Consider the following 115,343-nt stretch of genomic DNA (forward strand, 5'->3'; position numbering starts at 1 on the left):
TTCTTCCTCATTGTACTGATGGTCTGTCAAAACGGGGTTTGAGCCGTCAAAACTGTACGTTGGTGCATTCATGATCCATTCTCCGGCCATTGCTTCTGCATCCTCTGTAGATATTGCGGCTGCATAGCGCTTCAGCTTTAGCAATGCTTCATCTATTTCCCTGAGTTTATCCGGCATATAATCATGGAAATATGGGTCCACTTTTACAGTTTTGGTAGTTCCGTCCTGGTCAAGTGAAATTTCCACAGTTCCTGTATCAGCAACAATGGGCTGCCCCTCCTGTGGTTCATAGAGTTTATCCATTTTAGTGAACTGATTGTCTCTGAAAAGTTCAAGCAGGTTGCTGCGTGTTTCCTCATCAATAGGTTTGATGTACCTGGCTGTCAGCTTATTTTCATAATTATAATAGCTGAGATTGACCGTCGTAGAGTTAATAACTAGCTCCTGTACTGCCATGCTTTGTAAAGTAAAAGCTCCGTATGTCAGGTGAGTGATTACTGCGTCATCAGAAATATCAGTTGTATCATTTTCTGTACATCCTGCGCTTAGAATAGCGAGTGTCAGGATACATATCATTATCATTCTTTTCATGAAAATTCCCCAAAAAGTCTTCCTTATAATCAAGATATATTCAGCCTATTTCTATTTTTGGTGTAATTTTTTACAGCTATTACCATGCAGATTATCATCAACTTATTGAATAATTGCTTAAACTTCTAATCAATTCGCAGTTATCGATAAAAGAATGGATGTTATCCCGATATAACAACAATTGCGCAAAACGAAAAAAGAATTAAGGTCGATGGATACATTACCATTGACAGTTCAATTTGCCAGCATCTGCCTGTTGGGATGATTATTGTCTTCTTATGGAAAAGGAAATGGAAGTTTCAGGCAGTATTCAGATGAATACAGTTATGTTTTCTTTGTGCTTCAAAAGCAATAAAAAGAAAAATCAGATCAGCACGGATATATTTCCGTCTTCAATCTGTGTTTCAAAAACCTCAACTTTTGGGTCATCTATGTCAATATATTCGCCTGTGTCAACATTCTCTCCTGTGCGAATATCGAAACCCCAGTTATGGCATGCACATTTGAGTGTATAGTCTTCCAGGGTCCCGTTCTTAAGCGGACAGCCCTCATGCGGACACTCATTCAGGAGAGCATATACTTTGTTGTCTTTCTTTATCAGGGCGATCTGTTTATTCCCTGATTTGATGACCTTTATTTTTTCTTCTTTCAAATCGTCTTCTTTGATTGCAAATACCCACTCTGACATAAGTTTCACCCACTGATATTTTACATAAGTATAAATCCTTCTGCATACTTGATGTAGTAATAGTATATTCTCATAAAATGCACTGTTCTTCGCTTATAAATAATTGACGTGGAGTAATCATTATGGTGCAAAGTGGATTTTTCTCGACATAAGTACCGACAAGCTTAATTCCCTTGGTGTCGTTACAAAAGCACTGCTCTTTTTTGTTTTGCATTACAAAACAATTTGGAACATCAATTCTTAAAGCGGGCCAAATTGAAAACAGATTTCGATGATGTGACTTCATCCTATGTTTTGCATTGATGGCCACATAATCACAGGAACTATAATATGGAATCATCAACTTTTAAAGACCTTCATTTATCTAGAAATATCGAAAAAGCAATTGAAGAACTAGGTTTCGAGGAACCTACTCCAATTCAGGCTCAGTCTATTCCTCATATATTAGAAGGCAAGGATGTTATTGGTCAGGCGCAGACCGGCACAGGTAAGACTGCTTCATTTGGAATACCTGCTCTGGAAATGGTAGCACCTAATAGCAGAAATACTCAGGTACTCGTTCTCTGTCCTACAAGGGAACTGGCAAATCAGGTTGCCGATGAATTAAACAAACTTGCAAAATACCAGCAGACAAAGATACTGCCAGTGTACGGTGGACAGAACATCGACAGGCAGATAAAGGCTCTCAGAAGTGGTGTTCAGATTGTGATCGGAACTCCTGGAAGAATAATGGATCACATCGAGCGCAAGACACTGAAGCTAAACAATGTAGAAATGGTTGTCCTTGATGAAGCTGATGAAATGCTTGATATGGGATTTAGAGAGGACATTGAAAGTATCCTCAGCAGTGTCCCTGAAGAAAGACAGACCATTCTTTTCTCAGCTACAATGCCTGCGCCAATAATGAAATTGGCTCAAAGGTTTCAAAAAAATCCGGTGCATGTCAAGACCATTCATAAGGTGGTTACAGCACCAAACATGGAGCAATCCTATTTTGAAGTTAAGCATCATATGAAACCCGATGTCCTTTGCAGGATGATCGATATTTATGATGTCAAATCATCCCTTGTATTTTGTAATACTAAGAAAAAGGTGGATGAATTAGTTAGTCTTCTTAAAACCAGGGGTTTTCTTGCTGACGCTCTTCATGGTGATCTGAAGCAGGCCCAGAGAGAAAAGGTAATGGCAAGTTTCAGGAAAGGGGAAATAGAGACCCTTGTTGCAACTGATGTAGCTGCCCGTGGTATCGATGTTGAGAATATTGAGGTTGTATTTAACTACGATATGCCACAGGATGAGGAATCCTATGTACACAGGATCGGAAGGACCGGACGTGCAGGAAGGCAGGGTATAGCATTCACATTTGTGACTCCTAAAGAGATCTATAAGATCAAGAGTATCCAGAAGTACACCAAGACAAAGATAAAGAATCAGAAGGTCCCAACCAGAAGTGATGCTGAGGATTTCAAGGCTAATATGCTTTCAAAGAAAGTTAAGGAAACTATTGATGAGGGCCACCTTGGTAAATATATGCACTGGGTGGAAAGCATGTTAGATGAAGATTATACTTCTATGGATGTTGCTGCCGGACTTGTCAAGATGATGCTTTCCGGAAAAAAATAATTACATATTCGGGGGAATTGTTGCCGGAGTATAATCCGGCATTTTCCCATCATGTACGATTCATGTTATATAGTTTGAGCATGTCTTATAGGAATAGAATCAATTATCCCTGCTATGCTTAAAAATCAGATTTTTCAGCAATGGTCATGGATGAATTTTGTTTTATTTAAATTGGATGTTTCCACTATTGTAATAATCCGCAGGCAGCATTTTCATGATGTCTTTGTTTTTGAATAAAGCAGGAATAAAAAGTTTACAAGCACTGAGGTATTAATCTGGCTAATTATAGAAGTAATAAAAGAAAAAGTAATGCAATGGGTGGAAATCCTGAGGGGCAGGAAGTTGTCAGGGTTAGAACTCCACGCAAAGAAAATGGCGAGGTTCTGGCGACAGTATCCAATCTTCTAGGGGCCAACAGAGTAAGGTTGCAATGTATGGATGGTGTGGTCCGTATGGGTAGAATTCCTGGATCAAAGAAGAAAAGAATGTGGGTCCGTGAGGGCGACATTGTTATAGCTACTCCCTGGGAGATCCAGGATGAGAAAGCTGATGTCATATGGAAGTACACTCGTCCCCAGATCAACTGGTTGGAACGTAAAGGCTTCCTTGGATGAGATGAATTATATTATTCATCTTTTCTAATATCTATTTTATATTCATATAATATCTTATTCTGATCTTCACCGGGCAATAGCTTGGCCTAAATTCTTGGTTATCAATATATTCTTGGATATGTCTGCAACTCATACATTAGTTTAAGCTACAAAATGTAAAAAAATAGTTAGAACGAATATTGTAATAATTAAAAAGAGTATTGAAGTATCATATAATGATACTTCTGTAATAAGATGAATGTGTTTATTCTGCGACTTCGCCGAATGCGAACTTTCTCATTACTTTTGTAACTTTAATTGTTACTTCGTCGCCTACGGATGTACCTGGTACAAAGATTACAAAGCCGCTTACTCTTGCAATTCCGTCTCCTTCTCTTGCAAGGTCTTCGATTGTTACGTCGTATGTCTCTCCGGCATCTACAGGCGCTGTGGTTTCATTTCTGTTAAACATTTAAATTCACTTCCTTTTTATAGCTTAAAATATCTGAGTAAGCTTAAAACATAATGCAAAATAGAAATCTACAGTTAAAGTAAATGCCATTTAATGTCAATACGTTTAGCGAATAACAGTCTTATTTTAAAGCAGCCTTTCTATGACTTGTTTGTATATAAGTATTGTGCATGATATTGATTTCTTGCAAAAATTCATTCGTATGATATTAAATCTAAACCCCTCTGAAATAGTTTAATGGAATATTTGTCAATCACTTTCAAATAAATCCGGTTTAAAACTCCATATTTGCCAAACAGTTTTTCTGTCAGCAAAAAATAATGAAAAAGATACTGCCATCTCTATTTCTTACAAAACCCATAACTGCTCTTACTATGGTAGGTTTGATATTTCCTTTATGCCTTTTAATAATATTTCTCTTCCTGCATAACATTCAGTTAAAATCTTTTATAATGGTATTTCTATCAAAAGAGAAGCTTACATTTTCATAACTGATCACTTCTACATTGACACCGGTCATTTTTTTCTCGCCAAGTATTCTCTAATGTACTGGCTGTTTCAACATAGGATGCATACTTGTGAATATTGTTATCTAAGTAGATGTCTTCCCTTCGTATATGTTATCCAAAGAATAAAATTAGTTTCTTATTCATTTTTGTTGAAGATGTAATTTATTTAATGTGAAACGGGAGGAGTTATTGAGAGTAGATATTCATCATTATGATGATATATGCAAATATAGATATATTTATATGATATAAAAAAGTAGTAAATTATGTAATCAACAAACATATGAAAAACGGAAAAACGAAAGGTGTGAAATGTGGAGATTTCGGTTTCATCGAATCATCCCCTCAGACTTTGCCTTACATTAAAGGTAATATCTACTCTTCCGCATTTTGCCCTTAATATCTGAAGTGGAGTATGGGCAGGGAACCCGGAGCTTATGTTTGTTGATAGGTTATTGTCTTTTGCGGGGGGTTTACCCCCCTTCAACTTATATTTGGTTTTGTATTTTTCATTGTTGCAATGTGATGCCTGTTTTCAACTACTTTTTATATTTTAAATCCACGCTCTGTATAAATCTATTTTATAGTAGGTGTAGATTTATTAACAATGTTTATATAGTTCGGCAACCTATTTCTTATAGGTGAAGCAGTATGAAGAATAGCACTTATATCGAGATTAAGCGAGGTTTTGTTCTATTTTTGTTGTATCTGTTCCTAATGATATCACTGGGGTTAATGTCCAGAGTGACTCATATTATCTGATGAATTGAATTATTCATCAAGTCCTTTCTTTCCAAAAATATAGTTTGCCACTCTGATGGCATCCTTATCTCCTGTTTCTTTTCCTTCATCGTCACTTAACTTCACTACAGGTATACCATCGATGCTGTGAAGCTTTATAACCATATTAAGAGGAGGGCTGGACCTGAAGAAATCATAGTTATTGGTAATGCTCGTTCCAATCCCGAATATACAGTTTATGCGACCTTCGCATTGCTTCTTGATCTCTATGGCATCTGAAGCAGATAGTGAATCACTGAAAACAACTACTTTTGTTAGTGGATCAATGCTCATTTTCTTATAATGCTGTACGACCCTGTCTGCAAACTTCAGTGGATCTCCACTGTCATGGCGAACACCGTCATACAATTTTGAAAGCTTCAGGTTGAAATTCCTGAAAAATGGTTCCGAACCAAATGTGTCGGAAAGTGCGATTCCCAGATTACCTTTATAGACGTTGACCCAGTTCTCCAGTGCGAACAGGTTGGCATTGCGTAGTCCGATGAGTGCTGAATTTCCCATTATCCATTCATGGCCGATGGTACCTGTCGGCTTAACACCGTATTTCTTAGCAAGGTACACGTTACTTGTGCCTGAGAACGTTTTACATTTATGGAGTATCCTGACAGCAAGGTCATGGATCTCAAAACTGCGCCTCCTACGAGTTCCGAATTCTGAAAAACGACAGCTGTTCTGCTCAAGCTCTTTAGCGTTGCTTAGCATAAGTTTTTCGTATTCTTTCAGGAGAGTTTCATATCCGTATCCATCACCGTGTTTCTCATCCTTCCAGTCTGTTTCTATTATTTCAAAATAGAGTTCAGAGATAGTGGCCATGAGGATTATCTCCCAGAGGATACTGCTGTGCCAGGGACCTTTTATCGTGAGGTCAAGGTCTGCATCCCCGGTCAGTCCCACAATCACCTCAGATGGGTCAAAACGATAGTTTTTAAGATACTCGACATAACTGGGTTTAAAATAAGTACACTCTGCTCTCAGCCATGTGTATTCCTCCTCTGTCAGGATGAGCTTTGGTATGTCTTCATCAATGATCCGTCTCAGTTCTTCTACAAACTCATTTGTGAAGCGTTGTTTTCCCCTGTTGGTAAAACGATATTCTGCAGATGCCTGTGGAAACAGCTCAAGGATTGCCATCTGCATTGTCAATTTATAAAGATCATTATCCAGTATTGAGCAAATCAAGTTGTTTCTTCCTGTGTGATTATTAATAAGTAATCGCTGTAAGCCTTCCTACATGCGTATAACTTTTATCTATTTATCATGTTTGCTTGTGTTCTGTATTGAAGTTCTACTACACAATCAGAAGTCTGTACGGTATATATTAATATAGTTTTGTGTTATTATTGTGTACAGCTATCACGAAAAAGAAGGGATCAATTTTGAGCGGCAATATCATTAATGAGAATAATAACGGAATTTACTTGCAGCAATTTGAAAGCCTGCGTTCAGAGATCATCTCTTTAAAAAAGGATGTCAACAGGGTACTTGAACGCTCCAACCATCATCGTATGGATGCTCTGTTCACTGAAGTGAAAGGAGATTTGTCACGGCCTGTACTTCATTATCTGCTAGAGGATACAAAAGAAAGCTTTGAAGAAGGCTTTTGCATGGAATGCGACAAAAAAGAGATATGTAAACCTGCATTTTCCAATCTCCTTCATGAAATGGCCTTACTTCTCCTTGAGGATAGGGCCACAGAGGACGCACTGGCTCATTTCAGGGAAAGGTTTGATGAACTCAAAGGTTTTGCAATCACAGATGATTGTGATGGCTGTGTACAGACTGCTTCCAGGGTATTTGACAAACAGATAGGACTGATACGCTCGTTCAACATAATATCTAAAGAGGAATTGAATTCCGCGAACAATGTGAATATCACTGATATATCCGACAACGTTGTCACAGATGTATGTGAACCTCTTGCCAATAAACAACGCCTGGCTATTCTCAGGTCCATGAATTCCGATACCAGTAGCTTTTCAGAGCTTTCAAAGATAACAGGTCTCCGTGGTGGAAACCTTCTCTTCCATATACAGAAATTGCTGGATACGGGTATGATACTCCAGAGAACAGAGCGAGGGGATTACATGATTACAAAAAAAGGCCATTTAACCTTAAAAGGAATGGCTGAGCTATATGAAAAGCTCAGCAATATCTAATTATTCCGATTGTGGTCAATTAGTTGGGAACTGAAGAAATACAGTTATTTTTCAGAATAACCTTGTCACTTTTACTGGCTCACAATCTTTAAGTTTCATATAGATCGCCATGATCTCTTCAGCGCTTTCTTTTCCCATTCTTTCACTTATCAGTTCAAGGAAAAGTGTCATGTAATGGGGTGGTACGCACCCAAGGCTCTCTTCTCCTGTTTTTATAAGTGACAAAAGGTACTCCAGATCCTCATCATCCAGGGCTGATATGCGGTTCCTGAAATCTTCCTCACTTTTTGCATAATGGTTTGAAAGTGGTGGAAGTATGGATCTGTATGGTGCTTTTGAACCTGCACATTCAAGTCCTGCACATTCCGGAGCTACCTTTTTCAATACTACTATGTCTTTAGGGGATAGTTCTCTTGCCATATTCTCACCTGATTTTTTCTTTATTATTTTAAGGGTTGTATTTGAGCATGAATATGTGGGTTCTATTGATGTCTCTATAACACACCTTTGAAATAGTGACCCTGATCGTATTCTTCATCCCTTGAGGATTTCAGCTTTATTTGTTTTCCATCAAGTGCCTTTCTGAAATTACGTGTGATGTCTTTTACATCTGCTTTTTCATAAAGGGAAAGGTCAAGCCTGAGCACATCGGCGCCGGAGTCACAAAGTTTGTCGAGTTCCTCTATCATATTCAGCACAGTTGAATTGTAGATAAGGGTGCGTTCGTTTTTCCTTCTAACCGGGAATGACCCTTTGGTATTGTCTACGAGCAATACCTCACTTTCATCTTTGATTATGCCATCATCAATGAGGGGCTTTAGCAGGTCATTCTTTGTCACAAGCAAAAGTTCGCGTCCATAGGCCATGACCTCGATCTGAAGGGCCGGGTCAGTGTTGACACATGCATCCTGAGTTTCCTCAAGATTCAGTTCACTTGAAAGTGTTACGCGGTAAGCACCGGATTTATTGAATGCATTTGTTGTGTATGCATTGAATGGATTGAACTCCTTCTGGGCAACGAACGGCACATTCAATTCATTTGCCAGCCGGACAGGTCCGTAATTAGAACATGCAAGTTTAAATCCTGCATCGGTGACCTGCTGCATCTGTTCTTTTAATTCCGGCATGTCCTCTTCAAAGCTTATCTGCGGTGTCATCAGGACAAATTCTATATTCTTTTCCTTCAGGCCGTTAGTCCTGAGAATATTGTCCTCATTCATCAGTTCAGCGAACAGGTGAATAGGTGCATAAATAATGTCAGCACCGGATTTGGATGCAACGAAGATAGAATCAATGTCTGCTACTTCAACACTTAACAGGGGTATTTTCGACTCTGTTTTGGTTTTTTCTCTATTATATCCGGTTGAAACGTCAGGACAACTGCGGTTCCTGCCCAGACGTGGGAATCTGGAATTGAACAGTTCCTCAACTGCTTCCCTTCTGGTGCCTGAAAGAGCTCCAATGGGGATGAATATATTGTCATCCACATCCAGGATTATATCTTTTGCATGGAATGTTGTATCGCCCAGTTTCCCAAGGGCTGTTATTATCTGCTCCTGGCTTGTGGGAGAACTTTTTGCTTCCTGCACTATGTAATCGCTGATTGCTTCAGTTTCCATATTCCTGCTTTTCACACTAATGCGCAGTTTTTCTCCCTTTCTTGCATGGATCTTTATTGTCAGGGGAGTGGATTGAAGTTCAATATTTTGCAATCTTTCAAGCAATTGCGGATCAGTGGAAACATAGACCTCATCATTGTTCCTTACGGATTTACTGGTCTTTGCACTTATCAGTAAAGTGGCATCCTCGCCTTTCTTAGCAATCTTCACAGCTTCCCCGTTAACAAGAATTCCGTGCACACGGCAACCGATAATTCTTACTGGGGTGTTTATGCTTATGCCGTCATTCACTTTTATGTCATGGAGGGGCTGAATGGTTAGTTTACCTTCTTCCTGTGACTTCGTTATATTTGCTACCTTCCCAAGATACGCGCCATAATTTGCACTGTATTTGCGCTGTGTGACGTCGTTTTCACCAAGCACGAAGCCTCGTGTAAAACCTCTGTAGAACAGTTTTGCAAGCTCGTTCTCCATTTCATCCAGTTCATCACTGTTGAAATTTTCACCAGTATCACATAGTTTTTCCGCAACGCTTCTGTAGGTTCCGGCACTGGCAGTCACGTACTCAGGTTTCTTCATCCTGCCTTCGATCTTCAGACTCATTACACCAGCTTTTATAATATCCCCGAGTCCCGGGAAAGTACAGAGTTCTGCACAGCTTATCGGATAATCACCTACAAGTTTGCTGTCTATGATCTCTCCGTCTACTGACAGTTTGAAAGGCCTTCTGCATGGCTGGAAGCATGCGCCCCTGTTTGCGCTTCTGTCCGTAATGGCAGTGCTGAACAGACATCTGCCTGAAAATGAATAACAAAGAGCACCATGAACGAAAAGTTCTATTTCCACAGATGTCTTGTCTATGATACTTTTGACCTGCTCGGTAGTCAGTTCCCTTGAAAGTATAACCCTGGAAGCACCTGCATCCCCAATGAAATCAACACCCTGCGGATTGTGTATTGTCATCTGGGTGCTTGCATGAAGGGGAAGGTCCGGAAAATGCTCTTTGAGTAAAAAGAACAGGCCAAGGTCTTCCAGTATAACAGCATCTATGTTGTATGCATATGCCTTGTGAACAATATCAATTGCTTCTTGCATCTCATTTTGCTTGAGGGGTATATTCAGGGCCATGAACACTTTGACACCATAGGAGTGTGCAAGATCGATGTTATCCCTGAGTTCGTCAACGGAAAAATTAGTTGCACCCTGACGGGCATTGAATTGCCCGACTCCCAGGTAAACAGCGTTGGCTCCTCCTTTTATAGCGGCTCTCAAGGCTTCAGGGTCACCAGCAGGAGCCAGGACTTCGGGGGGTGTACAGTTTGAAGTTTTATTACTATGCATGCAGATCAGATTCTTGTTAGCTTGAATGATAAAACGATAATTATGGTATTGGGCGCAGGAACGGAAAGGAACAATAAACCTTTCCGTGTCGGCTTGTAATATGTTCGTCTAATTTAAAACAATTTCCTTGAGCATTTTGACTCTACTGGTCCATATCATGATATTGGGGCTCAACAGTGGTCCCTTTACCTATAAGCAGGTTGTATGAGTCATTTGTTTCGTTGTACTTGACGAGCACATTGAATAGTTTAATTATACTGCCATATTGGGCTTTTGTGATAACTTCGTTGTCTTCTGAAAGGTTATGGGTTGGCAGTACTGCGTAGACTGCTTTTTTTGAAGTGCCGTCACATATCCTGTAAAGCTTGTACCTTTCATCACCCAGATCTTCCGACATCAGTGAGCCTATCACATTTATGTGCTTCTGGTTGTGCATATCTATCTTGGACATGCGGGCGAATTTTGCTTTGTCAGGAATAATGAGATTTTGCCTTGATAATTTATCTTTCCTGAGTATTGCATATGAGTATTTGATATCGGTATTAATGTAGCGATATGGTTCATTACATTCTGCAAGTTTCAACATGAGTCTTGTGGGCTCGATGTCTCTTTTGTGCTCAAAGCTCCAGCATGTCTCAAGAGTGCATTCGCCTGACCAGATGAAAGAACATGGGCTGTAGATCTTGATGCCCATTCTCTTCAGCATTATAGTGAGCGTTCTCATCCCTGTTGAATTGACCTTGTCAGCAGGTTCTATTATTATAATACTGCCATCCGGTGAAAGTTTTCCTGCCATATTCTTTACAATATCGGCTTTTTGCTCCATGCTCAGGTCTTTCATTTCATTCAGGACATTGGAAAACACCATGAGGTCAATGTTATCCGGCAGTTTTTCAACATTCAGTTTGCTGACATCAGCTCTGATAGGTTCTTCGATCGTAACGTTTGATTTTATGCCAGCATACTGTGGTACAAGGAAATTGTATGCTTCGATGTTCTCATCGAATAATTCGATTGTATGGATGTTTGCCTTTCGATCATCAAGGCGGTTGTAAAAGTCAATAATGGCCAGTGGAATAGTACCGGGCCCGGTTCCTACATCCAGTATTTTCATACGGTTCTTCAACATACCTTCTTTTGCAAGGTCATGGAGTAGATACTGGAACTGTACAAAATACACAGGGAACTGATAAGCAAGATATCCCAGGGTGCTGTATCCTGTTTCGTAGCTTATCTTCCTGGAACTACCTTCTTTCCAGTAGTCAGCTTTCTGGTCACGGATGGCTTTCCTGATCTTTTCCATGACTATTTCATCATCCCAGTTTTTGCTGGTTTTCTTCTCGATATATTGTTCGACAAGACGTTCCATTTTCCTGGAGACTGCAGTTGACTTGAAAAAGCGCTCATTCTTTTTTATTTCGTCAGCTGTCAGTTCTATCTTCTTGAGAGGAGCGGCACGAACTATCCTGAAATCCCCTTCATCGGCAACAACATCGACTCCAAGGTCAAAAAATAAGGGCTTCAGGGTTTTGTATACCTGCTTAACAGATGTTTTTTCCTTAAGGTAGTCTGTAAGCTCCGATAACATGAACTCTGGTTTCATACGTGAAACGTATTTGAATGTGGATATAATCTCCCTGTCTGACATTATGGTTTCATAGCCTTTCCCACATGATAAATATACTGATGAAAGTTTTATACCGTACTCTGCACTGGATGCGTCCCAAATCGAATAATTTAAATAGTAAACACACATAATCAACTTTAGTTGTCTTAAAACAATTAAAATGGTCTATCTCCAATGATCAAGACGACCGGAGTGGGTTAATTCCAATGGACGAGGGTTCTCCACAAAAAAAATCAGGATGGATTATATGAAACCTGAAAAACAACTATTCAATAAAATAATAGATAAAGCACGGGAATCCGTTCTAAACTTTGACAGCGGAGAAGCCGAATCTGCCGTCCGTGAAGCGGTTGATGCTGGCATGGACCCTGTCGATCTTATAGAACTTGGATTTATCGAGGGTATGAAAGAGATGGGGGATCGTTTCGAAAAAGGTGATGTTCCTCTCTTGCATATCTTTGCAGCATCAAGAATAATGGAAAAGGGTCTTTCATTGCTCAAATCCTGTGCAATGGAAAATAAACTGGACCTGAGAATATTTGGTAATATTGTTATGAATGTCTGAGTCCGGGAGATTCAAATTAATTTCTTTTAATTCATTACTTCTCTTTTTCATCTTTTTTTAGAACAAAGCAGCTCATACTGTAATATTTATTAATGATGAACATCCATTTTTTATTATGGATAGTTCTGTCACATATGAACAACTCCTGATGCGACGGTCAGATGTCCTGATAGCTGACGGACAATATGAAGATGCTATATCCTGTCTGGATGAGATACTAAAAGAGCACCCTGATGATGAACATGCTCTCTCGATGAAAGGACTTGCGTATTGCCTGATGGGTGATTCTGAAAAAGGCATTGAATGTCTGGAAGAAGCACTGGAAATTGATCCATTCTCAAAGGAAGTTCTCATAATCTTTGCAGATGCCTGCCTGCGTTCTTCAATGCCTGAGAAGTCATTGGGGATACTGGACCGGGCAATAAGCTTCTATCCTGATGATGATGGACTTGTAATGTTAAAAGAAGTCATTATTATGGTCAGGGACAAAAATCGCAGTAATTTGTGTTTCAATTAACTGCAAATCATTAACTATTTAAAATAACACTTTCTATTATTTTATATGGGCTGGTATGTAATAGACGCAGTTGAACGTGCAATGGAAAGGACACGGACGTGTCTTTTTGAGCCGGTCGACATATGGAAATGGTTGAAACTAACTATAATAGTCTTATTTATTGGCGGTGGTTTCAGCAGTGGTGGTAATGGAGGATCCTACAATAATTATGATGGGTCCGGGTCAGGCTTTTCCAGAATACCACAGGGGTTTATTGATGTCGTTACCAATTTTTATGAGCATCTGATGTCTTATTCCGGGGTTACACTTCTCATTTTGGCTATAATATTGATATTCCTGTTCATTCTCCTTCTGAGCCTTATTGGAAGTGTGATGGAGTTTGTTTTTGTGGAATCACTCGTTCGCAATGATGTACGTATAAGGGAGTATTTCAGCAGGTATTTGATGAAAGGTGTGGCTCTTTTCATTCTGCGTATACTTATAGGTCTGGGAACTCTTCTGTTTTTTGTAATTCTTGCATTGCCTCTGTTATTTATGACTGGTATTATGAATGAAGGCATTGACCGTCTGGGTGGGGCTTCAATTATGCTTCTGGTAATGGGACTTATAGCCATTCTCTTTATAGTTGCTATCATTGCAGGCATAATAGGATCATTCATCAATCTGGCTATACCTGTTTCCATGTATTCTAAAAGAAGTATATATTCAGCCTTATCCCAAGTGTTGGGACAATTCAGACATGACTGGCAGCAGATAGTAGTGTATTGGGTAGGTCGTTTGATACTTGCTATTGCAGCAGGCATACTTGTGGCAATTCTGGGACTCATAGCAATTATTGCATTGGGGATATTGCTTCTTATTGTAGACTTCATTCTTTATTTTGGTTTTTCAGCAATAATTGCGAACACCACTGTGTGGCTCCTGTTCATTCCGATACTGCTTGTCGAGTTTATCATCTTCATATTTGTGATGACCTTTGTAGGAATGCCTGTAAAGGTTTTTATGAAATACCATATGCTCACTTTCCTGGAAAAATGGTATCCTATTGGTATTCCTATGTTTGATTCTCATCATAAGATAGGTGAGAGCAACATGGATGAATGGCTGAATGAAGCTACAGCGCCTGATGAATGAATCTGTTTTTTGGGGCAGACAACAGTTTGCCTTCTAATGCTTTTTTTAGATTTGTGTAATTCTTCTTTTAATCGGGTTGCAGATTTTTTAATGACACGAACCGTTGTCACAAAATAGATATCATCTGTCGTCTTTGTACGGTTATGACCAGAATAGTCCTTGCTTCTGCATCTGCAAGAAGAAAAGAGTTGTTAGAACAACTGATAGGCGCGGATTTCGAAATCTGTATCAGCTCCTATGCTGAAGACACGGGCAAGGGTCTGAAGCCGATAGAACTTGTCATGCATCACTCTCGTGAAAAAGCAATTGATGTGGTGAAAAATCGTGAGGAAGGCATAATTATCTCTGCTGATATGATTGTTGTCTTTAAGGGTGAGGTACTTGGAAAACCGGCTGATGAAGGTCATGCAAAAGAGATGTTGCAAAAGATCAGCGGACAAAAGATACAGGTTATCACCGGGTTGACCGTGATGGATGCCGGCAGCATGAAGGAGGTTACGGAATGTGAGATAACTGATGTCTTGATGCGTGAAATGCCTGATAAACTAATAGATGGCTATGTGCAAACGGGTGAATCTTTAGGCAAAGCCGGAGCTTTTGGAATACAGGGCAAAGGAGCCATACTCGTTGAAAGATTAGAAGGTGACTATTTTAATGTCGTGGGTCTTCCCCTTTTCAGATTATCAAAGCTGCTTGAAAAATTCAATATAAATGTTCTGGGTGTGTAAACTCAGTTTTGATCAAAGCACAATTAGTTGAAGGTACAATATTCAAAATAACGTAAAGTAAACAACAAAAAATAAAAAAAGGAAGAAGGAAAATCAAAATAAGATATTTTCAGATTTCTCTTTTCTTCTTTCTTAGAATTCCAACAGCACAAAGCATGGAAATTACCAGCATAGGAATTTCAAATCCGGGGGATTCTTCTTCTGCGGTTTCTTCTGCAGGCATCTCTTCTTCAACAGGTATCTCAGATTCAAGGAGTGCATATGTTGTTGGCGTCTCCAGTTTCAGGTCATGGAGTTTTATGGATGTACCGGTTTGTCCACTTGAAGTAATCAAACCATCTGCGATGACCTCCACTTCAAAACTGTATGATTCATCGGCTGGAACTGTCATTCTCACAGTACCTCTTGTCCTTTGACTTTGTTCTACGTTTGAGACAACGACACTGCCAGTGTATCTTGTGTACTGGTCAACAACTGCTGTGACAACAATAGTGACTTTATCTGCTTCATCACCCTGATTGTAGATTCCGGGTGAAGCTTCAAAGATAATGTCCTCACCATAGTTTGTTGCCTGTATGGTTTCTATCATAAGGTCGGTAAGTATCACATTTGAAACCGGGGTAGTTGTCTGTTCAATGAGTCGGATCTGGGTAATGTACTCATCTACAAGATTATTGTCCTCGAACAATTCTACCATAACCAGCTGCTCTCCACTTTTCGGAACGTTGAAAGTGAGGGACTTGTATGTCTGAGAACCCGCTTTAAGGTAACCCACATTCTCCATATGGTCCGATGTAATGAGGTTCGTATATGGGTCCTTTGTTTTCACCTTAATGGAAAGTGTACCTGTATCACTATTCAGGGGGTTTTGTACATAGGCAGTTACCTTGAGTTCGAACTCTTCATCTGCCGGTGTTGACATTACATCCACATTGGTAACAATGGGATGTCGTGCTTCTTCGACCACATTTTCATTCAGGCATCCACTGCAGATACAAAAAAGAAAAATGGAAAAGAACAGCAGAAAGTTCATAACTTTCATGCTATCGCCTACAGTTTAACTGTCAGAACTAAAGTTTGCTCGTCTACTATATGGTCGCCATACATTAACCTGACATAGACATCAGTCTCACCGTTTGGTGCATCTTCTTTCACAGGTATCTCCAGTCCTTTTGTGTAGGATGTTCCACTTTTTGCCATGGCCTGGGTTATATTCATGGATGCCTGGTCTGCTATGAGCTTATTGTCAACATCTACAACAACAGTTAGTATTCCGGCAGGTAAGGTGCTCTGGCCTTCATTCTTTACTGAGAATGTAATGGTTGCATTATCTCCTGCTTTAAGTTCCCATGTTTCTGCTGCAGATGTACGCAGTGAATCCATATCCGCTACAAATCCAAGGAACTGGAGTTTTGCATCCGGGAGTATCGTTACTTCTACAGGTACTGATTTTGTCTTTGTCATCTGTAATCCTTCATCATCTGCTCCGGAAAGGTAGCTGATGGTCACTGCAGAGTCATTTACATCTGTATCAAAGGCAGGTGCCATTATCTTAGCATTGAGGATGGAAGATTGTGCAGTATCTTCTTTTCCTGCAATATTAACAGAATCTGTTCCTGTAACTGTAAAAGGCATGTAACTTGAAACCATCACAGAATCAATGGACTGTGTAGCATTGTTAGTTACTCTCAGGGAGATATCCTGTTCCTGGAATTCCTTAATGACTACAGGGGGGGAAGTAAGGAATACATTTTCAGGACTCACAGGGTCTACGGGTTCAATTGTTGTTGTACAACCTGATATCAATATCAGGGCTAAAAGTGATGTGATCACTATTATTTTCTGGACTAGTTCTCTCATAATTAGTACCTCACTTCTGAAAGTACTTAAAAGTTTAAAAATCCTTTGATAATTTTTATATTAAGAATCTATTTATTATTTATCAGTATTATTAAATTAGGTTACTAAGCAATAATTTAACTATATATCATTAAAAGTTACAGTAATATTCAGTAAAAGGAATCTTTAAACCAGATTAAGGATAGTCTTTTAAATAACCCGTATCCATTGCATTATGGAGGAATCCTGTCTGCTTGATCTAACATTGAAAGAGCGTTTTATTTATTCCCTGGAAAGAAAAGATGTGGATAAAGTACCTGTTTGTTCGGTGACCCAAACCGGAACAGTTGAGCTTATGGAAATAACCGGTGCCAAATGGCCTGATGCACATTATGATCCTGAGAAGATGGCAACGCTGGCTATTGCAGGACATGAGCTTACAGGACTTGAAGCAGTAAGGTATCCTTTTTGTAATACAGTTATAGCTGAGACCCTTGGATGTAATTTTGATGAAGGGTCTATAGATACACAGCCTTACCAGCTTGATTTTCCATGCAAGAACAAGGAAGATGTTGCAGGGATTATTGTTCCCGAAAACCTGCTTGAAAGCAGGAGAATAAAAATAATGCTTGAAGCCACGGATATAATAAAAAGCAGGGTTTCAGATGATGTTCCGATCATAGCAGGGATGATTGGACCTGCAGCTATTGCTTTCTATCTATGTGGTGCGAAAAACTATCTTAGATGGTGTATAACTGAACCTGAACTTCTAACGCAGCTCTTTGCTATGGGTACTGAGTTTTGTATAGAATATGCCAATGCTCTTTTTTACCGTGGTGTGGATGCAGTAGTCATAATAGATTCCGAAGCTGGTCCTGATATATTCCCACCACCACTGTTCGAGTCTCTTATACTTCCTCATTACCGCCTACTTACAGAGAGAATGGCCGGTCATTCTATTCTTCATATTTGTGGTGATGCCACAGACATTCTTGACATGATGGCAGAATCAGGATTTCACGGACTTAGTATAGAAGAAAAGGTGGATCTTGCTTATGCAAGCAAGATGGTTTCAGACAGGGTATGCCTTATAGGTAATATATCTCCTGCTGCCACCTTGCTTGGTAAATCTCCCGAACACATCAAAAATGAAGCAAAACAATGTATTATGGATGGGGCAGGTATTCTTGCACCCGGCTGTGGGATAGCCCCGCGTACTCCTATTGAGAACATCAGGGCTTTTGTGGCAGCAAGGGATGAATTCTATACGAAATAAGGATTATTGCATGTGGATAATACTTGCAATAGTACTATTATAGTATCCTCTCGTAGACATCTGTCCAGTGAAGCTGGGAGCCGGCTGCAATAAACATCGAAACGGATAATGCTTCTGCTATTTCATCTTCAGTAGCACCATTATCCTTTGCTCTCTGGGAATGTATGGCGGTGCATTTCTCGCATCTGAGAAGTACTGAACAGGCTATGGCCATAAGTTCTTTGGTTTTGGTATTAAGGGCTGCATCTTTGAATATGGATTCACGCATTTTTCCAAAGGCTTCTGCAGTTTCAGGTAATCTTTCATTCAAATACGTCATGATATATCCTCTGCTGTAGATTTGTTTCATGATTAAAAGGTTATAGGTCAGATCATTCTGTGAATCATATATTTACTGTTTTGTTTGCTTAGTGTATGTATTTTTATCATTAGCGAGTATTAACAATAGGCCTATAAAGAGGTTTTAATCATTGAAAGGTTGGATTCTTTATAAAACACCTCAGATCGAACTGAGTCCGGAAGCTTATGAAATTCATCGCCTGATAGAAACGGCAAGCAAAAAAGGAATAGAAATTGAAGTTGTCTCTCCTGATCAGTTCGACCTTGTGGTCACAAGGGAGGACCGCAAGAGTATATTGCTTAATGGTGAAGTAGTTTCCCTGCCGGATTTTCTCCTGCCACGAATGGGTGCCGGCACTACCTATTTTGGTATGGCGGTAATAAGGCATCTGGAAAGACTTGGCGTATATACTTTCAATTCAGCCCAATGTATCGATACTGTTAAGGATAAACTTTACTCCCAGCAAATACTGGCGGAGAATAATATCCCTGTTCCAAAAACCATGCTTGGTAAATATCCTATCGATGATGAGCTTGTTGAAAGGTATCTGAAGTTCCCCCTGGTACTCAAGACCCTTTCAGGTTCAATGGGAAAAGGTGTTTTTTTGTGTGATAATAAATCACAATTCAACGACCTGATGGAATTGATCCACGTAACAAATCCAAAACTGAACATAATCCTCCAGGAGTTCGTTGAAAGCAGCCGGGGAAAAGATCTCAGGGTATTTGTTGTTGGTGGAAGGCCTATAGCCTGTATAGAACGTAGTTCAAATGACAATAATTTTAAAGCAAATTTTTCCAGGGGGGGGCAGGTCACACAATTTGCGATGACTCCTGAGGTCAAGTGGTTAGCAACAGAAACTGCAAGACTTTTCGGCCTGGAGATAGCTGGAATAGACCTGCTTTTTGATGGAAAACACTTCAAGATATGTGAAGCAAACTCTTCTCCAGGCTTTAAAGGCATTGAAAGTTGCTGTGATATAGATATTGCCGATGAGATCTATAATTTCATAAAAGTTCGTCTTGGTAAATTTGAAGATTGAATCATATGAGTATCATTTAAAATAAAGTGCATATACACATATAATTAGTGTATGTACAAAAATCTTTTTTTCACATGTTTTTAGTGATGTTCTTTTTATAATTTTGATATAGTTTTGCACACATGTACATTATAAATATATGAAATATGGCTGGAAAAGTATTGTTGCTTTCATTGATATTTTGTGATTATGTGCGCGATATATAATCTATATTGTGGCAACAGGTATTATTTTTTTGTTCGTGTGCCGTGGAACTAGTCACCACATTTATATATATTAAAATTATATAGAACTTGTGTTATATTGTGCAACTTATACTTGCATATGTGCAATACATCATTCACAACTGTTAATAAATTTCATTTAATGTATATACAATATTAGGATGTGGTCAATTGAATTTAAAAAACATTACTATTAATCGGAAGATCATCGCATTCGCTTTGATACTTACAATCTTGCCTGTGACAGCCGTTGGGCTTTTTGCATACGATCAAACTGCAACTGCAATAAGAGATCAACTTCATGAAAGACTTGACGAACAGGTATTCATGGAAAAGCAGTATATAGATGCTGTATTTTCGGTTGCCCAGGAAAGTCTGATAGCCAATATGGGAGTTGCAGAAGATTCTTTCTATTCACATGGAAATGCAAAACTCTCTGATGGAAAGATAGTACTTGGAGATGATTATGTTGTTAATAGCGACAATGGAATCGTCGATAATGTCCAGAAGCAAATTGGCGGTGAGGTAACGATCTTCCAGGTCAATGATGGTTCTGCAAGCAGAATAGCAACAACCACCCGTAATTCAGATGGAAGCCGTGCATTGGGAACACGGGTGTCTGATGAAGTTTATAATACAGTGGTTATCAAGGGTCAGACATACAGTGGAAGAGCTGATGTTCTTGGCAGTTATTACGTAACAAATTACGAAGCTATCAAAGATGCAAGTGGAAAGACCATTGGTATCCTTTCAATTGCTTCACCTGAAGAACATTACAGGCAGATTATCAAGGAACAGATGTCTACAATTACTTTCGGTGAAACCGGATATATGTATGTAATGGACTCTACTGGTGATGTTATTATTCACCCGAGCATAGAAGGAGATAATATTATCAGCAACGATTTTGCAAAAACAATGGCTGCTGAAAAAGACGGTGAGCTTGTTTATAACTGGCAGGGACGCGATAAGGCAATAAGTTACACTTACTATGAAGACAAGGACTGGATCATTGCATCAGGTACTTACATCGATGAATTCGAGGCTCCTGTAAGGGCAATCAGAAATGGTCTGGTAGCAGCCGTTCTTGTATTCGTTGTTCTTGGTTCCGCTGCAGCATTCCTTATCAGTAGGTCAATTTCAGGTGGAGTTGAGAAGATCGTTTCAGACTTCAAGAAAATATCAGATGATGCTCTTGAAGGCAAGATCAACACCCGGGCTGAAACAGATGTTGATATTGATTTCCTTGCGATTCCAAGTGGTCTTAATGATATCCTTAACACACTGACAAATGTCATCAATGTGGTCAGTAAGAGCGCGAACAATGTTGCTTCAACAGCAGAAGAAATGTCCGCATCCGTTGAAGAAATGACTGCTGCATCCACACAAATATCCACAACAGTTGGTGAGATAGCTAAGGGTTCACAGGAACAGTCTTCCAGGTCAGAGGATGTTGCAAAGACAATGAATGACATGACCATTGGTGTGCAGGATATTGCAAGCAATGCTCAGCAGGCAGCTGAAGCAGCTATTGCTGCAAAAGAGTTCATATCAGATGTAGGAAGGCAATCCCAGGATATGCTTGTGCAAATGGATGCTATCCAGGGTGCTACAAATGAGTCTGCAACTGTCATCAAAGAGCTTGAAGGCAAGTCTAATCAGATCGGAGAGATCGTCGAGCTTATTACCAGTATTGCAGATCAGACCAACCTGCTTGCACTTAATGCAGCAATTGAGGCTGCAAGGGCAGGAGAGCACGGTCGTGGATTTGCTGTAGTAGCTGATGAGGTCCGAAAGCTTGCTGAGAATTCAGGAAATGCAGCAGCCCAGATATCACACCTGATCACTGAGATCAAGGATGGAACACATGCAGCGGTCACATCTATGGAATCCGGTACAAGGACTGTTACAGAAGGTGTCAGTGCACTTTCAGTTACTGTAGAGGCTGTACAGGGAATAGTGGAACAGAGTAACAGGGTTGCCCTTATGGCAGAGAACATTGCAGCTGCAGCACAGGAACAGTCTGCATCCATTCAGGAGATTACTGCGACCATTGATGAAGTGGCCTCTATCTCACAGGAAACGGCATCAGGTACAGAGCAGACCTCTGCGGCTGTGGAGCAGCAGAACGCATCTATGATGGAGCTTGCAAAGAGTTCACAGGAACTTGCAGAGATGGCTACTGAGATGCAGGAAATAGTTGCAAAATACATAACTGAGTAAATGAGAGGGGTATACTCCTCTTTACTTTTTTTTCAGTGATCAGGCCACTATTCCTTTTTTATTTTCATATTTTCTTTTTTTGTATTTGTTACTCGTCAAATATAAGTATTTGAAATGAAAAATTCTCTATTTGAGAGTATAATAATGATGAGTGTAGCCGGGTTGTGGAGAATTCTACCGGAAAGTTGAAAAATGATATGGATAAGTTGGGTACCAGAGTGATAACATGTCAGGATCAGATCTAGATAGTAAAAAAGTGTTAATGGTTGTCGCACAAGATGGTTTCAGGGATGAAGAGTTCTTTGAACCCCTTGATATGTTCGAGGATGCAGGAATAACTATCACTATTGCAAGTAAGACAACAGATGAAGCAACTGGAGCACTTGGTGGAAGTGTAAAACCTGATGTTCCTATAGATAAAGTGATTATTTCAGAGTATGATGGAATTGTCATTGCAGGAGGGCCGGGTTCAAGAAAACTATTGTGGCCGGACAAGAAGCTGCAGAAGCTGGTTGCAGATGCCTTTGAACAGGAGAAGGTTGTGGCTGCTATATGCGTATCCCCTGTGATACTTGCAAGAGCCGGGATACTTGAAGGTAAAAGGGCTACTGTTTTCAAAGACTCTGAATCTATCAAAGAGCTTGAAAAAGGCAAAGCAATTTATGAGGATGCAGATGTCATCGTAACGGAGAATATAGTTACTGCACGTGACCCTGCAAGTGCTGAGGCCTTTGGAGAAGCTGTTCTTGAAGCTCTTGAGAAATGGTAAAGCCGGATATCCGGCTTAATTTTTCATCTTTTTTTTTGACTTTTTCTTAATTCGTTTTGTGCTTTAGACTAGGGCTTGATGTTCATGAGGTCTTTAGCAATGGTGACGTTGCCAGCAAAGTATTTCCTTATGTGGTCCACAGCCTCTCTCTCATGTCCCTGCATGTGTGGATAGAGGTGTGTCAGGTAGAGTTCCTTTACGTTGAGAGGAGCCTCATCCAGCATGAGGGTGAACATGTCAGGAGTGGTATGATTGGTCATGGGGAAGCCCAGCGGGAATGAGCATTCGTGTATGAGTATATCTGCACCCTCTGCCAGCTCCATTACTTCCTCACATGGCTCGGTGTCTCCTGTGTAAACAACGCTTTTGCCTTCGCTCTCAATGCGATATGCCAGTGAGTTGTCCGTATGAACGGTCTTAGCACACCTGATGCTGCAATTCGCATCCTGTCCGTCCGCACCCACCGGCCTGAATTCATCCCCTGGCGAGAGTTCCGTGATATCCACGGTGAACCTGTCTTTTAGATACTCATAGACTTCCAGTGTCTTCTCAAACCATTCACGGGTGCCCTGAGGCCCGTATAGCCGCATCTGTGTCTTGCCTACAAGCCAGTTGGCCTTGAACAGGGCAAGTACATCCCCCACATGGTCCAGATGCAAATGCGTGAGCACGATGCCATTAATATCCTTATGTTCGTGCCTGCTCTCCTGTATTCTACCAAGAACACCGCACCCGCAGTCAAAAAGCAAGGTCGTGCCCTCTATATCTATGAGCACACCAGACTGTACCCTGCCAGCCTGAGGTATGCCAACTCCTGTGCCAAGAAACGTAATTTCCATACCTGCTATAATAAGGCTTAAGTAACTTAACTTTTATTAAAGGGATGTTCGAAACCGTATGGCTGGCACTTAGATACTAATTCTCACTGCGAGGGTCGCCCAGCTAGGTCAAAGGCGCTGGACTTAAGATCCAGTATCGAAGGATTTCGAGGGTTCGAATCCCTCCCCTCGCACTTTATTTTCGGGATATAGTTAACACTAAAAAACGGAACTTTTGTGAAAAATTCATAGTTGGGACTATTTTCACAGTATATTTAGAAATAGAATTAAAGATACTTGCCAAAAGATTAAGTACTGTGAATACTAACTAACATTGGTTAAAAAATAATGCTTTTAAGTAATTATATAAACATCGTTTATGATAAACTAACGTTTTTAGATAGTATTTTGAGTTTAATTAAAGAAACAATCATTTCATACAATCTCAAATTTATTGATGAAATGCCTCATTTATTAACAATATTTAATACTGCTCTTCCATTGATAATTGCTCTTCTTACTTCATTTGGAATCTATGTTTATTATAACAAAAACAAATATGCTCTTTCTTATAAGTTAGAAAAACCTCATGAAATAGACGCATCACCAAAATCAGTAAATAATGTAATCGAAAATTGGGTTTCTTTCTCCAAATTATTAAAATACACATGTGGTTTTTCCTTTTTGTTGTGGGTATTTTGGTCAATTTTACTAATATTTGTGTATCTAATATTTGGTTATGTTGGAGTTAAAGTAGGCATAGCGATTATTCTTTCGCTGCACATATTCGTCATTTCAAAGTTATATTCAGTAATGTACAAAATCCAAATAGAAGAGGGAAGAAATAACTACGGATATATTTCAATTTATACATTATTCGTGTCTATTACCAGACTATTAATTTATGTATTTTTAAATTTATACAATGTACATAAGAAGTCTTTTTTCTCAACCGTTTCATCAATACTGGATAAGCTTTCCATTGAAGGCAATGTGAGATATATTTTCTATGCTGTTTCTTTAGTTTTTAGACTATTAATACTACCAATTGTTTTGATTCGCGTTTTAGTGCGCTCATTTGTATTTATATTAATTTATTTAGCAATACCAGCTTCTCTAATATTAAATAGTCTTGAATTTTTTATTCTATATGAATCATTACTTTTGGTTTATTTTGTTGTAAAATGTATGCCTTTATACCAAAATGTAAGAACAATGTCAAGAGATCCCTTATTTGTAAATATAGAAATGATTAATGGAGAAACAATAAGTCATTTATTATTGTATCAAACTACTCTTTCAGATTATAGATTTAAAAGTTATATTACACAAAAAGAATTCATTGTTCCCCACTGTAATATTAAAAAAATATGTGAAGACTATGGGTTTGAATTAAGACAATTAGATAACTTAATTGAACAGAAGCATTTTCTTATATCCGATTTCAATAATTTAAAGTATCAGCAAGACACAATAAAAATGCTTATACGGGTATTTCAAAATCAATATATGCATAGAGTTTGGTACAAAAAAGCGATACTCTATAAAAGAATGAATGAGCCAGATCAAATGAAGCTTTCTTTAGAAGAGGCTATTAAAAGTACAAAATCAGCCTATGTTTTTCCGACAAAAAGCAGAAAAGTTTACTTGCAATTTATTTCATTCCTTAAAAAAGATAAGGAATTTTATGATGAGAGGGATAATAAATGGTTTATAGATTTATTAGATGACACTAACAATAATGTATCAACCTCTTAACAGCCGGAGTATTCAAATTGAGATTTCCATCCCTTATCCTTTGCTTTATTCCCTGAAACCTGCTCCTTGAAACTCCGAGAACTTCCGCTTCAGATTGTGACATGGTAAGGATATTATCCATTATCTCTTGTTTATTGATGAACTCCTGTGCCTTTTTCACATCAAGCGCCTGCTCATCAATATTGTTAGCTTCTTTGCCGATATAGATAACAGAATCAGCATGAACATGTTTTCTTTCCATTATTCCAATATCACCATCAAACTTGGATTCTGGATGATTGGCATATTCTATTATTGTCCTGCTAAGTTGCTTGAAATAATGTGAGCCTTGCTTAATCTCTCCTGTTTCATAATCAATAAATGGTTCGTAAACAATACCCTGAGGTTCATTTGAATAAGGAGATAATGGCTTTACAGCTTTACCGTTTTCCTCAACAGTCTGGAATCCTATATTATAGAAGTTAAATGGCTTAATCTGCTCTTTCCATGATTTTCCTTTATTAATCTCATCAAACCTATGTAACACATTAGGAGTACTAACAGTAAGCCTTGAGATTGCATACAGGTTGGAATACTTCTCTTCAATATCAGTTTCCGAAATTAACCCATAGTGCAACTTAAGAAGGTCTTCCCATATCTCAGCCTGCCAATCCTCAACGTCCTTTGTAAATGGGTTTGTTAAGTGTCCAAGTCCATGTAATTTAAAAGATCTCTCACTTTCCATGAATTTGATTTTGCCATTTTCATAAGTGTAAAGAGCATAGCGTTTTGAGGATATCCCATAGAACCACATGTTCTCTTTTTCAGCCTTCAAGAGATCAATATCAAGACTATAAGGGTTTAGAGGCTGAAAATAGTCTACAATCTTCTGTGCGTGTTCAGGAGGAACAAAAATAGAATCGGTATCCATGTAAGCATGGACCGCACCAAGCTCGTTTGTTTTTGCCTCTGCCATAGCCAGGAATAACTTTGAGCCTGATGTAATCATCACACCTAGCAGAGGATGGAAATAATTGCCAGCCTTTTCAAATCTGTTTTCTGAAGTATTGAAGTCATCCAAACCATAAACCTGAATGTCACTTTTCTCATTTTCAGGATTTAGCTCAATAAAGATTCCATAACTCATTGCATTAACAAGAATCTTAATAGCCTGTGCTCGACTCTTTAATTGTTGGTATTCTGGACTATCTTTGTCAATCTTCTTCATTTCAATCTTAATCTTCTGCCGTTCCTCAACAAGCACCTGAACAAGATTATCCGTTTTAGGATCAATATCAATTCCAAGCATCTGAGATTTGTTTAATCGTCTCTGAACTCCTATTGGAATGAACTTGATAGCTTCAGTAATCTGAGGCACTTTTCCAGTAAGAATTATTGAACTTATGACATCAGGAAGAGAATACCATAATTCTGAATCAGAACTCAAGTAATTTATACCTACATTAAAAGAAGTGCCTTCCTTCTTGTATATCTTCCTGACAGGCAATATATCCTCGTCAGGATGCAACTTTACCATTACGACAAAATCTTTCCAGTTTTCTTTATCCTGAAGATAATCAAGATCTACATTTGACAGCATTTCCCTTGTTTCATCAGTGACTTCTTTCATCTCAAGTGATTCAGCTATTATGTACCTCCAGAGATTCATTAACATAGTAATGGTTGGATACATACTTGTGAAATCAAGAGTTGTTACCTTTACAGGATGTTTCCTTATCTTGCATTCACATCTCCCTCCAAAGTAGGAAGTCATAATATTTCCCAGAATTTCGGGAGAAAAGTCAGGATTCAAATTCAAAAAAGATTTAATCCCTAATTGCTTCAGAGCATGTTTTCCAATTGATGCATTGCTGTATATCTTGGTTGGTGGAATATCTATTTGATAGCGATCTAGTTCCTTAATGAGTTTTTCATAAACTTCCCAAGTTGCACGAACATCCTTTATCATGTAGCCGATGTATGTATCTGTAACTTTTCCATGTTCATCACTTTTTGTCTTCTTTGTTGTTGTATTGAGTTTCTTGCAGGCTTTTTCAAGTGATATCTTGTTAGTACGAAGAAGAACCTCTGCTAATGTTTGGACATCAAGGAAGTATCCTGAGAAACGATCTTTACCTTCATTGATCTTGGTTGAAGTGAACTTGAAATCATGTCCCTCTCCCATTTTTTTGATAATTATGGGAGGGTTGAAACGATTGTCAGAAAGTGTAAAGGTGAGTCCACCTTTATTTCTTCCTCTTGAATCACCTACATGTTTTGCTATCCTGCTGATGTCAAAAGGGAGATTAAAACCTATACAAAGTGTTTTCCATCCGAATATTTCTGGATAAAAAACATCATCTATGAATTCTTTGAGAGTATAAAGAGCAATGTGTTTTTTGTTTGCATAAGAGACAAAAATATCCTTTTCTTTATCAGTAAGTATAGATTCTTCATAGAATATGCCCTCATGGTGAATGTATCCATTTTGATATATCTGAAAACATCCTATCTTCATGTTTTGATACTGATTAGTCGTAGTTTCAGTATCAAAAACCAATACATTATCATGTCTTAGTGGAATTTCCTTTGGCCTGAAAAAGGAGGTATTTGATGAATCACTCACTTTATGAGTGTATCCTCTAACAGCAATCTTAGACATCGACAGTCATCCCCATACCAAGATTGATTAAATGCTGTCCAATCTCCTTCAGTAAAGCACCAATTGAAATGATACCAAAGGCCCTTTTGTTTTGCAAGGAAGATTCACTTGATCTTTCTTTAGGGCTAAGCCTGTTCTGTTCGGCAGTTATCTTTGCATGACAGTTCTTACAAAGGGGCTCTGTCCAATCCGAATTACTCTTTCCTTCAACATGATGGTTTTCAATGGTTGCAGAGTGATCTTCTCCACAAATGCAACATGCCATTGGTGGCTTTTTTCCCTTCTTGTTTCTCTTAACGTAGGTTGCATATGCTTGTTTTTCCATAGTGTTCACTCCTTAATTCGGGTATATTTCAAGAAATTCAGGTTCTTCCTGAGCATCCCTTATTTCATAGAGCTTTTCAAGATCTGTTTCGAAATGATGCTCTTTGCCCTCTGCATCAATGATTTTCAGATTCTTGTATTTCTTAAGAATAGGCTTGTCTGGATCTTTCAAAGCCCTCTGAACATCATTGAAGTATTTTGCAATCAAGCTTCTATCCTTGGAAGAAGCAGTTACAATAGTTTTAACTCCACCCTTAGAGTAAATCAGCATTTCAACTTCTAAGCTGTCCGTTTTGTTAACAACCCATTTTCCATTGGATTTCTGAAGATTATTACCAAGATTCTTTAGTGCGAAGTCTGTTCTCAATCCTCTCTTCTTTAGTACTTGGGTTAATGATTCACCTTTTCTCAGGGATCTTAAGATCTCAAGAGAAAGATTTCTCTCCCTTTTTTGTTGAGAGCTGAGAGCTTTCCAAGGTGCTTTACTCAAGTCATAATCATTCATCCTAAGCTTTCTCAATTGGCTCAGGCTTTTATCTGGAAACATTTGATGCTTCCTGATGATCTCCTTTGCATACCTGGTATCTCTCGATTTAGCTTTGAGCCAATCTCCATAAGTTCTAAAATCTTTGGAAAACTTAGGACGGCTCATCTCTCTTCCTCCCATAGTTTCATTAAGGCTATTCTTACAACTTCAGCTTGAGAGCATCCAAAGAAGTCTGACATCAATTCGAGTTTCTCCCTGTAATAGGGAGCTAATGTTATTGTTAATCTGTTTACAGGTGACATTTTTTACCTCACCAATAACCAAAATAACCGCATGTTTTATATTCAAATTTGACCTATAATATGACATCTAATTTGATGCTATTTGGCATTTAGTTAAGAGAATATAATTCCTATTTAGAGATATTTGGCTTATAGTTAGAAAATACAACATTTGTAAAAAAAATGAGGTATTCATATGGATAAACAAATGAAAAGCAAAGACTTTGATGAAAGTTTGAAAGAATACCTCTCTAGCTATGGAATTGTAAAGAGAGCGGATATTTTAGATGCCTTTAGAGGTGAGCGCAGCAAAAGATCAATTGTTCGGCACTTAGAGAACTTGAAAGAAGCTGGATTCATAGAAAAATTGTCTGCCAAACAAGTCACAAAATATGGTATCAAGCCAAAAGATTATCGTGAAAAGTACTTTTTGCTAAAGGAGAATACAGAAATAAAAAATCATATTGATGCTGTCTTTAAGCTCTTTGATGATGGTGATTCTGAAGCTAAAATCGCTGCTTTAGGGGAAATGGATACTTATAGTAATTATTACTTTTTAGAACCTTTGCAATTAGATATTCTGGTTAAAAATCTTAGTGAAAAAGACATTGAATTGTCATATCAACTAATGGTTGTTATTCACCACTATATTGTGGATAAAAAGATTCAACCAAGTGACATCAACTTACTGCTTACCAAGTTGAGATCGCTTTTGAAAAATATACCACCTATGTCTCAACAACGTCCTGTTCTTCGAGGGAATATTATTGCCTTACTTTGCAAGTATAATGATGAAACTGTAATTGATCAACTTATCAAAGATGCCGAAACAATGGAAAACTTCGCAGATGTAAAAGACGAGTATGATAAACTATATGCTGCCAAGTTAATCGAAAAGAATAGGACGAAGCTTTTCAATCTTGAAATTGAGTTGAGAAATAAAGGTAAGCACAAAAATGCCAAAGTTCTTTCTCAAATAAGGGATCAGGCAAGAAAGGGAATAGATATAGCGGTGCTTGGTGGAAATGTTAATACTCTGAGGAGTGACCTTAAATGAGATTTTTACTGTTAAACGGTCATGGCATTGATATGCGTGTCAATGGAGCTAAACTTCATGTCAAGAATGGAAGATTCTCTACCACTGAAGAACCTGAAGAATACGTATTCTCTCCAAAAAGAATGGACATTGATAGTGTTATTATCTATGGAAGAAAAGGAAATCTTACACTAGATGCTATCCGTTGGTTGATAAAACACAATGTTCAGATATCAATACTCAACTGGGATGGAAAGTTACTGACTACAATGCTCCCGCCTGAAAGCACTAATGTCAAGACAAAGTTTGCTCAATACCATGCTTTTGAGGATGACAAAGCAAGAGTCAAAATAGCAAAGAATTTTATAGATGCTAAATTCGATAAAACTCAAGTGGTACTTGATTATCTAAAACAACGCTATCCCGAAAGTGACTATGATTTCACAGAAGATTTCAATAAACTGAAGAAGACTAAAACCATTAAGGAAATAATGGGTGTCGAGGGTGGAGTAGCCTACAAATACTGGAACGAGTTCTCAAAAGCTATTCCTGAAAAATACGATTACGAATCAAGAATAGATTCAAGCCGTAGGCCCAACGGGGCAGGGGACATGGTAAACACTATGCTTAACTATGGCTACGCTTTGTTAGAGGCAGAGGCCCTTAGGGCCATCAACGCTGTGGGGCTAGATCCCCACGTGGGTTTTTTGCATGAAATGAATACTAGCAAGAATAGTCTTGCTTATGACTTACAAGAACCTTTCAGGTTCTTAGTAGATCTTGCTGTTTTAAACCTCATAGAAAGAGATTGCATGGAGAAGAAAGATTTCATTAGAACTGAAAGTTATTCCTTGCGCCTGAGGCCCACTGGGGCTAAGAAACTAACTGAAGAGATCAATCTATGGTTCAACAAGAGAGTTAATTACAAAGGGAATATGACAATGTGGAGTTATGTAATGTTCCTGAAAACTAGGGAATTAGCTCAGTATCTAGTTGGTAAGAGACAGGAGACAGATTTTGTAGAACCACAATATGAGACAAAGAGACAGGATACAAACGACATAAGACAGAAAATACTCAGTATTTCCTATTCCGATTGGAAAAAGCTAGGATTTTCAAAAGGAACATTACATTATATGAAGAAAAATGCAAAAGCAGATACCCCTTTTACACTTAATGCACATAATAAAGAGCGTTTGGATAAGTGGGAAAAACTTGTTGCAAATGGTTGATTTTGATGGAGACATGTAGTCTCCTTTGTCTTTTCATGCTATATTTAGGAGACAATTCCAAGAGACATGAGAGACAAATGCAAAGGACAGACAAGAGACAAATAAAAAATATTATATAGTAATGATGTGATTAATCTAAATGCCATTTTGTATTATTTTGATTTTTTACTTCCTTATAGCAAAATAAACCAAATATAAGTATTGAATAGACAACATGTACGCATCATAAAATTACTATAAAATGATTATTAAGAATAGTTTAAAAGAGGGATTTTACTAAATGAACATTCTCCAATACGAATCAAAAATTTGGGCAACTGCAGATTTATTACGTGGCAGTGGAATTAAAGAATCAGAATGGCCGTCATACATGATGCCATTTTTTGCTCTTGTTATGATTGAAAGCCGTCTTGTTAGAATGTTTGATGATTTAAAAGCTGAAATTGGCAAAGAAGCATTTGCTAATATAGAAAAAGATGACCTATACAATATGATTAAAGATCAGGGACAGGGTTACAACATATACATTTTTGAACACGACAAAATCCTAACTGATATCTGTAAGAATGATAAATCATTTGATATTGATTTTGACGCTTATCTCAATGGTTTTGATGGCGAAACCAAAGATCTTCTTGGCGTGGATGTTACAGAAGGCGAAAAATTCCTCGATATCAAAGGTGTGGTCACCAAGCTCAAAGCCAAAAAAGTATTGTTTAGCTATACTAAATTATGGGCTGAGATTAACCTTAAACCTTTTAATAACTCCGAAATAACCACACTGGAAGAACACATCAAGCGTAAATGGGCAGATATTTCAGCAGAAACAGCTGGAGAACAATATACGCCAGATGATGTAATTGCACTTATTGCCGAGATTATTTCTTCAAAAATAGAAGAGTCAGACAAACTGCTTAAAATATACGACTGCACTTGTGGCGGCGGTAATATGCTGTTTGGGGTCGAAGATCGTATTAATGATAAATTCAAACGTCTTACCCAGACTTACGGTCAAGACTGGAACGATCCACTATATGCACTTGCTAAGATTGAAAGCCGTTTTCGACCTGATTCTAAAATTGAACATGGCAATACTCTAGTAGAGGACAAGTTCTACAATGAAGAATTTGACGTAGTTGTTGCAAATCCTCCTTATGGTGTGAGCTGGAAAGGATATCAAAAGGATATTGAAAACGACAAAACTGGAAGATTCCATTTTTTGCCATCTGTCTCCGATGGGCAGCTTTTATTCATGCAGCACCTTATTTCCAAGCTTGATTCAATCGGTATGGGAGTAGTGGTACACAACGGATCCAGCTTATTCAGTGGTGATGCTGGTTCAGCAGAAAGTAATATCCGCAAATGGATGCTTGATAGCGATATTGTGGAAGCAGTGATCCAGTTACCGACAGATGAGTTTTTTAACACTGATATTTACACTTACCTCTGGGTGCTGAATAAGAATAAACAGTCGCAGCACAAAGATAAAGTAATGCTGATTGATGCCAGTGAAAAATTCAAGCCATTGAAAAAGAATAAAGGTTCCAAGCGCAAAGAAGTGGATGAAGTCAGCCGTTTAGAGATTGTTGAAACACTTACAAAATACCTAGACAGTGATTACGCCCGTGTATTCGACAAGGAGTTTTTCTACTTCAACAAACAGGCCATCATGCTCACCAATGTAGATGAATATGGTAATAGCTTTGAATCGAAGTTAAAGAAAGGCAAGAAAAGTGAAAAGCTTACGCCAACAAAACTTACCAATGGTGAGCGCGAAATGAGCGAGTTTGTTATCACATCCTTTGATACAACTCAATACGATTCCTTGGATGATGTCTTTGCACAGGACATCAAGCCCTTTATTGCATCCCTGAATTACAAAGAACAGCCTCTTGTTATCACCACTGCTACGGCACAGTACTGGTTTGATGCTGAGCAAGAATCGCTGATTAAAGAAACAAATGGTAAAAAAGAGTGTCTGGGCTGTGGAAAAATAGTGGTAAAATCTGCTTATAAAAAAGCGAACAAAAAAAATCCAGATCGCATTGAAATCACCGTTGAGCTCACACCTGATTACCAGAAAGATTATGAACTTATTCCCTATCACAAGGACGGAGCTGCAAATCAAGCGGAGATTGCAGACTTTATGGCAAAATACATCACCAAACCATTTGCATACTTAGATAATCTGGTGGGTGTGGAACTGAATTTCAATAAGATATTTTACAAACCAGAAAAACTGGACAGAGTAATTGATATTTTGGAAGAGATTGATGCGCTTGAGATGAAGTTGAAGGAGTTAGAAACGGGGCTGTCATTATGATGACGCATAATATGGCAAGATATGATGCTTACAAATCAACTGATTCTCTTTGGTTCAATGAAGTCCCTGTTCACTGGAAAAATGGAAGGGTTAAGGATTTTGTAGACATTAATGCTTTAGCAAAAGTACCAACTGATCTTAACGATGATGATTTAGTTGAATTTGTTCCCATGACAAATGTAAATGAGGACCTTGGGGAAATAAAACAATTCAACTTTGTTCCGATTAATGATGTTTCTAGTGGTTATACCAAATTTAGAAATGGGGATGTGATATTTGCAAAAATCACCCCCTGCATGGAAAATGGTAATTGTGCAATTGTGAGTGGTCTTTCGCATAATATTGGTTTTGGTAGTACTGAATTTATGGTATTTCGCACTTCAAGTAAACTGACACAAAAATATTTACATTACTTTCTATATAATGAACTTTTTAGAAGAAATGCTGAGCCATTCATGAAAGGCACTGCTGGGCAAAAACGAATCAGTAGTCATTACATGGCTACGCATTATTTTGCATTACCTCCTCTTGATGAACAAAAAGCCATTGCAGCTTACCTCGACACCAAAACCACACAGATTGATCGCAAAATAGACATGCTAACTCAAAAGGTCACCCAATATAGCAAGCTCAAACAATCTCTGATTAACGAAACTGTCACCCGTGGTTTAGATAAAACCGTGGTAATGAAAGATAGCGGAATTGAGTGGATTGGTGAAGTGCCAGAACATTGGCGTTCTCTTCGAATTCATGATTGTGCAGTACCAACTAAAAATAAAAATATAGGGTTGCAAAATAAAAACTTGCTTTCCTTGAGTTATGGCAAAATTAAGAAGAGAAATTTTAACACTAGCTTTGGTTTGCTACCTGCCTCTTTTGAAACATATCAAATAGTAAATAATGGAAACATTATTTTACGTTTAACTGATTTACAAAATGACAAAAAAAGTCTAAGAGTTGGACTGGTAACGCAAAAAGGTATTATCACCTCTGCATATCTCTGTTTAAAATTCAAGAATTGGATTGATCCTGTTTTTTCGTATTATCTCCTTCATCTATACGACATATCAAAAGTTTTTTATTGGTATGGAGGTGGATTGAGATCAACAATGAAATTTGATGATATAAAGGTGCTACCTTTTTTAGTTCCACCTCTTCTCGAACAAAAAGCAATAGCCACCTATCTCAATACAAAAACATCTCACATTGACTCCATTGTTGAAACTATCAATGCCCAGATAGAAAAACTTAAAGATCTGCGCAAAACATTGATTAACGACGTTGTGACCGGCAAAATTAAAGTTGTATAAGGAAATGAAAATATGAATGAACTTCACCTGCAAGATAAGTTTTTAATTCCATTTATTAGAGATGAGCTTGGTTACCGCGAAGTAAAAGCCAATACAGTAACAAGCTCATTGATTATAGAAGAGGACTTGCAGGAGTTTATTTCTCAAACCGAGCTAAATAAAAAACCTTATGAAACCTTGCTGAAAAAATATAGTGGTGACAAAGACAAACTGTTGAAAGACCTGATTGAACTCATCCAGGAACGTAGCAGCAGTAGCCGTAATATGGCACTGTTCATTAATGCTAACAAGTCTATTACCATGAAGGGCATTAAACTACACCTATTTTACACAAGTGACAGCGTAATTCATAACAATGTACTGTTTGATGAGAATATCTTTTCAGTGGTGCAGGAACTGCCCTATAAGTATAGTTATAACGACAAGCAGATATTTTCTTTCCGACCAGATATTGTGTTATTTGTGAATGGAATTTATCTGGGGTATAGTGAATTAAAGTCCAATTACACAAGTCAAAATGCTCGTAAAAATGGACGTGGAAAGGTAATTAAAGATTACTTTGAGGCAATTAGAATCTATCATAAGCATTTTGATAGTAATGATATGTTGAGTGAAAAAGAGAAAGATTTCTATCGCAAAGATTTCTTGAAGATATTTGAAAAAGCAATTCATATCACCACTACAGACATCGGTGAAACTTATGTTATTCGTACTATCATAGATTATTTCGATGAAATGCTTACCACTTGTCGTGAAGGCAAGTTTGATCGTGAAGAGATTGAGAAAAAAGCTAATCGTGTGTTTAAGCCATATCCATTGCTCAAACCCGATGCCGAAAAGAAAGACAAATTGAAAGAATTATTTACTGTGCTATATGGCAAAGATTTCATTGAAAAAGAAATTCTATATTATAATTTTATTGAACGTGATGTCTATACCACTAAAAAAGGCAAAGAATTAAAAAGCGAGTCAGGAAAGCTGATTTCACCCCGACCCAAACAAAAGTTTGGTACGGATAAGATCATGGCAAAAATTGATGAGTTTTTGGCACACGAGCAAGAAGACGATTATTTTGAAAAAATACTAGAAAAACAGCTTATTGGTGTATCTGAAACCAAGAAAAAAGAGTTGCTGAGAAAACGCAGAGCTTATTCTAATAATAAAAATGTATATTCCTTGTTAATGCAGTATGCAGCAGGCTTTGGTAAGTCCAATATTATTGGATGGTCTGCTTTACAGCTTAAAGATTTACGGCACGCTGATGAGTATGTATACGACAAAATCATGATTGTGGTGGATCGTTTACAATTGCGCAGTCAAATTGATTCTTTAATGCTCAACATGAATATCGACAACCGTATGTATGTTGAAGCCCGCAACAAAAAAACTTTCCAAGAAGCACTTGAATCCGATACGCGTTTAGTGATTGTGAATTTGCAAAAGTTTGGTTCTGTACGCGAGATGCTGGATGATGAAGTGTTGCAAAAACTTGCCGGAATGCGAATTGTGTTTTTGATTGATGAAATTCACCGATCCAACAGCGGTGACCAGCATGAAGAAATGATCAGTATCTTCGATGAGTTACAATCGCCATTTGATAACAATGTACAGTATTCTCATATGCGAAAAAAGAAGAATCTAATCATCGGTTTTACTGCCACGCCAGATGATCATACGCTTGCTAGATTTGGAGAATTCAGCGGTTATGCAGAAAGTGAAAAACTGTGGAGACCATTTGATTCATACACCATGAAAGAAGCGATTGAAGATGGATATATACTCAACCCATTAAAAAATATCGTGCCTGTGGCCTCCAAGATGTTGTTCGATTTACCTGTAAATCAGTTAAAAGGTTTTACTGAAAAAGAATACAAAGATGCCCAGAAAAAACAGATTTATGAAAACCGTGATCGCATTGATGCAATTGCTAAATATGTGGCTGACCTGTTGGTAAAAGATGTCTATCGCCAAATACGCGGAACAGGCAAGGCGATGCTTGCCGTATATTCAATTAAAGCTGCGATTGCTTATAAACAGGCGGTGACCAAATATTTTAATATTCTAATTCAAGAACCAAAATATGCAAAGTACTCTGAGGCACCGATTCACATTGTATATTCCAGAAATCAAGACGAGCAAAGAGCAAGTGTTCTTAACGATGATTTGAGTGAAGAAAAGGTAATGCAAAATTTTGCACTTAAAAAAAATGGATTAATAATTGTGGTGGCTAAATTACAAACCGGTTTTGATGAGAAAAAGCTGCACACGCTGTTTTTAGATAAAGAAATTAAAGGCATTAGTGCGATTCAAACTATTTCCCGCGTTAATCGTACAACCAAATACAAAAACGATTGCAAGATTGTTGATTTTTCTTATAACAATGTGAATGTTCAGAATATCAAAGATGCTTTTGAACATTATTCCAATGTTGTTGTCAGTGACTTTGATCCCTTTGGCGATAAAAAAATACTGGATATCTTATATGTAGAACTAAAAAAGTCAGACATATTTGGTAAGTTCTTTAGTAGATTTATGGCGATTTACAATGATAAAACTAAGCGAGATGATCCAGAAAGTTATCTGGATTTTGAAAGCAGTTTAGAAAAGTACATTGAAGTAAATCCCAAGCGCACCGCCGACACAAAAGCCAAGGGATCACAGTATTTTACAATCTTAAATCGCATTGAATATGTGATTGAATTGGATAAAAAATACTGTGAACCGAGTTTTTTATTCTTTTGGCGCAAGTTCAACACTTTGTATAATATGATGCATCGCAGTGATGCTATAAAAGATCCGATTGAAGTTTATTTTGATAATCAGATTGGTATTATTGAAGTTGAAACTGAAGATAGAAATGAAAAGGAAAAGAAACCCACTCAAGTAGCAACCGGCAAAGAACCAAAGGGTGATTATCAATTTGATATCCTTGCAATCATTGCTGCACGTAACGAACATGAGGCTAAAACAGCCTTGCTTATTCAAGACTTTGAATCTAAAATTGAGAACTTTTTTGAATATGTACGGAATGAGAATGACGGTAAGCGCTTGATTGTAAAAATTAACTCTAATTCATCAGAGTCGGAAATATATGAGGACTTTGCCAAAATATATAGACGATACAAAGCACTTAATCGTCAGAAAGTTGGGGATTATTTCTTCCAAGAAATGGATGATTTGGTAAATAAACTGTGTGACGATTTTCAGTTTAAAATATCTAAAAGTTCTTCAAGTTAATTTTTGGATTTATTGAAACATCACAATTTACTCTTTTTTTATCATTGCATTCATGATTAATTGCAATTTTTATATCTAAGTAATTGGCAATTTTATTTCTTAAATTTTAAAGCGTACACTTTTTAGACGTTATATATATCCCCGCACTTTATTTTCGGGATATATACAAGCGGAAAAAAGTGTACGGCGTTTTGCATTTAGCCCACACAACCATTGTTTCCAAAAAAAGTGTACCTTGAAAAATATAAAATAAAATTAAATGAGCGAATATGTATAATCGCCTGTTTTTTGATAGGTATAACTCTCTGATATTTTATCAGTAGTAGCTAAATATCCATGGATGTCGTCAATTGAATAATATTCTATGTATATGGTAAAATTATCAATGAATTCAGAATCTTGGGGAAGATACAACTTGTAATCAAAGTTTACAACTTCGTTTCTTTGAAGATAGTGTCCTTCAGAACTCGACCAATCAAATTCACTTCTGTCTTTATACCTAGATAATACCTGATTAGAAGATATGGTTACAAAAACATCACCATCATCACCAACATTTTTCATTGTGACACGAAAGTCTGCCATATAATCATCCCAGTCATTAAAAGTCAACGAATTAAAAACAACTTCATCGTTTTCTTGTATACATGTCAAAGGATTGGGAGGTTCCATATAATCGCCAAGTGGATTGAGTAACAATATACCTACAAGCCCAACAATTATAGCTCCAAGAATTGTTGCAATTGTTTTATTTTCACCTAGTATATCAACCATAATCACAATACAATATAAAAATATAAATATTTTATTCATATTTCAATAGCTTCAGCAGGAGGCAAAAACAAAAAACTCCCGTATCTTTTCAATATCATGCTATGTCTAAATATGAGTTTCTCAAGCTCTTGCATTTCAATCTTATTAGTTCCTTGCTGATATACACACATCCATTGGGCTTCAGATGCCTTTTTTCCAAAATCCAGTATTCCCTTCAAATTTGGCTTTAGTTGTAGATATTTATTAACTTTACATCAATAATTTTTTATTAATTTAAGATATGTAAGTGTGTCTAATTTTTGAGTTGATGGTATGACTAAAATAGAGGATTTGAACAAAAAAGTTGATGAATTATGTACAGAAGCAAAAGAAATTATGGATATCATAACTAAAAAGGATACCACATTTCTTGATTTAATGTATTCTTACCAAAAATGGTACACTGAATCTATGTATGTCATCAAACAAGTAATACCTGATAGGCTACCAGAATTTAAAGCTCAATATGAATCACCTAAGAATATACACAAAGCAGAAGCACTAAATGTTCTTACTTACTCAATTAATGATTATTTTAGAAACATTAATGTGACAAAAAATGGGGAACAAATGTTTAATCCCAAAGAGGTTGTACTAAGTAAATTTTTAATACAAGCTACAATTTTGACATCTGCACGAGAAGGATTGAAATCTTCATTATTTGATATTCAGGGTATGTTACAAGCTGAAATACATGATAATGAAATATCTAAAGCAAGAGAGCTTTATAAAAATGATTACTTAAGGTCTGCAGGAGTAATTTGTGGTGTTGTTTTAGAAGGTCACTTAAACAATATATGTACATTAAAACAGATAAAAATGAAAAAAAGAACCCCTACATTAGCAGATTATAATGATGCTCTTAAAAATGAAAATATCATAGATTTAACAAATTGGAGATGGATTCAAAGACTAGGAGATATCAGAAATCTATGTGCTCATAAAAAGGAAAGAGAACCAACTAAAGATGAAGTTCAAGAACTAATAGATGGAGTAGACAAAGCAATAAAAATTATCTATTGATAAAGATAGTTAATAAAAAATATTAGAAGTTGCTATTTTCCTCATCTCCTTCGTATTCAAGCTAAATTCCTCTTCTTGCACCCTTTCCTTCAATTTTTTAAGAGTACTCCTATATTTAATTCCTATTTTCCTAGCTTCAGCAGGAGTAATGTTGAGTACATACTCTCTTATCTTTTCAATATCGTGATACGTCTCAACAGTATTGCTTTCAAGTTCCTGCATTTCAACCTTATTGGCTTCCTTGCCAATATACACGCATCCTTTAGGCTTGAGATGTCTCATTGGAAAAAGTATCTGTGGATAGTTAACAAGAAAAAACGGAACTCTTAGTTTAAAGTTGTAATGTCTGTCAGCTAAATACAAAAAACACTAGAATACTATACCTATAAAAGATAAATATCGATAAATCAATATTGAAAATATGCTGTAATTAAAAATTATATATACGTCTCCCTCAATATTTTCATTCTTTGTTCAGAAACATCGTCTTTCATTAAAGCGAAAAGTAGTCTGTCATGCCATTTGCCATCATTTAACCAATATTTTCTTTGTCGTCCTTCTGGCTGAAAACCTGCTTTGATCATTGTTTTTTCAGAACCTATGTTTCCTTCTACACAATCCCCGGTAATCCTGAATGCATCGATGACATCAAAAGCATAATATACCAAAAATTCACAAGCAGCATTTCCATATCCTTTTCTCCATTGACTATCATCAATCTGATATCCAATAAGATAATTTCCGTTCGTGAATTCTACTGGAATCAATGCGCATTGCCCTATAAAAGTGTCTGTATCTTTTTCCCTGATGGTGAATACATGGAAATCCGGAATTTTATCATCCTTTAAGGAATCGTCTATTGAACTGATCAATGGCGAAAAATATGCCATCGTAGCTTCTTCTGTATTTGGTCCGAAAAACAAATATTTGCAGACACTCTTTTTTGAAAGCATTGAGGCTATATCTTTTAAATCTGCTTCTGTACAATAACTAAAAATAATATTGTTCTTGTTCCATTTTAGCTTCATTCATGCCCCCCAATTTAAAAATATTCAATGTTCAGGATATTTTATAATTTGGTTATTGCACTCACATTTATTGGTTTATTTAAATGTAGAGGAACTACATGATATATACGCATGTACCTTCCACATATTCCTGGCCTTTTCCTAATATGAGTATTCAAGATGAACTATTAATTACAGCATTCACTACAAAACATAGAATAAATCTTTCACTCCCTCCAATGCTCCGGCTTATTCAAAGCATCAGCACAAATAACCCTGCCCTTAACTTCATCACTAGATTCTGGGTTTAAAGGATAGATCATCCATGCACCTGCGTGTTCTTCTGGAATTGGATAAGGTGCATCAAAACCCAAACTTCCGGCATTCTGCTTAAATCCATACTTTGGATAATAACTTTCATGTCCGAGAACAAATACCATTCCAGCGCCAATTTCTTTCAATTTCTTCAAACCTTCATTGATTAACATTCCACCTATTCCTTGTTTTTGATGTTGTGGTTTTACTGCAAGAGGTGCAAGAAGGTAAATTAACGGAGATGTTTTTCCATTTAAAGTTGCTTTTGTAAATAAAATATGTCCAACTGCTTCATCGTTCTTGAAAGCCAACAATGATAAAACCGGTGCTGCGCTTTTGTCTTCAAGAAGTTCAGATACTAAGATTGCCTCCTTCTCATAACCGAATGCTTCTTTTTCTACGCGCATTACATCATCAAAATCAGATTCTTTTGCTTCCCTAATATGAACATCTTCTTTCATTTTTATCATTATAAATTAATGCATAATTCATTTAAAGGCTTTCCAATCTCCTCCTCACATGAGCATTCAAACTATAGGGGGAGATAACGACAATGAACATTTCTATCAGATTAGAAGAAGAAAAGGACTTCAAAACTGTAGAATTCCTGACTATTATCATCGTTTTGGTTTTGTCAGTGCTAAAGAATATAATATCCGGACATCCTGGGGTGACGATCTTGATGCATTTATGGCATTGGAACTCTAGATTGTAGTTTGATGGACATTTCAGGAAAATTCTATGAGGACGAGGTTTTTAATATTGAAAATGACGAGCTGGAGGAATTTGAAAAGCAATTTCCCTACAAAGAGAAACATGTTAAGGACACTCAATTAGATCTATAGATAAAGAATTGGGTTTGGGTTATTTTCTTTTCTCAAGTGTTCTGGTTTGTTTAAGGCATCTGCATATACTACCTTGTCTCTAACAATAGACTTAAATATAATTACCTCAGTAAATGCCTTCCGTAGATATGTCGTTAAGGACATAGCTTTAAGGAGGCTCATCATGCAAAAACCAGAAAATCATATATTTATTTGTGCAAGCACAAGACTGAACGGAAAAGTACAGGGCGCATGCAAGAACAAGGACTCACATGATTTGGTAGCAATGTTTACCGAAGCAGTAATGGACAGGGATATGGAAGGTGAAGTGATGGTTACTGCAACCGGATGTGTAGGTCTGTGCGAGAAAGGACCAATAGTAATGATCTATCCTCAGCAGGCATGGTATGGCGAAGTAACTGAAGATGATATTGATGATATACTCGATGCATTAGCTGAAGGTTCAGTCGTAGAAAGATTAAGCATCTAAAGAGACTGAATGTAATATTATAAAGCGAATTGTTCAATTATATTGAATAATTCGCTTTTTATTACTCGATAATACTATTCCTGTACATTTTTCCAGTATGTCTCATTTATACTATAGCTGTTTTAAATGCATATCCGGTTTTATCTTATTAATCGAGTTATTTAACTCCTCAGAATTTTCTTAGTTCCTGATAGTTTTTGTTCTCAAGGAATAGTTCTCTGTCCTGATAAAGTCCTTGTTTTCAATAGTTAAGGGATTATTTTAAGAGCCTCTCCATGTCCTCTTCTACGGTGGTGTTCGGTGTAATGTTGAACTTATCCACCAGTACCTTGAGGACATTTGGTGAAACAAATGCCGGTAGTTTTGGACCAAGGGTAATATTCTGTATTTCAAGCCTCAGTAAGGTAAGCAACACAAGGACTGCCTTTTGCTCGTACCATGCGATATTGTACGAGATCGGTGCCTCGTTAACATCTGTAAATCCAAGTCTTGCCATAAGTCCCTGTGCAATAACGATAAGCGAAAACGAATCATTACACTGTCCTGCATCCAGTACTCTTGGAATTCCATCAATGTCTCCAAGGTTAAGCTTATTGTAGCGATATTTCGCACATCCGGCGGTAAGTATGACAGTATCCCTGGGTAATGCCTCTGCAAAATCTGTGTAGTACTGCCTGTCCTTGTGACGTCCGTCACAACCTGCCATGACAATGAACTTCTTTATCTTGCCTGCTTTGACAGCATCGACTATCTTATCTGCATTGGATAATACAGAATTGTAAGCAAACCCACCCATGATACTACCTTCTTCCAGTTGTACCGGAGGTTCACAGCTTTTCGCCTGCTCGATGAGTTCCGAGAAATCTTTCTGGCCATCTTTAGCTACAATATGTGTTGCACCGTCATAGCCTACGGAACCTGTGGTGTATAACCTGCCAATGTAGCTCTCCCTTGGAGGGATTATGCAATTGCTTGTCAGTAATATTGGTCCGTTGAAACTCTCGAATTCCTGCTTCTGATGCCACCATGAACCGCCATAGTTGCCTACCAGATGTTCGTACTTCTTAAATTCAGGATATGAATTTGCAGGCAGCATCTCACCATGAGTATAGATGTCAACACCGGTTCCCTCTGTCTGATCCAATAGTTGTTTCAGGTCTTTCAGGTCATGACCGCTTACCAGAATTCCCGGATTGTCCCTTGTTCCAATATTGACCTGTGTAGGCTCCGGATTTCCGAATGTAGCGGTATTTACCCTGTCAAGGTCTGCCATTACATCAAAACCCTTTTCCCCACATTTCAGGACCAATGAGGTGAGATCCTTATCGGTCAGGCTGTCATCTGTGGTTGCCACAAGGCCTTCTTCTATAAATGAATTAACTTTTTTATTGGTATTTCCAAGCATCATAGCATGGTGTGCATATGCTGCAATTCCCTTGATACCAAAGATCAACAGTTCTCTTAATGAGCGGATATCTTCGTTCTCTGTTGCAAGTATGCCGGTATCCCTGTCCTTGAGGTTTTCCGGGCTCAAAGTTGCGATTTCGGGTAGATCGTTCACATCAAGTGAATTGTTATCCATAAGTTTCTGCTTGATCTCACTTTGAAGCTTGAATCCTCTGTCGATACGGTCCTGAATTCCACTCGCCCTGAAATCGGTATTCGTTATTGTTGAGAACAGTGCATCAAGCATAAAATCATCAGTGCCATTTTCGGAAATATTTGCTTTTCTTGCTTTCTGGTTGTAGAATGCAATACTCTTAAGCACATAGATGAGATCATCCTGAAGGTCTGCAACCTCCCCTTTCTTACCGCACATACCGTTTTTTGTGCAGCCTTCCCCGTTCATTGTTTCTTCACATTGGTAGCAGAACATTTTATCACCTTTTTAAGGTATGCTGTGCAGGTATATCTATTTACTTTGAATAGTTGAATGGCAATGGTCAGTGCTTATTAAAACAGAACCTGCCAGTCGATCCGTAGTTCCTGATTCGAAGAGCTATACAATTGTCTTCAACTCGGATGAAACATCCCCAATTAAAGCAGACTGCAACGTTGGAAATGGAAGCTACACACTGGAAAGAAGCAACCTTATTTTATCATCAGGACCAATGACACTTGCTTACTGTGCTACCGATTCGCTGGATACTCAATATCTTTCCTTATTGAGCAATGTAACAACTGTTTCAATTGACAATGGCAAGCTTGTTCTTGGTATAGGGGAGAATGGCTACAAAATGCTATTTGTTAAAAGAAACACTTGACCCAATGTCTATCACATTAGGAAGAAGGAAATGATGAACTAATTTGGTGGTTATATCGGAAATGTACTTCTTAGATGATAATACTTATATGTTTGTATGCCTATTGAGATACCTAACGTCCCACAAAACTGAATAAAAACATGGCTGGTGCAAATGTGGAATTGATAGGATATAACAACACAAGTTTCTGTTCAATGGGAACACCATCATAAAAACTTTAACCTGAATGTCATGCAGGAAAATAAGATGCTGTTCAAAGACATATCAGGGGGAATAATATGAAAGCAATCGATGAAACAATGAGCATATACCAGATATTAAGTGAATATCCTTTTTTACTAAAAATATTCAAACAGCATGGAATGGGGAAATTTGAGAAAAAGGATGTTCTTGAACAACTTGGTCCTCTATTAAAATTGAAAACAGCCCTGACAATGGTATTAGTGAACAAGGACTCTTTTATTGAGCTCCTGAATCAGGCTGTTCAGGACAGTGAAGCAAAAGGAGATTTCACCCTTGCAGATTCTCCGGAAAGGCAAAAAGAGCTGACCCTTCTTGCTCTTTTACCATGTGGAATGAAGATGCCCTTTAACCGCGCACTTGATGCATTTTCAGCTGAATACAGCAAACAGACAGGCAATGTACTCCATTCCCTTGTAGAAGGTAATGTCAATCATGAGATCTCATATTATGCCTATATGGATTCGGTTACATCGATAGAGGAACTACCGGACATAATTATCAGTTCTGACATAAACAGCTTCTACCATAAACCCTTCCAGGAGAATTTCCTTAGTAAGGAATATTTCGTGGATCTTGCTGCATCTCCCATGAACAGTGATTTTGAGTCTATCGGTTTTGCAGACCCACGTGGCCAGTTTACCATGATCTCAGGAAACCTTCTTGTTCTGGTTACAATAGATGAACTTATGGGGGATAATGCCAGACCGGAATCATGGGAAGACCTGCTAAAAGAGGAGTTCAGGAACAAGGTTGTTATGAGGGGACAGAACGGCTTTTTCTGTAATGGTGTACTGCTTCCGTTCTACCAGATGTACGGTATGGAAGGGATGAAGAAACTTGCTTCATCGATATATGCAGGCCTCCATCCATCTGAGATGGTCAAAATGATAAACAGCAAAAAAGATGATGTTCCGCCAATGTATATCATGCCTCACTTCTTTGCCAAGAAAATTAAGGATACATCCCGGGTAACGATCACCATACCTTCAGAAGGAGCTATTGTAAGCCCTGTACAGATGCTAGTTAAAAAGGATGCAACAGAGCGTGTCAAGGAAATCACTGATTTCCTATGTGGTAAGAAGTTCGGTGAGATATCTGCCAATGCCTTCTTCCCCACAACGAACCCCGAGGTTAAAAATAAACTTGAAGATGTAGACTCAATCTATTGGGTGGGCTGGGACTTCCTGCTGAATAATGATATAGGAGCACTTAAAAAAGAGATTGCAGAGGTCTTTAATAAAAAGTTCATGCTGACCGGAGGTGTTGTGTGAGACTTGTTACAGTAGCAGGTCCACCTTCATCAGGAAAAACCAGTATCATTATCAAGACCATCGAAGAGCTCAGACACAAGGGTTTAACTGCTGGTGTTGTTAAATTTGATTGTCTCTCGGCTCAGGATGAGGGGCTCTATTCAGCTCGTAATATTCCTGTCAGGACCGGTCTCTCCGGAGGTCTCTGTCCTGACCATTTTTTTGTAAGCAATATTGAAGAGGCTCTCAAATGGGCTGAAGAACGGAAGTTCGATTTCCTGATTACCGAGAGTGCCGGTCTTTGTAACCGCTGTTCTCCCCATATCAAGGATGTTCTGGCAATTTGTGTTATTGATAACCTGAGTGGTATCAATACACCTAAGAAGATCGGGCCAATGTTAAAACTTGCAGACATTGTTGTTATTACTAAAGGGGATATCGTCTCCCAGGCAGAGCGCGAGGTCTTTGCATACAAGACTAGACAGGTCAATCCCGGTGGAATGATAATTCAGATCAATGGAGTAACAGGTCAGGGTAGTTTCTATCTTGCAAAATTCATTGAAAAAGCTTCTGCAGTTGAAACCCTTCAGGGAGCCACACTTCGATTCACAATGCCAGGAGCCCTGTGTTCATACTGTCTTGGAGAGAGAAAGATAGGGGATGACAGGCAGATAGGTGTTTCAAAGCTGGTAAATTTCAGAGGAGATGATTAGGATGAGGACGGATATGCTTCATATGACTATAGATGAACTCATGGAGATGATGCCCTGGATAGCGGATTTCTTCTCTTCATTTGCAATTGATCCCTCACAGTTAGGGAACAAGAGACTGGAAGAACTGGGCTCGATATTTGGTGAAGATTATTTTGAAGAAAAGGGAAGTGACTATCAAACCTTTATTGACGGTTTTTTCCAATTCATTGAGCAGGTCAAAGTTCTTCAACAGGGGAGCGTTTTCACGGTTGAATCTCTGACCGTGCTTCCCGGGCACAATAAGAGTGGTGAGAAAGAGACCTTTTCGGTGGAACTGAAAAAGGGAAAAGTAACAGCCATTGTCGGCCCCACAGGATCCGGTAAGTCACGTCTTCTGGCTGATATCGAATCTCTGGCTCAAGAGGACACTCCTACCAAGCGCAGAATACTTGTCAATGGCAGAGCCCCGGATGATGAGGAACGTTTCTCAACTGAAGGACACTTCATTGCGCAGCTTTCACAGAACATGAATTTTGTTATGGACCTCAGTGTAGAGGACTTTCTGACCCTGCATGCCGAAAGCCGTATGGTTGATGAGATATCCCATATTGTTCAGAAAATATATGATACTGCAAACATTCTGGCAGGCGAGCCCTTCAGCAGGGAAACTCCGGTTACCGAACTATCAGGAGGACAATCAAGAGCCCTGATGATTGCTGATACCGCACTTCTCAGCCCTGCATCGGTCGTCCTGATAGATGAGATAGAGAATGCAGGAGTAGACAAAATAAAGTCGCTGGAGCTTCTGGTAAGTAATAACAAGATCGTTCTGATAAGTACACATGATCCACTTCTGGCCCTGTCGGCTGACCAGCGACTGGTCATTAAGAATGGCGGGATCTCAAAACTCCTAAATACCACACAAGATGAGAAAAAGCATTTGGAGAGCCTCGAAAAGATAGACCGGAAAATTAGTCATCTCCGAAATCAGTTGAGAACGGGTGAAGAGATTGATCTTAGTGACCTTCTGGTGTAGGTTTGTTTTATGGGCATAGTGAATGATACAAGGATTGTCAGGTAAAGAAAGATAACCATAATAGAGGAAGTATTCTTAGTTAAAGAGGATGTGAATTAAATATTCCCAAATCATTTAGTGTCAATATGGCAGAAAGGAAAAAAGATGTGAGTGAATACGAATTACCCGACGATCAAAAAAAAGCCCTGGATAATTGGATCACGTTAAATATACTCCCACAAAAAACACCAGAGAAACCTTACGCCAGTTATGCGCTTAAACTTCTGTTTGAGGAATCACCAGATGGTTTCTTTATCACAAATCCGCAGTTTAAAGAAGCGATGGTCAGATGTGGATTCTCACCTGTAAATAAAAATAAGTTAAATTGGGATTTCCGAGTTTCCCTAAAACCTCCAGAGTTGAAAAAATCTAAAAGAGGTTAGAAACGGGCATATATTGAATGAGAGGGTAATAAATCACTTTTCCTCTTCGTCATTATGCTTTTTATGCTTGTTATACAATACCAAATACAAAGAACCAATGCATATATAGAGTGCTCCTAATGCCATATATGCGCTGTTTTCACCGATTCCTGCAGCGATAAAAAAGCATATTGCTGCTACATACCATAAAACCGCTATAATTGAATAATACTTTTTTTTCATGTTGCTCATTATCCTCTTATTTTTTCTATATAAGAAATTTTTGTATTACATAGGGGCTTGCGATAATATCATTATAACTGGGTGATAAGCTAAACTGTCAAGTAAAGGAAAAGTTATAAGCGATGCTGAATGGAAGAAATTTGTTGAGGAATAAACATTGAAACGATGAACCAGAGTATTATTCTTTCTTTTTAGCATCCCAACAGTTTTCAAACTTAGGATCTGGATTCTTTCTCTACATAACTCATAAATCCAAAGGCTAAATATAATCTTAGTAGTCATTAAAATGAAGATTTTTTCAAACCAAAGAAACATGGCCGGTAAAATAATGGATGATATTGAGATAAAGCGCAAACAAGATGAGGCTATCAGGAAAGAGTACGAAGAAGGTGAGGAGAAAAAGCCTGCTGAATCCATAAAAAACTCCATTGGTATGGAGTTTGTGCTTATACCTGCCGGTGAGTTGTGCATGGTTTCAAATGGATATAGCCATGAAGGACCAGTTCATAAAGTGATCATCTCAAAGCCATTTTACCTCGAAAAGTATCCAGTGACCCAGAAAGAATGGAAAGCTGTGATGGGTAATCATCCTTCGTGTTTTGAAGGAGATGACAGGCCTGTTGAATGTGTTTCATGGAATAAAGTACAGGAATTCGTTAAGATGCTGAACGCAAAGGAAGGTACTGACAAATATCGTCTTCCATCTGAAGAAGAATGGGAATATGCCTGCAGAGCTGGCACGACCACCAGATATTCTTTTGGTAATGCTGATTCGGAATTGGATGAGTTTGCCTGGTATTATTACAATTCAGAACATGAAACCCACCCCGTAGGCAAAAAGAAACCGAATCCCTGGGGATTACATGACATGCATGGCAATGTATGGGAATGGTGCCAGGATGAATGTTATAAAAGTTATGAGTGTTCTCTGGCTGATGGTAATGCCTGGGAAGCTGTTGCCAGCTCTGCTCCAGCCCTGCGTGGTGGTAGCTGGGTCAATTATCCCAAAAAATGTCGTTCTGCCTATCGTAGCAGCTTTAACCCGGACTATGGAACATACTCTCTTGGCTTCCGTCTTCTCAGATCTGTTTGATTACTTACGGCTCTACCAATTTACAACTTTATTGCAAAGTAGCAAAAGACACGCTTGAAGTCTATAATGAAAACAAAAATACTCAAACAGTACTGTTATAGGTGGAATTATTTAGAAATACTTTCACAAGCATTCTCGTCCCTTCCATTTGAGACAACATTCCATGACCGCCGGTATCATATAGTACCAATTGCGATTGATCTATTTTATTGTGGGCATTTTCTGCATGTTTGTAACTCACCAATGCATCGTCTTTAGCGTGGATGATTAATGTTGGTGCACGAAGGTTAATTGTAGGCACGGTATAAAATTCAATCATTTTTTCATCGTTTATAGTGCCTTTATACCTTTGAGACATTGGATGCATTATATCAAGCATTTCCTGAGCCAATTCTTTCTGCTCTGGATTAAAAGTTTCATATATTTCTATAGGAATTCCCATCAGGTCCAGAATCGCAGGCTGAAAGAATCTTGTAAGGAGCCAATATGCATAATCAGACTGCTGGACGGTGTGAATAATACCAACATAAAATGGATCTTTGTCATCTGGTGCTGGACCCATACTTACAGCAGACACCAATATCAATGCTGAGCATCTGTCAGGATGGTCGTTGGCAAACTGTGTGGCTGATGGTCCACCAGCTGATACGCCAACAACAATTACTTTATCTATATTAAAATTATCCAGAAGAGCTTTATACGCTTCAGTTTGCAATTTTATCGAAGCATTATCTGGAATGGGTGATCGAAGATATCCATATCGTGAAACCGAGATGAATTTATATTCGTTTCCAAAAAGGAGTTTGCCCAACCAAAGTCCCTGATCATAACCACCTCCTGCACCATGTAGCAATAAGACAGGTTTCCCTTCCCCCTTTATAGCATACTCAATATCTCCGTACTCTGTTTCCAAAACACTACTGTCCGTAGGCAATCGCTTTTGTGCTTCCGTCATAGTATCATGGTAATTCGGATAAGTTAGAGCAATTAGTATAACCGTTGTACAAATTAAACATGCCAATATAATTAGTAAAATATTCCTGATTTTACTCTTAATTTCTTTCAAGAAAATCACTTCTGATTTGCAGTCACTATACCCAGACTTAAGTCCAAGACCTGTTTACAACTCCTAAGCATCTCGATTATTTATTTTATTTGGCAATATGTTTCACAACAATTTCCCAACATTTTATTGTAATAATCCTCCCTATAATATTCCATAACTCCCAACTTTTATAATCTTTCCGACTTTCTACATGAAACCCCAAAACTGTAAATTTTGATTGAAAATAATAGTCTCATCTTTTTAAATCAGAGATTTAATGAGCATATTCCAGTTAATAAGGAAAGAACGTTCTTAATAATCCTCCCTATGCCTTTATACTGTTTCAACTTTTGAGGGTGGGATTGAAATGATAAATCATATCACCAATCTATCATTACGTAAAGCTGCAATTATTGCTGTTTTTAGTTACCTGGTTATATTCGTACCTGGTATCTTAGCTAATAAGAATTTTTAATCCCATAATCTATTTAGTATAGAACAGAATATCAGATTTAATAAATTTGGATGTGAGTAAAATAAAATCAATGGTCATTATAGCATTGTTTTTGCTGATAACGCCTGTGAGTATTGTTTCTGGAGAAAGCGGTGTTGATTATGATGCATACAAAGAAAAATGGGATCTACTGTATGAGGACAAAAATGACTGGCTGTGTGTGGACTATGCAGTAAATTATGCAAGGAACAATCCTGGTTGGAACGTGGTTATCCTTTCACCATCACCAGCTTTCAGGTATCAGCCTCACATGGCTAACTACAAGATCGATGGAAACATGCTTTTGATCCATGAGCCTCAGGTCAACCTCACATATGAACTTGAGATCATCAATGGAAGCATGACAGTTCCTTTCTATGAGGATTATCCGGACGATTTTTCAAGTCAGTGGGCAAGACCCACTTATTTCCATTTTATTGCAAATGAAACAGATGTGGTCAGAACATATTATTCACTGCAGGATAATCGCGATGAGTTCTTTGATTATGAGAATATGAGCAGCTATGAACCTGTAAACCTTACATCGGAACTTGATGATAATGCCTACACAATGGTAATACAGGACAATACCAGCAGTAAGATCGATAATACAACCACATTGAATAATACTACCACTGTAGCATATAATAATGAAAGCATTGACGAAACGGAAAGTTATACTGCAAAAATCATTCGTTTTGGAAAATTGATCATAGGTATGTTTTCATAGATAGAACATCAAATATTGTGGGTATATTATTTGTTACAAGCTTTCAGTATTGATCTGATTGATATTTTATTTATTCCAATAGCTGTGCAGGAACGGTTTTCGTAGTATGGTTTATCATAAAAGGATTAAATGAATATGCAATGGTCTATGTATCTACAAAGCAGATTTGAATGAGATAAAATAAACATATAAGAGTAAAGAGGGATAAAGCCCCTTTTGTTGTTTATTTGCCAATTTCTGGGCAGTAACCGTATTCTCCCCCGCTTTATCTTATACGTGCAGCTACCACTTTATATTCGGGACATTGGGTATCACTGTCGCAAACGTCAGATGTTAGATTATTAATCATAACTTCAGAAAAGTGGAAAGTTGTGCTTAATATCCCTTTTTTTACCGCAGTTGAGATCCGGGCTTTGATATCTGTTTTTCCACGTGGTGATTCTACACAGACCATATCGCCATTATTGATCGAATATTCTTTTGCATCATCAGGATGTATCAAAAGTACATCTTCGGTAACTATTTGTTCATTCGGGGTACGACGGGTCATTGCTCCGCTGTTGTAATGTTCCAATCCACGGTTGGTTGTAATAATGAAAGGATAATCTTTGCTGTGTTCCTGCAGCTCTGACGTTTCCTTATATGTCTGTTTATAGAATGCTCCCTTGCCCCGTTTGAAGTTTTCTTCATGCAATGTAGGAGTATCACCACCGCCATCAGCCACAGGCCATTGCAATCCGTTCTTGCCCAGATTTTGCCAGGTAATACCTTTAAAGAAAGGAACTATTTGAGCAATTTCATTTAACACATTTTGTGCCGAGTAGTCAGGTTGTGGATATCCCATGCGTTGCATGATCTCCGTTATTATCTGTCCATCGGGTCTGGTGCCGGATAAAGGGTTAACTACTCTGTTCACACGTTGTACGCGACGTTCTCCATTGGTGAAGGTACCTTCTTTCTCCAAGAACGAAGCAGCGGGTAGTATAACAGTAGCAAGCCTCGCGGTTTCGGTCATGAACAATTCCTGTACAACCAGAAGCTCCAGTTTGCTCAATGCTCTTATAACCATCTGGCTATTTGAGTCCGTTTGAACCACATTTTCTCCGATTATCCACATAGCTTTCAGTTTATCCTGCAATGCAGCTTCGTACATCTGCGGAATATTATAACCTATATGTTTGGGTAATTTGGCGCCATAAAAATCTTCATACAGGGCATGTATCTCATCGTTGGTCACATCTAAATAACCTGCACCCTGATTTGGCTGACAACCCATATCGGCTGCACCCTGTACATTGTTTTGTCCACGCAATGGATTAACACTCACACCCGGAAGACCTATATTGCCTGTGATCATTGCCAGATTAGCAATCAGCATAACAGTTGAGGTACCCTGTGAATTCTCGGTTGCTCCAAGCCCATGGAAAGACATTGCATTTTTTGCGGAGGCATAAGCAATTGCAGCTTCATGCACCAGATTACGATCAACACCCGTTATGCTTTCCAGTTCATCAATGTTCTGCGATAGGATATGTTGTTTGAATTCTTCAAATCCTTCGGTGCGTTGTTCTATAAATGAAGTATCTATCAAATCCTCTTTAATGATATAATAAAAGAAAAGATTCATCAAAGCCACATTAGTACCGGGTTTTAGCTGTAAATGGTAATGAGCATAACGTGCCAGTTCGGTCTTACGGGGATCGATCACTATCAGTGTTGTATCCTTCATGGCGGCTTGCTTGATCTTTGCACCTGTGACCGGATGTGCATCCGTAGGATTAGCCCCGAACACCAAAATACAATCGGTGTGTTTGATATCGTCAATTGAATTGGTGGCAGCACCGGTTCCAAAAGTGCGTTGCATACCTAAGGCAGTAGGGGAATGGCATACACGGGCACAGTTATCGATATTGTTAGTGCCGATCACTGCACGCATGAATTTTTGCATCAGGTAGTTTTCTTCGTTGGGACAACGTGCTGATGAAATACCGGCAATATGGTCCGGGTCATTTTTTTTAATGATCCTATTCAGTTCTGATGCGATAAAATCATAGGCTTCATCCCAGTTTGCCTCCACAAATACACCATTCTTTTTGATAAATGGTGTTCTGATACGGTCGGGGTGATTATAGAACGAGAATGCAAATCTTCCTTTTAAACACAGATGACCAGAATTGACTTTGCTATCCCATGGGGCTTGTATAAATCTAACTTTTTCGTCTTTAACAGCTACCTCTAAATTACATCCTACGCCACAATAAGTGCAAATGGTTCGGATCTTTTCATCTGCAATAATGGATTTGGATTCGTACACATCCGATATTGCAGAAGTAGGACATGCCTGTGCACAGGCTCCGCAACTTACGCAGGATGATTCAATAAAAGATGTATCCATACCTTTAATGACCCTGCTTTCAAATCCTCTTCCGGCCATGCTCAGCACGAACATTCCCTGGACTTCGTCACAGGCTCTGACACAACGTGAACAATTGATGCATTTTGACAGATCAGAAGTCATATAAGGATGACTCAGGTCTCTGGTCCTGTTCAGATTATCTTTGCCAACCGGATATCGTACATCTCTTACACCCACACGTGCAGCTACTTCCTGTAGCTCGCAATTGTTGTTGACCTCGCAGGTTAGACAATCCAGTGGATGGTTGGTAAGTACTAATTCGATAATGTTTTTACGCAATTTTAAAATACGCTCTGAAGAAGGATATATGTAGATTCCTTCCGAAACCGGTGTATGACACGAGGCCATCACTTTAGCTGGTCCATCCTGTTCTAATGCAACATCCACACTGCACACTCGGCAGGCACCAAAGGGCTTTAAATGAGGCGTATCACATAAGGTTGGAATCAGTTTATCGCTATGTGAGCGTTTCACGAATTGCAATATACTTTCGCCTTTCTGAATGGCATATGGCTGGTCATTGATATACGCTATTTTGTTCATGTGCATCGTTTTTTCTAACATCTGATTATCTATTGTCTAAAAGTAGATTTGAAAAAATTCATTGAAAATAAACTTTTAATTCGTTGTCAAAGCCTTGCAGCGCATTTTTTACGGGTAAAGGAAGTCCGCCTCCCAGGGCACACAGGGAACCTTGTTGCATAGTGTCCAATAAGTCGCTGAATAATTGCCGATCAATTTTATAATTGCTATCGGTTGCTTTTTGCAACAGTTCGAAACCACGTGTCGAGCCTAATCTGCAGGGGAAACACTTTCCACAGCTTTCATGCGCTGTGAACTGGAACAGGTGTTTTATGTATTCGATAATCGGGAAGTTTTCGGGAATACTTACAATGGAGCCATGCCCTAATAAAAAGCCATTTTCAGCAAATGATTCAAAAGAGACCTGTAAGGAGTTAATCATTGATACCGGAACCAAACCTCCTAATATTCCTCCAATGTGCAAAGCTTTTACATCGCTCTTGAAACCGCTACCTAATTCTTCGATTACGGTTTTAAGCGGAGTGCCCATTTCAACTTCATAAATCCCGGGTCTATTAAAGAAACCATCCAATGAGATTAATTTGGTGCCTTTAGATTGTGACGAACCTATCCGGTTAAAAGCATCTCCACCGTGTTCAACAATAAAGGGGACATTAGCAAAGGTTTCAACGCTGTTCACCAGCGTAGGCATATTGAATAAACCCTGTTGTGCCGGGAACGGTGGACGAACGCGTACTTCAGGGCTTTGTCCTTCTATGGATGAAAGCAATGCCGTTTCTTCGCCGCATATGTAGGCACCCTGAGCTTTGATCAATTTGAATACGAACGAAAAACCTGAGTTTTGTATATTATTTCCCAGTAAATTTAGATCTTCAAGTTCTCTGATGCTTTGCCTGATTACCGTCTGTGATTCAGGATACTCAGCCCTGATATATACCACACCGGTATTCGCACCACTTACGTAACCTGCTATCAGCATACCTAATAAAACTCTCAATGGTTGTTGTTCCAATAAGTATCGATCAGAGTAGGCTCCGGGATCACCTTCGTCAGCATTGCAAACAATGAACTTATATTTGCCTTCGGCTTCTTTAATAGTTTCCAGCTTGAATCCCATCGGGAAGCCAGCCCCTCCACGCCCTCTTACATGTGCTTTATGGACCTCATCCAGCACTTGATCAGGGGTTTGTGTAAATAAGTACTTCAGTTGTTTGGCAAATAACTCCACAGTTAACGGATTTTGCATTAAGATGGCTGTTCCCTGTGCCTGAGTCCCATATGTTTCTTGTGTAGCAGTTTTTGATCTAATTAATGAAGCAATGTTAGTAATATCTTCGCCGGAGTAATTCTGTCCATTGTAATAGAATGCACTATTCTCATGGCACCTGCCAAGACAGGTCATTTCACCAATCTCTTCTTCTTTCAAGTGATTTTTCAGTTCACTTTTCACTCGTGGTTGTGTACCGGCGCATAAGCAAGCGCTTCCGTTACATACATATGCTTTTTTGCCTTTGTTTTCAGGTCGAAGAAAATCATAAAATGAGAGTGTGCTATAGATATTGGCTTCACCCAGCAAATATTCTCTGGCAATTTCTTGCATTTCCTGCAAGTCAGGTGTGCCACTTTCTTCAGCCAGCTGACCTAATTTCTCAAAAAGGTTTTCATGTAAACCTTTACGAGCGGATAAATAACTTAAATTTTCTGACATAGGATTCGTGAGTCCTGTTACAGTAGGTTGATTTTTAGCTCTAGCTAGTTTTGAGCCAAATAATAGCTATGACATGTTCATTCAGGGGATTAAGTTAAATTCGATTTTAAAATCAATTTTAATACATTATTCAATCGTAAAATCAATTGGATAATGGGTATTATTTCCCTCTGCAACTACACATTTAACTACGTTTTATGTAGTTAAATAAATATTAATACTGTAAACTGTTGTTTTTGTACAAAACGCTTTCGAGTCAGGAGCAACCATTCAAAATCTTTTAAGACACTGTAATTTTGGATTGGAGAGAAATGTTATCCATTTTTTGGCTTTTCCTGAAAGGACGCAATACCCGAAGCGAAAAGCAATGAAGAATAAAAAATAGGTTCAGACAATTTTTTAAGGGTTGCAATCAATTTAATAATGAGAGGTATCCGGATGAAAGCAGTGGTGTATGAAAGATATGGTTCGCCTGATGTTCTTGAATTTAAAGATATAGCCAAACCTGTCCCAAAGGATAATGAGTTCCTCATAAGGATACATGCCACAACAGTGAACAGAACTGACTGTGGACTGCGGGAGGCTGATCCTTTTATTGCACGCTTTTTCACAGGTCTCATCAGACCAAAGAATAAGATACTTGGGACTGAATTTGCCGGGGAGGTCGAAGCAATAGGCAAAGATGTGAAGCAATTTAAAAAAGGCGATCATGTCTTTGGACATAGCGGAGATAAATTTGGTGCTCATGCTGAGTACATTTGCCTGACCGAAGATGATCCGGTGGCAATAAAACCGGATAATATGACCTATGAAGAAGCTGCCTCGGTTTGCGATGGTGCAATACTGGCATTGACCTATCTTAGTAAAGCAAACATTCAGAAAGGGCATAAAGTCCTTATATACGGAGCCTCCGGGTCAATTGGTACTGCAGGGGTGCAGCTTGCCAAATACTATGGGGCTGAGGTTACAGGAGTATGCAGCACCACGAATTTAGAAATGGTGAGCTCTCTGGGAGCAGATGAAGTGATTGATTACACTAAAGAAGATTTCACCCAAACCGACCAAACGTATGAAGTTGTTTTTGATGCGGTGGGTAAAAGTTCATTTTCCCGTTGCAAAAATCTTCTAAAAGCAGGTGGAATCTATTTCTCTACAGAACTTGGATACATGGCCCAGAATCCATTTCTGGACTTGTGGACCTCAATGTTCGGTAGCAAAAAGGTAATGTTCCCGCTTCCAAAATACACCAAAAAGGATGTTCTCTTTTTCAAAGAACTTATCGAGATGGGAAAGATAAAAGCTGTTATTGACAGGCAGTATACATTGGAGCAGATTGTAGAGGCTTACATGTATGTCGAAAAAGGGCACAAAAAGGGAAATGTCGTAATAACTCTGGACCGTGGCTCTCAATGAATTGTAATGTACGGTGTAAAAGACGTTCTTTAGTAATATACAGTATATTTAAATAATAGAAACTCAGTATATGACTTCCGTCCACTATTGCCAAGCATACTTTCACTTCAAGGAGTCTCCACAATGAAATTGCCTATATCCATAAAGCACGCACTGATCGAAGCAATGATCAAACAGTACACTGAGAATTCCCCATCTTCCAGGATTGGTGAAGAACCTCTCATGTTCTCGGTCCCACTGGCAAATATTCAGGAAGATGCAGAGGATTTCAAAATAACTGAATCCGACATTAATGCCACGGTTGTCGAAAATCCCGGTTCCCTGTCCCTCAGCGAAGAATCCGGTCCCCTGCTTTTTGTTCCACCTTTTACCCGGACCTGTGAGCGCTATGATGAAGCTCTCAATTATATCAAGGAAAACACATTATCCAATAAAAAATTCACACTTGAGTATGACCCTGCAATTAAGGAATCCCTTATCTACCATTTCTTCAGTGGTTCCATCGTCATGATAGTGCCTGATGGCATGACCAGCCTGTCCCAGCTAAATTTTGCTCTCATGGCTGGTGGAAGTAAACTTCGTGCGATCATGGATAACACAGGTGGTGGCTGGGTTTATGTTTTCCCTAAATACATCATGGAATACATGGAATGTGGCAAAACACCAGTGATGGATACCAATGTTCAACAGGTTCTCGCAAGTTATCTTGAAGATATATTTCCCGGTGAAGACTAAAGGTTCGATTACCTCTTAAGCAATTCAAACAATCCTACCTCAGATATCATCATTCTCATGATGGTCTTTTCACTTTTATATTTTCTTTAATTTCTCTGATAAATCATACTCTCTTTTTTTATCCATATCTTAGATTAGTAACAATTATCAGAATGAAAGTTTCAAAAAAAATAATTCAGTACAGGTCAATAACTAATTGGGTAATGATTTTCTTAAAAACATTTAAATTGTGTAATGGGGGAGTTAAATGAAAATTAAGAACAAAATATTGATTTGTATTTTTATTACTTTATTCTTTATAAGTGTGCAAACTGTAGAAGCTCATGATTTTCTACTTGCACAAGGTACAGAAGAGCAGATAACTTTAAATGGATCATATCAAGGTGATCCTGTAATCTACGAAGACATAATCGCCTGGAATGACAAACGCAATGGTAATTGGGATATTTATATGTACAATATCACTTCTGGAAACGAATCTTCAGTCACTACAAATGAATTTGACCAATATTATCCTGCAATCTACGAGGATAGAATTGTTTGGTATGATAATCGCAGTGGTAACGATGATATCTACATGTATAATATCACTTCAGGCGATGAAGACCAGATTACCATAAATGAATCCGCTCAGTTAGATCCTGCAATTTACGGAAACTTCATAGTATGGACTGATTACCGTTATGGTCCTCTGGGTGACATCTACATGTACAATACCACTTCATATACTGAATTCCCTGTGGCTGTGTACCATCAATCCCAATGGACTCCTGCAATCTATGGGAATAGGATAGTATGGGGAGATACCCGCAGTAACTGGAACATCTACATGTACAATGTCAGTTCAGGTAATACAACTCAGATAACAACAAACGAATCTAAGCAATATATTCCGGTAATTTATAAGGATCTTATAGTTTGGTATGATGAACGTAATGGTAATGGTGACATCTATATGTATAACATTACTTCAGGTAATGAATCTCAGGTAACTACAAACGAATTCAATCAGTACTATCCTGCAATCTACGAAGATAGAATTGTCTGGATGGATAACCGTACTGGAAACTGGGATATCTACATGTACAATATCACTTCAGGAAAAGAATACCAGATTACTACAAACACATCCATGCAGTCTAATCCTGCAATCTACAAAGACAGGATTGTCTGGATGGATTATCGTAATGGTAATTCGGATATATACATGTTCACTCTGGATCTTGTTGAAAAGGATCCATCAGAAGCAATTGGAGATTTCAAAGAACATGTTTTTGGTCTGCATAATGCAGATGCTTCTACCAAAAAAACCCTCAATGTAAAACTTGATAACGTTATCAATAAGCTTGATAAAGAAGACTATGACAAGGCTATCAAGAAACTGGAGGATTTTATTAAATTCGTTAATGAGATGGTAGAAGAAGAAAGATTGGATAGTGCTCAGGCTGAGTTTCTAATTGATCAAGCGGAGAGACTCATTAATCTGATACAAAATTATGAAGGGTAATTACCCTTCATTGATCTTTTTTGCAGAAACTATCCTCATTCACTGCTGTTTATCCTTCTTCAGTAGTAGTACCATAAAGACACCCAGCAGCAATGCAGTTATAATAGGCCCTGCAGTTGGTACAGCGTTCGGTTCCCAACCATTGTCATCAGGTTCGTAACCATAATACTCACCAACATCTTCATCGCTTACAACAAAACCGTCGAACTGGGCTGTGACGTTTGCAGTGTTGACGTAATGACCATATTTTGCAACATCATCCATTTCACATTCCATTGATTCACCCGGAGAAAGTGTATTCTTTGGACATGGGATGATACCCTGTTTGTCATCAGTCAGTACAATGTTTCCAAGCGGGACATTTCCTGTATTGGTGATAATGTATTTCCATGTTATAGTATCACCTATGACTATTCCCGTAAGACCATCCGTATCTTTATCTAGACCATTGGTATATTTTTCAACATCAACGCATGGTATTACTTCAAGGAAACCTGCATCCAGGGCCATATCAATTTCTCCTGGATCTAGTGCAATACAGGTTGTTAGTCCCGTAGCAGGGTTAGCATCACTATCTGCAGTATCATCAGCACCCTGGTTCTGCGGACTGAAGATATACCCTGCAGGGAGGACAAAGCCTACAGAGTAGTTACCTGATTCAAGGCCTATGAATTGATAAGTCCCGTTTGAATTCGTGATTGTTGTAGCAAGATGATTACTTTCACAATCAAAGAGTTCCACGGTCACATTGGGGATACCTGATTCATTTGTATCCTGTATTCCGTCATTATTAAGATCATTCCATGCAAGATTTCCTATGCCCCCCCACTGAATAGATGTAACACCTGCATCCCTGTTCTGGTAATCAGTACCTGATCCAAGGAAGATACAGGTGGTAAGCCCTGATGTAATATCGACATCGCTATCTATGCTATCGAAAGTACCCTGATCCTGTGGACTGAAGAAATATCCTGCTGGAAGTGCAAACTCGATATAATATTCACCTGGCGTAATCCCTGAGAACTGGTAAAATCCGGTTGCATCAGTTATTGTCATAGCAAGGAGATTTCCATAACAATCATAGAATTGCACAGTCGCACCGGAAAAACCTTGCTCTCCTGCATCCTGCATACCATTAATGTTGAGGTCCTCCCAGACAAAGTCACCAATTGAAGCAGGCTGATACATACCAGCATCCCATGTATTATCCACCTCTCCTGAACCAATTACATCAGGATTCGTTCGTCCTGTTGTAATATCAGCATCACTATCTATGGTGGCATCGGCACCCTGGTCCTGTGGACTAAAAAAGTATCCTGCTGGCGGAACAAAACCTATTGAATATTCACCAGGTGTCAATCCTGTAAATTGGTAAAATCCGTTTGAATACGTAACTGTCGTTGCAAGGAGATTGTTGGCAGAATCATAGAGTTCTACAGTTACACCGTCGATTCCTGTTTCATTCTCCTCCTGTATACCATTAGCATTGAGATCTTCCCAGACAAAGTCGCCGATTGAAGCAAGCTGATGTATACCAGCATCCCACGTATAATCTATCTCTTCGGGATTAAGTATTGTACAAACTGTCTGTCCTGTTGTAGCATCTGCGTCACTGTCCATGGCATCATCAGCACCCTGGTCCTGTGGGGTAAAAATATATCCAACAGGAGCTTCAAATTCTACGAAATAATCACCCTCTTCAGCTATGAAATTGTAGTTTCCTACTGCATCAGTAACTGTAGTATCTACGAGATTACCATCACAACTGTATATATTTACGGTCACACCGGCGATTCCCGGTTCACCTGGATCCTGTATGCCATTAACGTTGAGGTCTTCCCAGACAAGATCACCCATGGAAGAATTACCTACTGCGGCAGACGTCGTAGATATTAATGCTGCAGATGCGATCAATACAAGTAGAAATCTGATTCCTATCTTTAGTGAATTACATTTAGAATGATTCAAAATTGACTTTACAAAATGTTGATATGCCCTAATGATAAAACCCCCTTATAATCAACCAAACAAGCAGAACAATGTCTGCCGGTTAGAACTCCTATAATAGAATATGTTTGGATGCTGATATTAAATCAAATGAAAATAAAATTCAGAACAATGTTCAGTAACATCAAAAGGTAATGTTATAAGTATGGAAAACATTTCTTAAAAAGTAAAATCAGACAAATACTGACTTCAAATATCCAAAAACGATGTCATTGAACTTGTCATATTGCTCGATCGAGCATACATGACCGCAGTTATCAATTATTTCAACCCGGGAATTACTTATTTTTCTGGTATACCTTAAAGTGTCTTTTAAAAACAGATGATCCTCATTTCCTGAAACAAACAGGATTTTGATATCCTCATTTAATTCATCCAGCCAGATCAAACTATTCTTTGTTTGCGGGATGAGATCCACCCACTTGCAAAACTCACTATAACCCAGCTTTTTTGCTTCATTCACGAAAATACTCCGTGATCTCCTATGGTTTTTCCTTGGCAGTATGATGTAGGCAAAAAATCTGTAAAGGATCATATAATTAATCCATCTTTTGAAATTAATTGCAAGAAAAAGCAGGAATTTCGTTCTCATATTGAACTTAACAATTCCCCCACCCATAATCAATGAATATACTTTTTCCGGGTAAAGTATGGCAAACCGTAAGCATATTAATGAACTAAAGGAAAAGCCCAGAAAATGAGCTTTTTCTATATCATGGAAATCTAGAGTATTGTTAATAAGCTGACATACTTTATCAATATCGAGATCATCATTAACTTTTTCCTTATGCATTTCCAGCACAAGCAGGTTATAGTGCTTTGAAAAGAACTCTGTCTGGTTTTTCCAGGTTCTGGCACTGCCTCCAAAACCATGAATAAATACAATCCAATCTACAGAATCTTTTTTATGGTAAACTTCGGCACTAAATCTTTTTTCTTCTGCCATCAGTTATTCCTTTCTTAAAAGCAAGGTATTTTAAAAACAGAGGGAAATTTTTCTGGTTATGCTCAGGCATTTTCTTAAATAGCTCCTCTGAAAGTGCTTCCCATTCTATGGCCCGCTCATAACTTTTCTCGGCAAGATGTTCAGGTGATTCCGGATTTGCCATATGGGTCGATTTCGCTCCACCGGCATTAACAACGTCAATAATTGCCTGAGGATTATCTATCAAAGGACATGGACGCAGTGGATTCTGTGAAAATGGCTGAGCATCTCTAAATGTAGTAAAGAACTTTGATCTGAGAGCTTCAGCAAGTGAGATATCATGTATATTTGAATCAGAATAGTGGCAGAATGCACATGGTTCAACGTCACCCTTGGCGTTAATATGCGCAAAACCAGCACCTGCTCCAAGACAACCAAAACACAGGTGACCGTTGTTCCAGAAATCAACTATCACATAGTCGTGTTTTATACAGTAATCCCTTACTTTTTCCTGTACGTATGCCCTTTGTTCAGCAGTACATACCAGAGAAGTATCAGCATCGCTGCCTACCGGAATGTACTGGAATAACCAGCCAAACCAGGCACCTTTCTTGCGCATGTGATCAAGAAATTCATCACTGGCTATTGTTTTATAGTTATTTGAATGATAACAGGCTGAAAAAGCAAATCCAATGTTTCTGGATCTTAAAATATCCATAGCTTTGATCGCTTTATCGTAAACGCCCATTCCTCTTCTAAAATCAGTTTCTTCTTTTGTCCCTTCAATGCTTATGAAAACATTCAAATTACCCAATTCAGCCATTTCGTCAGCGAATTCGTCATCGATCAAAGTTGCATTGGTAAAAGCTCCGAAAGTCATTTTATTATGCTTTTTGCATAATTTAAGAATATCTTCTTTCCTGAGTAAAGGTTCGCCACCGGTCATCAAACAATCCATGATCCCTAACTTTTCAGCCTGATTTAGAATGTCATCAAACTTTTCATATGAAATGTTGTGGCCGCTTTCATAATCCTGAGACCAGCATCCTTTACACTTTAAATTACAATTACTCGTAGGGTCTACAAGAAGAACCCTGGGAATAGAGCATTTATTTTTAAATCCATTATACAACTCTTTCAAAGTGATGAAACCACCCATGGTCAAATGAGTTGTTATTCCCCTAGCTAAAAAAAATTGCTTACACCTGTAGATGTAAGCCTTATGATGTGGGAACGGGGGTATTCTTTCTTTGTTCCCATTGATCATTAAATGTTTCAATTGCAAAACCTCAAACCTGTTTTTTAGTCACAGATACTTTTTGTGGAATTACTCCATCAAAAACAAATTCACCATCAGAATTTGAGGTCAAGCTGGTTATTTCAAGTCCCGGAACAACTGTATAGATACGAGGGAAATAATTTTCCATTACACTTACGCTTTCTTCTTCCATATATTTGCCTGGAAGTGAAATAGCTCCTAGATTAAATTCTTCCGGTTCACCATTTAATTGGTTGTTCGTAACACTGATCTGTCCCTTACTATAGATATTTAATCTATCAGGTAAAGGAAGAGGGACATCACCTGCAACATCTGAATATAGATCTTCTTTAAGTCTTTTTATATCAGCAGTACTTGATCCTTCCATGGTCCCATCGGGTGAAACTTTTACCTGTAAGTCATCAAACCACCAGAATCCAGGTGCTATCTCATTTAATAGAGCTGTCGACTCCTCTGCAGTTAAAGTAAACTCTTTTCTTTCATATTCTGAGAATTCAAAATCATAATCCTGAATTGATTTTTTTTCTGCATTCTTTTTGTATTCTTCTAATTCTTCACCAGTCATGCCTTCATACTCTATTTGCATACCGGTTTTTTCAAGAGCACTTAAATAGTCTTCATGAGTGTATTGCACCCCTAGATCTTTAGGTCCAAGTAATGAAAAACTTGCATAGACCCAGAATACACTGCCTAGAATTAGTACTAAAGCTACTAAAAATACATATTTAAGTTTACCTTTATCGTTGCTAATTGTATCACCAACCATTATCCCAACATTGACAATCACATATAATTGTAGAGGTTGTAGTTTTATTGCACTCTGTGAAAAGACGAACAAAACTAAGAACATTTCACATGTTTCCAACCACATTATATACTTTCCTATTTGAATCAGTCATATATTTTTTCTTTTAAATAAGTAACAATATTTAGTAATTAAGATTCCAAAATTATATCGCAGTTTAAACTAATTTAACTATGTGCACAATACTTGCATGTTCATTTTTTTAATTTTATGGAGGAGAACAAATGATACAGATCAAGGGGAGTAGCACTGCATTTATCATAGTGGATACACAGAATTTCGTTCTTCATGAAAATGGGTTTGGTGTTGACTGGGGTGCCTGGAACTTTGCTCAGCAAAAGAATATGATTAAGAAAACGGTCAAAGCCATGGAAATATTCAGAGCAGCAAAAATACCTATAATCTTTGTTATAATGGAACTGCGCCCTCAAATATCGCAGGCCATAAATGCGAATTTACCGGATATACCTTTCTGGAAACAACTCAGGGAAATGGACTTCAAGAAAATAAGTCCCGAAGAAGGAGAATTCCAGGGCAGGATCATCGACGAGTTCACTCCTCACCCGGAAGACCTCATAGTTGTCAAACATCATACAATGAGTGGTTTTCATAACACGGACCTCGACAGGATACTCAGGGCTTTGCACTGTGATACTCTGCTATTTGGAGGCGCTGTGACAAACCTCTGTGTTGAAAGTACGGTTAGGGGGGCTTTTGACAGGGGATATAATTGTGTTGTGTTGAGTGACTGTGTTGCTTCGGTCAGTGAAGAAGCTCAGCGGTTTGCAACAGACTTTATATTTCCTATCCTGGGCAGGGTTTGTACTTTTGAGGAGCTTGAGATATTATGAAGGCACATTCGGTAAAAATACACATTAGCTAAGTACTAATATATGATACATCGAAATATGAGCCACATTGGTTTGGAAAATTACCTGCTATAAGAAGTTTTAATAAGCGATTGAACCCTACTTAATATTGGGGAGTATTTATGGAAAATGAAAAGAGTTCCAAAAAACAGGTTTTTCCGATGTTTCCAGTAATAATATTAGTTACTGGCATATTGTGGCTAATAAATGACTTGCACATATTAACAATCGATATTCCGTGGTTTCCCATAGTTTTGATAATACTTGGAATTGGCTGGATCATAGACTTTTATAAAGGAAAGTAAAAATCAACTCTTTTTTTATGGATTTGATCATTGAAGAAATATCGTTAAATAAAGTTTTGAAATAAACTTTTAAAATCACAATGGTCTCACAAAGTCACAAACCATAAATACAACTTTCTCCAAATATAAAAAAGGAGATTGGTAAATTGGATTTATCCATTGTGATACTTGTTATTTGTCTGGTAGGATTCGCAGCCATTCACAGCCTTCTGGCAAGCTTGCCCTTTAAACGCTTCATCAGGCGGTCTTTAGGTTCTAAAGCAGACAAGTTGTATATGCCAGTCTATAACGTCATTGCGGTTATTACGATAGTGCCACTGGCATACCTACTCTATAAGAATCCGGGCCCATTTATATACATAGTACCGTCTCCATGGCGCTGGTTAATGGTTGGTGGACAGGTAATTGCTGCCATAATTGGTCCAAGGGCTTTGAAGGATGCACCACATCGATTTAGGCTGCATTCACAGCTATCTGCACCGGATACCCCTGAAGCAGGTCATCTGGATATCCATGGTGTTTATCGATGGATAAGAGATCCATTCCTGTTCTCCGGACTGGTCATAATGTGGCTAACTCCGTTTATGACAGTTAATCTGCTTATCATATACATCCTGACTACCATATATCTGATCATGGGGTCCCTGCACTGGGAAAGCAGACTTGTGGCACAGTTTGGCAACGAATATCTTGAATACCAGGAAAATGTTCACAGAATAATCCCTCGCTTAAAGGGATATCATGAGAAAAAAAGATGATCCTGATCAACTTCTTTGCATGTCCGTTACTAAATAAAAAAGAAATAAGCACACTTTTCAGTTATCGCTAATTTCATGATCACAGTTTTTCAATGAGAAATGGATTCTTTGAATTCCCACCACAGCAGCTTCCATCTCCACAGCCACACTCAGCACTATCCATATCCTTGCCCCTGAGTGCTGCACTGATCATTGCCCATGCACAACCGACACCACTCTGCACTTCAATTGCCTGGACAGGGCAGTTAAGGGCACATGCGCCGCATTCCATACATGCAGCTGGTCGCACGAGTTCAACATGTTCTTTTCCTTCAGAAAAGACCCCGTGGGGACAGACCTGCGTACATCGCAGGCAGTTGATACATTTATCAGGATAATATTGAAGCGTATTCTCAACATAAGAATCAAACATCAGATCACCTTCATTAATCTAAATATTCCAAGCAGAATTGAGATTACAATTCCTGACCCGGCTATAAAAGCCATGAAAGGTACATACCTGAAGATCTCTTTTTTAACACCGGTCCTTGAAGTGAATGTAGTACAACCTGTGAAGTTAAGGGCTAAGTATGCAGTCACAGCAGGCATGACCAGAAGAAAAACCAATGCTTTTAGTACATTAGGCCAGAGAGACGTTACGGAATCTGCAGCAAATGTAAGTGCAAAAGGGATAGCGACAATTTCCCCCAGGATCAATCCTTTAGTGCTGAAATCATGTGTTGGAATAAAGGGAAGCAGGACCGGAAATAATACGGTTCCTGTTAGTACTGTGGTGATTGCAGCAAGAGCTGCAAGAGGGCCTGCAAGGAAGTAAAGAACAATAGCAACAGCAAGCGTAGGCAATGCTGCATGAACCAACTCCATAGGTGTCAGTACCAGCCGATTCCATAATGAGAAATGAACCCTGCGCATTTCAGGTGTGGCCTTGTGTGTTTTAAGGTATTCAGCAAGGTCATTTGCACGTACGGGACCATATTCGACCCTGAATCCAGAACGACGCTGTACTTCATGTGCCGAGATTCCCGGAGCACTGAGCTGCGGTAGTATGATAGTTCGATGCTGAACAATGTCAGAAAGTCCTGACCATGAGATACGTCTTACGAGTTCTTCTGTTCCGAATGTACCCTTACCAGCAGCACACCATACATTAATGCCTTTTGTATCCAGGACAAGAATATAACAGTCAATACCAGCAAGTGCGGAGCGGAGCGCATCAAAGCTCATTGTGTAGTTTGCCGAAACAAAGACCGGAGAATCTGCATCAGGGTTTCCCAGTTTGTAAAGGTTGGGTTTGACAATATACCCCATCCTATTTACGCCCCAGCGGGCAAGGAAGTGACCAAAACGGTCTTTAAGTGTGAGAGTACTTGTAATCGTAAGGATTTCACATGCCGGAATATCGTGAGTAAAAGTAATAAATGAAAGTTTATCCGATTTCGGTGCACATGAGCACGTTGAATCTGCAGTCTTGTCATTCTCCATGTGATTTTCTTTCCTTTCTTCAATAGTGCTGTGCATTAATCAAGTGCTTCTTTTAGTATTCTTTTAAATACACATAAGGATTGCCTTTGTGCTGAATGCAGAAATAGGGCTGTACTCATATGCTAAGATATTATGTGAATCTGAATAGAGAAAGGTGAAAGAGTTGGGGAATGAAAGAGTTAATATGGAATCTCAAGTGCATGGATTATTCTTTCAGTATTCTCAGGGTCATTGAATATAAGACGGATATTTCTATTTTTGAAATAGTAAAGTCTCATATTTTCGTCGATATGGGATTGGCCTGGCTGTATCTTTATTCCTTTTGCTTTGGAAGGGGATGTGGCGTTCAGAGTTATGTCTACGAGCTTTCCGAGACTTTCAAGACAACTGAGAGATTGTGTGGTATTTTTTAATGCTTTCAATTTGATGACTGTTTTATTCCTTATATCCAATACTTCTGATGACGAATTATGGCTGACAGGTATGAGGCGACGGCAATCACTTTTTATTCTTTTTAGAATATGGCCATCGTTTTGTAAATACTCGGTTTTGATATGTTCAGATATCTTGAAGGCATCATAGGTTTCCATGTTATCGATGAATCTCAGAATACTGTCATAGTCTACAGAGATTATGGGATAATTGTTACTTTCGATCTGAATTATTTGGTTTAGAAAGATTTCCTTAGTAACGTTTATCGGGTAATTGAGATTCACAGAGTCAGTGAAAGGAAATAAGAACAGAGATTGGCGACTGGCGGAAGGAATAATATCCCCAAGATGGGAATTGATTTCTCTTACGTTGGCTTTTGTTTCGTTCTGAGCATTGTACAATAATTCGATCGTTTTGTTCTGCAAGGAATAAATCATTGTTCTGAGATCGTTATTGTTGTCAGCCATCAACCATTCTCTTAGCATTAAAATTATATATATTTTCACTGCGGAGTCCCTGATTCAATAGCAGATTTTAAAAAAAATTAATGAAATACATTACATTTAATTCATATTGCCATAATCTTTATCAATCAAACACATCGTATTTGAAATAAAATAGTTTTGGGAACACGAATGACAGTCGCTGAAAATATAAGAACGATACTTGAAGAACTCGGAAATACAAAACTTGTCTGCGTCACAAAGACAGTTGCTTCATTAAATATAAATGAAGCTATCGAGGCCGGAGCCGCCATTATAGGGGAGAACAGGGTTCAGGAATTCGAGGATAAATGTGATGGGGTCCTGCCCTGTGAAAGACACCTGATAGGACATTTGCAGACAAACAAGGTTAAAAAAGCCGTTGAATTCTTCGATGTGATCCAGTCAGTTGACTCCATGAAGGTACTGCAAGAGATCGATAAGAAGGCTGAAGATATTGGCAAAATACAGCAGGTATTCCTTCAGGTAAACATAGGAAAAGAGCCACAGAAATACGGTTTTGGACTGGACGAGATCGGACAGGTTATAACAGAGATCAGGTCACTGAGGAATATCCGGGTTACAGGACTCATGTGCATACCACCTTATGTGCCTTCTGAGCAGGCGCGGCCTTATTTCAAGAGAATGAAAGCACTCTTTGATGAATTGAAACAGGAACATCAGGGTAAAGAGGATAACATCGATATCCGGGAACTGTCCATGGGAATGTCCGGTGATTACAGGGTTGCTATTGAAGAAGGGGCTACCATGGTTCGTATAGGTTCTGCGATATTCGGGAACAGGCATTACTGAATATTCTAATATCTCTTTTTTACTCTTTTATTCATAGTTCATTTAATCTTAAGAATGTCACCCTCTTGAAGGTGATATTAATATAGAAGGCATGAGAAATACTAGATTAGTTATAGCAATATTCATTTTTAAATATCGGGCTACATATAAATAAGTTTATATATATGCCTGTGAGACCTCCATATCTCAAAAGTTAAAAGGAGGATACAAAATGCCAATGTTGTATCTGATATCCTGTCGTATGTTCGAAGATGAACTTGTTCATATATTTGAGAGGGAAGATGATAATACCCGTTTGCTTTTGATTGAAAATGAAAACATCCAGAATTTTGAAAAGAAACTGAATGAAGTATCTATAGACTATGAAAAAATATCAGTTGCTAAACTACCTCCAAAATCTGGGCGGACTGATGAATTTGTAGTGGTCCTGAATATTCTGGAATTTGCACTGGGTGCAAATCCTTCTCGCCTAAAGGATAAAGTATATGAAACCATCGAAGAAGTAAATGGATTATTTGATGGAATACTGGTTTTTTACGGTCTCTGCGGCAATGCTTTAATTTCTCTTGAACTTGATTTTGAGTATATGGGGATTCCTGTAAGAATTCTCAAAGATGCTTATGGAAATATTGTAGACGATTGTATATGTGCCTCTTTTGAAGATAAGAACGCCTATATTGAGGCTATCATGGGGGATAGGAATGGCAAAGGCACTTACTTCCTTACGCCAATGCAAGCAGCTAACTGGAGGAAGATGCTTGTTCTTACGAAGGTAGCTTCAGACCCTGACAATATCAAAATGATGAAAAGGGTTTTTGATTACTCAGGCTACAATAAGGTCGGAAAGATAGATACCGGGCTATGCTACGAAAAGAAGTTTGACAAAACCGTAGATGAATTTGCCTCGATATTTGATTTTAAAAAAGTTATATTCAGCGGATCTACAAAGATAACTGATAATTGCTACCAGTCTATTAAAAGAGAGCTTATTCTTGCATCTTCAGCTAAAAAAGAAAACCAGAACAGCAATTAATTTTGTACTTCCATAAACATAAGATTTAACAGCATACAAACTCATGCATTAATTATGGGTGACAGAGAAAAGAATGTGGGCTTTGCTGCATCCCTTAACATACTTTTCACAATAATAGAAATTATAGGCGGACTTTTAACAAATAGCCTGGCATTACTGGCAGATGCACTGCATGATTTCGCTGACAGCGTTGCCTTAATAGTGGCCTGGCTGGCTGAAAGGAAAGCAAAGAAGCCTGCAACGAGTAAAATGACTTTCGGATACCGCAGGTTATCCCTATTATCTGCTGTATTTGCAACTATAGTGCTTATTGCAGGGTCATTGTTCATATTGTCCCAGGCTATTCCGCGTCTGATGAATCCGCAACCAGTGAATGCAGAAGGAATGATCCTGATCGCAATTATCGGAGTCACTATAAACGGACTGGGATATTTCAGATTGAAAAAAGGCCTGAGCCAGAATGAGAAAATATTATCATGGCATCTTCTGGAAGACATTTTGGGATGGGTAGTCCTGCTCATCGGGGCAATAATCATCAGGTTCTGGGATAAGCCTGTCATTGATCCTTTAATGACATTGGGATTCACGGTTTTTGTATTATGGGGAGTTTCAAAAAACGCAAAGGAATCCTTTAACCTCCTTCTGCAAGGTGTTCCTGAGAATATCAACATTGATGAGGTCAGGGAATCCATCTTATCGGTTAAAGGAGTGAAAATGGTTCATGACATCCATATATGGTCTCTGGAAGGGGAAACACATGTTTTGACAGCTCATATTGTTGTTGAAGACGAATATCTGCAACAGCCTGATAAAATAAAGCAATCTATCAAAAGCAAATTAGCAAAACATCACATAGAACATTCGACACTTGAACTGGAAAGAGAAGGATTTTGTTCTGAAACAGAATGTATTTTTGAATCAAATGAATGAATGAATGAATGTGTTGATTACCATTCATCGATTATTATTAAAAAAAAGTATTTACGGCCTGTAAAGGCCGTAATCAACTCCTGCATATATCTATTCAGATATTATGTGCAGATGTCAAATGGTTTCCTGTGTACGAGACCACCGGCCTGGGCAAATCAATCCCCAGAGCTTCTATCAAAACCTCTTCAATGGTTTCTACCGGAACAAAGTTAAGTTCATTCCTCACGTCTTCGGGTACATCTTCCAGATCCCTTTCATTCTCTTTTGGCAGGATGACCTTTTTTATACCTGCCCTGTGAGCCGCCAGCACCTTTTCTTTAATGCCTCCCACAGGCAGTACTGCACCACTCAGTGTGATCTCACCTGTCATGGCAAGTTTCGGGTCAACGACCTTGCCTGTGATAAGCGATGTCAGTGCGGTGAAGAGGGTCACGCCTGCTGAGGGACCGTCTTTAGGTGTTGCACCTGATGGCACATGGATATGGATATCACTTGCAGTAAAGTCAAAGCTGCTTGCAGTGTTTGCAAGCCGTGACCTGACAAGACTCAGTGAGATCTGTGCTGACTCTTTCATTACATCCCCAAGCTGGCCGGTGAGCGTAAGCTTTCCGTTTCCGGGCATGAATGTTCCCTCTATGAAGAGAATATCTCCTCCGACCGGAGTCCAGGCAAGTCCTGTGACCACACCGGGTACTTTCTCATTTCTGGCTTCATCCTGACGGATCAATTCCTTTCCGAGGATCTCTTTGAGCATATCAGCTTTTACAATATATGGGAGTTCAGCTTTTCCTGATACGATCCTTTCGGACACGAACCTTGCAGTCCTTGCAAGCTGCTTCTTCAGTCCCCTAACTCCTGCTTCACGGGTGTACTTATCGATGATTATCTTCAGGGCATCATCCTCAACCCTGAGCTTATCAACATCAAGGCCGTGGTCCTCCAGTGTGATCGGCAGCAAATGATCTCTTGCAATTGCAAGCTTCTCATTTTTCGTGTAGCCTGATATCTCGATGATCTCCATCCTGTCAAGCAGTGGTCCCGGAATGTTTGCCAGAGAGTTGGCAGTGGCTATGAACAACACCTCGGACAGATCATATGGGACTTCCAGATAATGATCAGAGAATGTGCTGTTCTGCTCGGGGTCAAGGACTTCCAGAAGGGCGCTTGCCGGGTCTCCTGCATAGGAAGTTGAAAGTTTGTCTATCTCATCAAGGATAAACACAGGATTCTTTGTTCCCGCCTTTTTAATACCCTGCACGATCCTTCCTGGCATAGCTCCGATGTATGTCCTTCGGTGTCCTCTGATCTCTGCTTCATCCCTGACACCGCCAAGGCTGACGCGGACATATTCCCTGCTAAGGGCATCTGCAATACTCTTTCCAAGACTTGTTTTCCCGGTTCCGGGAGGTCCTGTGAAGAGTATAATGGAACCCTGTTTCTCATGCTTCAGTTTCATTACAGCCAGATGCTGGATTATTCTCTCTTTGACCTTTTCAAGTCCGTTGTGATTGTTTTCAAGCACATCACGGGCTTCGACGATATCAATGCTCTTTTTCTCTTCTACCGTCCACGGGAGGTCAAGCAGGAGGTCCAGATAGTTCCTGATAACATGGCTTTCAGGATTATGATTGCCACCGGTCTCAAGTTTCTTCAACTCTGAAAGTGCCTTCTTTTTTACTTCATCAGGCATCTTTGAATTCTCAATTCTTTCTCCGTATCCACCTTCACCTGAGATCGGATCCTCGTTTTCATTGAGCTCTTCCTGAATTACCTTCAGTTGCTCACGCAGCATAGCCTCTCTATGTGACTTACTCACATTTTCGGCAACTTTCTTTGCTACTTCAATCCGGACATTAATGTTCTCTTTCTGGTTTGTCAGAATATAGAGGAAAGTCAGATAACGTTCACGAACAGAAGCAGTTTCCAGAAGGTTTTGTTTATCTGCCAGTTCTATAGGTATGAATGGCATTACATGTCCCATGATCAGGTCAATGCTATCCATGCTGTCGATAGGCTTAACGAACTGCTCGGAACTCTGGAAACGATCACTTATCTCATGTATGGTCTTTTTTACATCTGCTACTATCTCTTTCTGGAGTTCCTCATCAAGATCATTGATGTCAGGAACTGGTTTATATGTAGCATAGAATATTCCGTCTTTATGGTACAGGGAAGTAGTCTCTACTCTCTGGATAGAGTTTGCAGAAACCAGATATCCTTTTTCAGTAGGTAGTATGGATATGATCTCGAGCAGATTTCCTGTTCTATACAAAGAATCTTCTGACATGTCTGAAAGCTCCGCTCCGCTTTTCATTGTCAGGCCTACTGCATACGCAGATTCGTCCTTTCCCATCTCAGACAAAAGTATTTCCCCGGTTGTTTTATCAGTCAGGAATTTTGTCTGACTTAGAGGGTAGACCACTATCTCAGCGAGCCTGATTACGATATTCTCTCTGTAACTGCTAGTTTGTTGTGGAGTCATTGTTTCTCTTTTTTTATTCCTTTCAACTTGTTTAGTTCGCTTTAACCTAACTATCTGTGAACAAAAAAAATCATTTCACCTTTTGTAGAATTTGTACAAGAGTATCCATATCTTTTTCATCCAAAGACCCTGCCATCCTTTCTACAAGTTTTAGCAGGGAATTACGTTCTAAGCGAGCTATTGTCTGCCCTTTTTCGGTTAAACGGATGTAAAAGATCCTGCCATCCAGAGGGGACTGTTCTCTATACACGCATTCCATTTTTACGAATTTGTTGATCATCTCTGTGATTGTGGGTTTGGAATTTCGGGTAATTTCAGCAAGTTTACTGAATGTTACTTCCTCGCATTCATCAATAGCTTTCAGATATCTCATTTGTTTTATGGTAATATCTGACAATCCACATTCAGAGAAGACACTGGAAGAGCATTCACTTTTGACCCTGAACAGGTTTTCAAAAGTTATAAATAAATGCTCTTTTTTGTTCATCATTCTAACCTGGATTGTTAGTTAGGGATTACCTAAATATAAACCTGTCGCATAAATGCATCAGTCCTGTTATGAAAAAAGCTGGCACAAAACAAACGATTAATCTAATTCAGTTACCGGCACGCAATCTTCCAGATAATATTCAAAAAGCTCTTTTGTCCAGTCAACTGCACTCTGACCTTTACATAAGACAAACCTGTTATCAAATTCTCCATTACTTTTTAACATACTTATTAGAGAATGAACACTGTCAAATGTAAAATATAAAAATTTCATCTTTTTATTGTAGACATACATCTTGAAGGATTTATTCTTAATAAAATGTACGAATTCTGTCCGATATTCCGTTCTTATTTTGTTAAGTAGTTCCTGGGAAACAATATAGTATATAGTAACATTACTTTCAAGCATTTCTGTGAATATCGAATTAAAACCAGGGTAAAGTATAGTAGTAATTACGTAAACAGTAGAGGAAACTTTGTATTCAGGATTAAGCGATTTATGAATAGAATATAATTCCGTAAGAGGTGGATGTATTATTTCACAATCCTTAAGTTCACCTATTTTCTCCAAAAGGTAAGGTGGAATGAAATCAAGATTACGAGTTCCCCAGTAATCAATACCTTCATCAAAAACATCAGTTGTGCCTAATAGAGGCACCATTTCATTGACTACCAGTTTTCCAATGGTTGTCAATTCGTAAGCGTCATCATAGTGAGAAACAAGGTAATGATCTTCCAGAATTCTCATCTGTGGAAGTAAAGCTTGCCTGGTCGTTCCCAGGGAATTGAGGAGTATCTCCATCTCCTGAGGCTCATTTTGTAATAATAAGAGCACATTCTTTCTTTTATCGGACCTAAACACGACATCAAGCAACGTTTTTTTCATGTATGGAACACCCAATCCTAATAATTTTCCTATGTTCGACACTAACTAATTAAATTGTGCTAATATTAAGTTGTTGCACATAAAGTTTATCCCTTACTTATACATTTTTTAAACTTACTTTCATGTCTCCTGAAGGCATTTTAAAGAGATATGATTGTGATACTATGATTCACCAAATCCCCATATAATTTTCTGTGAAGCATTGTTTCCAAATATTTATCCGGCTTGATGACGTAAATATAATTGGGGTTTGAATATAATCATTTTCATCTCCAGAATTACTCAGAGATTAAGATGGTTAGCCCAATACATCAATTTAGATTGATCCAGGTAAATCATGATAACAAGAGTTTATATTTCCCATTGTGAACAAGATGATTTTCTTGCTCAGGAACTGGCCCGTACTTTGTGGGCTGTGAATCTGGAGAGCTTTACCTCTCTGTCCAAAAAGACCGAGGCACTCTCTCAGGCAGAGTTAATGAGTTTTGGCATTCGCCATTCTGACTGCGTAGTATTTATTCTCACTGCGGAAGGAATAGCATCTCCTAGGGTGAATCAGGAAATAGGCATGGCGGCAGGTGCCGGTCAGCTGATAATTCCACTGGTAGAGAGCGGAGAAACATTACCGTTGCTGATACGTCATTTGAATTCCATTGATTTTTCCATAGATACCTATGATGATGCATTGGGGAAGTTGGTATACAATATAAGGCAGTTAACACGCCTGGACTGGCTGAAGATAAAATGTCCATATTGCGGAGAGGAAATGACCCAGTACATCACTCCAGAGGATGAGATTGAAAATGCACTTCTTACAGGTACCGGTCTTAAAATCATGTGCACTTACTGTGAAAAAGTGATTGTTCTAAATCCGAGGACATTCAGGCCTATTTCTCCTACATTTTAAGCTGAGACTTTACTCTGGTAAATAAAAAAAGATAAGAGGATTGTAATGGACACTCAAACAGCATCATTACACAATCCCAAATCCAGCCTGGCAGTTCATAGCGTTGTATCAATGTCTGCTTCTTCCAGAACCTGAGAAAGCTGGTTAAGTATCTCTTCCATCCTGTCTATCTCCTCTCCATATCCAGCCCAGTCGCCTTCAGCAAGATAGTCCTGTGCTTTGTTGTAATGATCCAGGGCTTGCTGTGCAAGTTCTCGTGCTGTTCCTGGTATATATGGCTGGCCAGTTTCGTCCTGCACATCGATTCTGCCTTCAACAAGCATTTGCAGTGATTCCTGCAGATCCTCAGCCATAACAACCTTCTGTCCTGATGAAACCACAACTCTCCTGAGTTCAGGTATCTCGGACTCTTCGGCACTTATGAATATAGGCTCGGTGTACAATATCGAATTACCAATCGGTACCACCAGCAAATTACCCCTTATGACCCGGGAACCTGTCTGGCCCCAGAGCGTCAGCTGTTCGGAAATATCCGGGTCCTGATCTATCCTGGATTCAATCTGGGTAGGTCCGTATATCAGTTCTCCTTTTGGCAGTTCATAATGTTTGATCTCACCGTAATTCGGCTCATCACATCTGGCTGCGATCCAGGCGATCATATTCTCCCTGTTTCGGGGTGTGAAGGGCTGCAGTAATACATATTCCAGTCCGCCACCGTTAGGGAGTTTTGTGATCATGTAATAGGGTTCCATTTCAATACTACTTCCGCGGTAGACCTCATTTGGAATTTCCCATGCATCCTCTTTGTTATAAAAAGTCTCAGCATCTGTCATGTGATAGTTCTCGTACAGGTCCATCTGAACCTTAAAGAAATCCTTTGGATAGCGGATATGCTCCTTCAGGCCTTCAGGCATCTCACTGAAAGGTTTGAACAGGTCTGGGAATATCTTTGAATACGTATTTACCACAGGTTCATCTTCCATAACATAGAAGTCAACAGTCCCATCATAGGCATCTACAACAACTTTGACGGAATTTCGGATATAGTTGATATCATAGAATTTAGTCCCGTAGTAGCTTTCAGAATATGGATACTTATCAGCCGTAGTATAGGCATCTATTATCCAGTACACTTTTCCGTCAGAGATCACAGGATACGGGTCACTGTCATACTTAAGGAACGGAGCTATCATTTGTGCTCTTTCTTCGATCTGTTGATGATACATCAAACGTGAACTATCATCTACATATTCACTCAGGATGAATTTAGATTCGCCAAAAGTGAATGCAAAGATCAGTCTTTTAACAAACGAATCGAGAACTATTCCACTTTTACCTTCATATTGTGTGAATACGTTCTGTCCTCCCTTTGGGTAGTCGAATTCTTCTTTTCCTGAATCTGCTATTTTATAGTCATTTGTGACCTCTCCATAATAGATCCGGGGATTATCAACATCGAATTCACCTGTCGGCGGGATATCCTGCAAAACAAATTCAGGTCTGCCATCACTTGTCTTGGTACTTACCGGATTCATCACAATTCCAAAACCATGGGTATAGACCAGACGTTCATTTACCCATGTTTTAGCTTCAGGTGCCAGTTGCATGGTATCCAGTTCCCTGGCTGATATCATGTATTGTTTATAGCCGTCGTCCATCTGGTACCTGTCAGTGTCAACATCATTGAACGTATAATATGTTCTGATCTGCTGGAGTTGCTTGTAGGTTTGCTCAAGAGCTCGCCGGTCCCATATTCTTATGTTCTCAGTAATCTGGGTATTATTTTCCAGTTCTGACAGGGTCAGATCAGTATTGGCTTGGAAAGGTCTTTCTTCAATATCCGATAGGCCAAAGGCCATTCTTGTATAATTTATGTTATATTCCAGATACGGTTTTTCCAGCTGGATCTCAGTGGGTTCCACTTTGAACTGCTGGTAAACATCCGGTACAAAAGAGCTGCCCATGATAAACAATATTAACAGAACTATACTGGCGATTGGTATCTTTATGTTCTTCAGTTTTACATTTGCCAGTAAAGCAACAGCAGTCAGGAATGATAATATTGTAAGTATATTGAATATTGGAAGTCTTACATGAACATCCGTGTAGCCTGCACCTGATACTACTCCCTGCTGTGAGAACAATATCTCATATCTGTTGAGGAAAAATCCGAAAGCAATTAATGCAAACAGAAATGCAAGCAATGTTGATATGTGGATAAGGACCTTAACGGGCAGGTCATCCAGTATATCCTTTACACTATTTGTCGGATACAGGAAGTAAGAAGATTCAATATTGTCCGTTTCAACTGTTTTTGATCTGAATATGGGTTCAAGTCTGATCATGTAGAGGATCAGGACCATTATGAGTGAAATAACGGTGAGTATCAGGAATACGCCCCTTATCATATGAATGAACGGGAGCTGAAATACATAGAACCCTACGTCATTCATTAGAATAGGGTCAGTTATTCCAAACGATGTGCTATTCAGATAAAGGAGAATTGTTCTCCAGTTGCTGCTGAATGCCAGCCCGAAAATGAATGAGAATGCTGCGATTACTATTAAAACAACCTGAGAATCTATCTTATCATATGTGAGTTTCCTCTCAGCAAGTATCTTACTGATGGAATTACCTGCAAACTTTGCATTTATGTAAAGGAAGGCAAAAGCAAGTATGAATCCAGGTATGATCGCAATTAATTTCCATTGTAATATTGTTGTGAACACGGACGTATATCCGATCATATCAAACCACAGATAATCAGTATAAATTCCCACAAGGGGTCCTATACCCAAAAAAAGTGCCAGAATTAAAAAGAAAATTATTCTTATATCTCTCATAACATACCCCTTATTTTAGTGTTCTATCAAAGAATGTAACCATCTGCCAGTAGGCATCTTCGGCTTCGAAACTATGTGATAACTCTATTCTCCAGCATGAGTCCATGTGGCTGTTTCTTGTGCAACCCGATAACCTAACAAAAACTATTATTAACAGACAAAGAAGTGAATATTTCATTTAAACCCCAATTAAAATATACAATACTATCTTATTTCTATAATGCGCCTGCCTATAGGCAAAAATAGAGTCATTTTTAGCAAGTGCTATTTGAATAATTTATTAAAGTACTGAATAGAATACAGTAGATACCTATATTTTATCTATTGGCACAGCATTTTTTAAATAATGATCAAAAAGCTCTTTTCCCCATTTGAGTGCCAGGGGGCTACTGGAAACCAAATAATTATGGTCGTAATCACCATTTTTATCCAGGAATCTGATCATAAAAGAATATTCATTGTAGCCAAATGACATGAAACGCATTTCTCCGGGATACAAATACAATTTGTTGAGGCTGCTATTCAGCAAACTCCTGAAATCATCATCTGCTTCCTCTCTTATTTTAGAAAGGAGCTCTGAAGAAACTACCATACAAAGCTTCACCCCATTTTCCTTGAAATCTGCAAGTACTGATGGAAATGTAGGGAATAAGAATGCAGTGACAGATGTTTGGTAATTTGATATTTTAGCTTTTTGAAGGACAGGTTTATTTGGTTCGGAGATCTCTGTCACAGGTACGCTTTCAGCCAGAGTATATGGTGCAAGTTCCCCTATTCTCTTTAAGAGATGTGGCGGAATAAAATCAAGGTCATGAGTCCCCAAGAAATCTAAATTACCTTCAAAGACATCAGTGATACCTAATAAAGGAACCATCTCATTAACAATGAGCTTTCCAATATTTGTTAATTCGTATTTGTCGTTCGCACCGGTGATAAGGTGATGATTTTCCAGAATCCTGATCTGTGGCAGCAATGCAGCTCTTGTTGTATCCAGTGACATGAGAATGAACTCCATTTCTCTGGGTCCGTTCTGCAACAATAAAAGCACATTCTTTCTTTTCTCAGAGGAAAACATGACATCGGTCAAACTTTTAGACATATGGGACACATCCTCTTATAATCAGATTACGTTTACAACCTCTCTAATTGCAAATTTAGTATTTGACTTATAACTAATTGTCCACATGTGTGATGATTATTCAAAAACAATATTATGGTTCTGCTATCAAGGTTGCATCCTTCAGATAATAATCAAAAAGGTCTTTGCCCCACTGAAGTGCTTTTGGATCTGAAAAGAATAGCTGTTTATTATCATATTCGTTGTCTTTTGATAACAGCCTTAAGATTAGATGATAATCACTTAATGCAAAAGATCCGATTTTAATATCTTGTTCATACAAATAAAATTTGATGTTTTCATGCATTAGATGGTTTTTTAAATCATCATAATATTCAGTTTTTATTTTTCTTAGCAGTTCTTTTGTAATTATAATAGATACATCTATATTATTATCAATAAACTTATATACTGTAGGGGGGAAACTTGGATGCATAAAAGTGAATATGAAATACAATGAACCGGAGCTGTGTGCCTGTTCAATAAAATCCTTGTTGATTTCATACATACTTACCAAACTGGGACTTATAATTTCAGCATTTTTGTTCTCATTTAACCTTTTTAAAAGATAAGGTGGAATGAAATCAAGGTTATGAGTGCCCCAATAATCAATATCAATGTCCAGGAAATCAATAGTATCCAATAAAGGAGTCATTTTATCAACTATTAGTTCCCCAATAGTTGTCAATTCATAAGTATCGTTATAATGAGTGACAAGATAATTATCTTGCAGAATTTTAGTTTGAGGAAGTAACGCCTGCCTTGTTGTTTTCAGGGTTTTTAGAAGTGTTTCCATTTTCTTTGGTTCTTCCTGTAACATTATCAACATATTTTTTCTTTTTTGAGACTTGAATAACACATCGAGTAAACTTTTTTTCATTTTAAAAACCATCCAACATATTAAATCACGTTATTGGACTATATAAGTAAATTGGAAAATATGGGTGCAGAATCTTCAAAAATCTTCAAAACTGAATCATATCATGTTAGATCATCAAATTATATTTTGTTCCAGTCTATTTCCTTTAGAATTTGGGAGAGATATTTATACTATGGAAAATAAATGAATATAGTAAATGACTCCAAATCCGGTATCTTCTGGAGTTACAGAGGGAAAGGCACTTTTTCCTTTATACACGATCACTTTCATAGGTACACTGGGATTTGGAATTATCCTTACATTCCTCATATTTCTTGTAACGGACTTTGGTGGTAATGCACTGATATATGGTCTGCTTGTTTCAACCTATCCTGCTTTTCAATTGATTGGTGCTCCAATCCTTGGGAAATGGTCTGATATTTACGGGAGAAAAAAGATCCTGCTATTAAGCCAGATAGGAACGATGGTTGCCTGGTTCATCTTTCTTGTTGCTCTTTTCCTGCCGATAACTTCACTAATATCAATTAAGTCCGATCTACTTGGGATGTTCACTGTTACACTTCCTCTGCTAGTCCTTTTCTTTGCCAGGGCACTTGACGGGATAACCGGTGGAAATGTATCCGTGGCAAATGCATATTTAGCTGATGTAACGCCGGAAAAGGAAAGGAACAAGAACTTTGGCAGAATGTCTGTAGCGTCAAATCTGGGTTATGTAGCAGGTCCTGCGCTTGCCGGTATTCTGGGTGTGACAATCTATGGAGAACTGATCCCGGTTTCAGCAGCTTTTCTTATATCCGTCGCTGGCACTATCATCGTAATTATTCTTTTACCTGAGACCCGGACCTGTAGTATTAAGGAATACCCAAAAACAGGTATAAGAAAAATCCTGGGACAGGAACATAAAGAGTGTTATCAGGTGGAAGGTGCACAGAAGATATCCCTGAAAGAGATATTCATGCTGGACTATATACCCTTCATGCTGGCACTGTACTTTTTGATATTTTTGGGTTTCAATGTATATTACACTGCATTCCCTGTCTTTGCCGTTGATGTTCTTAAATGGAATCCGGCACAACTGGGTATTTACTTTTCTATTATCAGTGCAATGATGGCTTTTGTGCAGGGTCCAATTCTGGGAAAGCTGGCAAAGATATATCCTGAATCCATTCTGATAATAGCAGGATGTTTTGTTCTTGGGTTGCAGTTCATACTGATCGCCACCGGAAACCTGCTGATGATCTATCTTGCAGGAGTATTCTTTGCATTTGGTAACGGCATCATGTGGCCATCGATCCTGTCCATGCTCTCTAAATTTGCAGGAACTGTCTATCAGGGTTCTGTACAGGGTTTTGCTATGAGTGGCGGTAGTCTGGCAAGTATCATCGGACTACTTGGAGGAGGACTACTATATACGCAATTAAAAGCAAGCTCTTTCCTTATTGCCGGTGCAATAATATATCTGGTATTTTTACTCTCCTTCAGGTTGATAAAAGCCGAAAAGAGCAGGATGAATAAGAATGATTGGGACTTAAACTGAAAGACAAAATATAGTCCTTTAAACGCTACATGCAGGAAAAAAGAAGCCGCAAAGTTCTATTTACCAGTTTGATTATTCTATTTCAATATCAAAGACATTCAAAAGAGCAATCACTTCAGGAATAGAGAACTTAGTCTTTTTCAGGAGATTATTATTCGGGTCTATATCGTAGTTCTTTGCATTCCTGAATGATGTGAAGCTCAGGTTTGTATTCCTAAAGAGACTGTTCATTAGATCAGAGCCTTCAAAATTTGCGTTTTTAAGGTTTGTATTCATAAAATCACAGTCATAAACCTGGCAATTTATAAAATCAGTATTCTCCAGATTTATATCTGAAAATATTGAATAGGATAGAAAAGAGTCTTCAAATCCGATTGTAAATATAAAATCATTGCATTTTGAAAAGTCCAGGCCCTGAATTTTGCAGTTCCTGAACCTTACATCCTGAAATCTTGTGTTATTCAAATCTACATTTGGCAAATTGCAGTTTTCAAAATTACAATCAATGAACTTTGAATTTTTAAAGGATATACCTGTAAAATTGGTGTTCTCAAAAGATTCTCCTTCAAACTCTTCATCCTGGTATTCCATATTCTATAACAGTTGTTTCTATCTAATATAGTTTTTTTATCTCATCTATGGAAAATCAAGCCGCTATGATTCAACAGGTCATATAATCTCACTTTTATGAGGTCAGTTACAACAAAAGCCACCAATGCATACAGCCAGACAAAACCTGCAAGTTTCCATCCAATTGGCGATATGTAGAAACCATAGACCACAACAAGAGTCGCTAGCAGTTTCGTACCGATGGTTGACCAGAAGAGAATTCCACTTGGTCTTATGGACCAGAAGGGACCACGGGTACGGGCAAGGAATATTGTAAGATGCCCGGCAACTGCAAGTTTAAGGAATATGAAAGATTGCAAAACATTCTGGTCCAGATTCAGCACATGCAGTCCGATATAAAAGACTATGAATGAAGATATAACGCCTATAATTCCCAAAAATGTTGCCATACTGAGAACTTCTCTGATATTCCACTTTTCAGGGATATTGGAGTATTTCACATTATCGTATGCAATAGCCATGATTGGTGCATCATTGAACAGGGCAAGCAATACTATCATGATAGCGGTCACCGGATAAAAATTGAAAGCCACAATGGAAATTGCAATAAAGAAGAGTACACGCACAGTTTCGGCTATGCGATAAATCGAGTAACTCTTCATGCGCTGGAAAATTTTCCGGCTCTCTTTAATTGCATCAATGATAGTTGAAAGTCCGGGAGCTGTGAACACGATATCAGCAGCTGATCTTGCTGCATCCGTAGCCCCGGCAACTGCAATACCCGCATCAGCTTTTTTAAGAGCAGGAGCGTCATTAACCCCATCTCCTGTCATACCGACAATATGTCCTTCTTCCTGAAGGAGTTCCACTATCCTGTACTTATGTTCCGGGAAAACCTGAGCAAAACCATCAGACCTTTCAACAATCTCTTGTGCTTGAAGATCAGTTTTATCCTCAAGCTCTGAGGCAGTAATGATGTTTGTATCCATACCGATTTGTTGTGCAATCTCCTTTGCAATTGCAACATGGTCACCCGTAACCATTTTGATGTCAACACCCATGGACACAGCCGTGTCTATGGTCTGTGCTGAGTCGTCGTGTGGCGGGTCATACAGGCCAATAAGTCCTACAAAACTGCATACTCCCATCTCCTCACACCTTGCAACTCCCAGAGCACGATATCCCCTGGAAGCAAGAACATTTACTTTCTCATCTACTTCTTCTTTGATAGCCTCCTTATTTACTGTCATTTCAAGGATGACCTGTGGTGCTCCCTTAGCAATCTTAAATTGCCTGCCATCCGGACTTTTAATGCTGGCTTCAGTGTGCTTTATAACAGGGTCGAATGGTTTGAAATCTGCCGTTTCATAAGCATCAAGCTTTTTATCCATATTTTCCATGGTTTTTATCTTTTTCAGGATAGCATTATCTATGGGATCATTATCCTCTTCTCTGGAAGCCAGAGCACTGTAGACCAGAAGATCCTCTTCAGTGAAATCAGCAAAGGGTATAAGTTCTGATAATGTCAGCTCGTTCTTTGTTATTGTGCCGGTCTTATCCGAACAAAGTACATCCATACCTGCCATTTCTTCAATAGAAACAAGTTTACTTACAATCGCACCTTTTCCTGCAAGATTGGTTGCACCCACAGCCATGGAAACTGAAAGGACTGCAGGTAATGCTGCAGGTATTGCAGCAACCACCAGGACAAGGGCGAACTGCAACGTTTCTACAAGACTTTCCTTTCGGAAGATAGCAACAATGAAAACTATAGCAACCAGTACGGCAGCCAGAAAGATGAGGTAGTCACCAATTTTGATAATAGCTTTCTGGAAATGGCTCTGGGTCTTAACATCCGCCAGCAGTCTGGTGGTCTTGCCAAAGAACGTATCCATTCCAGTGGCAAACACAAGGGCACTCATTTCACCTTTCTGGATAACAGAACCGGAATATGCAATGTCATTTGAAGCTTTATCCGCTGGCAGGGATTCTCCTGTTAGTGCGGATTCATCAACCTGCAGGTAATCGCCTTCAACAAGTTTCAGATCAGCCGGTACAATGTCACCCGAGCGTACGCGGATCATGTCCCCTGGGACAAGTTCCCTGGCAGGTATCACATTCCATTGCCCATTACGCAACACTCTGGCCTGTAAAGCCATTTTACTTTTTAGCAACTCAATAGCATTATCAGCCTTATTTTCCTGCCAGAAACCTACTACACCGTTAAGAATCAGTAAAAGTGAAATAATGATAAAATCTTCCCAACGCTGTATGATTGCCGAAAGTATGGCAGCTATCTCGATCATCCAGGGAATTGGACCCCAAAAATACCCTATGAATTTTATGAAAGGACTTGTTTTCTTTTCAATAAGCTCATTATAGCCATATTGTTGTAGTCGTTCACTTACTTCAGCATCAGAAATACCCTGCATACCGGAATCAAGTCTGGCAAATAGTTCATCAGCGCTCAATTCTTTCGCGTTCTCAATCTTTGACGAAGAAGTTTCATTCATATCATGTATCCCTCATGGAAACTCACATGGAAAGACTTCCAAACTCACCCCAATGAATCACAAAGTATGCTATGGTCCAGACCAGAAGTATGAAGTAAACAACATAAAGAAAAATGGTAATAGGGCCATGGGATTCGGCAATTATCCCTCCAAACTCTTCTGCATGGGAATTTGAATCTTCCAGATAATTTTGAGCAGATAGTTCACTTTCTACGTTCCCACCGTCGTTAAATTCCACAATTATACAACCCCCTTTAAGGAAACATGATGTGGATTTGAAGAATGAAAGGTTCCCCAACCTTTACTTCTTATTAAGAGTGAGAAATCTTACTATTTAGTTATATCTATAACTGTACAATTTTTCATATTTTAGTATTGTACAAATTATATTAGATATAACAAATCTGGATGTTTAAGACCTACCCCTTATTCCGGGATAAAAAGTATTTAAATATCCAACAACCAAATTATTAATAACTGGAAAATGGGGTGAGTATATGAAATATAAATTAATTCTTGTATTGTTCTTAGCAGTAATATTGTTGGTAGGAGCACCTATGACATCAGCAAAATCAAGTTTTCTGAGTTCTTTCAATAATTACTATGATACCGGAGACACCAGACTAGATTCCTGCGTAATCTGCCATACAGGTCCGAATGGTGGTTCATTAAATTCTTATGGAAGAGCATCTGGAGGAAATTTTGTATCGATTGAAGATCGTGACTCTGATGGTGATGGATTTAGCAATATAGATGAGATCAATGCGTTGACTTTCCCAGGCGATGCCAATGATTTCCCTGAACCTGTACCTGAACTCATATCTGAACCTATCGACAACGTAACTGAAGCACCAGTCGAAGAAATGATAGACAATCAAAGCATTGAAGAGCCAATTGTCAATGAAACTCAGGAAGAAACAACTACTGAGGAGCAAAGTGAAGAAACAACAACTGAACAGCAATCTCCGGGATTCGAAGTTATTCTTGCAATTGCTGGAATATTGTCAGTAGTGTATCTGAAGCGAAAGTAAGCAGAAATAAATCAAATTATTAATGCGTAAACCTGACAGATATATCAGGTTTTTTCATACTTTTCCTGGATCCATTTTTGCTGTCCAACAAAACATAAATACACAGGAACCAATTTTAAAATGTGGATTTAAGTGGTGGTTCCTGAATGTCTGAGAGTAATCTGGAAAATGATCTGAAGGCTCTTATGAAAGAGCAAAAACTTGCTGTTCTCGCTACATCTCATGATGGGGAACCGTATACCAATCTCGTAGCCTTCGTGGCGAGTGATGACCTTAAACACATCTATTTTGCTACTCCTGTTGCCACAAGAAAATACTCATATCTGAATGCTTCCCGAAAAGCTTCAATGATGATAGATAATAGGTCTAACAAAGAGAGTGATTTCAAGGACGCTATGGCTGTGAATGCAGAAGGTACTGTTCTGGAAGTTGAAAAAACCCATGAACTGAATTCACTCTATCAGGAAAAACATCCCTATCTCAAAGATTTCCTTAATTCTCCTTCATCGGCCCTGATGAGAATGGAAGTTAAAAGATATATTGTTGCTAGCAGGTTCCAGAATGTCGTGGAGATAGATATGGCATGAAGGAACTTGTCATTTCTATGGAGGGTATAAATGAAAAACACAGAGAATTTATCGGATCAAAAGCATTCTCCCTTCATACACTTCATGATGAAGGATTAAAAGTTCCTCCATATACGTGTATTACTACCAAAGCCTATGAAAAATACCTGAGATCCAGCTCACTGAAAGGGCGGATAACACTGGAGCTTGCCAGAAAAGATATCAAGGATATGCGCTGGGAAGAGATGTGGGATCTGTCCCTGAGAATCAGGAATTTCTTCCTGAACACGCCAATTCCTGAAACACTTGAAAAGGAAATAAGGGACAAGCTGGACAAATATTTGACCGATGTTCCTGTCGTAGTCAGGTCTTCCGCTCCCGGAGAGGATACAGGTAGTACATCCTTTGCAGGCCTTCACGAATCCTATGTAAATATCCGTGGCCTGGAGGCCATAATTAAACATATAAGACTTGTCTGGGCTTCCCTGTGGTCCGATGCAGCTTTTCTCTACAGGGAAGAATTAGGACTCGATATAAAAGACAGCAGTATGGCAGTGATGATCCAGGAACTTATAGCAGGTGAAGTCTCAGGTATTGTTTTCAGCAGTAATCCGGAAAATAAAGATCAGATGGTTATCGAAGCAGTCCATGGTCTTAATAAAGGACTTGTGGATGGTGATGTGGAACCTGACAGATGGATACTTGACAGGGAAAACTCATCCATTATCCAGCATACAAGCCCGTCGAACCGTGAAAGAATAACACTCCTGAAGAACACAGGTACTGCACTTGAAAAACCGTCTGATAAAATATCAAACACGGTTCCTTTAAGCGAAAGAGAAGTTCATGAGTTGTATGATATAGCTCTGGTTCTGGAGAAAAGATTTGGCAATCCCCAGGATATTGAATGGACTAAAAAGGACAATGAGACATACATTCTCCAGTCAAGACCCATAACAACCACAGATGACAGGGAAAAACTCTGGTATCTCTCCCTTAAAAGAACAATGGCTAATCTGCAAAAACTTCGCATAAGGATAGAGAATGAACTAATACCAGAAATGGTAAGTGATACCAATGCCATGAGGTCCGTAAAATTAGAAAATATGGATAATATTGGACTTGCCAGAGAGATCATGCGAAGAAAAGAACTGTATGAAATGTGGGAGAAACGATACAAAGATGAGTTCATCCCCTTCGCACATGGAATGAGACTATTTGGTCAGGTTTACAACGATGTGGTAAAACCGGATAATCCGTATGAGTTCATGGACCTTCTTTCCAGTGCCGGCCTGCTCAGCATCAAAAGGAATGGCCTGCTCAGCAGACTGGCAGGCATGCTGAGAAATGATGTTTCTCTTATGAATAATGCAAAGAACAACTTAATTGAAGGGGATTTTAAGGACGATTTTGAGGAGTTTTTTGAGAATTACGGACATTCCGGTATTTTCAAAAGCAGGGAAGAATTGTTAAAACTTATAATGGAAATCGCTTCAAACCCTGAAAAGGAAATGCCTGCTAAAAAAGACACCACTGATATGGAAAAACACTTCATTGCCTCATTTTCCGAGAAGGACAGGGCATGTGCTGAAGAATTGCTTGACGTAGGACGCATAAGTTACAGATTAAGAGATGACGATAACATTCATCTTGGCAGGATCGAAGATCAGTATCTGCAATCACTGAATGAAGCTAAACACAGGGTAGTATCAAGATCATTCAGCATTGATACAGGTGATATCCTTGATGATGATGAGCTCTTAAAATCGCTTAATGACGAGACCTATATTCCTGTAAAAAAACCGGACGTTAAAAAAGAGACTTTAAACAATAAGGAATACCAGAGGCAGATTCAGGGACAGCCTGCGGGAGAAGGACTTGTAACCGGCATCGCTCATGTGATAACAGGGAACGAGGAACTTTTCAACATAAAATTCGGAGAGATACTAGTATGCGATGCCATTGATCCTAATATGACATTCGTTGTACCTCTTGTAAGCGGAATAGTGGAACGCAGGGGTGGTATGTTGATACATGGTGCCATCATTGCAAGGGAATATGGGATTCCCTGTGTAACTGGTATACCGGATGCAACACAAATAATCAGAAACGGTGATGAGGTCACAGTGGACGGGTATCTGGGAATAGTAACCATAAGGAGAAAGTCAGGTACAGGATGAAAAAGTGTGACGTTTTAAGATGACGGAGGTAGTATGTGTGTCAGAAATCTTATTCTGGTTCTATCTAATTAATTCGGTTCTGTTGATCAACCATGAAATAGACTCAGCTTATTGGAAAGAATGGAATCTCTTCAAATTGCCAGGTGGAATTACAGGATTCCTTATGATACACATCCCATTGATATTCCTTGTTCTATACGGATTGGTCCTTGTCTTTCAGCAATCTTACACAGGCTTGATATTTTCATTGATCCTGAGTCTTTCCGGGATTTTTGCCTTTACAGCACACATGTATTTTATTCAAAAAGGCAGGGATGAGTTCAGAATACCGATCTCGTTATTTATCCTGTCAGCAATTTTGATAGTATCGCTGATACAACTAATTATCACGCTCAATTTAATTATTAACTGGTAAGATAATTGCGGGATAGAAAAAGAGAAGGGGCAAAGAGATGTAAATCTATTTGCAAAAACTTCAAATTCAATGTTAACGAAGTTCTCCAGGGAGAGTATCATGGATAAAGATAATAAACCTGTAATCAAGGTTTCAAAAAATGGACCACTTATTGTGAAAAACCTAAAATCACTCAGGAATTCAAAAGGTGTTTTCATTGAAACCCGTTCTACCATGACACTGTGCAGATGTGGGGGATCTGAAAATAAACCATTCTGCGATGGAATGCATCTGAAGAATGGATTCTCAGGAGAAAAAAAAGATGACTGTATTCCTGATAAAGTAGACAGCTACGAAGGAAAGCATATCACGATCCATAATAATAGGGGAGTATGTTCACATATCGGTCACTGTGTCTTCAATTTGCCGTCAGTATTCAGAAAGGGTATGAACCCCTGGATTGATCCTGATGGTGCAGAACCGGAAGAAATAATAAAGCTCATCAAAACCTGCCCATCAGGAGCATTAAGTTATACCATTAACGGGGAATTGCACAAGGAATATCCTCATGATCCGGAAATCTTTATCACAAGGGATGGACCTTACAACATCGTTGGTGGAATCAAGCTTGATGACCCTGATGGCTCAAAGCCTGAAACACAGGATCATTATGCCCTGTGCAGATGCAGTGCTTCCAAAAATAAACCGTTCTGTGACGGTACCCACCTATTTATTGAATTTAAAGACAGGAAGAACTGAATCTTCCTGCTTTTCATCTGTTTTTAAAAAATACTTTTTATCTTTGAGATAATATTGTCTGATATTATATGAACCTCCATTGACAGAACCATCCCCGTAGTGGCTGCTATAATGAAGCTCAAAGGTATTTTATGAAGATCAACACCACCAATTAAGAGCAATGCAATCACTACAATTGCAAGATTTAGCACTATTGACAGGGGACCAATAATCGGATGATGTGAGAATCCCCTGTGTTTGAATGCAACCTTGTAAGGCCACCAGATTATCCTGAGGAAACCCCATCTTTTGTAGGGTTTACTGTTTATATCGAGGTCCGGACTCAGGAAGAACGTTGCAAACAAATAGGACACAGAAAATGCCAATATCATGTAAGTGTTCAGATAAACGGAAGCTATGGCAATTTCTTTCCATATAAGGTAATAAAGGCCGAATATAACTGTCAGCAGTACTGCAGCGTTTATTGTGTCATGGGTTTTTCCATCAGGCATTGTTCATCTTCCCTCATAAAATGTTTTAGTTCACCAACTATGTAGGTGTTATTATAAAAATAATGCCGAAAATCAACCTGCACATCAGTTATTTCAGAAATCTTATCAGGATATTTGCTAAGTACCTTTTTTTCTAAAGATTGATTCCAAATATATAAACTCTCGCAGGATTTAGTTTGAATTGGAGTATTGCAGCTTGTTCTGGAGCTGTGCGTATGGGGGTTGATATCATGATAGCAATTCGTGGAAAATTTGTAATGGCATTATTCTTATTTTTATTAATTGTAAATATTTCAGCAGCTGCAACGATAACTGTTGATGATGATCCGGGAAAAGATTATACTACAATACAGGAAGCGATTAACGCTGCAAACGACACGGATACTATACTTGTGTATCCGGGAACGTACATCGAGAATGTGATGGTTAACAGGTCGGTATCAATAACATCACAGTCCGGTAATCCTGATGATACTATTGTCGAGGCTGCGGATGGTTTTGATAATGCGTTCAATGTTACCATCGGTGATGTGTTGATCATGGGATTCAATATCACAGGAGTGGATGTCGGTCCTTCTTGCGGAGTGTATGTTTCAGATGTCGAGAACGTCAGAATAGTTAACAATCATCTTATGGATAACCCAAGCGGTATCCGCTTTAATGCGACAAGTAACAGCAATATAACGAACAATTATATTTATTCAAGTGGCTTCGACGGAATTCTGCTATATTATGCCAGCAATAATGTAATTGTAAATAATGTGATTATCGAAAGTGGTAACGGAATATATCTTGCATCATCATGTAACAACAATACCCTGACCGATAACACTGTGCTGGAAAGTCATTTCGGCATCTGGATTTCCAGTTCTGAACATAATACACTTATTGAGAACAATGCATCTGAGAATTATGATGGATTCTACATAGCTGGTTATGATAATATACTGAGCAGGAACATTGCACTCTCAAATACAAATGTTGGTATTCTGATCGAGGGTGGTAGGAATAATACCTTTACAGAAAACCTTGCAACGAATAATCTTGAAGGTATCTCTCTTCGTCTCTCTAAAAATAATACGGTAAATCATAACAATGCCAGTTTCAATAATGAACAAGGCATAATAGTGAAGAGAAGCGAATACAACATGTTTAATTCTAATGTCGCGTCATCAAACAAAGGCAATGGTATAGTTCTTGATAATGACAACTATAACAATACACTTGAGAACAATACGGCACTGAAGAATGATGATAACGGTATTTTCATTGTGGGTTCACACAACAGCACAATAAGCAACAACACTGCAGCTTCCAATGCATTGGTTGGTATTCATCTGCTTGGGTCAAATGACAACTATCTTAGCCAGAATATTGCAAAACTGAATAACAAAGATGGTATTTATATTGAGTATTCATCCGGCAATGTGCTGAACAATAATAGTGTGGATTCCAACATGGACAGAGGTGTACGTCTGGCGGATTCCAGCAACAATATCCTGAACAGTAATATCATTTGCAACAACAGTGTATTTGGTATTCGTTTGTCCAATAGTGATAACAATAGCATCTACAACAACTATTTCAACAACACGAATAACACTGAGATAGCAGGCACCAGCAAAGATAACTCCTGGAATATCACAAAGACTACCGGTCCGAATATAATAGACGGTCCTTTCCTTGGTGGAAACTACTGGGCAGAACCTGATGGAACTGGCTTCAGTCAGACCTGTATAGACGCGAACAACGATGGATTCTGTGATACACAGTTTGACCTCAGTGTAAATGATACCGATTTCCTCCCGCTGAATCTAAATCCGGCTATTGATATTGAAAAACACATAAATGGAGTGGATGCGGATACTCCTATTGGAGTAGCTCTTCGGGAGAATGAGACTGTAACATGGGAATACATAGTCAATAACACTGGTAATGTTATCCTGACAGACATCACAGTTACCGACAATAAATTCGGAGCTATATGTTCAATTGAAAAGTTAATGCCCGGCCAGAGTTCCGTATGTACTGTAACGGGAACGGTTGAGTACGGCCCCCATGCAAATCTAGGCACTGTGCTGGGAAATTATACAGGTATTGAAGTTGAATTACTGCTGAGTGATGAAGACCCTGCCAACTACTTTGGTGCGAATCCATCAATAGATGTTGAAAAGTACACCAATGGTTTTGACATGGATGTAGATTTCACTCCGGGAGTCTATATTGGAGATAATGTCAACTGGCAATATGTAATTACAAATACCGGTAACGTAACACTTTCCAACATAGTGCTGAGCGATGACATGGAAGGCATAATACCCTGTCCTGTAAATTCCCTTGCACCAGGTGAATCCATGGTCTGCGAATGGGAGGGTGTAGTATCAGAATATGGTCTGTACCACAATACTGTCAATGTAACTGGTGATTTTGAAGGCCTCGTAACAAGCGATGAAGATACCGGAGTGTATTACGGTACGGAAGCAGATGATGGTGATTGGCAACCTCCTGCAGTTCCGACTGCCAGTCCTCTGTTAACAGCAGGAGTCCTGGGAATGTTCACAATCCTTCTTCTCAGAAGAAAATAAGATAACTGAAGCATCCTTCTATAAGGATGCTTTTTATTTTTGCCTGGAGACATAAGTTTCAAAGAGTTGATTGAACTATATATATATATAAATTCAATGAAAACGAATGACAGGAATATGGGTAAATAATGCGAATATCAAAGAAAAGATTACCTACGACAATCGAATCCGATGCGATGGTTATTCAGGAAGCAGTATGTGGAAACATGAATGTCGGGTATGGAACATATAACGAGCCCACTGATATTGGTCCTTTGCTTAAAGGATTGCCTGATGATCGTTGTCAGTCCTCACACTGGGGATATGTGCTGAAAGGGAGCATGGTAATAAAATATAAAGACAATGAAGAAATTGTCAATGCCGGGGACATTTATTACCTTCCGCCAGGACACATAGCTGTTATGGAAGCTGGAACCGAGATAATCGAATTCAGTCCGGAAGATGAATACAGTAAAACAATGGAAGTCGTAGAGCAAAATTTGTAATGCCACATGTGGTGTTGAATCTTGATAATGCATTAACCAGTATGCAATCCCAATACCAGCTTCTCTTCTCTTTTCTTTTTTCTTTGTACCAACCTCCAGTAAAGCATTTTTTCACAGGAATATATCTAAAAAATATTCGGGTAAATTGCCCTAGAAAATGATTTTAAAAACAATGTTTAGAATCATAGTTCCCATACATTTATAATTTTTTAGTCTAAATTATAACTTTAGTTAATATAGTCGCCAGTTATTTCAATTGTCAGTGGGGAAATACAAATGAAAACAGAACAGCATGTGAAAATTGGTTTTGGGGCATTATGTTTGTTTTTTATATGTCTTATCGGTACAGCGTCTGCAATCACTGCATCTGATGAAACGGTTTTAATGCAGGGAATAGGAGAAGACTATACAGAAGGAGGATACCTGGATACTGACTTTGGTACAAATATGATGGCAGACTGGTGGTATTTGAATGGTCATACAAAGCTTGTGGCAGATGATGGGGAAGAAAAGGATCTTGGATTCTTTGTCACCCTGGCACATCAGGAATCACCTCTAATGGTAGCTTCTGACGGAACACAGCTCTCCTATATGCTCACATTCTACGGTCTTTATTACGACAACAGAACAGCACTTTTCAACAAAGCTGATACTTACATTCCACAAGTTCTTCTTGAAAATTATGTAGGAATACACACGCCTTATGTGGACTATATGTTTCCGGACGGGATGAAAAGTTACAATGGTTCACAATCGGAGGGGTATGAATTAAATTATAAATGTGAGGACATGGAAATGAATCTGCTGTTCTTCACTGATGCAGACAAAACTGTGGATCAGGCTGATGATCCTCTTAGATTCATCACATACGAACACGCCTGTGGAAATCTGAGTGGCTCAATAGTCATTGATGGTAAAAAGTATACAGTGCAGCAGGGTGAAGGATACATGGACCACATGCTATCAATGACAAGCACAGAAATAACATGGCCAATGGAGATGCATGGCTGGAGCTGGTCTGAAGCAAGTACGGATAACTATCAGACAGTTTTCTACGGTGTAAGGGATATAGTAGGTGACGGCTATGATGAATACTCATACAAACATCTGATATTGATGGAAAAGTGCAGTGGAAAAATTATCTCTGAATATTTCGGAGATGAGGTAGACGTTGTTGAAAAGAACTGGGTAGACGAAAATCAATACAACAGAAGACATCCACTTAGTACCACATTATATACATCTGACCTGAAGATTGATATTTATGCTGATAATATAGCTGTCTTCAATTACACGACACCTATCGAGAATGGTGGATTCGTTGATTTCATGGCCCACCAAAAAGAAGGTACAACTATCCGGTATAATGACAGGATCGAAGAAGGAAATGCTTTCTGGGAATACCTGGTAAGCGATATGGGAGCACTGGCACAGCCAGAAGCTGTGCCCACAGCAACTCCTATGCTTACAGCAGGTGTATTGGGTATGTTTACGATTCTTCTTCTCAAAAGAAAGCAATAGCCTCAAACGGAAGCATCCTTGTAAGGATGCTTTTACATATTTTTTAAAGGAACAATCTTTAGGAACATTGTTTCAAAAGTGATATTTTAAAGTACCCGAATAGATACATTTAGAAATAATACTTCTGTTGCAAAAAATATTCAACTACTTTATTGTTTTCTTATTGGGTGATGTAAAGTGTTATGGGTGGGGTACATAGATGATTACTATAAAGAATTTCTTAATCAGGGTCGTTTTATCTTTTATTTTAATAATAGCAATGTCCTGTATAACTGCATCTGCATCTTCAACTGGACCAATATATGCTGGTCCAGATCTTGATACGATTGTAGGTTCTGAAAATTCAGACTTTCTTGAAATGAATGCTGGTAATTTTGCAGAATTTATTCTTGATGAAAAGCTACGGATATACGGGGGAGATTTTGTATCGGGAAGAACAATAGAAGAAGAGGGGCTGGTCTATACCACAAACATTGTCCAGACAGCATACGCGGGAGAGTTTGCTGATGAGAATTCAGACATAAACAAAGGTACTTTCCCGCTTATTGGACTCTTTACAGAAGAATACGTTTCACTTTCTGACGATGATGCAGGCGAGCTTGTAAAGCTCCTTATCGACTCAGATGACAGGTACACACTCGGTGCGGATTCTGCATTAGAACTTGGAGAAGGATACGAACTCACTGTAAAGCAGATCGATGTTGATGGTAACAAGGTATGGATGGAATTATCCAAAGATGGAGTATTCGTAGAAGATGAAGTTATCGATATAACAGCAGGAGATGCAACCTGGGACTACGATACAAATGTCGGAGACCAGGATGATGTAATTGTCTTCAGGGCACTTATTACTGAGATATCTCAAGTTGACAGTCTTGTAGTCGTGGAAGGTCTCTGGTTAATTGATTTCCAGAATGTCAATGAGATCAATGTTGCGGATGAGTTTGGTGTAATGGAAGTAGACAGTATTAGTGATTCACTCTTGATAGTGAATTACGAACCAATTAATTTACTACCTGATTCAGTACAGGAAATAGCGGAAGGACTGAAGTTCAAGGTACTGGATGATAACCTCAATCTCACATTTTATCTTTCAAAAGATGCAGACCCAATATATCCAATAGCTGATTTCACTGCAAATACAACATTCGCAATCTCCCCATTAACAGTTCAGTTTACCGACCTTTCTACAAATGCTGATTCCTGGGAATGGGATGTAGATGGTGATAGCATTGTAGATTATATCATCAAAGACCCGGTACATACATACACATCAATCGGCTCTTACAATGTCACACTCACTGCAGGCAACATGAATGGTAGTGATACAAAGACTGTGAATGATTACATTAGTATTGTTGTTCCAAGAGCGAATGTTTCAATCGAACCGTCTTCAATACCTATATCAGGTAATCTTGAACCGGGAGATATTTTTCAGGTGTCGGTGGAAGTAGACTGTGAAGAGGATAATTTGAGAGCTATCAGATTAGACGTTGATTATGACAGCAAGTCACTTCAATTCAACAGTGCAAACTATGAAGGACTGCTTGGATCAGACCCTTTGATATTGTCACGTTCCTCAGAAGGAACCTACTCATTTGATCTAGCAGCCCCTATAGAGACAGCTAGTCCGAAACAAGGTACATTACTCACGCTGAACTTCCAGGTGAAAGCCGAAGCTTCAAATGGCATATACGATCTTGACCTGAATGATGTAATCCTTAAGGATGTGAATGTTGCCACCATACCGACAATGGTCAATGATGGTCAGGTTTCAGTTACAAATAGTAGCACACTCACAGAACCCACCGTAAGGGTAGTTGCAGATATGGGTCCTTTTGCACCTGGTAATGAGTTCCAGGCCACCATCGAAGTAAATTCAAATGGATACTCACTGAATGATGTCGGTCTTCAGCTAAATTATGACCCTTCGGCTATCATCGTCACCGGCATTACAGACGAAGGTCTTTTTGGTTCAAATACAATGGTTGAACCTGGAAGCGGGGATAACGGTACAGGCCTATTAACGTATGATATCAGTGCTACCGAGCTTAACCTTCTACCAATATCCGGTGATATTCTTACTATTGACTTTATGGTAAAGGAGAATGCAACTGATGGTGTATACGACCTTGAACTGGAAAATGTTCTGCTCAAAGATGAGAATAATACTGCCATACCGGATGTGCTGGTTAGCAGTACAACTTTCAGAGTCTCGAATGTGTCGAACGTGATGCCAATAGTTGACATAATATTGCCAAATGACAGTGATATCATTTCAGGCCTACAGAACATTGAAGCTGTGGACCTGTCAGGAGATGAAGATGTAGTTTCAACAGCTTTCAGAATTTATGCCGACACAAATGGAGATGGTCAGGTTAATGATGGAAACGAATGGTTAAGCCTTGGAATTGACAACAACGGAAGTAATGGATGGAATATTGCATTTCTTTCCAATGAACTCCCTGATGGCAAGTATGTGCTTCGTGTGGTCATGACAGATGGTAGCGGCGTAAGTTATGCATACAGATCAATAGAGATCTATAATGCTGATAGCCCATTTAGCATGGCAAAAGTTATTTCGAAAACAGGTCCTTTTGTGCCAGGACAAAATTTCCAGGCTACTATCAAAGTGATCTCAAATGGTTATCCACTGAAAAGTATCGGCCTTCAGTTGAACTATGACCCTTCAGCCATCAATTTTAAAGGTATCACAGATGAAGGCCTGCTCGGTAATAATACAACGGTAGGAACCGGAATTGGTGGTAACAATGTAATAGCTTCGGTGGTCTATGGAGTCAATGTAACAGAAGCCATCAATGAATCCATATCAGGCAATCTTTTTACAATTGATTTTGAAGTAAATGAGAATGCAACTGAGGGAACATACAGTCTGAATCTGGAGAATGTCGTGTTCAGAGATGAGAATGATACTGTAATACCTGATACTGTAGTTTTCAATACTGTAATTCTGATAGCAAATGTCTCGAACACAGATCCAGTAGATGAGAAACCTGGAGATGAGATTCCTGATGAAGAAGAAGGCATTACCGGTATCATTCTGCAACCCGGATGGAATCTCATATCATTCCCGGAGTATATGGATGAACCATCTATTGACGATGTGCTAAGGGCTTTCAGCGACGATGAGATAGACATTGTGTTCTATGACAATGCAAATTCTGGTATGATGACAGTACCTTCTGAATTTGAACCGCTTAAAGGGTACTGGGTACATAATAAAATGTCTGGATCTGTTATTATAGACGAGAACTATCTTAATCCGAAGATACCATCAGGACCCCCCTCCCTAAGATTATATCCTGGCTGGAACGCAATTGGTCACACGGTAAAAATTCAACTCCCTGCTGAGTATGCCCTCATTACCATAGATGACTTCTACACCGAGGTAAGAGGTCCGTGGATACCGGCAGAAGAAGACTATGCATATGTTGGCTACAACAATAAAGAAGGTATCATTGGAGGAAATCAGGTAGGTACAGATGTCTTCAGCATGAACATGTATGAAGGTTACTATGTATTTGTTGAAAATGAATGTGTGCTGGCATGACTGAATATAGATAGAAAGAGGCAAAAGACCTCTTTTATCTTTCATTTTAATAGGAAAAAACTGGATTGAACCTGTAAGTCTATTACCAAAATACCTATATAAAGTAGGCTACCTCGAATGCATAAAATGAGCTAAACTCATTATATTTCATTTTACCACAAAACTGAGTTGATAAATTGGCAATAAAAGATGGAGATACAATTAAAATAGATTATACAGGTACACTTGATGACGGTTCTGTTTTTGATACCTCAGAGAATCGTGGACAGCCACTGGAATTCACAGTAGGTTCAGGCCAGGTCATAAAAGGCTTTGATGATGCTGTAAGAGATATGGAAGTGAGTGAGGAGAAAGAGTTCAGACTTGAACCGGCAGAAGCATATGGTGAATATAAGGATTCTCTGGTTGATACCGTATCCCGTGACCTTGTCCAGACAACTATGGAAATGGAGATCGGTAAGATCTTTCTCGTGCAAACCCCGCATGGACAGCAGATGCCTGCAAAGATTATAGACCTGACAGATGATGAGGTTACATTTGACCTGAACCATCCACTTGCAGGTAAAGCACTGACTTTCAGGATAAAAGTTGTAGAAGCATAAATTTAGAATGGCCCATTAAATGAAAGAAGAAGATTTTCTCGTTTTCAACGAATGGTTTTTCCACTATGTAGGTTCATTCCATACAGATGATCGCTTTATTCGAAAGAACATAAAGCTCAAGGAAGAACATAGCCTGAGGGTATGTGTTAATTCTTCCCTGATAGCAATATCTGAAGATCTGGATGAAAGGGACCATTATCTTGCAAAAACTATTGGTCTTCTTCATGATATAGGTCGTTTTGAGCAGATCCGTAAATACAGGACTTTCAACGATTCCGAATCAGAGAACCATGCTCTTCTGGGAGTGAAGATTCTAAAGGCAGAAGGAGTTCTTTCAGGCCTGCCTCATGAAGAACAGGAAATAATCTTTACAGCTATCAAAAATCATAATGTACATATTTTACCTGAAGAGCTTGATCAGCGAACTTTATTCCATTCTAAGATCATCAGGGATGCAGATAAGCTGGATATCTATAAAGTCCTTACAGACCACTATGCCATAAGGGAAATGTCTCCAAATCCTGCACTTTATCATGGATTGCCTGATACTTTCGAATATAACCGGGACCTGCTGGAAGATATCTTCAATAACAGGGTCGCAAGCGTCAATAAAGTCGCAACATGTAATGATATGAATCTCACACGTCTTGCATGGTTATTTGATCTCAATTTCGTGGAAACTGTCATCCTTGTCAGGAAAAGGGACTACATCAAAAAACTGGTAGCTACTTTGCCACAAAATAGTGAGATAGATGAACTCCATGATTACCTGAACAGATACGTGGATTCAATTTTGTCAATTTCTAAAGAAACCTATTGTGAGTGCTAATGTTGACGTGACATCACATCTTCATACCAGCACTACAAGCTTATCGTTTTCCTCAAGTATCATATCCATAGCTGGATTAACTACATTCTCCCTGTTCCTGTAGATTGCAAGCAGAGTCATCTTATCCTGCGCCTTCAGGTCAAACATTATTTCGCCAACTGCTTTTCCCCTATACTTTTCCGGAACATCCATTTCTACGAGATCGTGACCTACAAGAGATGTTGTGACATCTGATATCAGATCAACAACAGATGGCTCGAAAACTGCCGATGCAAGTAAACGTCCTGTAAAAGTGTCGGTATTGATAACATGGTTAGCACCAAGTGATTTCAGGGTTCCGTATCTCTCTTCTGATGTGATGGTCGCAATGATCTCAGCTGATGGATTAAGTTCCCTTGCAAGGGCCGTGGCGAGTATATTAGTGCTATCGTTTCCGGTTTCAACTATCACATGTTTTGCTTCAGCTATGTTTGCTTTCATGAGATAGACCTTTTCAATTGGACTTCCCTTGATAAAATGGACTTTACCTTGAAATGGATTCAAGTCATATATCTCCGATACAAGGCAAATATCCTGAAAATCAGCTATTTCCATTATTGTGGAAGTAATGATTTCATTTGAACTTCCAAGAATGACAACATGATCCTTTTGAGTTGAATTATTCAAACCTCTCACCTTTTTCTGATGCATTTCATATATTGATACGGCAACAATAGGAAGCATAAGCACACCTATACCCATGGTTGGAATATACAGAAGTCTTGCTAGTGGTGAACTTGGGGATACATCTCCAAAACCTACTGTAGTTAACGTGGCTGCTGTGGCATATAGTGAATCAACCAGACTCTTCTTGTCAAGGAAATAAAGAATAAGTACCTGAACAGTTGCACTACCTAAGAAAAAAAGCAGTATCCTTTTCTCACTACACTTTATGGACTCAATTAATCTCATAATCGAGTCATTCATCTTTTCCAGCGGCCATAACACCATATCAATCAGCACATGTTATTATAACATTATTAATATAAATGACTGCTAACAACTTTAACATTTATGTATATAAATTTATCATTTTAGTTATGTGCTCAATAAAATATGACTGTTTATTTTCTGATTTCAAAAATGCTTAGATTGGTATTTATTTTTCTTGATTTGGTGTTCCCACTACTTCTTTTTAGATTAGGTCCCAACACCTCATCATTATGATAATCATTATATAATATACTATAGATATATTTATATAGCTAAAAAATATATTAGGGATTGCAGTCACACAAGCTGAAGATTCAGGCTGGCTGTACGACCATTCGGTGGTACGATATGGACTTGATTGAAAATAACTGAAGCTAAAAACGATAAAGATACACGAACGCTAACAAACCTGTCCCACATTACTCCCACACACACACGCGTCAGGTTTGTTACGTTCAGGCTTTAGTCATCACGCTTATCTAAATATAAGATGGAGTATGAGCGACAGGGGAAATTTGTTCCTTTGAGGAACAGGGTTATTGTCATTACATTTTCCCCTTTACTTTTATCTGGATTTATTGCATTTTTCTTTTTATTTTGCTGAATATGGAAATTCGATCAAGAATGAGATCATAGAATAATCACAATTTTATTCAGAAGAATGAACCAAGAACGACAAATAGTACTAAACTTGCTGTCAGGTTTGCTATGATCGAAGCCTCAAGTCCCTTTTTCCAGTATAGCCATCCAAATACGATTCCGGCTATTCCGTTCAATAAGATAATACCCATAATATGCATTCGTTCCATATCCATTGATGAGGATGATGCCAGATACCCAAGACCATAGATCAGGCTGACTATAAATATTGCTAACCAGACACCTACGTTTGTGGGCCTGTTATCTGACGTCTTTTTTATTTTCCATGATATCCAGACAAGAAGTGTCATCAGGAAAAATCTCAATACTATTTCTTCCACAATACCTGCATAGAATGAATACATGACCCGTTCCCATAAAGGTGGAGCCATTAAGCGGGTTATCAAAGGTTCGGTGAACATTGAAAAAACGAACCAGTCCAGAATAAAGATGACGGTGCCTAAAAGAGCACCAAGTAACAAGGATAATTTCATAGTAGGTGCAAAGCTTTCAGGCAGACCGTTGCCTTCTAACAGAGATTTTAGAATGGGAACTTCCAGCCCGACTTTATTACCAAGGTATAATCCTGTAAAAATGGATACTAAAAAAAGTATTGTAGCCTGGGCAAACTGGGTTGCCAGGACTATGGGCAATGAAACACCAAAATCATATATCGCATCACCTGCTATCGAAATAGAATAGGGCAGAGCTAAAAACAGGGTGAACTCAGCTACCACGAACAATAGCCAGTAAACATTCCAATCTACAATATCCCTGAGTTTCATCCCTGCTATTCCTTTTTCAATCTACTGTAAAAATAGCTTACATTGACTCTTTTGATGCCTTTGTGAAATACTCGATAGCCTGTGCCAGTTCTTCATGGTCCTTAGCATATTCTGCAATGTCAATGTTCTTAAGATAAGCATCGCATGCCTGTACCAGAGCCATTGCACCTGCACGGGTTCCACCGGGATGAGCGTGGACACCGGAACCCATTGTTGTTATGAAATCCACATTCTCCATTACATCAATAAAAGGTTTCAATCTTATAGGATTCAGTCCTCCTGAAACTATAGGACAGCATTTCTTCATACCCCTCCAGCTGTCGTCCTCAAGGATAACATGGTGTGCCAGATCCTCATTCACAAGACCTATTGCATCCTTATCTGTTTCCGGTATCTTTGTCCAGCTTTGCTTGAAGAAATGACCATTTGAACTGAGATACTGGATACCATGTGCAGCAACAACATCCTCTTCAGGGGTCCCTTTCATCTTACCGACACCGGCAGTTCCCGTATGGATTCCTGAAGCACCGGCAAGCCTTGCGAATTTGGATAAAACCAATACTGAGAATCCCAGTGGGTTTTCCGGTCTGGTAAAAGCTCCATGGGCTGCCCTGTGGAAGTGAATGAAAACATCCGGGTATCTTCGCCTGAGCGTTTGCACAGCCATCCATCCGGCAGTTATTCCGTCAATGAGAAATGCATAACTTCCAGGTTCAAACCCTGCATTGATTATCATTTCACATCTTTCGATCATGGTGTCAAAATCAGCAGCTGAAACATTGAAAGAGTGAACCTTTTTCTCTCCGGTTTCTTTGACCGCCTTATCCATGGCCTCTTTTACGTGTTTTACCATCTTGTCATATGGACAGAAATCCTGGTTAGCCTGAGGCTCGTCATTCTTGACAAAATCCCCACCTCCTGCCCAGAAATCATAACATACTTCTGCATATTCTGCTGAAGTAAGTCCCATCTTAGGCTTTATGATAGTTCCAAGGATGGGCCTGTCATACACATTCAGGTATTTCCTCATATCATCAACAGTGTAGCTAGGACCGTCATACTGCTCAAGCATCGATGGCGGGAACCAGACATCCAGCAGTTTCAATGCTGCCACTTCCTTCATTCCAAGGATGTTTCCTACAATATATGTAAGGATGTTCTGGACATTGCCTCCCCTGTCAAAAAGTCTCCATGGATAGGCTATCCATATAAGTTCTCTTTCCAGGTCAAGTTGGTAGACCAATGCATTCATTGTTCTGGAAAAAGGAGTTTCCGTGGTTACTTTAAAATTAGTACCTGTAGAGGATTCAGCAGCAACCTCAGCGGCAGCCTGCAAAACATTGAACTTACCTCCGGGCACCATGTGAAATACACTAAGGAGATATTCTCCGTTTGTCGGGTCTGGTAACTCCAGGTTTACATACGCTTCCTGTTTGGAGTTAAGGGACTTGATCAGATCATCATGAATTGAACTCATGTAATAAAAAAAGTCTGCAATGTATTTTAGTTTTTGGCAGGGATAAGCAGGAACAACGTACAACAACATGTACTGATTTTCTGTGTTTTTTTACATCTTACAAAAGAATTTAACCTATTGAAGAGTATTTCATTTTATGGATGGGGATGTCAGCTGGTATCGTGCTACTGCAGAGGAAACTTTCAGTCTTCTGGAAACAAGTAAAGAAGGACTCAGTAAGGATGAAGCTTCTTTTCGCCTATCAAAACATGGGTACAATGAAGTTGAAACAAGGAAAAAGCATGGACCTGTCTATCTATTTCTAAAACAGTTTGCTAATCCTCTTATCTATGTGCTGATAGCAGCAGCCATTGTAACTCTGATACTGGAAGAATATGCAGATTCCGCTGTAATAACAGGTGTTGTTTTTGCGAATGCTATCATTGGTTTTATACAGGAACGTAAGGCGGAACATGCCCTTGAGTCACTAGCGAAGATGATGCAACCCGAAGCCATTGTATTAAGAGAGGGATTGCGAAAACAAATATCCAGCAGAGAACTGGTTGTCGGTGATGTGGTGCTTCTTGAAGCCGGTTCCAGAATACCTGCTGATCTGCGTTTGTTCCAGACCAAGAACCTTCGCATAGATGAATCAGCCCTTACCGGTGAATCTGTAGCTGCTGAAAAGAATACTATTCCAATTCCCGGTGAAGACATAGCTCTTGGTGACCAGAAAAACATGGCATTTTCTGCCACACTCATCACACAGGGTATTGGCATGGGAATAGTTGTGTCAACAGGTACAAGTACTGAAATAGGAAAAATATCGGAACTCATTAGGGAATCCGGGGCTATTTCCACTCCCCTTACACGCACCGTTAATAGCCTTGGAAAAAAGCTATTCATTGTAATCACTTTTGTTTCGATCTTCACTTATATTGTGGGCAGATTGCAGGGTTTTGATAATCTGGAAATTTTCCTGGCATCTGTAAGTATGGCCGTTGCAGCCATACCCGAAGGACTGCCAGCTCTTATCACCATATCGCTTGCCATAGGTGTCAAGGCAATGGCCTCAAAGAATGCCATTATAAGGAACCTGCCTTCTGTGGAAACCCTTGGCTCAGCAACGGTCATCTGTTCAGATAAGACGGGCACACTCACTATGAACCAGATGACAGTTACCTCTGTCTACACCCTGGAAGGCCTGTTTGATGTCACAGGTGATGGTTATTCCACTGAAGGTGAGTTCTTCCGGGATAAAATGCGTGTTAACGCCCAGGATTACCAGTCCCTGCTTGATACGCTTAAAGCAGGAGCTCTGTGCAATGATGCTTACATAAAAGAGGAGGGAGGAATAAACGGCGACCCCACCGAAGGTGCTTTGCTCGTATCAGCGATGAAAGTAACCGGTTTCCATCTACCCAGACTGGATTCTTTGCCCTTTGAGTCTGAAAAAAGATTCATGGCTACTCTCCATGAGGACGAAAGTGGTTCAAATGTTGTATATGTAAAAGGCTCTCCTGAGAAAATAATCAACATGTGCCATTCACAATATGACGGACAGAAAGACACCGAACTTGAAGCAGGAAAAATACTTGAAGCCGCTTCCGCAATGGCATCAAGTGGTCTGCGTGTTATCGCAATGGCATACAAACACGTAGACAAATACAAAAAAGAACTGTCCGTGGAAGATATCAATGACCTCACATTCCTCGGGTTACAGGGCATGATGGACCCTCCCCGGGATGAGGTAAAGGAGGCCATAAAGAAGTGCAATACTGCTGGTATCAGGGTGATAATGATCACAGGAGACCATGTACTTACAGCTAATAGTATTGCCGGACAACTTGGCATTACTACAAAAGGAGCCCTGTCAGGATCCGACCTTGACAGCATGTCAGATGAACACCTGTTGGAAAATCTAAAATATATATCCGTTTTTGCTCGCACATCTCCTGAGGATAAATCCAGAATTGTACGCCTGTTGCAGGAGAGGGGAGAAGTAATAGCAGTAACAGGGGACGGAATTAATGATGCACCAGCTCTTAAAAGAGCTGATATCGGGATTGCCATGGGCAGGTCAGGTACGGAAGTTGCCAAGGAAGCCTCTGATATGGTGCTTACAGATGATAATTTCGCATCCATTGTGAATGCTATCGAAGAGGGCAGGGATGTCTATGATAAGATACAGAAGGTCATTCTCTGGACACTACCCACCAATGCAGCAGAAGGGCTTGCTATTCTGGCAGCAGTATTGCTGGGAATCACAAATCCTCCGCTTCTTCCAATTCATATACTGTGGATTAATACCGTAACAGCCATCGGACTGGGTGTGCCTATCGTATTTGAACCAAAGGAAGATAATCTTCTGAAAAGGCATCCACGTTCGCCTGACGAACCTCTTCTACTTCCCATTATAAAGCGGAGGATAGTTACTGTAGCCTTGCTGATGGTAGCAGCAAGTTTCCTGCTCTATTTCTTGGAAATAAATAGTCGGGGTATGAACATATCAAAGGCACAGACCATAGTACTGAATACCATTGTCTTCTTTGAAATATTTTATCTCTTCAACTCAAAATCCATCTATGAGAATGTGCTTGGACGCCTGTTCTCAAATAGGATCATGCTGGGTGGCGTAGCTCTGGTCCTTCTTTTACAGCTTTCCATTACCTACAGTCCTTTAATGAATGATGTACTGCGTACGGCTCCCCTGGAAATATTAGACTGGATGATCATAATACTTGTATCAAGTACTGTGTTCTTTGTAATAGAAGCAGAAAAACTGGTTTATAAGAGGGTTCAGAAAAAAAGAGGATATTGACAGAGCTAGAAGAAAAGTCCAGAGGGATTCCCTAGCTTAAAATTGGAAAATTAAAAGTCAAAGGATCACACCAATGGAATTTCCTCACTTCTTATTTCATCAGTCAAAGGGTCCAGTTCATCATGATAGATTTCGATGTGATTGGAGACCTCTTCTGCCTCAGAATACTTAGCGATATGAAATATACCTTCACCCTCATGTGCAAGTGGAAGGTTTGTTTTCCCAATTATGATACCAGATGTTGAGCTTAATACTTTGGTTTCGATCTCACCCAATGGATCGCTTATATAGGCTAATATGTCATCCTTTTGGACCAGTGTACCTAAAGGTATAATAGAACGCAATATTCCACTCTCCGGGGCTCTGACCCAGTGAGTGGACCTGGAAATTCGAGTGCTATTCTCTTTTTTCTTCCTGCTCTTTTGTCTCATACCCAGAAAAGACATGACTTCAAGAATACCTCTCACACCTGCCCGAATAGCAACTTCGTCAAATCGGAGTGCTTCGCCTGCTTCATACAAAATGACCGGTATATTTTGCTTGCGGGCTGCCTCACGCAATGAACCATCACGAACATCAGAATTGATTATAACAGGCACACCAAAAGCACGGGCCATAGCTTCTGTTTCGGGTTCATCTTCCAAAAAAGCACGAATCTGAGGCAGGTTATTCCTGGCAACAGCCCCAGTATGAAGATCGATCACATGGGTGCACTGGCTTATTATTTCTGTCATCAGGATGTTGGCCAGACGAGATGCCATGGACCCATTCTTTGAACCCGGAAATGAGCGGTTCAGATCGCGCCTGTCAGGCAAATAACGGGATTGTGAGACAAAACCAAATACATTTACAATTGGAATAGCAATGATGGTGCCTTTTATGTTATTGACAGTTTTATTTGCAAGGATGCGGCGAATGATCTCCACACCATTGATCTCATCCCCATGAATTGCAGCACATATCAGCATGCATGGGCCTGGCTTACGGCCATGTACAACATGCAACGGCATTGATGCTGATGTGTGGGTATAAAAACTGGGAATGGGTAACTCGATAGATTGCCTCGTTCCCGGTTGAATAGTTACGCCTGCAATTGTAATAGGGGGTCGCATGGATCAACCTTTTCCACGGGTTCCGGTTTTACCGGGTTTGCTGGCTTTCTCACTATACTCAATGATCATACCTGCAATATCCTTACCTGTAGCAGCTTCTATACCCTCCAGACCCGGGCTGGAGTTTACTTCCATTACCAGTGGACCGTGATTAGAGCGTAATATATCAACACCTGCCACGTTAAGTCCCATGATCTTTGCAGCACGTACAACAGTTGAGCGTTCTTCCGGTGTTATTTTGATAACCTCAGCAGAACCACCCCTGTGTAGATTTGACCGGAATTCACCTTTTAATGCCTGTCTTTTCATGGCTGCAACAACTTTACCACCAATAACTAAGCAACGAATGTCCGCTCCATTGGCTTCACTGATGTATTCCTGAACCAGGATGTTGGCTTTCACACCCATGAAACCTTCTATTACACTTTCTGCAGCTTTCTGCGTTTCTGCAAGTACTACACCAATGCCCTGTGTGCCCTCAAGAAGTTTAATAACAAGAGGTGCACCACCGACCATTTTTATCATGTCCTTTATATCATCAGGCTTACTTGCATAGCCTGTTACAGGCAGACCGATGCCTTCGCGGGATAGTAACTGTAAAGAGCGCAGTTTGTCTCTGGAACGTGTGATCGCAACCGATTCATTTAAGGGAAAAACTCCCATCATTTCAAATTGTCGCAGGACAGCAGCACCATAGAATGTCACAGATGCACCGATACGAGGAATAACTACATCAAAGTCCTCAAGTTCCTCACCTTTGTAGTGAATGGATGGTTTATGGGAAGTAATGTTCATATAAGCTCTCAATACGTCGATCACTTGAACTTCGTGTCCCCTTTCTTCTGCTGCTTCAATTAAGCGACGAGATGAATATAGTTTAGGATTTCGTGACAATAAGGCAATTTTCATTTGTCAACCTCAGATTTCAAATCATATACTTTGTTTGTGTTAAGTTTACCACATATAAATGATGCACCAGGATCAACCATCATCGAATTATCTATTGCACTGCGACCGAGTAATATCCTGAAAAGCATGGTGTCACGATCTGTAAGTGTTAATTCAATAGGGTAGCGACGGTTTGCAACAACAACATCTGTTTCGATAACGTAACGCAGCTCTTTATGACCGCCAGAATCAGTCACTTGACGCTGGTCTTTTAGAGGCGCAATGCATTCTACCTGGAAATTTTGGTTTTTTTGTATTGGATGGACAAAGAACCGGACCATTTCAATACCATCATCTTCGTAAAGGTCAATATTAAAAGCATGTAGAGCAGACGTTCTTGCACCTGTGTCCACTTTAGCCTTGATGGCATGTAAACCGAGGTCAGGTAACGCGACCCACTCCCTCCATCCAAGAATTAATACCTGGTCTTTTTTACTCATAAGAACCTGTTAAAGTAGCTAATCTGTTTTTGATCATTTGCCATATAACTTTCCATAAAAACCATTTCTATGAAAAAGATCTGTTTATTTCTTTTATTTATATATGATATGATCTTAATTTCGATAACGTGTATTTAAGTATATAGATGTGGTGGAACGAAGCGACCAGTTTATCCTATTCTTTAAAACCCAGATTATATGCAGGGCATTTCTGGATAAGCATATAAGCATGTAATGTACAATATTTATATTACTAATAAAAGTGGGGTGTGAAATTTGTCACAAGAAGATTCTAGCAATAAATTATACTATATTGTCTTTGCCCTGTCAATAGCTCTGGTGATAATGGCAGCAGTGCTATATGCCAGTTCACAAGCAACATCACAACAGAATACTGAACAGACCATCTATATGAACGGATATGCGGAAAATAAAGTAGTTCCTGATACAGTATCATTGAGCATAGGTGTTGTAGTCCAGTCTCCTACCTCAAAGGAAGCAGTTTCTGAAAATGCAGTCCTGATGAGTGCTGTTATAGATGAACTCAAAGCTCTTGGTCTGGAAGACAAAGACATCCAGACATCATATGTGTCTGTATATCCCGTTTACAATTATGATGGAAAGGCAACTATTGAGGGTTACTCTGCTTCTAATAATGTGCAGGTAACAACCACGATGCTTGACAAACTGAGTGATATAATTGACAGGTCCACTGCCGCCGGAGCCAATCAGATTGGAAGTATTTCTTTTTCAGTATCTGATGAGATGCAAAAAGAACTCCGTGAAGAGCTTATAGACGAAGCAGTGGCAGATGCAAAGTCAAAAGCCGATATGCTTGCCAATAGTCTGGATGTTAAGATAACAGGTGTACTTACATCATCCGTAAGCGACAGCAGTGGGTCCAGATTCTACTATGAGGTCGCAGAATCCTTGCCAATGGAGGAAAGCGCAGTTTCTACGCCCATACAACCCGGTGAATCAACCGTTTCAATGTCTGTCCAGGTGACATACCTTATCGAATAATGTTCATTGCCACATTCAAAAAAGGCCAGGAACAACAAGTATTATTAAAATTCCAAAAAGGATGAATTATGGCACATATGCCCTGAACATCCTCCTTTCTTTTTCCTTTATGCCGATCATCAGGAAAGCAAGCTTAGCGGAAACTTTATACTAATTCAGCCCCTAAAAATTTCAGGTGCATAAGAAAAAGATGATTGGATGAAGAAACTATTATTGCTTTCTGAGGGTAAATCTAAAAATGCAGATATTTTACAAAGGATAAAATCCAACGGTTATTCTGTTTATGAGAGATTATTGAACACTGAGAACCTGGATTCTTTCGTCCAACATGAAAAAATCGATGTTATATTACTTTATTTTGGATCAAAAGCTGCTTCTGAGATTGCGAATTACAAGAGTATCCACGAAATCCGAAATGTTCCTATTATCCTTATTGCTTTTTCACTGAATGATACATATCTTCAGCTTCTTGAAGAATTCTCATTTTCTAATTACCTTATAGAACCCATCTCCGATGATCAATTACGTGCTTCAATTGAATTGAGTTGCTCTAAACACGTGCACAATAATTTAAAGAATAACTCTGATATCGAGCCTGTAACTGTTGAATATGCAAAACGGTACAGAACAATTACTGAGATGGCAGTTGATGGTTTCTGGTACATTGATGTGGAAGGCAGGATTCTCGAAGTAAATAGCAAGTACTGTGAAATGTCAGGCTATTCATATGAAGAATTGCTGGGTATGAGTGTTTTCAATCTGGAAGCCTATATGACCCTTGAGCAGATCATATATCTTATAGACAGAACGAAAAAAGTCGGCAAAGACCTTTTTGAAACCCATCATCGCAGGAAAGATGGTAAAATACTGGACATTGAAGTAAGTTCCATTTACTCCGATATGATTCCTCCCGGAATATTTTGCTTCCTGAGAGACATAAGTGACCGCAAAGAGCTGGAACAGTCATTTAAGGAAAGTGAGCGAAGTAAATCAGTTATTCTCTCAAACCTGCCTGGAATGGCATATCGCTGTAATTATGACCGGGACTGGACAATGCAGTTTGTATCAGAGGGCTGCTACGAATTAACCGGGTATAATCCTGAGGATCTTCTTGGAAATAGAACTATTTCCTTTAATGACCTGATAGAGCCGGAATACAGAGAACATCTGTGGAATAAATGGGAAAGGACCCTTGCCAGAAATGAGACATTCCAGGATGAATATACAATAACTACTGCCTCCGGTGAAAATAAATGGGTATGGGAGCAGGGTAAGGGCATCCGTGACGATAAAGACAATATAATAGCTCTTGAAGGATTCATTACTGATATAACCCAACATAGAATAGTAGAAGAAGAGCTCAGGGAAAGCGAAGCACGCTACCGCAACCTCTTTGAAAACAATCATTCGGTCATGCTCATAATCGATCCTGACAGTGGAGTCATTATTGACGCGAATCCGGCAGCAGTTAAATATTATGGATGGACACGAGAAGAGCTGCAGCTAAAAAGTATCATGGACATTAATACGATGTCTCCTTCTGAGATAGAAGAGGAAATGGGGTTTGCAAGGATAGAACATCGTAATTACTTCCATTTCAGACATCTTCTGGCTAATGGTTCTGTAAAAGATGTTGAAGTTTTCAGTGGCCCTATTACAAGAAAAGGACGCACATTGCTTTATTCTATAATTCATGATATTACAAAACGTAAACTTGCAGAAGAAGCCTTGCTGAAAAGTGAAGAGCTATTCAGGACCACTTTATACAGCATTGGTGACGGGGTAATTACTACCGATACAGCCGGACGCCTGCAGCAAATGAACCATATCGCTGAGGAACTGACAGGATGGACCGAGGCTGAAGCAAAGGGCAAGCAGCTTGAAGAGGTCTTTGATATTATAAACGAACATACAAGGCTGCCAGTGGAGATCCCGGTTCGCAGAGTGTTAAGAGAAGGACAGATAGTAGGTCTGGCAAATCACACACTGCTGATCTCGAAAGATGGTACGGAAATACCTATAGCAGATAGTGGTTCACCAATTGTTGACAAAAATGGCAGGATAGTAGGGGTTGTGCTTGTGTTCCGTGACCAGAGTGATGAACGGACTGCCCAGGATGCAATAGCTGAAAGTGAAGCACGTTTCCGCCTTCTTGTAGAAAATGCACCTGAAGCCATCTTTGTTCAGACAGACTGGAAGTTTGCATACCTCAATCCTGCGGCATTAAAACTTCTGGGTGCAGATTCTCAGGAACAATTTATAGGGCAGCCTGTTCTTGATAACTTCCATTTTGATTCACACACTTCTGTAAAAGAACGAATCCATCTCCTGAATGATAAGAAACAGAGTGTTCCAACAATAGAGGAAATATGTCTTCGTCTTGATGGAAGCTCTTTTCTTGCAGAAGTATCTGCGGTTCCGGTCACTTATGATGGTTCTGAGGGAGCTCTTGTGTTCTTCCGCGATATAACTGAAAGAAAACAAGCCGAAGAAGAGATACTCAAGGCAAAGATGGTATCTGATAATGCAAATCGCAGTAAGAGTGAATTTCTGGCAAATACAAGCCATGAACTAAAAACTCCTTTAAGTTCTATTATCGGTTTTTCAGACCTGCTTCTGGAAGGAAATATGGGAGAACTGAGCGATAAACAGAGAAAATACGTCGGCACTATTAACCAGAACGGTCACTTACTTCACAACCTGATAAACAATATACTTGATATTTCCCAGATCGAATTTGGTGAAATGGAACTGAACTGTCAACGGTTCAATCTGGCTAATGCTATCCAGGATGTTTATTTAATGATGTCAATATTGTCTAACAAAAAAGACATTACAATTACAATGAACATTGCCCTGGAACAAACAGAAATTGTGGCTGACAACATAAAGATAAAAGAAATTCTGTATAACCTGATAGATAATGCCCTTAAATTCACCCCAAAAGGAGGGACAATAACGATCAATGCCATGCAAAGGGACAGTGAATATGTACAGATGTCTGTTGGCGATACAGGCATTGGAATCTCTATGCAGGGCATAGAAAGAATATTTGACCCATTCTATCAGGCTGACGGCTCAAGCACACGCAGATACAGGGGAACCGGATTAGGTTTAGCAATAATCAAGAAATTTGTCAAAATGCATGGCGGCAATATCTGGGTTAAAAGTGAAGTTGGAAAAGGAAGTGTATTCTTCTTTACAATTCCTATAAACAAATATCTAGTTGTAAAAGAGTGAATTTTTGAATTTGTACACCAACAACAGGGTAGAATCAGTTTTAAATACTTAAAATAACATTAACGTTAAAATATCAAGTATTAATTTGAATAAACTAGTATAGTCTTATTTTATTTATTTACTTACTAGCTCCTGATGGTA

Annotated in this window: 101 protein-coding genes and 1 tRNA gene (1 of these 102 running past the window's edge); 54 read left to right on the plus strand and 48 right to left on the minus strand. The window is 38.9% G+C overall.

Translation table 11 applies throughout. From position 1 onward, the window contains the following. Both RE476_RS03450 and RE476_RS03455 read right to left on the minus strand, forming a co-directional pair. On the minus strand, positions 1–591 hold the 5' portion of the coding sequence (locus RE476_RS03450) for a hypothetical protein (RefSeq protein WP_309309007.1). The gene continues 438 nt to the left of window position 1, outside the view; only the first 591 of its 1,029 coding nucleotides appear in the window; the start codon lies at positions 589–591; its stop codon lies beyond the left edge, outside the window. A 364-nt stretch (positions 592–955) separates the two neighbouring features. After that, positions 956–1,279, minus strand: a complete 324-nt coding sequence (locus RE476_RS03455; RefSeq protein ID WP_309309008.1) for a Rieske (2Fe-2S) protein — start codon at positions 1,277–1,279, stop codon at positions 956–958. Between the two features lie 330 nt (positions 1,280–1,609). On the opposite strand from RE476_RS03455, the gene RE476_RS03460 reads away from it, so the two are divergent. Together RE476_RS03460 and eif1A are read left to right on the plus strand one after the other, a co-directional pair. Continuing rightward, positions 1,610–2,902: a DEAD/DEAH box helicase gene (locus tag RE476_RS03460; RefSeq protein WP_309309009.1), complete on the plus strand. Its 1,293-nt coding sequence runs from the start codon at positions 1,610–1,612 to the stop codon at positions 2,900–2,902. A gap of 275 nt (positions 2,903–3,177) precedes the next feature. After that, positions 3,178–3,516: a translation initiation factor eIF-1A gene (gene eif1A / locus RE476_RS03465; protein WP_309309551.1), complete on the plus strand. Its 339-nt coding sequence runs from the start codon at positions 3,178–3,180 to the stop codon at positions 3,514–3,516. 244 nt (positions 3,517–3,760) lie between these two features. Here eif1A and RE476_RS03470 read toward each other — a convergent pair whose 3' ends face one another. Together RE476_RS03470 and pncB are read right to left on the minus strand one after the other, a co-directional pair. Further along, entirely contained in the window at positions 3,761–3,967 is a 207-nt protein-coding gene (locus tag RE476_RS03470) for a TRAM domain-containing protein (RefSeq protein ID WP_309309010.1), read from the minus strand. A 1,280-nt stretch (positions 3,968–5,247) separates the two neighbouring features. Beyond that, positions 5,248–6,456: a nicotinate phosphoribosyltransferase gene (pncB, locus tag RE476_RS03475; RefSeq protein WP_309309011.1), complete on the minus strand. Its 1,209-nt coding sequence runs from the start codon at positions 6,454–6,456 to the stop codon at positions 5,248–5,250. A 197-nt stretch (positions 6,457–6,653) separates the two neighbouring features. Here pncB and RE476_RS03480 point away from each other — a divergent pair, with 197 nt between their 5' ends. Then, complete coding sequence (locus tag RE476_RS03480) at positions 6,654–7,433, plus strand: winged helix-turn-helix domain-containing protein (protein ID WP_309309012.1); 780 nt, start codon at positions 6,654–6,656, stop codon at positions 7,431–7,433. Positions 7,434–7,484: 51 nt separating this feature from the next. Here RE476_RS03480 and RE476_RS03485 read toward each other — a convergent pair whose 3' ends face one another. From RE476_RS03485 to RE476_RS03495, 3 genes are all read right to left on the minus strand, one after another. Continuing rightward, positions 7,485–7,853 (minus strand): hypothetical protein, encoded by a 369-nt coding sequence (locus RE476_RS03485; protein WP_309309013.1) that lies wholly within the window; start codon positions 7,851–7,853, stop codon positions 7,485–7,487. 74 nt (positions 7,854–7,927) lie between these two features. Beyond that, positions 7,928–10,393, minus strand: a complete 2,466-nt coding sequence (locus RE476_RS03490; RefSeq protein WP_309309014.1) for a U32 family peptidase — start codon at positions 10,391–10,393, stop codon at positions 7,928–7,930. Between the two features lie 142 nt (positions 10,394–10,535). Continuing rightward, on the minus strand, positions 10,536–12,041 hold the full coding sequence (locus tag RE476_RS03495) for a small ribosomal subunit Rsm22 family protein (protein WP_309309015.1): 1,506 nt from the start codon (positions 12,039–12,041) through the stop codon (positions 10,536–10,538). 226 nt (positions 12,042–12,267) lie between these two features. Here RE476_RS03495 and RE476_RS03500 point away from each other — a divergent pair, with 226 nt between their 5' ends. The 4 genes from RE476_RS03500 (at position 12,268) to RE476_RS03515 (ending at position 14,964) form a co-directional block, all read left to right on the plus strand. Then, positions 12,268–12,585 carry a B12-binding domain-containing protein gene (locus tag RE476_RS03500; RefSeq protein WP_309309016.1) on the plus strand — a complete coding sequence of 106 codons (318 nt, stop codon included), beginning with the start codon at positions 12,268–12,270 and terminating at the stop codon, positions 12,583–12,585. A 115-nt stretch (positions 12,586–12,700) separates the two neighbouring features. Beyond that, complete coding sequence (locus RE476_RS03505) at positions 12,701–13,102, plus strand: tetratricopeptide repeat protein (RefSeq protein ID WP_309309017.1); 402 nt, start codon at positions 12,701–12,703, stop codon at positions 13,100–13,102. A gap of 45 nt (positions 13,103–13,147) precedes the next feature. After that, a complete protein-coding gene (locus RE476_RS03510) occupies positions 13,148–14,236 on the plus strand; it encodes a DUF7544 domain-containing protein (protein WP_309309018.1) in 1,089 nt (362 codons plus the stop codon). Positions 14,237–14,379: 143 nt separating this feature from the next. Continuing rightward, the gene (locus tag RE476_RS03515) at positions 14,380–14,964 is read left to right on the plus strand and encodes a Maf family nucleotide pyrophosphatase (RefSeq protein ID WP_309309019.1); all 585 of its coding nucleotides are present in this window, start codon (positions 14,380–14,382) and stop codon (positions 14,962–14,964) included. Between the two features lie 109 nt (positions 14,965–15,073). Here RE476_RS03515 and RE476_RS03520 read toward each other — a convergent pair whose 3' ends face one another. Beyond that, a complete protein-coding gene (locus RE476_RS03520) occupies positions 15,074–16,006 on the minus strand; it encodes a DUF7490 domain-containing protein (protein WP_309309020.1) in 933 nt (310 codons plus the stop codon). An 8-nt stretch (positions 16,007–16,014) separates the two neighbouring features. Then, a complete protein-coding gene (locus RE476_RS03525; RefSeq protein WP_309309021.1) occupies positions 16,015–16,824 on the minus strand; it encodes a COG1361 family protein in 810 nt (269 codons plus the stop codon). Between the two features lie 214 nt (positions 16,825–17,038). Between RE476_RS03525 and mtaA the strand changes: the two genes are divergently transcribed. Further along, positions 17,039–18,079: a methylcobamide:CoM methyltransferase MtaA gene (mtaA, locus tag RE476_RS03530; RefSeq protein WP_406600977.1), complete on the plus strand. Its 1,041-nt coding sequence runs from the start codon at positions 17,039–17,041 to the stop codon at positions 18,077–18,079. A gap of 37 nt (positions 18,080–18,116) precedes the next feature. On the opposite strand, the gene RE476_RS03535 is transcribed toward mtaA, so the two are convergent. Beyond that, complete coding sequence (locus tag RE476_RS03535) at positions 18,117–18,398, minus strand: carboxymuconolactone decarboxylase family protein (protein WP_309309022.1); 282 nt, start codon at positions 18,396–18,398, stop codon at positions 18,117–18,119. Positions 18,399–18,549: 151 nt separating this feature from the next. Here RE476_RS03535 and RE476_RS03540 point away from each other — a divergent pair, with 151 nt between their 5' ends. The 3 genes from RE476_RS03540 (at position 18,550) to RE476_RS03550 (ending at position 22,677) form a co-directional block, all read left to right on the plus strand. Then, on the plus strand, positions 18,550–19,461 hold the full coding sequence (locus tag RE476_RS03540) for an ATP-grasp domain-containing protein (protein WP_309309023.1): 912 nt from the start codon (positions 18,550–18,552) through the stop codon (positions 19,459–19,461). A 443-nt stretch (positions 19,462–19,904) separates the two neighbouring features. Continuing rightward, entirely contained in the window at positions 19,905–21,908 is a 2,004-nt protein-coding gene (locus RE476_RS03545) for a methyl-accepting chemotaxis protein (RefSeq protein WP_309309024.1), read from the plus strand. A gap of 226 nt (positions 21,909–22,134) precedes the next feature. Beyond that, positions 22,135–22,677, plus strand: a complete 543-nt coding sequence (locus RE476_RS03550; protein ID WP_309309025.1) for a DJ-1/PfpI family protein — start codon at positions 22,135–22,137, stop codon at positions 22,675–22,677. Between the two features lie 68 nt (positions 22,678–22,745). On the opposite strand, the gene RE476_RS03555 is transcribed toward RE476_RS03550, so the two are convergent. Further along, positions 22,746–23,516, minus strand: a complete 771-nt coding sequence (locus tag RE476_RS03555; RefSeq protein ID WP_309309026.1) for an MBL fold metallo-hydrolase — start codon at positions 23,514–23,516, stop codon at positions 22,746–22,748. Between the two features lie 88 nt (positions 23,517–23,604). Between RE476_RS03555 and RE476_RS03560 the strand changes: the two genes are divergently transcribed. Both RE476_RS03560 and RE476_RS03565 read left to right on the plus strand, forming a co-directional pair. Continuing rightward, positions 23,605–23,689, plus strand: a tRNA-Leu gene (locus RE476_RS03560). 154 nt (positions 23,690–23,843) lie between these two features. Continuing rightward, complete coding sequence (locus tag RE476_RS03565) at positions 23,844–25,253, plus strand: hypothetical protein (protein ID WP_309309027.1); 1,410 nt, start codon at positions 23,844–23,846, stop codon at positions 25,251–25,253. On the opposite strand, the gene RE476_RS03570 is transcribed toward RE476_RS03565, so the two are convergent. The 4 genes from RE476_RS03570 to RE476_RS03585 are packed head-to-tail and all read right to left on the minus strand — an operon-like array spanning position 25,228 to position 29,007. Continuing rightward, on the minus strand, positions 25,228–27,894 hold the full coding sequence (locus tag RE476_RS03570; protein ID WP_309309028.1) for a hypothetical protein: 2,667 nt from the start codon (positions 27,892–27,894) through the stop codon (positions 25,228–25,230). The genes RE476_RS03565 and RE476_RS03570 overlap by 26 nt on opposite strands. Then, positions 27,887–28,219: an HNH endonuclease gene (locus tag RE476_RS03575; protein ID WP_309309029.1), complete on the minus strand. Its 333-nt coding sequence runs from the start codon at positions 28,217–28,219 to the stop codon at positions 27,887–27,889. Before RE476_RS03575 ends, RE476_RS03570 begins: the two co-directional genes overlap by 8 nt. A gap of 12 nt (positions 28,220–28,231) precedes the next feature. Beyond that, positions 28,232–28,870, minus strand: coding sequence for a hypothetical protein (locus RE476_RS03580; protein WP_309309030.1), 639 nt, complete (start codon positions 28,868–28,870; stop codon positions 28,232–28,234). Continuing rightward, positions 28,867–29,007: a hypothetical protein gene (locus RE476_RS03585; protein ID WP_309309031.1), complete on the minus strand. Its 141-nt coding sequence runs from the start codon at positions 29,005–29,007 to the stop codon at positions 28,867–28,869. Before RE476_RS03585 ends, RE476_RS03580 begins: the two co-directional genes overlap by 4 nt. A 175-nt stretch (positions 29,008–29,182) precedes the next feature. Here RE476_RS03585 and RE476_RS03590 point away from each other — a divergent pair, with 175 nt between their 5' ends. From RE476_RS03590 to RE476_RS03610, 5 genes are all read left to right on the plus strand, one after another. Beyond that, positions 29,183–30,043 (plus strand): hypothetical protein, encoded by an 861-nt coding sequence (locus RE476_RS03590; protein ID WP_309309032.1) that lies wholly within the window; start codon positions 29,183–29,185, stop codon positions 30,041–30,043. Beyond that, positions 30,040–31,254, plus strand: a complete 1,215-nt coding sequence (gene cas1 / locus RE476_RS03595) for a CRISPR-associated endonuclease Cas1 (protein ID WP_309309033.1) — start codon at positions 30,040–30,042, stop codon at positions 31,252–31,254. The genes RE476_RS03590 and cas1 overlap by 4 nt, the downstream gene beginning before the upstream one ends. 280 nt (positions 31,255–31,534) lie before the next feature. Next, a complete protein-coding gene (locus RE476_RS03600; RefSeq protein ID WP_309309034.1) occupies positions 31,535–33,577 on the plus strand; it encodes an HsdM family class I SAM-dependent methyltransferase in 2,043 nt (680 codons plus the stop codon). 11 nt (positions 33,578–33,588) lie between these two features. Continuing rightward, positions 33,589–34,887, plus strand: a complete 1,299-nt coding sequence (locus tag RE476_RS03605) for a restriction endonuclease subunit S (RefSeq protein ID WP_309309035.1) — start codon at positions 33,589–33,591, stop codon at positions 34,885–34,887. A gap of 12 nt (positions 34,888–34,899) precedes the next feature. Further along, positions 34,900–38,124, plus strand: coding sequence for a DEAD/DEAH box helicase family protein (locus RE476_RS03610; RefSeq protein ID WP_309309036.1), 3,225 nt, complete (start codon positions 34,900–34,902; stop codon positions 38,122–38,124). 255 nt (positions 38,125–38,379) lie between these two features. Here RE476_RS03610 and RE476_RS03615 read toward each other — a convergent pair whose 3' ends face one another. Then, positions 38,380–38,898 (minus strand): hypothetical protein, encoded by a 519-nt coding sequence (locus RE476_RS03615; RefSeq protein WP_309309038.1) that lies wholly within the window; start codon positions 38,896–38,898, stop codon positions 38,380–38,382. A 35-nt stretch (positions 38,899–38,933) separates the two neighbouring features. After that, complete coding sequence (locus tag RE476_RS03620; RefSeq protein ID WP_309309039.1) at positions 38,934–39,116, minus strand: hypothetical protein; 183 nt, start codon at positions 39,114–39,116, stop codon at positions 38,934–38,936. Between the two features lie 94 nt (positions 39,117–39,210). On the opposite strand from RE476_RS03620, the gene RE476_RS03625 reads away from it, so the two are divergent. Then, the gene (locus tag RE476_RS03625) at positions 39,211–39,960 is read left to right on the plus strand and encodes a DUF4145 domain-containing protein (protein ID WP_309309040.1); all 750 of its coding nucleotides are present in this window, start codon (positions 39,211–39,213) and stop codon (positions 39,958–39,960) included. Positions 39,961–39,969: 9 nt separating this feature from the next. On the opposite strand, the gene RE476_RS03630 is transcribed toward RE476_RS03625, so the two are convergent. The 3 genes from RE476_RS03630 to RE476_RS03640 all read right to left on the minus strand — a co-directional run bounded on the left by RE476_RS03630 (position 39,970) and on the right by RE476_RS03640 (position 41,752). Next, the gene (locus RE476_RS03630; RefSeq protein WP_309309041.1) at positions 39,970–40,182 is read right to left on the minus strand and encodes a hypothetical protein; all 213 of its coding nucleotides are present in this window, start codon (positions 40,180–40,182) and stop codon (positions 39,970–39,972) included. A 215-nt stretch (positions 40,183–40,397) separates the two neighbouring features. Continuing rightward, positions 40,398–40,988, minus strand: a complete 591-nt coding sequence (locus RE476_RS03635) for a GNAT family N-acetyltransferase (protein ID WP_309309042.1) — start codon at positions 40,986–40,988, stop codon at positions 40,398–40,400. A 206-nt stretch (positions 40,989–41,194) separates the two neighbouring features. Further along, on the minus strand, positions 41,195–41,752 hold the full coding sequence (locus RE476_RS03640) for a GNAT family N-acetyltransferase (RefSeq protein WP_309309043.1): 558 nt from the start codon (positions 41,750–41,752) through the stop codon (positions 41,195–41,197). Positions 41,753–41,801: 49 nt separating this feature from the next. On the opposite strand from RE476_RS03640, the gene RE476_RS03645 reads away from it, so the two are divergent. From RE476_RS03645 to RE476_RS03655, 3 genes are all read left to right on the plus strand, one after another. Then, positions 41,802–41,990, plus strand: coding sequence for a hypothetical protein (locus RE476_RS03645; RefSeq protein ID WP_309309044.1), 189 nt, complete (start codon positions 41,802–41,804; stop codon positions 41,988–41,990). 11 nt (positions 41,991–42,001) lie between these two features. Beyond that, positions 42,002–42,127: a hypothetical protein gene (locus RE476_RS03650; RefSeq protein WP_309309045.1), complete on the plus strand. Its 126-nt coding sequence runs from the start codon at positions 42,002–42,004 to the stop codon at positions 42,125–42,127. Positions 42,128–42,290: 163 nt separating this feature from the next. Beyond that, positions 42,291–42,596: a (2Fe-2S) ferredoxin domain-containing protein gene (locus RE476_RS03655; protein ID WP_309309046.1), complete on the plus strand. Its 306-nt coding sequence runs from the start codon at positions 42,291–42,293 to the stop codon at positions 42,594–42,596. Positions 42,597–42,852: 256 nt separating this feature from the next. Here the strand turns inward: RE476_RS03655 and hcp are convergent, their stop codons facing one another. Beyond that, on the minus strand, positions 42,853–44,472 hold the full coding sequence (gene hcp / locus RE476_RS03660) for a hydroxylamine reductase (protein ID WP_309309047.1): 1,620 nt from the start codon (positions 44,470–44,472) through the stop codon (positions 42,853–42,855). A gap of 70 nt (positions 44,473–44,542) precedes the next feature. Here hcp and RE476_RS03665 point away from each other — a divergent pair, with 70 nt between their 5' ends. The 5 genes from RE476_RS03665 (at position 44,543) to RE476_RS03685 (ending at position 48,503) form a co-directional block, all read left to right on the plus strand. Next, complete coding sequence (locus RE476_RS03665; RefSeq protein ID WP_309309048.1) at positions 44,543–44,860, plus strand: META domain-containing protein; 318 nt, start codon at positions 44,543–44,545, stop codon at positions 44,858–44,860. Between the two features lie 278 nt (positions 44,861–45,138). Continuing rightward, the gene (locus RE476_RS03670) at positions 45,139–46,374 is read left to right on the plus strand and encodes an ABC transporter substrate-binding protein (protein WP_309309049.1); all 1,236 of its coding nucleotides are present in this window, start codon (positions 45,139–45,141) and stop codon (positions 46,372–46,374) included. Further along, the gene (locus tag RE476_RS03675) at positions 46,371–47,066 is read left to right on the plus strand and encodes a GTP-binding protein (RefSeq protein ID WP_309309050.1); all 696 of its coding nucleotides are present in this window, start codon (positions 46,371–46,373) and stop codon (positions 47,064–47,066) included. The genes RE476_RS03670 and RE476_RS03675 overlap by 4 nt, the downstream gene beginning before the upstream one ends. Before the next feature lie 13 nt (positions 47,067–47,079). After that, entirely contained in the window at positions 47,080–48,081 is a 1,002-nt protein-coding gene (locus tag RE476_RS03680; RefSeq protein ID WP_309309051.1) for an ATP-binding cassette domain-containing protein, read from the plus strand. Between the two features lie 125 nt (positions 48,082–48,206). Beyond that, complete coding sequence (locus RE476_RS03685; protein WP_309309052.1) at positions 48,207–48,503, plus strand: hypothetical protein; 297 nt, start codon at positions 48,207–48,209, stop codon at positions 48,501–48,503. Positions 48,504–48,536: 33 nt separating this feature from the next. Here RE476_RS03685 and RE476_RS03690 read toward each other — a convergent pair whose 3' ends face one another. Next, positions 48,537–48,734 (minus strand): hypothetical protein, encoded by a 198-nt coding sequence (locus RE476_RS03690; RefSeq protein WP_309309053.1) that lies wholly within the window; start codon positions 48,732–48,734, stop codon positions 48,537–48,539. Between the two features lie 304 nt (positions 48,735–49,038). Here RE476_RS03690 and RE476_RS03695 point away from each other — a divergent pair, with 304 nt between their 5' ends. Continuing rightward, entirely contained in the window at positions 49,039–49,818 is a 780-nt protein-coding gene (locus tag RE476_RS03695) for a formylglycine-generating enzyme family protein (RefSeq protein WP_309309054.1), read from the plus strand. A gap of 82 nt (positions 49,819–49,900) precedes the next feature. Here RE476_RS03695 and RE476_RS03700 read toward each other — a convergent pair whose 3' ends face one another. Next, on the minus strand, positions 49,901–50,884 hold the full coding sequence (locus tag RE476_RS03700) for an alpha/beta fold hydrolase (protein WP_309309055.1): 984 nt from the start codon (positions 50,882–50,884) through the stop codon (positions 49,901–49,903). A gap of 506 nt (positions 50,885–51,390) precedes the next feature. Between RE476_RS03700 and RE476_RS03705 the strand changes: the two genes are divergently transcribed. Continuing rightward, entirely contained in the window at positions 51,391–52,086 is a 696-nt protein-coding gene (locus RE476_RS03705) for a hypothetical protein (protein WP_309309056.1), read from the plus strand. Positions 52,087–52,351: 265 nt separating this feature from the next. Here RE476_RS03705 and fdhF read toward each other — a convergent pair whose 3' ends face one another. Then, positions 52,352–55,045, minus strand: a complete 2,694-nt coding sequence (gene fdhF, locus RE476_RS03710; protein ID WP_309309057.1) for a formate dehydrogenase subunit alpha — start codon at positions 55,043–55,045, stop codon at positions 52,352–52,354. Positions 55,046–55,103: 58 nt separating this feature from the next. Continuing rightward, on the minus strand, positions 55,104–56,753 hold the full coding sequence (locus RE476_RS03715; RefSeq protein ID WP_309309058.1) for an NADH-ubiquinone oxidoreductase-F iron-sulfur binding region domain-containing protein: 1,650 nt from the start codon (positions 56,751–56,753) through the stop codon (positions 55,104–55,106). A 438-nt stretch (positions 56,754–57,191) separates the two neighbouring features. On the opposite strand from RE476_RS03715, the gene RE476_RS03720 reads away from it, so the two are divergent. From RE476_RS03720 to RE476_RS03730, 3 genes are all read left to right on the plus strand, one after another. After that, a complete protein-coding gene (locus RE476_RS03720; RefSeq protein ID WP_309309059.1) occupies positions 57,192–58,166 on the plus strand; it encodes an NAD(P)-dependent alcohol dehydrogenase in 975 nt (324 codons plus the stop codon). Positions 58,167–58,289: 123 nt separating this feature from the next. After that, a complete protein-coding gene (locus RE476_RS03725; protein ID WP_309309060.1) occupies positions 58,290–58,901 on the plus strand; it encodes a hypothetical protein in 612 nt (203 codons plus the stop codon). Positions 58,902–59,205: 304 nt separating this feature from the next. Continuing rightward, positions 59,206–60,408, plus strand: coding sequence for a TolB family protein (locus RE476_RS03730; RefSeq protein WP_309309061.1), 1,203 nt, complete (start codon positions 59,206–59,208; stop codon positions 60,406–60,408). Between the two features lie 39 nt (positions 60,409–60,447). Here RE476_RS03730 and RE476_RS03735 read toward each other — a convergent pair whose 3' ends face one another. From RE476_RS03735 to RE476_RS03750, 4 genes are all read right to left on the minus strand, one after another. Further along, a complete protein-coding gene (locus tag RE476_RS03735) occupies positions 60,448–62,265 on the minus strand; it encodes an SdrD B-like domain-containing protein (protein ID WP_309309062.1) in 1,818 nt (605 codons plus the stop codon). Between the two features lie 322 nt (positions 62,266–62,587). After that, positions 62,588–63,361: an alpha/beta fold hydrolase gene (locus RE476_RS03740; protein WP_309309063.1), complete on the minus strand. Its 774-nt coding sequence runs from the start codon at positions 63,359–63,361 to the stop codon at positions 62,588–62,590. Further along, positions 63,339–64,481, minus strand: a complete 1,143-nt coding sequence (locus RE476_RS03745) for a radical SAM protein (protein ID WP_309309064.1) — start codon at positions 64,479–64,481, stop codon at positions 63,339–63,341. The genes RE476_RS03740 and RE476_RS03745 overlap by 23 nt, the downstream gene beginning before the upstream one ends. 148 nt (positions 64,482–64,629) lie before the next feature. Further along, the gene (locus tag RE476_RS03750; RefSeq protein ID WP_309309065.1) at positions 64,630–65,490 is read right to left on the minus strand and encodes a hypothetical protein; all 861 of its coding nucleotides are present in this window, start codon (positions 65,488–65,490) and stop codon (positions 64,630–64,632) included. A 158-nt stretch (positions 65,491–65,648) separates the two neighbouring features. On the opposite strand from RE476_RS03750, the gene RE476_RS03755 reads away from it, so the two are divergent. The 3 genes from RE476_RS03755 (at position 65,649) to RE476_RS03765 (ending at position 67,356) form a co-directional block, all read left to right on the plus strand. Next, a complete protein-coding gene (locus RE476_RS03755; RefSeq protein WP_309309066.1) occupies positions 65,649–66,275 on the plus strand; it encodes a cysteine hydrolase in 627 nt (208 codons plus the stop codon). A gap of 140 nt (positions 66,276–66,415) precedes the next feature. Further along, positions 66,416–66,598: a hypothetical protein gene (locus RE476_RS03760; protein WP_309309067.1), complete on the plus strand. Its 183-nt coding sequence runs from the start codon at positions 66,416–66,418 to the stop codon at positions 66,596–66,598. Positions 66,599–66,744: 146 nt separating this feature from the next. Beyond that, a complete protein-coding gene (locus RE476_RS03765) occupies positions 66,745–67,356 on the plus strand; it encodes a methyltransferase family protein (RefSeq protein WP_309309068.1) in 612 nt (203 codons plus the stop codon). Positions 67,357–67,435: 79 nt separating this feature from the next. On the opposite strand, the gene hgcB is transcribed toward RE476_RS03765, so the two are convergent. The 3 genes from hgcB to RE476_RS03780 form a co-directional block, all read right to left on the minus strand. Then, positions 67,436–67,768, minus strand: coding sequence for a mercury methylation ferredoxin HgcB (hgcB, locus tag RE476_RS03770; RefSeq protein WP_309309069.1), 333 nt, complete (start codon positions 67,766–67,768; stop codon positions 67,436–67,438). Continuing rightward, positions 67,768–68,838, minus strand: coding sequence for a mercury methylation corrinoid protein HgcA (gene hgcA / locus RE476_RS03775; protein ID WP_406600987.1), 1,071 nt, complete (start codon positions 68,836–68,838; stop codon positions 67,768–67,770). Before hgcA ends, hgcB begins: the two co-directional genes overlap by 1 nt. A 179-nt stretch (positions 68,839–69,017) precedes the next feature. After that, the gene (locus RE476_RS03780; RefSeq protein ID WP_309309071.1) at positions 69,018–69,737 is read right to left on the minus strand and encodes a hypothetical protein; all 720 of its coding nucleotides are present in this window, start codon (positions 69,735–69,737) and stop codon (positions 69,018–69,020) included. Positions 69,738–69,905: 168 nt separating this feature from the next. Here RE476_RS03780 and RE476_RS03785 point away from each other — a divergent pair, with 168 nt between their 5' ends. The 3 genes from RE476_RS03785 (at position 69,906) to RE476_RS03795 (ending at position 72,528) form a co-directional block, all read left to right on the plus strand. Continuing rightward, positions 69,906–70,565 carry a YggS family pyridoxal phosphate-dependent enzyme gene (locus RE476_RS03785; RefSeq protein WP_309309072.1) on the plus strand — a complete coding sequence of 220 codons (660 nt, stop codon included), beginning with the start codon at positions 69,906–69,908 and terminating at the stop codon, positions 70,563–70,565. A 241-nt stretch (positions 70,566–70,806) separates the two neighbouring features. After that, positions 70,807–71,598: a DUF1638 domain-containing protein gene (locus RE476_RS03790; protein WP_309309073.1), complete on the plus strand. Its 792-nt coding sequence runs from the start codon at positions 70,807–70,809 to the stop codon at positions 71,596–71,598. Between the two features lie 54 nt (positions 71,599–71,652). Next, the gene (locus RE476_RS03795; RefSeq protein ID WP_309309074.1) at positions 71,653–72,528 is read left to right on the plus strand and encodes a cation diffusion facilitator family transporter; all 876 of its coding nucleotides are present in this window, start codon (positions 71,653–71,655) and stop codon (positions 72,526–72,528) included. Positions 72,529–72,622: 94 nt separating this feature from the next. Here RE476_RS03795 and lon read toward each other — a convergent pair whose 3' ends face one another. The 3 genes from lon to RE476_RS03810 form a co-directional block, all read right to left on the minus strand. Then, positions 72,623–75,010: an endopeptidase La gene (gene lon, locus RE476_RS03800; protein WP_309309075.1), complete on the minus strand. Its 2,388-nt coding sequence runs from the start codon at positions 75,008–75,010 to the stop codon at positions 72,623–72,625. Between the two features lie 70 nt (positions 75,011–75,080). After that, positions 75,081–75,500, minus strand: coding sequence for a MarR family winged helix-turn-helix transcriptional regulator (locus RE476_RS03805; protein ID WP_309309076.1), 420 nt, complete (start codon positions 75,498–75,500; stop codon positions 75,081–75,083). 96 nt (positions 75,501–75,596) lie between these two features. Continuing rightward, positions 75,597–76,385: a helix-turn-helix transcriptional regulator gene (locus RE476_RS03810; protein ID WP_309309077.1), complete on the minus strand. Its 789-nt coding sequence runs from the start codon at positions 76,383–76,385 to the stop codon at positions 75,597–75,599. 337 nt (positions 76,386–76,722) lie between these two features. Here RE476_RS03810 and RE476_RS03815 point away from each other — a divergent pair, with 337 nt between their 5' ends. Then, positions 76,723–77,292, plus strand: coding sequence for a TIR domain-containing protein (locus RE476_RS03815; RefSeq protein WP_309309078.1), 570 nt, complete (start codon positions 76,723–76,725; stop codon positions 77,290–77,292). Positions 77,293–77,387: 95 nt separating this feature from the next. On the opposite strand, the gene RE476_RS03820 is transcribed toward RE476_RS03815, so the two are convergent. From RE476_RS03820 to RE476_RS03830, 3 genes are all read right to left on the minus strand, one after another. Further along, the gene (locus RE476_RS03820) at positions 77,388–80,135 is read right to left on the minus strand and encodes a UPF0182 family membrane protein (RefSeq protein WP_309309079.1); all 2,748 of its coding nucleotides are present in this window, start codon (positions 80,133–80,135) and stop codon (positions 77,388–77,390) included. Between the two features lie 310 nt (positions 80,136–80,445). Then, the gene (locus tag RE476_RS03825; protein ID WP_309309080.1) at positions 80,446–81,234 is read right to left on the minus strand and encodes a helix-turn-helix transcriptional regulator; all 789 of its coding nucleotides are present in this window, start codon (positions 81,232–81,234) and stop codon (positions 80,446–80,448) included. A gap of 112 nt (positions 81,235–81,346) precedes the next feature. After that, on the minus strand, positions 81,347–82,132 hold the full coding sequence (locus RE476_RS03830) for a helix-turn-helix transcriptional regulator (protein WP_309309081.1): 786 nt from the start codon (positions 82,130–82,132) through the stop codon (positions 81,347–81,349). A 196-nt stretch (positions 82,133–82,328) separates the two neighbouring features. Between RE476_RS03830 and RE476_RS03835 the strand changes: the two genes are divergently transcribed. Further along, on the plus strand, positions 82,329–83,669 hold the full coding sequence (locus RE476_RS03835; protein WP_309309082.1) for an MFS transporter: 1,341 nt from the start codon (positions 82,329–82,331) through the stop codon (positions 83,667–83,669). Positions 83,670–83,741: 72 nt separating this feature from the next. Here the strand turns inward: RE476_RS03835 and RE476_RS03840 are convergent, their stop codons facing one another. The 3 genes from RE476_RS03840 to RE476_RS03850 are packed head-to-tail and all read right to left on the minus strand — an operon-like array spanning position 83,742 to position 86,990. Then, positions 83,742–84,260, minus strand: coding sequence for a pentapeptide repeat-containing protein (locus RE476_RS03840; RefSeq protein WP_309309083.1), 519 nt, complete (start codon positions 84,258–84,260; stop codon positions 83,742–83,744). Positions 84,261–84,301: 41 nt separating this feature from the next. Beyond that, positions 84,302–86,752 (minus strand): plasma-membrane proton-efflux P-type ATPase, encoded by a 2,451-nt coding sequence (locus RE476_RS03845; protein WP_309309084.1) that lies wholly within the window; start codon positions 86,750–86,752, stop codon positions 84,302–84,304. Between the two features lie 22 nt (positions 86,753–86,774). Continuing rightward, positions 86,775–86,990, minus strand: coding sequence for a hypothetical protein (locus RE476_RS03850; RefSeq protein ID WP_309309085.1), 216 nt, complete (start codon positions 86,988–86,990; stop codon positions 86,775–86,777). Between the two features lie 259 nt (positions 86,991–87,249). On the opposite strand from RE476_RS03850, the gene RE476_RS03855 reads away from it, so the two are divergent. The 5 genes from RE476_RS03855 (at position 87,250) to RE476_RS03875 (ending at position 91,682) form a co-directional block, all read left to right on the plus strand. Then, positions 87,250–87,783, plus strand: coding sequence for a PGF-CTERM sorting domain-containing protein (locus tag RE476_RS03855; RefSeq protein WP_309309086.1), 534 nt, complete (start codon positions 87,250–87,252; stop codon positions 87,781–87,783). Between the two features lie 146 nt (positions 87,784–87,929). After that, entirely contained in the window at positions 87,930–88,370 is a 441-nt protein-coding gene (locus RE476_RS03860) for a pyridoxamine 5'-phosphate oxidase family protein (RefSeq protein ID WP_309309087.1), read from the plus strand. Then, positions 88,367–90,529 (plus strand): PEP/pyruvate-binding domain-containing protein, encoded by a 2,163-nt coding sequence (locus RE476_RS03865; protein WP_309309088.1) that lies wholly within the window; start codon positions 88,367–88,369, stop codon positions 90,527–90,529. The genes RE476_RS03860 and RE476_RS03865 overlap by 4 nt, the downstream gene beginning before the upstream one ends. A 37-nt stretch (positions 90,530–90,566) precedes the next feature. Beyond that, positions 90,567–90,944, plus strand: a complete 378-nt coding sequence (locus RE476_RS03870) for a DUF6713 family protein (protein WP_309309089.1) — start codon at positions 90,567–90,569, stop codon at positions 90,942–90,944. 99 nt (positions 90,945–91,043) lie between these two features. Further along, entirely contained in the window at positions 91,044–91,682 is a 639-nt protein-coding gene (locus tag RE476_RS03875; RefSeq protein WP_309309090.1) for a CDGSH iron-sulfur domain-containing protein, read from the plus strand. A gap of 23 nt (positions 91,683–91,705) precedes the next feature. Here the strand turns inward: RE476_RS03875 and RE476_RS03880 are convergent, their stop codons facing one another. Beyond that, positions 91,706–92,173 (minus strand): metal-binding protein, encoded by a 468-nt coding sequence (locus RE476_RS03880; RefSeq protein WP_309309091.1) that lies wholly within the window; start codon positions 92,171–92,173, stop codon positions 91,706–91,708. Between the two features lie 215 nt (positions 92,174–92,388). Here RE476_RS03880 and RE476_RS03885 point away from each other — a divergent pair, with 215 nt between their 5' ends. The 6 genes from RE476_RS03885 to RE476_RS03910 all read left to right on the plus strand — a co-directional run bounded on the left by RE476_RS03885 (position 92,389) and on the right by RE476_RS03910 (position 101,766). Then, positions 92,389–94,758 carry a NosD domain-containing protein gene (locus RE476_RS03885; protein WP_309309092.1) on the plus strand — a complete coding sequence of 790 codons (2,370 nt, stop codon included), beginning with the start codon at positions 92,389–92,391 and terminating at the stop codon, positions 94,756–94,758. Positions 94,759–94,886: 128 nt separating this feature from the next. Further along, positions 94,887–95,243: an AraC family ligand binding domain-containing protein gene (locus RE476_RS03890; protein ID WP_309309093.1), complete on the plus strand. Its 357-nt coding sequence runs from the start codon at positions 94,887–94,889 to the stop codon at positions 95,241–95,243. A 276-nt stretch (positions 95,244–95,519) separates the two neighbouring features. After that, complete coding sequence (locus RE476_RS03895; RefSeq protein WP_309309094.1) at positions 95,520–96,764, plus strand: VPXXXP-CTERM sorting domain-containing protein; 1,245 nt, start codon at positions 95,520–95,522, stop codon at positions 96,762–96,764. Between the two features lie 259 nt (positions 96,765–97,023). Beyond that, positions 97,024–100,335: an S-layer protein domain-containing protein gene (locus RE476_RS03900; RefSeq protein WP_309309095.1), complete on the plus strand. Its 3,312-nt coding sequence runs from the start codon at positions 97,024–97,026 to the stop codon at positions 100,333–100,335. 176 nt (positions 100,336–100,511) lie between these two features. After that, positions 100,512–100,937, plus strand: a complete 426-nt coding sequence (locus RE476_RS03905; RefSeq protein WP_309309096.1) for an FKBP-type peptidyl-prolyl cis-trans isomerase — start codon at positions 100,512–100,514, stop codon at positions 100,935–100,937. Between the two features lie 19 nt (positions 100,938–100,956). Continuing rightward, positions 100,957–101,766: an HD domain-containing protein gene (locus RE476_RS03910; RefSeq protein ID WP_309309097.1), complete on the plus strand. Its 810-nt coding sequence runs from the start codon at positions 100,957–100,959 to the stop codon at positions 101,764–101,766. Positions 101,767–101,787: 21 nt separating this feature from the next. Here RE476_RS03910 and RE476_RS03915 read toward each other — a convergent pair whose 3' ends face one another. The 3 genes from RE476_RS03915 to RE476_RS03925 all read right to left on the minus strand — a co-directional run bounded on the left by RE476_RS03915 (position 101,788) and on the right by RE476_RS03925 (position 105,639). Next, positions 101,788–102,732, minus strand: a complete 945-nt coding sequence (locus RE476_RS03915) for a potassium channel family protein (RefSeq protein WP_309309098.1) — start codon at positions 102,730–102,732, stop codon at positions 101,788–101,790. A gap of 659 nt (positions 102,733–103,391) precedes the next feature. Next, positions 103,392–104,162 (minus strand): CPBP family intramembrane glutamic endopeptidase, encoded by a 771-nt coding sequence (locus RE476_RS03920; protein WP_309309099.1) that lies wholly within the window; start codon positions 104,160–104,162, stop codon positions 103,392–103,394. 37 nt (positions 104,163–104,199) lie between these two features. Continuing rightward, a complete protein-coding gene (locus RE476_RS03925) occupies positions 104,200–105,639 on the minus strand; it encodes a ribulose-bisphosphate carboxylase (RefSeq protein WP_309309100.1) in 1,440 nt (479 codons plus the stop codon). A 136-nt stretch (positions 105,640–105,775) separates the two neighbouring features. Between RE476_RS03925 and RE476_RS03930 the strand changes: the two genes are divergently transcribed. Further along, positions 105,776–108,439, plus strand: a complete 2,664-nt coding sequence (locus RE476_RS03930) for a cation-translocating P-type ATPase (protein ID WP_309309101.1) — start codon at positions 105,776–105,778, stop codon at positions 108,437–108,439. A gap of 65 nt (positions 108,440–108,504) precedes the next feature. Here the strand turns inward: RE476_RS03930 and RE476_RS03935 are convergent, their stop codons facing one another. Genes RE476_RS03935 through RE476_RS03945 form a run of 3 tightly spaced genes read right to left on the minus strand, consistent with a single transcriptional unit; the run spans position 108,505 to position 110,939 of the window. After that, positions 108,505–109,551, minus strand: a complete 1,047-nt coding sequence (locus RE476_RS03935) for a succinylglutamate desuccinylase/aspartoacylase family protein (RefSeq protein WP_309309102.1) — start codon at positions 109,549–109,551, stop codon at positions 108,505–108,507. Positions 109,552–109,554: 3 nt separating this feature from the next. Continuing rightward, complete coding sequence (gene rimK / locus RE476_RS03940; RefSeq protein ID WP_309309103.1) at positions 109,555–110,460, minus strand: 30S ribosomal protein S6--L-glutamate ligase; 906 nt, start codon at positions 110,458–110,460, stop codon at positions 109,555–109,557. Continuing rightward, a complete protein-coding gene (locus tag RE476_RS03945) occupies positions 110,457–110,939 on the minus strand; it encodes an ATP-dependent zinc protease family protein (protein ID WP_309309104.1) in 483 nt (160 codons plus the stop codon). The genes rimK and RE476_RS03945 overlap by 4 nt, the downstream gene beginning before the upstream one ends. 276 nt (positions 110,940–111,215) lie before the next feature. On the opposite strand from RE476_RS03945, the gene RE476_RS03950 reads away from it, so the two are divergent. Next, complete coding sequence (locus RE476_RS03950) at positions 111,216–111,962, plus strand: SIMPL domain-containing protein (protein WP_309309105.1); 747 nt, start codon at positions 111,216–111,218, stop codon at positions 111,960–111,962. A 198-nt stretch (positions 111,963–112,160) separates the two neighbouring features. Further along, positions 112,161–115,202: a PAS domain S-box protein gene (locus RE476_RS03955; protein ID WP_309309106.1), complete on the plus strand. Its 3,042-nt coding sequence runs from the start codon at positions 112,161–112,163 to the stop codon at positions 115,200–115,202. Positions 115,203–115,343: the final 141 nt, after the last annotated feature.

This window comes from Methanolobus mangrovi, assembly GCF_031312535.1.
Taxonomy (GTDB): Archaea; Halobacteriota; Methanosarcinia; order Methanosarcinales; family Methanosarcinaceae; genus Methanolobus; species Methanolobus mangrovi.

Excerpts from the sequence above, each read along its gene's own strand:
- RE476_RS03455 (WP_309309008.1), bottom strand. The coding sequence starts at position 1,279 with ATGTCAGAGTGGGTATTTGCAATCAAAGAAGACGATTTGAAAGAAGAA.
- RE476_RS03460 (WP_309309009.1), top strand. The coding sequence starts at position 1,610 with ATGGAATCATCAACTTTTAAAGACCTTCATTTATCTAGAAATATCGAA.
- RE476_RS03470 (WP_309309010.1), bottom strand. The coding sequence starts at position 3,967 with ATGTTTAACAGAAATGAAACCACAGCGCCTGTAGATGCCGGAGAGACA.
- RE476_RS03485 (WP_309309013.1), bottom strand. The coding sequence starts at position 7,853 with ATGGCAAGAGAACTATCCCCTAAAGACATAGTAGTATTGAAAAAGGTA.
- RE476_RS03490 (WP_309309014.1), bottom strand. The coding sequence starts at position 10,393 with ATGCATAGTAATAAAACTTCAAACTGTACACCCCCCGAAGTCCTGGCT.
- RE476_RS03495 (WP_309309015.1), bottom strand. The coding sequence starts at position 12,041 with ATGTCAGACAGGGAGATTATATCCACATTCAAATACGTTTCACGTATG.
- RE476_RS03500 (WP_309309016.1), top strand. The coding sequence starts at position 12,268 with ATGAAACCTGAAAAACAACTATTCAATAAAATAATAGATAAAGCACGG.
- RE476_RS03505 (WP_309309017.1), top strand. The coding sequence starts at position 12,701 with ATGGATAGTTCTGTCACATATGAACAACTCCTGATGCGACGGTCAGAT.
- RE476_RS03510 (WP_309309018.1), top strand. The coding sequence starts at position 13,148 with ATGGGCTGGTATGTAATAGACGCAGTTGAACGTGCAATGGAAAGGACA.
- RE476_RS03515 (WP_309309019.1), top strand. The coding sequence starts at position 14,380 with ATGACCAGAATAGTCCTTGCTTCTGCATCTGCAAGAAGAAAAGAGTTG.
- RE476_RS03520 (WP_309309020.1), bottom strand. The coding sequence starts at position 16,006 with ATGAAAGTTATGAACTTTCTGCTGTTCTTTTCCATTTTTCTTTTTTGT.
- RE476_RS03525 (WP_309309021.1), bottom strand. The coding sequence starts at position 16,824 with ATGAGAGAACTAGTCCAGAAAATAATAGTGATCACATCACTTTTAGCC.
- mtaA (WP_406600977.1), top strand. The coding sequence starts at position 17,039 with ATGGAGGAATCCTGTCTGCTTGATCTAACATTGAAAGAGCGTTTTATT.
- RE476_RS03535 (WP_309309022.1), bottom strand. The coding sequence starts at position 18,398 with ATGACGTATTTGAATGAAAGATTACCTGAAACTGCAGAAGCCTTTGGA.
- RE476_RS03550 (WP_309309025.1), top strand. The coding sequence starts at position 22,135 with ATGTCAGGATCAGATCTAGATAGTAAAAAAGTGTTAATGGTTGTCGCA.
- RE476_RS03555 (WP_309309026.1), bottom strand. The coding sequence starts at position 23,516 with ATGGAAATTACGTTTCTTGGCACAGGAGTTGGCATACCTCAGGCTGGC.
- RE476_RS03565 (WP_309309027.1), top strand. The coding sequence starts at position 23,844 with ATGCTTTTAAGTAATTATATAAACATCGTTTATGATAAACTAACGTTT.
- RE476_RS03570 (WP_309309028.1), bottom strand. The coding sequence starts at position 27,894 with ATGTCTAAGATTGCTGTTAGAGGATACACTCATAAAGTGAGTGATTCA.
- RE476_RS03575 (WP_309309029.1), bottom strand. The coding sequence starts at position 28,219 with ATGGAAAAACAAGCATATGCAACCTACGTTAAGAGAAACAAGAAGGGA.
- RE476_RS03580 (WP_309309030.1), bottom strand. The coding sequence starts at position 28,870 with ATGAGCCGTCCTAAGTTTTCCAAAGATTTTAGAACTTATGGAGATTGG.
- RE476_RS03585 (WP_309309031.1), bottom strand. The coding sequence starts at position 29,007 with ATGTCACCTGTAAACAGATTAACAATAACATTAGCTCCCTATTACAGG.
- RE476_RS03590 (WP_309309032.1), top strand. The coding sequence starts at position 29,183 with ATGGATAAACAAATGAAAAGCAAAGACTTTGATGAAAGTTTGAAAGAA.
- cas1 (WP_309309033.1), top strand. The coding sequence starts at position 30,040 with ATGAGATTTTTACTGTTAAACGGTCATGGCATTGATATGCGTGTCAAT.
- RE476_RS03600 (WP_309309034.1), top strand. The coding sequence starts at position 31,535 with ATGAACATTCTCCAATACGAATCAAAAATTTGGGCAACTGCAGATTTA.
- RE476_RS03605 (WP_309309035.1), top strand. The coding sequence starts at position 33,589 with ATGGCAAGATATGATGCTTACAAATCAACTGATTCTCTTTGGTTCAAT.
- RE476_RS03610 (WP_309309036.1), top strand. The coding sequence starts at position 34,900 with ATGAATGAACTTCACCTGCAAGATAAGTTTTTAATTCCATTTATTAGA.
- RE476_RS03615 (WP_309309038.1), bottom strand. The coding sequence starts at position 38,898 with ATGGTTGATATACTAGGTGAAAATAAAACAATTGCAACAATTCTTGGA.
- RE476_RS03625 (WP_309309040.1), top strand. The coding sequence starts at position 39,211 with ATGACTAAAATAGAGGATTTGAACAAAAAAGTTGATGAATTATGTACA.
- RE476_RS03630 (WP_309309041.1), bottom strand. The coding sequence starts at position 40,182 with ATGCAGGAACTTGAAAGCAATACTGTTGAGACGTATCACGATATTGAA.
- RE476_RS03635 (WP_309309042.1), bottom strand. The coding sequence starts at position 40,988 with ATGAAGCTAAAATGGAACAAGAACAATATTATTTTTAGTTATTGTACA.
- RE476_RS03640 (WP_309309043.1), bottom strand. The coding sequence starts at position 41,752 with ATGATAAAAATGAAAGAAGATGTTCATATTAGGGAAGCAAAAGAATCT.
- RE476_RS03645 (WP_309309044.1), top strand. The coding sequence starts at position 41,802 with ATGAGCATTCAAACTATAGGGGGAGATAACGACAATGAACATTTCTAT.
- RE476_RS03650 (WP_309309045.1), top strand. The coding sequence starts at position 42,002 with ATGGACATTTCAGGAAAATTCTATGAGGACGAGGTTTTTAATATTGAA.
- RE476_RS03655 (WP_309309046.1), top strand. The coding sequence starts at position 42,291 with ATGCAAAAACCAGAAAATCATATATTTATTTGTGCAAGCACAAGACTG.
- hcp (WP_309309047.1), bottom strand. The coding sequence starts at position 44,472 with ATGTTCTGCTACCAATGTGAAGAAACAATGAACGGGGAAGGCTGCACA.
- RE476_RS03670 (WP_309309049.1), top strand. The coding sequence starts at position 45,139 with ATGAAAGCAATCGATGAAACAATGAGCATATACCAGATATTAAGTGAA.
- RE476_RS03680 (WP_309309051.1), top strand. The coding sequence starts at position 47,080 with ATGCTTCATATGACTATAGATGAACTCATGGAGATGATGCCCTGGATA.
- RE476_RS03685 (WP_309309052.1), top strand. The coding sequence starts at position 48,207 with ATGGCAGAAAGGAAAAAAGATGTGAGTGAATACGAATTACCCGACGAT.
- RE476_RS03690 (WP_309309053.1), bottom strand. The coding sequence starts at position 48,734 with ATGAGCAACATGAAAAAAAAGTATTATTCAATTATAGCGGTTTTATGG.
- RE476_RS03695 (WP_309309054.1), top strand. The coding sequence starts at position 49,039 with ATGGCCGGTAAAATAATGGATGATATTGAGATAAAGCGCAAACAAGAT.
- fdhF (WP_309309057.1), bottom strand. The coding sequence starts at position 55,045 with ATGAACAAAATAGCGTATATCAATGACCAGCCATATGCCATTCAGAAA.
- RE476_RS03715 (WP_309309058.1), bottom strand. The coding sequence starts at position 56,753 with ATGTCAGAAAATTTAAGTTATTTATCCGCTCGTAAAGGTTTACATGAA.
- RE476_RS03720 (WP_309309059.1), top strand. The coding sequence starts at position 57,192 with ATGAAAGCAGTGGTGTATGAAAGATATGGTTCGCCTGATGTTCTTGAA.
- RE476_RS03725 (WP_309309060.1), top strand. The coding sequence starts at position 58,290 with ATGAAATTGCCTATATCCATAAAGCACGCACTGATCGAAGCAATGATC.
- RE476_RS03735 (WP_309309062.1), bottom strand. The coding sequence starts at position 62,265 with ATGGGTGATCTTGTCTGGGAAGACCTCAACGTTAATGGCATACAGGAT.
- RE476_RS03740 (WP_309309063.1), bottom strand. The coding sequence starts at position 63,361 with ATGGCAGAAGAAAAAAGATTTAGTGCCGAAGTTTACCATAAAAAAGAT.
- RE476_RS03750 (WP_309309065.1), bottom strand. The coding sequence starts at position 65,490 with ATGTGGTTGGAAACATGTGAAATGTTCTTAGTTTTGTTCGTCTTTTCA.
- RE476_RS03755 (WP_309309066.1), top strand. The coding sequence starts at position 65,649 with ATGATACAGATCAAGGGGAGTAGCACTGCATTTATCATAGTGGATACA.
- RE476_RS03760 (WP_309309067.1), top strand. The coding sequence starts at position 66,416 with ATGGAAAATGAAAAGAGTTCCAAAAAACAGGTTTTTCCGATGTTTCCA.
- hgcB (WP_309309069.1), bottom strand. The coding sequence starts at position 67,768 with ATGTTTGATTCTTATGTTGAGAATACGCTTCAATATTATCCTGATAAA.
- hgcA (WP_406600987.1), bottom strand. The coding sequence starts at position 68,838 with ATGGAGAATGACAAGACTGCAGATTCAACGTGCTCATGTGCACCGAAA.
- RE476_RS03780 (WP_309309071.1), bottom strand. The coding sequence starts at position 69,737 with ATGGCTGACAACAATAACGATCTCAGAACAATGATTTATTCCTTGCAG.
- RE476_RS03785 (WP_309309072.1), top strand. The coding sequence starts at position 69,906 with ATGACAGTCGCTGAAAATATAAGAACGATACTTGAAGAACTCGGAAAT.
- RE476_RS03790 (WP_309309073.1), top strand. The coding sequence starts at position 70,807 with ATGTTCGAAGATGAACTTGTTCATATATTTGAGAGGGAAGATGATAAT.
- RE476_RS03795 (WP_309309074.1), top strand. The coding sequence starts at position 71,653 with ATGGGTGACAGAGAAAAGAATGTGGGCTTTGCTGCATCCCTTAACATA.
- lon (WP_309309075.1), bottom strand. The coding sequence starts at position 75,010 with ATGACTCCACAACAAACTAGCAGTTACAGAGAGAATATCGTAATCAGG.
- RE476_RS03805 (WP_309309076.1), bottom strand. The coding sequence starts at position 75,500 with ATGATGAACAAAAAAGAGCATTTATTTATAACTTTTGAAAACCTGTTC.
- RE476_RS03810 (WP_309309077.1), bottom strand. The coding sequence starts at position 76,385 with ATGAAAAAAACGTTGCTTGATGTCGTGTTTAGGTCCGATAAAAGAAAG.
- RE476_RS03815 (WP_309309078.1), top strand. The coding sequence starts at position 76,723 with ATGATAACAAGAGTTTATATTTCCCATTGTGAACAAGATGATTTTCTT.
- RE476_RS03820 (WP_309309079.1), bottom strand. The coding sequence starts at position 80,135 with ATGAGAGATATAAGAATAATTTTCTTTTTAATTCTGGCACTTTTTTTG.
- RE476_RS03825 (WP_309309080.1), bottom strand. The coding sequence starts at position 81,234 with ATGTCTAAAAGTTTGACCGATGTCATGTTTTCCTCTGAGAAAAGAAAG.
- RE476_RS03830 (WP_309309081.1), bottom strand. The coding sequence starts at position 82,132 with ATGAAAAAAAGTTTACTCGATGTGTTATTCAAGTCTCAAAAAAGAAAA.
- RE476_RS03835 (WP_309309082.1), top strand. The coding sequence starts at position 82,329 with ATGACTCCAAATCCGGTATCTTCTGGAGTTACAGAGGGAAAGGCACTT.
- RE476_RS03840 (WP_309309083.1), bottom strand. The coding sequence starts at position 84,260 with ATGGAATACCAGGATGAAGAGTTTGAAGGAGAATCTTTTGAGAACACC.
- RE476_RS03845 (WP_309309084.1), bottom strand. The coding sequence starts at position 86,752 with ATGAATGAAACTTCTTCGTCAAAGATTGAGAACGCGAAAGAATTGAGC.
- RE476_RS03855 (WP_309309086.1), top strand. The coding sequence starts at position 87,250 with ATGAAATATAAATTAATTCTTGTATTGTTCTTAGCAGTAATATTGTTG.
- RE476_RS03860 (WP_309309087.1), top strand. The coding sequence starts at position 87,930 with ATGTCTGAGAGTAATCTGGAAAATGATCTGAAGGCTCTTATGAAAGAG.
- RE476_RS03865 (WP_309309088.1), top strand. The coding sequence starts at position 88,367 with ATGAAGGAACTTGTCATTTCTATGGAGGGTATAAATGAAAAACACAGA.
- RE476_RS03875 (WP_309309090.1), top strand. The coding sequence starts at position 91,044 with ATGGATAAAGATAATAAACCTGTAATCAAGGTTTCAAAAAATGGACCA.
- RE476_RS03880 (WP_309309091.1), bottom strand. The coding sequence starts at position 92,173 with ATGCCTGATGGAAAAACCCATGACACAATAAACGCTGCAGTACTGCTG.
- RE476_RS03885 (WP_309309092.1), top strand. The coding sequence starts at position 92,389 with ATGGGGGTTGATATCATGATAGCAATTCGTGGAAAATTTGTAATGGCA.
- RE476_RS03890 (WP_309309093.1), top strand. The coding sequence starts at position 94,887 with ATGCGAATATCAAAGAAAAGATTACCTACGACAATCGAATCCGATGCG.
- RE476_RS03895 (WP_309309094.1), top strand. The coding sequence starts at position 95,520 with ATGAAAACAGAACAGCATGTGAAAATTGGTTTTGGGGCATTATGTTTG.
- RE476_RS03900 (WP_309309095.1), top strand. The coding sequence starts at position 97,024 with ATGTCCTGTATAACTGCATCTGCATCTTCAACTGGACCAATATATGCT.
- RE476_RS03910 (WP_309309097.1), top strand. The coding sequence starts at position 100,957 with ATGAAAGAAGAAGATTTTCTCGTTTTCAACGAATGGTTTTTCCACTAT.
- RE476_RS03915 (WP_309309098.1), bottom strand. The coding sequence starts at position 102,732 with ATGAATGACTCGATTATGAGATTAATTGAGTCCATAAAGTGTAGTGAG.
- RE476_RS03920 (WP_309309099.1), bottom strand. The coding sequence starts at position 104,162 with ATGAAACTCAGGGATATTGTAGATTGGAATGTTTACTGGCTATTGTTC.
- RE476_RS03925 (WP_309309100.1), bottom strand. The coding sequence starts at position 105,639 with ATGAGTTCAATTCATGATGATCTGATCAAGTCCCTTAACTCCAAACAG.
- RE476_RS03930 (WP_309309101.1), top strand. The coding sequence starts at position 105,776 with ATGGATGGGGATGTCAGCTGGTATCGTGCTACTGCAGAGGAAACTTTC.
- RE476_RS03935 (WP_309309102.1), bottom strand. The coding sequence starts at position 109,551 with ATGCGACCCCCTATTACAATTGCAGGCGTAACTATTCAACCGGGAACG.
- rimK (WP_309309103.1), bottom strand. The coding sequence starts at position 110,460 with ATGAAAATTGCCTTATTGTCACGAAATCCTAAACTATATTCATCTCGT.
- RE476_RS03945 (WP_309309104.1), bottom strand. The coding sequence starts at position 110,939 with ATGAGTAAAAAAGACCAGGTATTAATTCTTGGATGGAGGGAGTGGGTC.
- RE476_RS03955 (WP_309309106.1), top strand. The coding sequence starts at position 112,161 with ATGAAGAAACTATTATTGCTTTCTGAGGGTAAATCTAAAAATGCAGAT.